81 protein-coding genes, 2 tRNA genes and 1 pseudogene are annotated in these 91,922 nt (G+C 35.6%); 31 read left to right on the top strand and 53 right to left on the bottom strand.

Going from position 1 to position 91,922, the window contains the following annotated elements:
• Positions 1–22: 22 nt before the first annotated feature.
• Both Q0992_RS01620 and Q0992_RS01625 read right to left on the bottom strand, forming a co-directional pair.
• Positions 23–99 (bottom strand) — tRNA-Ala (locus Q0992_RS01620).
• Between the two features lie 79 nt (positions 100–178).
• Positions 179–976 carry a universal stress protein gene (locus Q0992_RS01625; protein WP_299519695.1) on the bottom strand — a complete coding sequence of 266 codons (798 nt, stop codon included), beginning with the start codon at positions 974–976 and terminating at the stop codon, positions 179–181.
• A 110-nt stretch (positions 977–1,086) separates the two neighbouring features.
• On the opposite strand from Q0992_RS01625, the gene Q0992_RS01630 reads away from it, so the two are divergent.
• From Q0992_RS01630 to Q0992_RS01650, 5 genes are all read left to right on the top strand, one after another.
• The gene (locus Q0992_RS01630) at positions 1,087–1,587 is read left to right on the top strand and encodes a GNAT family N-acetyltransferase (RefSeq protein WP_299519697.1); all 501 of its coding nucleotides are present in this window, start codon (positions 1,087–1,089) and stop codon (positions 1,585–1,587) included.
• Positions 1,584–2,921 carry an MATE family efflux transporter gene (locus tag Q0992_RS01635; RefSeq protein ID WP_299519699.1) on the top strand — a complete coding sequence of 446 codons (1,338 nt, stop codon included), beginning with the start codon at positions 1,584–1,586 and terminating at the stop codon, positions 2,919–2,921. Before Q0992_RS01630 ends, Q0992_RS01635 begins: the two co-directional genes overlap by 4 nt.
• Positions 2,922–2,957: 36 nt before the next feature.
• Positions 2,958–3,137: a hypothetical protein gene (locus Q0992_RS01640; protein WP_299519851.1), complete on the top strand. Its 180-nt coding sequence runs from the start codon at positions 2,958–2,960 to the stop codon at positions 3,135–3,137.
• 78 nt (positions 3,138–3,215) lie between these two features.
• Positions 3,216–3,668 (top strand): 6-carboxytetrahydropterin synthase, encoded by a 453-nt coding sequence (locus Q0992_RS01645; RefSeq protein ID WP_299519701.1) that lies wholly within the window; start codon positions 3,216–3,218, stop codon positions 3,666–3,668.
• Between the two features lie 10 nt (positions 3,669–3,678).
• Positions 3,679–4,485, top strand: coding sequence for a UDP-2,3-diacylglucosamine diphosphatase (locus Q0992_RS01650; RefSeq protein WP_299519847.1), 807 nt, complete (start codon positions 3,679–3,681; stop codon positions 4,483–4,485).
• Here the strand turns inward: Q0992_RS01650 and Q0992_RS01655 are convergent.
• The 3 genes from Q0992_RS01655 to Q0992_RS01665 are packed head-to-tail and all read right to left on the bottom strand — an operon-like array spanning position 4,482 to position 7,896.
• Positions 4,482–5,756, bottom strand: a complete 1,275-nt coding sequence (locus Q0992_RS01655) for an MFS transporter (RefSeq protein WP_299519703.1) — start codon at positions 5,754–5,756, stop codon at positions 4,482–4,484. The genes Q0992_RS01650 and Q0992_RS01655 overlap by 4 nt on opposite strands.
• Before the next feature lie 5 nt (positions 5,757–5,761).
• Positions 5,762–7,453, bottom strand: coding sequence for a single-stranded-DNA-specific exonuclease RecJ (gene recJ, locus Q0992_RS01660; protein ID WP_299519705.1), 1,692 nt, complete (start codon positions 7,451–7,453; stop codon positions 5,762–5,764).
• 5 nt (positions 7,454–7,458) lie between these two features.
• Positions 7,459–7,896 carry an OsmC family protein gene (locus tag Q0992_RS01665; protein WP_299519707.1) on the bottom strand — a complete coding sequence of 146 codons (438 nt, stop codon included), beginning with the start codon at positions 7,894–7,896 and terminating at the stop codon, positions 7,459–7,461.
• Positions 7,897–8,033: 137 nt separating this feature from the next.
• Between Q0992_RS01665 and Q0992_RS01670 the strand changes: the two genes are divergently transcribed.
• Both Q0992_RS01670 and Q0992_RS01675 read left to right on the top strand, forming a co-directional pair.
• Entirely contained in the window at positions 8,034–8,636 is a 603-nt protein-coding gene (locus Q0992_RS01670) for a carboxymuconolactone decarboxylase family protein (protein ID WP_299519709.1), read from the top strand.
• Positions 8,637–8,710: 74 nt separating this feature from the next.
• Positions 8,711–9,508, top strand: coding sequence for a MipA/OmpV family protein (locus Q0992_RS01675; RefSeq protein ID WP_299519711.1), 798 nt, complete (start codon positions 8,711–8,713; stop codon positions 9,506–9,508).
• A 71-nt stretch (positions 9,509–9,579) separates the two neighbouring features.
• Here Q0992_RS01675 and Q0992_RS01680 read toward each other — a convergent pair whose 3' ends face one another.
• The 5 genes from Q0992_RS01680 to Q0992_RS01700 form a co-directional block, all read right to left on the bottom strand.
• The gene (locus tag Q0992_RS01680; RefSeq protein WP_299519713.1) at positions 9,580–11,457 is read right to left on the bottom strand and encodes an ATP-binding protein; all 1,878 of its coding nucleotides are present in this window, start codon (positions 11,455–11,457) and stop codon (positions 9,580–9,582) included.
• 9 nt (positions 11,458–11,466) lie between these two features.
• Positions 11,467–12,033 carry a uracil-DNA glycosylase family protein gene (locus tag Q0992_RS01685; protein WP_299519715.1) on the bottom strand — a complete coding sequence of 189 codons (567 nt, stop codon included), beginning with the start codon at positions 12,031–12,033 and terminating at the stop codon, positions 11,467–11,469.
• Positions 12,034–12,105: 72 nt separating this feature from the next.
• On the bottom strand, positions 12,106–12,780 hold the full coding sequence (gene rsmI / locus Q0992_RS01690; RefSeq protein ID WP_299519717.1) for a 16S rRNA (cytidine(1402)-2'-O)-methyltransferase: 675 nt from the start codon (positions 12,778–12,780) through the stop codon (positions 12,106–12,108).
• Positions 12,780–13,136 carry a DoxX family protein gene (locus Q0992_RS01695; RefSeq protein ID WP_299519719.1) on the bottom strand — a complete coding sequence of 119 codons (357 nt, stop codon included), beginning with the start codon at positions 13,134–13,136 and terminating at the stop codon, positions 12,780–12,782. The genes rsmI and Q0992_RS01695 overlap by 1 nt, the downstream gene beginning before the upstream one ends.
• Positions 13,136–13,882: a hypothetical protein gene (locus Q0992_RS01700; RefSeq protein ID WP_299519721.1), complete on the bottom strand. Its 747-nt coding sequence runs from the start codon at positions 13,880–13,882 to the stop codon at positions 13,136–13,138. Before Q0992_RS01700 ends, Q0992_RS01695 begins: the two co-directional genes overlap by 1 nt.
• Before the next feature lie 173 nt (positions 13,883–14,055).
• Here Q0992_RS01700 and Q0992_RS01705 point away from each other — a divergent pair, with 173 nt between their 5' ends.
• The 8 genes from Q0992_RS01705 to Q0992_RS01740 all read left to right on the top strand — a co-directional run bounded on the left by Q0992_RS01705 (position 14,056) and on the right by Q0992_RS01740 (position 25,358).
• Complete coding sequence (locus Q0992_RS01705) at positions 14,056–14,712, top strand: thymidine kinase (protein WP_299519723.1); 657 nt, start codon at positions 14,056–14,058, stop codon at positions 14,710–14,712.
• Positions 14,696–15,802 carry an alanine racemase gene (gene alr / locus Q0992_RS01710; RefSeq protein WP_299519725.1) on the top strand — a complete coding sequence of 369 codons (1,107 nt, stop codon included), beginning with the start codon at positions 14,696–14,698 and terminating at the stop codon, positions 15,800–15,802. The genes Q0992_RS01705 and alr overlap by 17 nt, the downstream gene beginning before the upstream one ends.
• A 72-nt stretch (positions 15,803–15,874) precedes the next feature.
• Complete coding sequence (mscL, locus tag Q0992_RS01715; protein WP_299519727.1) at positions 15,875–16,276, top strand: large-conductance mechanosensitive channel protein MscL; 402 nt, start codon at positions 15,875–15,877, stop codon at positions 16,274–16,276.
• A 193-nt stretch (positions 16,277–16,469) separates the two neighbouring features.
• Positions 16,470–17,459, top strand: coding sequence for an aspartate-semialdehyde dehydrogenase (locus Q0992_RS01720; RefSeq protein ID WP_299519729.1), 990 nt, complete (start codon positions 16,470–16,472; stop codon positions 17,457–17,459).
• Between the two features lie 180 nt (positions 17,460–17,639).
• Entirely contained in the window at positions 17,640–19,805 is a 2,166-nt protein-coding gene (locus Q0992_RS01725; RefSeq protein WP_299519731.1) for a prolyl oligopeptidase family serine peptidase, read from the top strand.
• Between the two features lie 84 nt (positions 19,806–19,889).
• Positions 19,890–21,263: a hypothetical protein gene (locus Q0992_RS01730; RefSeq protein WP_299519733.1), complete on the top strand. Its 1,374-nt coding sequence runs from the start codon at positions 19,890–19,892 to the stop codon at positions 21,261–21,263.
• 20 nt (positions 21,264–21,283) lie between these two features.
• A complete protein-coding gene (locus Q0992_RS01735; protein ID WP_299519735.1) occupies positions 21,284–24,388 on the top strand; it encodes an FG-GAP-like repeat-containing protein in 3,105 nt (1,034 codons plus the stop codon).
• A gap of 58 nt (positions 24,389–24,446) precedes the next feature.
• Positions 24,447–25,358: an ABC transporter ATP-binding protein gene (locus tag Q0992_RS01740; RefSeq protein WP_299519849.1), complete on the top strand. Its 912-nt coding sequence runs from the start codon at positions 24,447–24,449 to the stop codon at positions 25,356–25,358.
• Between the two features lie 6 nt (positions 25,359–25,364).
• On the opposite strand, the gene Q0992_RS01745 is transcribed toward Q0992_RS01740, so the two are convergent.
• The 18 genes from Q0992_RS01745 to pdxA form a co-directional block, all read right to left on the bottom strand.
• Complete coding sequence (locus Q0992_RS01745) at positions 25,365–27,617, bottom strand: MMPL family transporter (RefSeq protein WP_299519737.1); 2,253 nt, start codon at positions 27,615–27,617, stop codon at positions 25,365–25,367.
• Complete coding sequence (locus Q0992_RS01750; protein ID WP_299519739.1) at positions 27,617–28,180, bottom strand: 4'-phosphopantetheinyl transferase superfamily protein; 564 nt, start codon at positions 28,178–28,180, stop codon at positions 27,617–27,619. The genes Q0992_RS01745 and Q0992_RS01750 overlap by 1 nt, the downstream gene beginning before the upstream one ends.
• Positions 28,180–28,431, bottom strand: a complete 252-nt coding sequence (locus Q0992_RS01755) for an acyl carrier protein (RefSeq protein ID WP_299519741.1) — start codon at positions 28,429–28,431, stop codon at positions 28,180–28,182. Before Q0992_RS01755 ends, Q0992_RS01750 begins: the two co-directional genes overlap by 1 nt.
• A 176-nt stretch (positions 28,432–28,607) precedes the next feature.
• Entirely contained in the window at positions 28,608–29,879 is a 1,272-nt protein-coding gene (locus tag Q0992_RS01760; protein ID WP_299519743.1) for a beta-ketoacyl synthase, read from the bottom strand.
• Positions 29,876–30,313 (bottom strand): hydroxymyristoyl-ACP dehydratase, encoded by a 438-nt coding sequence (locus tag Q0992_RS01765; protein ID WP_299519745.1) that lies wholly within the window; start codon positions 30,311–30,313, stop codon positions 29,876–29,878. The genes Q0992_RS01760 and Q0992_RS01765 overlap by 4 nt, the downstream gene beginning before the upstream one ends.
• Before the next feature lies 1 nt (position 30,314).
• Positions 30,315–31,109 carry an SDR family oxidoreductase gene (locus Q0992_RS01770; RefSeq protein WP_299519747.1) on the bottom strand — a complete coding sequence of 265 codons (795 nt, stop codon included), beginning with the start codon at positions 31,107–31,109 and terminating at the stop codon, positions 30,315–30,317.
• 1 nt (position 31,110) lies between these two features.
• Complete coding sequence (locus Q0992_RS01775; RefSeq protein ID WP_299519749.1) at positions 31,111–32,163, bottom strand: type III polyketide synthase; 1,053 nt, start codon at positions 32,161–32,163, stop codon at positions 31,111–31,113.
• The gene (locus tag Q0992_RS01780; RefSeq protein ID WP_299519751.1) at positions 32,164–32,874 is read right to left on the bottom strand and encodes a methyltransferase domain-containing protein; all 711 of its coding nucleotides are present in this window, start codon (positions 32,872–32,874) and stop codon (positions 32,164–32,166) included.
• Positions 32,874–33,983 carry an NAD(P)/FAD-dependent oxidoreductase gene (locus Q0992_RS01785; RefSeq protein WP_367277931.1) on the bottom strand — a complete coding sequence of 370 codons (1,110 nt, stop codon included), beginning with the start codon at positions 33,981–33,983 and terminating at the stop codon, positions 32,874–32,876. The genes Q0992_RS01780 and Q0992_RS01785 overlap by 1 nt, the downstream gene beginning before the upstream one ends.
• Positions 33,984–34,000: 17 nt before the next feature.
• A complete protein-coding gene (locus Q0992_RS01790; RefSeq protein WP_299519755.1) occupies positions 34,001–34,519 on the bottom strand; it encodes a YceI family protein in 519 nt (172 codons plus the stop codon).
• A gap of 63 nt (positions 34,520–34,582) precedes the next feature.
• The gene (locus tag Q0992_RS01795; protein WP_299519757.1) at positions 34,583–35,032 is read right to left on the bottom strand and encodes a 3-oxoacyl-ACP synthase; all 450 of its coding nucleotides are present in this window, start codon (positions 35,030–35,032) and stop codon (positions 34,583–34,585) included.
• Positions 35,029–36,144: an FAD-binding oxidoreductase gene (locus Q0992_RS01800; RefSeq protein WP_299519759.1), complete on the bottom strand. Its 1,116-nt coding sequence runs from the start codon at positions 36,142–36,144 to the stop codon at positions 35,029–35,031. Before Q0992_RS01800 ends, Q0992_RS01795 begins: the two co-directional genes overlap by 4 nt.
• A 37-nt stretch (positions 36,145–36,181) precedes the next feature.
• A complete protein-coding gene (accC, locus tag Q0992_RS01805) occupies positions 36,182–37,534 on the bottom strand; it encodes an acetyl-CoA carboxylase biotin carboxylase subunit (protein ID WP_299519761.1) in 1,353 nt (450 codons plus the stop codon).
• An 83-nt stretch (positions 37,535–37,617) separates the two neighbouring features.
• Entirely contained in the window at positions 37,618–38,103 is a 486-nt protein-coding gene (accB, locus tag Q0992_RS01810; RefSeq protein ID WP_299519763.1) for an acetyl-CoA carboxylase biotin carboxyl carrier protein, read from the bottom strand.
• A 29-nt stretch (positions 38,104–38,132) separates the two neighbouring features.
• Positions 38,133–39,131, bottom strand: a complete 999-nt coding sequence (locus tag Q0992_RS01815; RefSeq protein ID WP_299519765.1) for a beta-ketoacyl-ACP synthase III — start codon at positions 39,129–39,131, stop codon at positions 38,133–38,135.
• Between the two features lie 178 nt (positions 39,132–39,309).
• Positions 39,310–39,513 (bottom strand): 50S ribosomal protein L32, encoded by a 204-nt coding sequence (rpmF, locus tag Q0992_RS01820; protein ID WP_299519767.1) that lies wholly within the window; start codon positions 39,511–39,513, stop codon positions 39,310–39,312.
• Positions 39,514–39,521: 8 nt separating this feature from the next.
• Positions 39,522–40,061 carry a DUF177 domain-containing protein gene (locus tag Q0992_RS01825; protein WP_299519769.1) on the bottom strand — a complete coding sequence of 180 codons (540 nt, stop codon included), beginning with the start codon at positions 40,059–40,061 and terminating at the stop codon, positions 39,522–39,524.
• A 79-nt stretch (positions 40,062–40,140) separates the two neighbouring features.
• The gene (gene pdxA / locus Q0992_RS01830) at positions 40,141–41,181 is read right to left on the bottom strand and encodes a 4-hydroxythreonine-4-phosphate dehydrogenase PdxA (protein ID WP_299519771.1); all 1,041 of its coding nucleotides are present in this window, start codon (positions 41,179–41,181) and stop codon (positions 40,141–40,143) included.
• 99 nt (positions 41,182–41,280) lie between these two features.
• On the opposite strand from pdxA, the gene Q0992_RS01835 reads away from it, so the two are divergent.
• On the top strand, positions 41,281–41,871 hold the full coding sequence (locus tag Q0992_RS01835) for a riboflavin synthase (protein ID WP_299519773.1): 591 nt from the start codon (positions 41,281–41,283) through the stop codon (positions 41,869–41,871).
• A gap of 590 nt (positions 41,872–42,461) precedes the next feature.
• Here the strand turns inward: Q0992_RS01835 and Q0992_RS01840 are convergent.
• Positions 42,462–42,535 (bottom strand) — tRNA-Ile (locus Q0992_RS01840).
• Between the two features lie 75 nt (positions 42,536–42,610).
• Positions 42,611–43,015 (bottom strand): methylmalonyl-CoA epimerase, encoded by a 405-nt coding sequence (gene mce / locus Q0992_RS01845; RefSeq protein ID WP_299519775.1) that lies wholly within the window; start codon positions 43,013–43,015, stop codon positions 42,611–42,613.
• A gap of 107 nt (positions 43,016–43,122) precedes the next feature.
• Between mce and rbfA the strand changes: the two genes are divergently transcribed.
• A complete protein-coding gene (rbfA, locus tag Q0992_RS01850) occupies positions 43,123–43,515 on the top strand; it encodes a 30S ribosome-binding factor RbfA (protein WP_299519776.1) in 393 nt (130 codons plus the stop codon).
• On the top strand, positions 43,516–44,718 hold the full coding sequence (locus Q0992_RS01855; protein ID WP_299519778.1) for an FtsX-like permease family protein: 1,203 nt from the start codon (positions 43,516–43,518) through the stop codon (positions 44,716–44,718). It abuts the gene before it with no gap.
• Here Q0992_RS01855 and dusB read toward each other — a convergent pair.
• From dusB to Q0992_RS01880, 5 genes are all read right to left on the bottom strand, one after another.
• Positions 44,715–45,707 (bottom strand): tRNA dihydrouridine synthase DusB, encoded by a 993-nt coding sequence (dusB, locus tag Q0992_RS01860; RefSeq protein WP_299519780.1) that lies wholly within the window; start codon positions 45,705–45,707, stop codon positions 44,715–44,717. The genes Q0992_RS01855 and dusB overlap by 4 nt on opposite strands.
• 21 nt (positions 45,708–45,728) lie before the next feature.
• Positions 45,729–46,124 (bottom strand): DUF4345 domain-containing protein, encoded by a 396-nt coding sequence (locus Q0992_RS01865; RefSeq protein ID WP_299519782.1) that lies wholly within the window; start codon positions 46,122–46,124, stop codon positions 45,729–45,731.
• Between the two features lie 111 nt (positions 46,125–46,235).
• Positions 46,236–46,997: a hypothetical protein gene (locus Q0992_RS01870; protein ID WP_299519784.1), complete on the bottom strand. Its 762-nt coding sequence runs from the start codon at positions 46,995–46,997 to the stop codon at positions 46,236–46,238.
• Positions 46,994–48,220 (bottom strand): AAA family ATPase, encoded by a 1,227-nt coding sequence (locus Q0992_RS01875; protein ID WP_299519786.1) that lies wholly within the window; start codon positions 48,218–48,220, stop codon positions 46,994–46,996. Before Q0992_RS01875 ends, Q0992_RS01870 begins: the two co-directional genes overlap by 4 nt.
• Positions 48,221–48,284: 64 nt before the next feature.
• The gene (locus Q0992_RS01880; protein WP_299519788.1) at positions 48,285–49,529 is read right to left on the bottom strand and encodes a M28 family peptidase; all 1,245 of its coding nucleotides are present in this window, start codon (positions 49,527–49,529) and stop codon (positions 48,285–48,287) included.
• A 60-nt stretch (positions 49,530–49,589) separates the two neighbouring features.
• Between Q0992_RS01880 and Q0992_RS01885 the strand changes: the two genes are divergently transcribed.
• Positions 49,590–50,705, top strand: a complete 1,116-nt coding sequence (locus Q0992_RS01885; protein WP_299519790.1) for a hypothetical protein — start codon at positions 49,590–49,592, stop codon at positions 50,703–50,705.
• Here the strand turns inward: Q0992_RS01885 and Q0992_RS01890 are convergent.
• On the bottom strand, positions 50,702–53,131 hold the full coding sequence (locus Q0992_RS01890; protein ID WP_299519792.1) for a TonB-dependent receptor: 2,430 nt from the start codon (positions 53,129–53,131) through the stop codon (positions 50,702–50,704). The genes Q0992_RS01885 and Q0992_RS01890 overlap by 4 nt on opposite strands.
• Positions 53,132–53,282: 151 nt before the next feature.
• Between Q0992_RS01890 and lepA the strand changes: the two genes are divergently transcribed.
• The 3 genes from lepA to Q0992_RS01905 all read left to right on the top strand — a co-directional run bounded on the left by lepA (position 53,283) and on the right by Q0992_RS01905 (position 60,339).
• Positions 53,283–55,079 carry a translation elongation factor 4 gene (gene lepA, locus Q0992_RS01895; RefSeq protein WP_299519794.1) on the top strand — a complete coding sequence of 599 codons (1,797 nt, stop codon included), beginning with the start codon at positions 53,283–53,285 and terminating at the stop codon, positions 55,077–55,079.
• Between the two features lie 129 nt (positions 55,080–55,208).
• On the top strand, positions 55,209–57,800 hold the full coding sequence (locus tag Q0992_RS01900) for a two-component regulator propeller domain-containing protein (RefSeq protein ID WP_299519796.1): 2,592 nt from the start codon (positions 55,209–55,211) through the stop codon (positions 57,798–57,800).
• Positions 57,801–57,897: 97 nt separating this feature from the next.
• Entirely contained in the window at positions 57,898–60,339 is a 2,442-nt protein-coding gene (locus Q0992_RS01905) for a T9SS type A sorting domain-containing protein (protein ID WP_299519798.1), read from the top strand.
• A gap of 74 nt (positions 60,340–60,413) precedes the next feature.
• Here the strand turns inward: Q0992_RS01905 and Q0992_RS01910 are convergent, their stop codons facing one another.
• On the bottom strand, positions 60,414–62,243 hold the full coding sequence (locus tag Q0992_RS01910; RefSeq protein WP_299519800.1) for a sodium:proton antiporter: 1,830 nt from the start codon (positions 62,241–62,243) through the stop codon (positions 60,414–60,416).
• Between the two features lie 112 nt (positions 62,244–62,355).
• Here Q0992_RS01910 and Q0992_RS01915 point away from each other — a divergent pair, with 112 nt between their 5' ends.
• Genes Q0992_RS01915 through Q0992_RS01925 form a run of 3 tightly spaced genes read left to right on the top strand, consistent with a single transcriptional unit; the run spans position 62,356 to position 66,642 of the window.
• Positions 62,356–63,216, top strand: coding sequence for an MBL fold metallo-hydrolase (locus Q0992_RS01915; RefSeq protein WP_299519802.1), 861 nt, complete (start codon positions 62,356–62,358; stop codon positions 63,214–63,216).
• Between the two features lie 17 nt (positions 63,217–63,233).
• Positions 63,234–64,835: a S8 family peptidase gene (locus Q0992_RS01920; protein ID WP_299519804.1), complete on the top strand. Its 1,602-nt coding sequence runs from the start codon at positions 63,234–63,236 to the stop codon at positions 64,833–64,835.
• 1 nt (position 64,836) lies between these two features.
• Positions 64,837–66,642 (top strand): M1 family metallopeptidase, encoded by a 1,806-nt coding sequence (locus Q0992_RS01925; protein ID WP_299519806.1) that lies wholly within the window; start codon positions 64,837–64,839, stop codon positions 66,640–66,642.
• Between the two features lie 31 nt (positions 66,643–66,673).
• Here Q0992_RS01925 and Q0992_RS01930 read toward each other — a convergent pair whose 3' ends face one another.
• The 13 genes from Q0992_RS01930 to Q0992_RS01990 all read right to left on the bottom strand — a co-directional run bounded on the left by Q0992_RS01930 (position 66,674) and on the right by Q0992_RS01990 (position 83,633).
• Positions 66,674–67,864, bottom strand: coding sequence for a succinylglutamate desuccinylase/aspartoacylase family protein (locus Q0992_RS01930; protein ID WP_299519808.1), 1,191 nt, complete (start codon positions 67,862–67,864; stop codon positions 66,674–66,676).
• Between the two features lie 3 nt (positions 67,865–67,867).
• On the bottom strand, positions 67,868–69,712 hold the full coding sequence (locus Q0992_RS01935; protein ID WP_299519810.1) for a CBS domain-containing protein: 1,845 nt from the start codon (positions 69,710–69,712) through the stop codon (positions 67,868–67,870).
• A 68-nt stretch (positions 69,713–69,780) separates the two neighbouring features.
• A complete protein-coding gene (locus Q0992_RS01940; protein WP_299519812.1) occupies positions 69,781–70,371 on the bottom strand; it encodes a hypothetical protein in 591 nt (196 codons plus the stop codon).
• A 320-nt stretch (positions 70,372–70,691) separates the two neighbouring features.
• Positions 70,692–71,906, bottom strand: a complete 1,215-nt coding sequence (locus tag Q0992_RS01945; RefSeq protein ID WP_299519814.1) for a hypothetical protein — start codon at positions 71,904–71,906, stop codon at positions 70,692–70,694.
• The gene (locus Q0992_RS01950) at positions 71,906–73,450 is read right to left on the bottom strand and encodes a hypothetical protein (RefSeq protein WP_299519815.1); all 1,545 of its coding nucleotides are present in this window, start codon (positions 73,448–73,450) and stop codon (positions 71,906–71,908) included. The genes Q0992_RS01945 and Q0992_RS01950 overlap by 1 nt, the downstream gene beginning before the upstream one ends.
• Positions 73,451–73,476: 26 nt before the next feature.
• The gene (locus Q0992_RS01955; protein ID WP_299519816.1) at positions 73,477–74,604 is read right to left on the bottom strand and encodes a hypothetical protein; all 1,128 of its coding nucleotides are present in this window, start codon (positions 74,602–74,604) and stop codon (positions 73,477–73,479) included.
• Positions 74,591–75,040, bottom strand: coding sequence for a phage holin family protein (locus tag Q0992_RS01960; protein WP_299519817.1), 450 nt, complete (start codon positions 75,038–75,040; stop codon positions 74,591–74,593). Before Q0992_RS01960 ends, Q0992_RS01955 begins: the two co-directional genes overlap by 14 nt.
• Positions 75,028–75,462, bottom strand: coding sequence for a TIGR02594 family protein (locus Q0992_RS01965; RefSeq protein WP_299519819.1), 435 nt, complete (start codon positions 75,460–75,462; stop codon positions 75,028–75,030). Before Q0992_RS01965 ends, Q0992_RS01960 begins: the two co-directional genes overlap by 13 nt.
• Before the next feature lie 538 nt (positions 75,463–76,000).
• Complete coding sequence (locus Q0992_RS01970; protein WP_299519821.1) at positions 76,001–76,501, bottom strand: endonuclease V; 501 nt, start codon at positions 76,499–76,501, stop codon at positions 76,001–76,003.
• A 98-nt stretch (positions 76,502–76,599) separates the two neighbouring features.
• Positions 76,600–77,016, bottom strand: a complete 417-nt coding sequence (locus tag Q0992_RS01975) for an SMI1/KNR4 family protein (protein WP_299519823.1) — start codon at positions 77,014–77,016, stop codon at positions 76,600–76,602.
• Positions 77,013–77,780, bottom strand: a complete 768-nt coding sequence (locus Q0992_RS01980; RefSeq protein WP_299519825.1) for an HNH endonuclease — start codon at positions 77,778–77,780, stop codon at positions 77,013–77,015. Before Q0992_RS01980 ends, Q0992_RS01975 begins: the two co-directional genes overlap by 4 nt.
• A gap of 5 nt (positions 77,781–77,785) precedes the next feature.
• Positions 77,786–79,798 (bottom strand): hypothetical protein, encoded by a 2,013-nt coding sequence (locus Q0992_RS01985; RefSeq protein WP_299519827.1) that lies wholly within the window; start codon positions 79,796–79,798, stop codon positions 77,786–77,788.
• A gap of 133 nt (positions 79,799–79,931) precedes the next feature.
• The gene (locus tag Q0992_RS01990) at positions 79,932–83,633 is read right to left on the bottom strand and encodes a hypothetical protein (RefSeq protein WP_299519829.1); all 3,702 of its coding nucleotides are present in this window, start codon (positions 83,631–83,633) and stop codon (positions 79,932–79,934) included.
• A 343-nt stretch (positions 83,634–83,976) separates the two neighbouring features.
• Between Q0992_RS01990 and Q0992_RS01995 the strand changes: the two genes are divergently transcribed.
• The 4 genes from Q0992_RS01995 to Q0992_RS02010 all read left to right on the top strand — a co-directional run bounded on the left by Q0992_RS01995 (position 83,977) and on the right by Q0992_RS02010 (position 87,721).
• Positions 83,977–84,786, top strand: coding sequence for a S24 family peptidase (locus tag Q0992_RS01995; protein ID WP_299519831.1), 810 nt, complete (start codon positions 83,977–83,979; stop codon positions 84,784–84,786).
• Positions 84,787–84,808: 22 nt separating this feature from the next.
• Complete coding sequence (rnpA, locus tag Q0992_RS02000) at positions 84,809–85,201, top strand: ribonuclease P protein component (protein WP_299519833.1); 393 nt, start codon at positions 84,809–84,811, stop codon at positions 85,199–85,201.
• A complete protein-coding gene (locus tag Q0992_RS02005) occupies positions 85,182–86,816 on the top strand; it encodes a S41 family peptidase (RefSeq protein WP_299519835.1) in 1,635 nt (544 codons plus the stop codon). The genes rnpA and Q0992_RS02005 overlap by 20 nt, the downstream gene beginning before the upstream one ends.
• A 65-nt stretch (positions 86,817–86,881) precedes the next feature.
• The gene (locus tag Q0992_RS02010; RefSeq protein WP_299519837.1) at positions 86,882–87,721 is read left to right on the top strand and encodes an OmpA family protein; all 840 of its coding nucleotides are present in this window, start codon (positions 86,882–86,884) and stop codon (positions 87,719–87,721) included.
• Here the strand turns inward: Q0992_RS02010 and Q0992_RS02015 are convergent.
• From Q0992_RS02015 to rpiB, 3 genes are read right to left on the bottom strand one after another with little or no spacing between them, the layout of a single operon-like run.
• Entirely contained in the window at positions 87,718–88,161 is a 444-nt protein-coding gene (locus Q0992_RS02015) for a GNAT family N-acetyltransferase (RefSeq protein WP_299519839.1), read from the bottom strand. The genes Q0992_RS02010 and Q0992_RS02015 overlap by 4 nt on opposite strands.
• 8 nt (positions 88,162–88,169) lie before the next feature.
• A complete protein-coding gene (locus tag Q0992_RS02020; protein WP_299519841.1) occupies positions 88,170–89,084 on the bottom strand; it encodes a cation diffusion facilitator family transporter in 915 nt (304 codons plus the stop codon).
• 23 nt (positions 89,085–89,107) lie between these two features.
• Positions 89,108–89,542 (bottom strand): ribose 5-phosphate isomerase B, encoded by a 435-nt coding sequence (gene rpiB / locus Q0992_RS02025; protein ID WP_299519843.1) that lies wholly within the window; start codon positions 89,540–89,542, stop codon positions 89,108–89,110.
• 540 nt (positions 89,543–90,082) lie between these two features.
• Between rpiB and Q0992_RS02030 the strand changes: the two genes are divergently transcribed.
• Positions 90,083–91,552: a T9SS type A sorting domain-containing protein gene (locus Q0992_RS02030; RefSeq protein WP_299519845.1), complete on the top strand. Its 1,470-nt coding sequence runs from the start codon at positions 90,083–90,085 to the stop codon at positions 91,550–91,552.
• A 123-nt stretch (positions 91,553–91,675) separates the two neighbouring features.
• A pseudogene (locus tag Q0992_RS02035) lies at positions 91,676–91,922 on the top strand (hypothetical protein); the annotation flags it as partial.

Genomic DNA, 91,922 nt, shown 5'->3' on the forward strand with positions numbered 1-91,922 from the left:
CTCACATCACTGTGAAGCTTTTTGGTGGAGCATATCGGAGTCGAACCGATGACCTCTACGCTGCCAGCGTAGCGCTCTAGCCAGCTGAGCTAATGCCCCAAATCTTAGCGCTAGCAAAAATAAACTTTATTATGACAAATGCTATATGCCAACAAAAGTAATTCTGGCTTAATTAAAATTATTTAAGTCCACTCAACACCAAAACAGGAATATTGGAGCTATGAAAGTCTTTCTTTAAAATGATATCTTCTTCCCATAGTTTTGAGAAAAACCCACGATGACGCCTTACCACGCACAATAAGTCCGGACTGTGATTCTTGTAGTGCTCTAACACCGCTTGAAACGTTGTTGGACTTTCGACCTTTGTGGTGTTGGTAATCAGGCTCTTTAACTCGTCATTCAATTCAAAATCACCTGAATTATGATATGGTGTCTTTACCAACAAGATATTAAGGACAGATTTAAATTGATCTTTTATGCTTTGCAAAGGCTTCAAAACACCTTCCTTTCTTATGATAGCCGACTTTATCGCCAAGAGCATTTTTACAATAGGTTTATACACATACCCTTCTGGTACAATTAAAGCAGGGATTTGTGTACGCTTTACAATCTTACCCGACGTTTTTCCTAAATACACCTCATCGCTAATAGAATTGGTTCTAGGCTCTAAAATGATTAAATCTACATTAAGGGCTTCACAAACCTTTTCTATAGTATCGACGAGTTTTCCTTTAAATGTTTTGGCAATCACCTCAATACCTTTAGTATCTATAGAGGCAATATGAGACTCTAAGAATGCCATAGACTCACGCTCAAGAATATGATCGACTTTAATCATGGTTCCTGCTTTGGTATAAACATTATATATTTGAATCACATATAGTTTTGCGCCAAATGTCTTAGCAAAGTCTACCGCATACTGTAAATGCGATTGTGCGTTTTTGGATGACCCAACAGGAACTAAAATCGTTTTCATAATTTAAATTTATTATTAAAGTAAATGTTATGTAAACAACGCTTTAAGATAACAGAAATGGTATCTACTAACGCCCATTATGGGCTTTGGGGCAAAAGTACACATTATAAATGATACGTAAAGGTAATACAGAAGATATAGAATCAGTAATGGATTTAACCAAAGCATGCGCCAAAGCCATGATAGCCAAGGGCATATATCAATGGAATGAACACTATCCTAATGCATTGGCTTTTGAAAATGATGTTAACCGAAATGAGCTTTATGTATTGGATATTAATGGGCAAGTAAAAGGCACTATTGTGATGTCTACTTTTATGGATGAAGACTATTTTCCAGTTGAATGGCTCACTAAAAGCGAAAACAACATCTATATTCATCGTTTGGCCATTCATCCAGAGCTTCAAGGCCAAGGTTATGCACAACAGTTGATGGATTTTGCAGAGCAGTTCGCTATAGACAATAACTATAGTTCTATAAGATTAGATACCTTTTCACAGAATAAAAGAAACCAAAAGTTTTACGAACTTCGCGGCTATAAACGATTAGGAGATATTTACTTTCCCAAACAGAGTGAATACCCTTTTCATTGTTACGAATTGGTCCTTTGAGCACAACAAATATTTCTTTAAAACATATCAATAAGCTGGCTATACCAGCACTGATTTCTGGTGTATCTGAGCCTATCCTATCCTTAACCGACGCAGCAATCATCGGTAATATGGATTACGACGCCACAGAATCACTTGCGGCTGTGGGGATTGTTACTACATTTTTATCTATGCTCATTTGGGTTTTGGGACAAACACGTAGTGCCATTTCCTCAATTGTATCACAATATTTGGGAGCCGATAAACTGAGCGAAGTCAAAAATCTTCCGGCGCAAGCCATGTTTATCATTACATCCTTAAGTCTTTTAATCATTCTAGCGACCTATCCGTTTGCTGCACAAATCTTTAAACTTTATAATGCTTCCAACCTAATTTTAGACTACAGTGTGGATTATTACCAAATCCGTGTTTTTGGGTTTCCATTTACGTTGTTTACCATAGCTGTTTTCGGCACTTTTAGAGGGCTTCAAAACACGTATTACCCCATGCTTATTGCCATTACAGGAGCGGTAGCTAATATCATTCTCGATATTGTTTTGGTTTATGGTATTGAAGGGTTTATTCCTGCTATGCATATTAAAGGTGCAGCTTATGCGAGTGTAATGGCACAGGTTATCATGGCTTCTCTTTCTGTATATTATATTCTTAAAAAAACCGATATCCCGTTATTGGTCAGATTTCCGTTTAATCCAGAAATTAAGCGCTTTATATGGATGATTATCAATTTATTCATTAGGACTATTGCACTTAATGTAGCGCTGTACTTTGGTACAAGTTACGCCACAAAGTATGGCACTACTTATATTGCGGCTTACACCATTGCCATCAACCTTTGGTTTTTAGGTGCCTTTCTTATTGATGGTTACGCCAGTGCTGGCAATATCTTATCTGGTAAACTATTTGGTGCAAAGCATTACAAAAGTCTAATTACATTGAGTAATAAACTCATAACCTATGGTGTTGTTGTAGGCCTCATTATTGGAAGTATTGGCGCGCTACTTTACTCTCCCATAGGGCAACTATTTACGGATGATAAAGCCGTTTTAGATGAATTTTACAAAGTGTTCTGGATAATTTTAGCCATGCAACCTTTATGTGCACTAGCCTTTATTTTTGATGGTGTTTTTAAAGGTTTAGGCATGATGCAATACCTTAGAAATGTCTTGCTGTTTTCGACACTATTGGTGTTTATTCCTGTGATTTTCTGGACCGACTTTATGGATTACAAATTGTATGGCGTTTTTACAGCATTCACCCTTTGGATTATTGCTCGTGGACTACCATTAATCATAAAATTCAGAAAAACATTTAAATCACTTGCACAAAACACGTAAATTTGGCCGATAAATCGATAGTTAAGTATAAAAGCATTGATTAGAGCATTTATTTACGTATTACAAGAGGTTGACATCGACCAAAAGTTGAAGGACGCGCCAGACGACAGCTATGCTATTGGGGTCTTTATAGGTAAATTATTGCCATTTGTGGTATTGGTTATTATCGCTTATGCGATTTACAGATATAATAAAAACAGAATAAAAGACGACTAAAATGGGAAACGGACTCTTTCTAATTTTAGCAATTGTACTGATTATCATCTACTTTTATAATAGAAACAGAAGACGTTAATGAGCAACATACGAATTACAAAACAGTTTTCATTTGAAGCTGGCCATGCGCTTCATGGTTACGATGGAAAGTGCAAAAATTTACACGGCCACAGTTATCACTTAGACGTGACTGTAATTGGTACTCCAATTGAAGATAACACCAATGTCAAGTTTGGTATGGTTATCGATTTTGGGGATTTGAAGAAAATCGTCAAAGACGAAATTGTCGATGTATTTGACCATGCCATGATTTTCAATAAAAATACACCACATTTAGAATTAGCAAATGATTTAAAAAGCCGTGGCCACGACATCATTTTAGTAGATTATCAGCCAACGACTGAAATGATGGTGATTGACTTTGCAGAAAAAATAAAACGTCACTTACCAAACACTATAAAATTGCATTCCTTAAAACTTCGAGAAACGGCTACCAGCTTTGCTGAGTGGTATGCCAGTGACAATGAGTAAGAATAACCACATAGAAATACCATCAGGCAAAAAGATTTATTTTGCTTCAGACAATCATCTTGGAGCACCTAACATGGAAGCCTCTAGGCCTCGTGAAAAAAAATTTGTGTCTTGGTTAGATGAAGTTAAACAAGATGCTGCTGCTATCTTTCTTATTGGTGATCTGTTTGATTTTTGGTTCGAATATAAAACTGTTGTTCCTAAAGGCTTTACGAGAACACTTGGGAAATTAGCTGAAATTAGTGATTCTGGTATTCCAATCTATTATTTTGTGGGTAACCACGATTTATGGATGAATGGTTATTTTGAAGAAGAATTAGGTATTCCTGTATATCACCAACCACAGGAATTTACATTTTCTATGGAGGCTGAGACTCTCGAAGCCTTTTCGGTCACTTCGGGAACCTCAATGACCAGTACCTCTTTTTTTGTTGGTCATGGTGATGGTTTGGGGCCAGGGGACAAAGGCTATAAACGCATGAAAAAAGTCTTTACCAATCCAGTTTTTAAATGGCTATTCCGTTGGTTACATCCAGATATTGGCGTAAAAATTGCACAATATTTATCGGTGAAAAATAAACTGATTTCTGGAGACGACGATGCCAAATTCTTAGGAGAAGAAAATGAATGGCTAGCGCTTTACAGCAAACGCAAACTCAAAGAAAAACATCGCGACTTTTTTGTTTTTGGACACCGACACTTACCCTTAGAGATTAAGCTTAGTGAGACATCAAAGTATGTCAACTTAGGCGATTGGATTTCTTACTATACCTATGGTGTTTTTGATGGAGACAACTTTGAGCTTAAAAAGTATTAAGCCTTTATGTCTTCGTAGTGATCTTCAATATCTTTTTGTAAATCCAGTTCGCGTAATGGTTTGTTTCTAAGACTCATTACTACAACCGTTAATAGGGTTACTGTACCACCTAACATTACGGCTAAGGGAGCACCAAATAGCTTTGCTGCAATACCGCTTTCAAGTGCACCCAGTTCGTTTGAAGATCCCACAAACATAGAATTTACGGCCCCAACGCGTCCACGCATGTTGTCTGGGGTTTTAAGTTGTAAAATCGTTTGACGTACAACCATGGAAATACCATCAAAAACACCAGAAAAGAATAAAGCCACAACACTGAGCCACATTAATTTTGAAGCTCCAAAAATGATCATACAGATTCCAAAACCAAATACAGAAACCAATAATTTTTTGCCTGTATTTTTTGTAATGGGAATATAAGTAGTGGCTAGCATCATAACAATACTTCCTGAGGACAATGCGGCATTTAAAATACCGAATCCTTTTGGTCCAGCATCAAGTACATCCTTTGCAAACACCGCAAAAATTGCTACGGCACCACCAAATAGTACAGCAATCATATCTAATGTAAGCGCACCTAGAATCACTTTATCATTAAATACAAACCTAATCCCTGACTTTAAACTCTCTTTTACAGATTCGTTGATGGCTTTATTCAAAATTGGTTTCTGCTTAATCTGTAAAACCAATACTAAAGCTACCATGACTAATAAAAATATAAAGCCTAGTGTATAATGTACACCTATCCAAGCAATCAAAAATCCACCACACAAAGCACCAAAAACACTAGCTCCTTTCCAAGTACTACTACTCCACGTTGCTGCATTTGGATACACCGCCTTTGGAACTAGTAGTGCTATCAATGAAAAAATAGTTGGTCCGAAAAATGCTCTCAGTACACCTCCAAAAAATACCAATCCGTAAATACCAAATAAGATCGTATTCGTTTCCCAAGTCGATTCAACGGTTTCAGAAGTCAGCCAAAATAAGCCAAAACTGATTAAAGAAAATAAGGCAATGCACAGTGTAAATAGATTTCGCTTTTCTTTTTTATCGACAATATGACCAGCAAAAGGTGCTAGGAAAAAAGCTGGCAGAAACTCACAAAGGCCAATAATACCAAGCGATAATGGATTTTCTGTCAACGCATACACTTGCCACTCAATCACAACAAATTGCATAGACCAACCAAACACAAGCGCAAATCGCAACCATAGAAAAATATTAAATTCCTTAAACCGTAATGCTGCGTATGGATCGTTTTTCGTCAAAAAAATTAAGGTTTAATATCTTTTAACTTCATCTGTAAACTTACAGTACCATTCCAGTGATTTTCATCAATCGTATAAGCAATATCGAAAGATCGTTGATTCTTAATCAAGTTGATTTTATCTCCCAAACCAAAACCAATAGCTGCGACTTTATCTGCAAAAGATTGTGTTGCAGTAAATCGTATATGCTTATCGTCTTCGCCAACACATTTTCCCCAACCTGTATCTTGTACTCCTTGTGTCATAAATACTGGTGTCATATTTCCTGGTCCAAATGGCGCAAATTGGCGAATAATTCGCATTAATTTATGGTCAATCTGATTTAGATTAATTTCTAAATCCACCTTTAATTCTGGTGTCAACAATTTTGGGTCAATGGTCTCTTTTACAACTGACTCAAACTTTGCTTTAAAAGCATCATAGTTTTCAAGCAATAAGGTTAAACCAGCTGCGTATTTGTGCCCTCCAAATTGCTCGATATATTCTGAACAGGCTTCCAATGCATTATACACATCAAACCCTTTCACAGATCTTGCAGATGCTGCCAATTTATCTCCACTTTTTGTAAACACTAAAGTAGGTCTGTAATAGGTTTCAGTCAAACGCGAAGCTACAATACCAATGACTCCTTTGTGCCAATTCTCATTATAAACCACAGTTGTAAATCGGTCTTGCTCATTGTTGTCTTCAATCTGAAGTAAAGCTTCCTCCGTAATTTGCCTATCTACTTCTCGTCGATCTGAATTAAACTGATCAATATCCACGGCATATTCTGCAGCGAGATTAAAATCAGTTTCCGTTAAGAGTGTTACTGCGTGATTACCGTGCTTCATTCGCCCTGCTGCATTAATGCGTGGTGCAATGATAAACACAACATCCGTAATGGTCAACTCTTCTTTTTTAACTTCAGCAATAATCGCTTTCATGCCAGCTCTAGGTTTGGTATTTATGACTTGTAATCCTAAATAGGCTAAGGCTCTGTTTTCACCAATAATAGGTACGATATCAGCACCAATAGCCGTGGCGACTAAATCGAGATACTCTACTAAATCTTCAGCGGTTTGCCCTTCTTTACTTGCTAAAGCTGTAATTAACTTAAATCCTACACCACAACCACAGAGCTCTTTAAATGGATAGTCACAATCCTGGCGCTTAGGGTCTAAAATAGCTTCGGCTGCTGGCAATTCATCACTAGGTCTGTGATGATCACAAATAATAAAATCAATGCCTTTTTCTTTAGCATAAGCAACCTTATCAATGGCTTTAATGCCACAGTCCAAGGCGATAATCAAAGAAAAGTCATTATCGTGCGCAAAATCAATGCCTTGATATGAGATGCCATAGCCTTCATCATAACGATCTGGAATATAAGTTGCAATAGTATCTGTTTTGGTTTTTAAGTAGGATGATATCAAAGCGACAGCCGTAGTACCGTCCACATCATAATCACCATACACCAAAATATTCTCACCATTAGCTATCGCCTTTTCGATTCTATCGACTGCCTTATCCATATCCTTCATCAAGAATGGATCGTGCAAATCATTAAAGCTTGGTCTGAAGAAGGTTTTGGCCGCTTCATAGGTGGCAATATTGCGCTGCAACAATAAGGTGGCAACAATATCATCAACTTGAAGCGCTTTTTTTAGGGCTTCAACTTTTGAAGTTTCTGGTTTTGGCTTAAGTGTCCAACGCATAAAAACTAAATATCACGCTTAGTGCCTATATGATACACAATCTCGGTTTTTATCTCAGCAAAACGTCTGAACATCTCCATCACGCCACAGTACTTTTCTACAGAAAGAGTTACTGCACGTTCGCATTTCTTTTTGTTTAAGTCTGACCCATAGAAATGGTACTCAACTTCAACGGAATGGTAGTATTTAGGATGCTCTTCTGTGAGTTCTCCAACCACTTCAATCTTAAAATCGTCAATATCCTCATTCATTTTATCTAATATAGAAATCACATCCAAAGCAGAACAACCAGCCAAGGATGCTAGCATCATAGCTTTAGGTGATAAGCCATAGCGTTCATTTTGACCTTCAATATCCGTATCCATAATCACTGTCTTACCACTTGGATTATCTGATTCAAAGGTTAATCCCCCTTGCCAATGCGTTACGATTTTATCTGCCATTTTTAAGTACTTAAAGTTTTGCGTGTCTAAAGTACTTAAAGTCCTTGGTCAATACAAACTTAACTTTAATACACATTATCCATTTTTACTTATTAACTTTAGGCACTTTAAGTACTTCTAACTTTTAAACTTTAAAAATGGCATTAGTAACTCCGTTATCTCCAGAACACGATTTAGAAACCAAAGCATTAGCCGAATTTTTCAATGAAACCCTTGGCTTTTGCCCAAATTCGGTCTTAACTATGCAGCGTAGACCTGCTATTTCTAAAGCGTTTATTAATTTGAATAAAGCCGTTATGGCCAATGAAGGGCGTGTGACCTCAGCATTAAAACGCATGATTGCTTGGGTAAGCAGTAACTCCACAGGATGCCGCTATTGCCAAGCCCACGCCATACGAGCTGCTGAACGCTATGGCGCTGAGCAGGAACAACTCGATAACATTTGGGATTACAAAACACATCCTGCATTTTCTGAAGCTGAACGTGCAGCTTTAGATTTTAGTCTGGCCGCCTCTTTGGTGCCAAATGCGGTTGATGCTGATATTAAACAGCGCCTGTACGAACATTGGGACGAAGGTGAAATCGTAGAGATGCTCGGTGTGATTTCTTTATTTGGCTATTTGAACCGTTGGAACGACTCTATGGGCACTGATATCGAAACTGGGGCTGTTGAAAGCGCTGGTCAATATTTAGGGAAACACGGTTGGGAAAAAGGAAAACATGACGGGAGTAAATACTAGTACTTGAGGTCATAAAAGCTTTAATTTAGTGACGAATACTATTCTATAAAATGATTAATAGTAGCTATAATAATATGAAGTTTATAAGATTGATAGCCTTTTTAATAGTTTTAATTCTGGACACTGTAAATGAGACAAATGCTCAAACAGCTAATACTGAAGCTCCGATTAAAAAGTTAAACCTTTTTGTAGGTGGTGGAGTTGCTCTTACGCAACAATATGAAGGGTCAAATCGTTTTTTAACAATTCCTTCTTTAGTAGTTAATGCTAGTTGGATATCTGGTCAGTACATAAGATTATCTCCAATAGGTCTTGATGCTAATATTCTTAGTAACAAAAATTGGGAGTTTGGTCCTAGGATACGGTTTATATTACCGCGCAACGACAATATTGTAGACCAAGCGCAAGTAAGCCAACTAGAGGATTTAAATTTCTCAACTCTATTGGGACTTTTTGGTCGCTATAAATTTGCTAAGGGTTTTGATTTAAAAATTGAATATATTCATGATATTTTTGGTGTTAGTGACGGTGGATTTGCTAATTTAGAATTTGGTTACACCTTACGTAAACGACGTTTGATTACACGTTTCGCACTTCTTAACTCTTATGCCACCGATAATTACATGACCACTTATTTTGGCGTTAATGCACAAAATTTAGGTACAAGCACATTGCCCAATTACAATATTGAAGCTGGTATTAAGGATGTAGGATTTAGAATAACTCCCACATACATCATTAATCAAAAATGGATGCTAACAGGTGTTTTAGGGTTTAGGCGTCTTTTGGGTGATGTGGCGGATAGTCCACTCATTCAAGTGGGTAGTGAAAACCAGTTTATTGGAGGATTAGCGTTTTTGTATAGACTTTAATCTTTGATGATGTGTTCATTAGGAATTAAACGAGTTTAAAGGAAAGCGCCTCGCCAGAAATGGTGAGGTTTTTATTTCTTAATAAACTTGAATAAGTTTTCAATTATAATTTTTAAAGTGTCGTTATCTTTTATGAAATCTTCATATTTATAATGTGAATTAATTACAAAATTGGCCAATTTTATTTTGTAATCATTTTTTAATGTTCCTGAATCAGCTTTAAAAGCTCTGTGATTCTTCTTGGGAATATTATTATTTAAAAGCAAAACTTCATAAAATTTCCCTAACCCAACTTTATCATAATTACTTTTATCAAATTCAATTTCTTCTAATATTTTTTTATTCTTTATATCCTTTACTAAATGAATTAAGAAACCCTTAATTATGTCTTTAGGCAATAAGTTTTCTATTTCCTTTAGTTCAGTATTTTGATAATAAAAGTTCTGGTTCTTTTTTGCATTCTCTTCTAATAATTTTCTTCTCTTTCCTTTTGCTGAACGCATGTCCACATTATCATTATCTGCTAAAAGATAAATTTTGTTAGATAGAGCAAATGAATTAATTTTATCTCTTACAGTTTCTTCATCAAACTCAATGTCATTACCAAATAAATAGTGTTCAATTAAATTACCCCCGTACTCAAAAAAAGAATAATCAATATCTTCTTTAAGCCATTGATTCTTTTTTTCAAATATTAAACTCAATAATTTAGAGATATACTTCCTGTCTGTTGGTCCCTCTACCCATATAGACGTATTGGAAAGAAATACTGACGAAGTATTTACACCTAAAATATCTAAAACATCCTTACTCGGTTTAATATCAGTTTTTATTTTGAATTTTTCTTCTTCATTTTTCTCAAATTGGAAAATTGAAACTTGTTGGCTCAACAATGTAGTATCAAGAAAATGATTAGAATGAGTTGTGAAAAAATATCTTAGGTTTTTTCTTTTTAGATAGTCGTCATACAAAAGTGTTTGAATAAATATTCTTTGTAAACCAGGATGTAAATTTATTTCTGGTTCTTCAATAAAAAACCATTCGTTTTCACCAGCTGTAAAAATGGGAAATAATAAAACAATTATAGATTGAATTCCATCACCTAAGTTATGAATGGGATACTCTACCTCATCTATTGAAAACAACAACTCACCTTCCTTTGTGTTTGATGTTATTTCTACTTCTTTATTTTCAAAAAAATGTCGAGATAAGAACATTTCAAATTCTTTGATTTTCTTTCGTTCTTGGGTGGGTGAGGTTTTTAGATCCAAAACCTTATTAAATAATTCTAAACCTGTAAAAACATTCTTATTAATGTCATAGTTTATTTTAATTGTTTCTTTAAAATTACCTGTTTGAAGGTATTTATTAACATGAACACTTCTTAATATAGGTATATATCTTTTTGAGCTAGGTCTATTAATTTTGATAAACCTTAAATCTTCAATTATACACCTAAAACGAAAGCAAAAATCTAATTCATCTAATTGTTGAGCATTTATTCTATTTAAAAACTTCAATTTATCTAACCTTATAAATTCTTTATCAAAAAAATCAATGCATGTTTGATATTTAGAGAAATTTGCTAATAATTCTTGAATGTTTATGTTGTTAAAAGGTATTAGTTGTAAATGTGAATTAACTCTAGCCCTAAAATTTATCGATAGCTTACCTAAAGTATTTCTACTATATCTGTTATATTCTATGATTTTTTTCGATATACATGTTTCATTATTAGAAATAAAATCTGGTTTATTAGGAATTTTAAGTAAGCCTCTCAAAAATCTACTTTTGCCTGAATTATTAGCACCTACAAATAGATTTATTTGATTAAATTTCAAGTAGGAGTTTTCATTTTGACAACAACTCCAGTCATAAATTATTTTTGTTTTATTCTCAAATATTTCTTTTGGTAAATCAGTTTTTATTTCATCAAAATGTAAATACATCTTTTTTGACTAAGATAATAATCTTTTAATTGTTTCTTTTATCTCAGGCACCACCAATGCTTCAAACCACGAATTTTTAGCACGCCAAAAACGATTGGTCGGTGATGGATGTGGAATGGGAAAGTATTTGGGCAAATAGCTTTTGTAGTCACTAACGCGTTCGGTCAACGTCTTTTTATCCTTTAAATAATAATTCTGTGCATAAGCACCTATTAAAATGACCAACTCCAAATGTGGCATCTTATCAAATAAGGATTTATGCCATTTTGGAGCACATTCAGGTCGTGGTGGTAAATCTCCTGTTTTCGCTTTGCCAGGATAGCAAAAGCCCATTGGGATAATGGCAAAATTCTCGGTATTGTAAAATTGCTCGTCCGTAACATTCAACCATTGTCTTAGTTTCTTACCACTTTGATCATCCCAAGGAATGCCCGATTGATGGACTTTGGTACCTGGCGCTTGCCCAACAATCACAATTTTTGAGTTTGGGTGTGCCGTAACTACAGGTCGTGGACCTAAAGGCAAATGCTCCTTGCAAATCGTGCATTGACTTATTTCGTTTAGAAGATGCTTCATTTTAAAACTATATCCGCGTAGTGAGATTTCTCACTTCGACTGTGCTCAGTGCAGGCTAGATCGAAATGACAATCATTTATTCTTTCCTCCAACCACAATGACGATTTCTCCCTTTGGTGGTTTATTGGTATAATGGTCTAATACTTCTTTTGCAGTACCTCTAATCGTTTCTTCGTAGAGTTTGGTCAACTCTCTAGAAACAGAGACTTTTCTGTCCTCCCCAAAGTACTCGCAAAAATGACCTAAGGTCTTAACCAACTTATGTGGACTTTCGTAAAAAATTAGGGTTCGGGATTCTTCTGCTAATAATTGTAGTCGGGTTTGGCGTCCTTTCTTTACAGGCAAAAAGCCTTCAAACACAAACTTATCATTGGGTAAGCCACTATTCACCAAAGCTGGTACAAAAGCCGTAGCTCCTGGCAAGCACTCAATATCAATATGATGTTCTACACAAGCCCTAACCAATAAAAATCCTGGATCAGAAATTGATGGCGTTCCAGCATCGCTAATTACTGCAATCGATAATCCTGATTTTAATTTTTCTATTAAGCCATCAACAGTCTTATGCTCGTTGTGCATATGGTGACTTTGCATTGGTGTGGCAATTTCAAAATGCTTTAGAAGCTTACCCGAAGTTCTAGTATCCTCAGCTAAAATTAAATCGACATCGTTTAAGACCTCAATAGCTCTAAAAGTCATGTCTTTTAAATTGCCGATTGGTGTGGGTACGAGATATAGTCTGCTCATTAGTCTCTGATATATTTTCCTAAGAAATAGGACGGGAAAATGGCAATGAGCCCATAAAATGAGAAACCAAAAATACCATGACCTGCATAATGATGTGCTGCTGTAGCTAATACCAAATCGAAGAAAAAACCAGCGTAAGCCCATTCGGTTAGCCATTTATTTGGTCGCCATAGAATAATGACCACGCCAATGACCTTTACAACTGCTAACGGAATAACGATATATGTCGGGTAATTAAAGCTTTCAAAAAAACCTTTAATCATTTCCGTCTTAGCAAAGTACATGTAAGCTGAATAAGTGAAAATTCCACATAAAACAGCAGAACTTACCCAGTATATAATTTGTTTAATGCGCATTAATGGAACTTACCCTCAACGATTTCAATAAAGCGCTCTTCATAGTCTTCTTTGCCATCCCAATTATTATAATCTGGTTTTACTAATTGGTAAATAAAACTTCGAGCTTCTTCAAAAGAGGTCGTTGTATTGATTTGAGATATAACGCGGTCATAATCCTCGCCTTTACCCTCAAACAAATGCTTTATAAACGCCAATTTATCATTTAACCCTATTTTAAGGCTATCTCCTTTTAGTTTATCGTTTAACGATTTTTTTGCTTGTTCTGCTTCTCGCTTTTTTGCCTCTTCTATCGGTTCAAATTCAGGTATTTCCGCAAAATCAGGAGATATGTTCTCAAACTCAACAGTAGTCGGTTTTTCTTGGCTTACCGTCTCTTCAATCAACACATCAACCTGCTGGGTTTCTTCGGGCATTTGCGCCACCATGTCCTTGATTTTCTCCATGACGGGTTCCATGATACCATCATCCTCAACCTCATCTAAGTTGACATACGTTTTATTACCTATCTCAATATTATCGCTCACTTTATTATTGAAGGCCGTGTCTAACATATCAAAAAACGAAGAGTCGTTGCCTATGGTCGGCATGTCGTCTTCAAAATTTTCTTGAGCAAATTTTAAGACGGTAAGCTTTTCGTAAAGTTTGGCAACCTCTTCGTGCATTCTATTCACATCTTCTCTTCCTTTTAGTTTTAGAATCCTGTGCGCAATGCTTATTAATTCTGATTCTAATATCTTTTTCATCGGATTACATTTATTTTTTAGTAAAGCCAGATGTTACATCTTTAAACTATGATTTCAATACTCGTTGAAAATAAATAGTAGATGTTTCATCTTAATTGCTTTTGATTTTTAATATTTTTGATTGACCTTTATACAAACGAATTATTACTACGTTTTAGTGCTAAAATTACGAAATGTTTCTTGAAAATACGGTAAATCATAAAGAACAATTTGGGTGGATTGAAGTGATTTGTGGGTCGATGTTCTCTGGTAAAACCGAAGAACTCATTCGAAGATTAAAACGTGCACAATTTGCTAGGCAAAAAGTTGAAATTTTTAAACCTGCTGTCGATATTCGCTATGATGATGATATGGTAGTCTCTCACGATGCCAATGAAATTCGCTCTACTCCAGTACCAGCAGCAGCAAATATTCCTATCTTGGCAGACGGTTGCGATGTTGTTGGTATTGATGAAGCCCAGTTTTTTGACGATGAAATTGTGAGGGTCTGTAATGACCTTGCCAATAAAGGTGTTCGAGTTATTGTCGCTGGGTTGGATATGGATTTTAAAGGTAATCCTTTTGGCCCTATGCCTTACCTTATGGCCACGGCTGAGTATGTGACCAAAGTACATGCCATTTGTACCAAAACAGGTAACTTGGCGCAATACAGTTACCGAAAAGCTAAAAGTGATGATTTGGTCTTGCTTGGCGAAGTCGATGAATACGAGCCCTTAAGCAGAGCTGCATTTTATAAAAGTATGTTGCGCGATAAAGTAAGGCAAATGAAAGTGAAAGACGCCGAAGAGATTAAAGCAAAAGAAAAAAAATCGGATGCCAAAAGCCAATGAAACTGTTCTAGAGATTGATTTAGGTGCCTTAACCCAAAACTTCAATTATTTAAAATCAAAATTACAGCCCAATACGAAGTTTTTAGCTGTCGTAAAGGCCTTTGCATATGGCAGTGATTCCGTTGAGATTGCAAAACACCTTGAAAAACTCGAGGTTGACTATTTGGCTGTAGCCTACACCAAAGAAGGTGTGGTGTTAAGAGATGCTGGTATTACCACTCCTATTCTTGTTTTACATCCTCAGCCTGTAAACTTTAAAACCATTATTGAATACTGCCTAGAACCAAGCATCTATAACGTCAAGGTTTTAAAAGCGTTTATTAAAGTAGCAGAAGAGCAAAAACAAAACAATTATCCTGTACATATTAAATTCAATACAGGGTTAAATCGATTAGGGTTTTGGGAGAGTGATGTAGATTATATTGCATCAAAACTAAAAGCAACAAGGTCGATTATGGCTAAGTCTATCTTTTCGCATTTGGCCGCAAGCGAAGATCTAAATGAAATTGAATTTACAAATCGCCAGATTGAAAGTTTTAAAACAACCGCTAAATCATTCGAAGACCAATTAGGCTATCGCCCATGGCTACATATGTGCAATACTTCAGGAGTGATCAATTATCCTGAAGCACATTTAGATATGGTACGTTGTGGAATTGGGCTTTATGGTTTCGGAAATTCCGCAGAAGAAGATAAAATGCTTAAACCTGTAGCAAGTCTTAAATCGGTTATTTCTCAAATACACATGATTGAGAAAGGAGAAACCGTAGGTTACAATAGAGCTTATACTGCTAAAGGATTTGAAAAAACAGCGACTATACCTATTGGTCATGCCGATGGCATAGGAAGACAATATGGTAACAAAAAAGGCTTTGTATTTATAAATGGTAAAAAAGCGCCGATTATTGGAAATGTGTGTATGGATATGATTATGGTAAATATTACTCATATTGATTGCAACGAAGGAGATGAGGTCATTATTTTTGATGCTAATAACAAGGCTTCAGATTTAGCGGAATCTGCAAATACTATTTCCTACGAAATCCTTACAGCCATCTCACAGCGTGTCAAACGCTATTTTTATAATTAAATTTTATCAAAACTTTAGCATATTAGAATTTTGACTATTTTAGTGACCTATTAATCAATACACTAACTAATTATGCTAAAAGAATTTAAGGAATTTGCAATGAAGGGCAACCTTGTCGACATTGCAGTAGGTTTTGTTATGGGTGCTGCTTTTAAGGAAGTGGTAACTGCATTCACAGGAGGCATTGTCTCTCCATTAATTGGATTGCTATTCGACTCAGACTTTAAGGCCTTAAAATATAAATTAAAGGATGGTGAATTAAATGATGCCGGAGAAATGGTAGGAGAAGTATTTTTAGAATACGGAACATTTATTACCAATGTTATTGATTTTATCATTGTAGCATTTGTTATGTTCCTCGTGGTTAAAGGTGTTAACAAAATGAAGAAGAAAGAAGAGCCAGCGCCTGAGGAACCAGCAGGACCATCTGAAATTGATTTATTAACGGAAATCAGAGATTCGCTTAAGAAGTAAGAAAATATAGCGGCACCGCTACATTATATAATTATTAACCAAACCCAGGCGTAAAGTCTGGGTTTTTCTTTAATCAAGAAATAAAAAGTTAAATAGTTAACATTTTGTTTTTTGTTGTTAAAAGCCTTCATTTTATTTAAAAGAAGGTCGTGTTTTTGTGTAATTTTGTATGATAATTATTTAAAAACTAAAAATGAAAGTAGCTGTAGTAGGAGCAACAGGTCTGGTAGGCAATGTAATGCTTAACCTATTAGAGGAACGCGATTTTCCTGTAGATGAATTATTGGTCGTGGCATCTGAGCGTTCCGTCGGAAAAAAAATAGATTTTAAAGGTGAAGAACTAGAAGTTATTAGTATACCAACCGCTATTGAAAAACGCCCTGATATTGCGTTATTTTCAGCAGGTGGAAGTACTTCATTAGAATGGGCACCTAAGTTTGCAGAAGTTGGCACCACTGTAATAGATAATTCCTCGGCATGGCGCATGGACTTGTCTAAAAAACTTGTGGTTCCAGAAATCAATGCTTCAAAACTTTCAAAAGACGATAAAATAATAGCTAATCCTAACTGTTCTACCATACAAATGGTGATGGCATTAGCTCCACTCCATAAAAAATATAAAATTAAGCGAATAGTCGTCTCAACGTACCAATCTGTTTCTGGTACAGGTGTAAAAGCTGTGGAACAATTAGAAAACGAAATTGCCGGTAAAACAGGAGATATGGCCTACCACTACCCAATTCATAAAAATGCCATCCCCCATTGCGATATTTTTGAGGAAAACGGTTATACCAAAGAAGAAATGAAACTGGTTAGGGAAACTCAAAAAATTCTTGATGATAAAACCATTGCGGTAACTGCTACAGCCGTTAGAATTCCCACGGCAGGTGGGCATAGCGAAGCTGTAAATGTGGAATTTGAAAACGATTTTGACATAAACGAAGTTTGTAAAATCCTAAATGAAACTGATGGTGTTACTGTACAAGACAATTTAGATGTCAACGTGTATCCAATGCCAATGTACGCCAATGGTAAGGATGACGTTTTCGTGGGGAGAATTAGGAGAGATGGGTCCCAACCCAATACGCTTAATCTTTGGATTGTTAGTGATAACCTTAGAAAAGGAGCAGCTACAAATACTATTCAAATTGCAGAGTTTTTAATTGCTAACGCTTTGGTGTAGTTTTAGAGGTTTCTAAATAGCAGTAATTTTTTGTATTTCAACTAAATAATTAATTGTTCAGTAATATTTCTATTTATATTGTTGTCCCGACTTTACCGAAAGTTTTAATACATTTTGACAGCATCAAAATTGATTAATACTTATATTTGAATTTAACGTTGTTATTTTCAAAAAACTATTATGAAGAAACTACTATTAATTACGCTTGCGCTAAGTATTTTTTTTTCCTGTAAAAATGAATCGGAAAAAGTGAACCCAATTATTGTTGATTATCCTGAAACCCAAAAAGTAGATACCGTAGACACCTATTTTGATGTAGCTGTTGCAGATCCCTATCGTTGGTTAGAAGATGACAGGAGTGCCGAGACTGAAGCTTGGGTAAAATCCCAGAATGAAGTTACATTTGGTTATCTAGATAATATCCCTTACCGCGAAGAACTAAAAGAGCGTCTTACAAAACTTTGGAACTACGAAAAAATTGGTGCTCCATTCAAGGAAGGAAATTACACCTATTTTTACAAGAATGACGGGTTGCAAAACCAATATGTTATTTACAGATACAAAAATGATGCAGACCCCTCAACAGCCGAAGTTTTTCTAGACCCAAATACCTTCAAAGAAGATGGTACCATTTCATTAGGAGGTACGAGTTTTTCTAAAGATGGTAAGACGCTAGCCTATTCCATTTCTGAAGGAGGCAGTGATTGGCGTAAAATTTTGGTTATGGATACTGAGACTAAAGAAATTATGGAAGACACTTTAGTTGATATTAAATTCAGTGGGATGTCTTGGTACAAAAATGAAGGGTTTTACTATTCTAGCTATGACAAACCAAAAGGCAGTGAGTTATCTGCTAAAACCGATCAGCATAAAGTATACTATCATAAATTAGGCACCAAACAATCTGAAGACAAGCTCATTTATGGAGGTACAGCAGACGAAAAACACCGCTACATTTATGGAGGCGTAACGGAAGATGACAATTATTTAATCATCACACCAAGAGTATCGACTTCAGGGAATAAATTGTATATTAAAGATTTAACAGTCCCCAATTCACCTTTGGTTGAAGTTTTAGGACATACAGATTCAGATTCTAACATCATAGAAAATGTAGGGTCTAAACTTTATATTATGACCAATCTAGACGCGCCAAACAGAAGGGTCGTAACTGTAGATGCTTCAAACCCAAGTCCTGAAAATTGGAAAGACTTTATCCCAGAAACCGAAAATGTATTGACACCATCTACCGGTGGTGGTTACTTTTTTGCAAAGTATATGGTCGATGCCGTATCTAAAGTTTTGCAATATGATTACAACGGTAATTTGGTAAGAGAAGTTGAATTACCAGGTGTAGGCAGTGCTAACGGTTTTGGTGCCAAAAAAGAAGATAAAGAATTGTACTATTCGTTTACAAACTATGTTACGCCCGGAAGTATTTATAAATATAATATTGCAGAAGGTACTTCTGAGTTATTCCGAAAACCAACAATAGATTTTAATCCAGAGGATTATGTAAGCAATCAGATTTTTTACACATCCAAAGATGGCACCAAGGTGCCAATGATTATTACTCATAAAAAAGGTATAGAGCTCAATGGCAAAAACCCAACGATTCTTTATGGTTATGGAGGCTTTAACATTCCGTTGACCCCTAGTTTTAGTATAGCAAATGCCGTATGGATGGAACAGGGCGGTATCTATGCCGTAGCCAATCTTCGAGGTGGTGGTGAATATGGAAAAGCTTGGCACATTGCTGGTACTAAAATGAAAAAGCAGAATGTATTTGATGATTTTATTGCTGCTGGTGAATATTTAATCAATAACAACTATACCTCATCTGATTATTTGGCCATAAGAGGTGGTTCTAATGGTGGATTATTAGTTGGTGCCACTATGACGCAGCGACCAGATTTAATAAAAGTCGCCTTACCAGCTGTAGGTGTGTTAGATATGTTACGCTATCATACATTTACTGCAGGTGCAGGTTGGGCTTACGATTATGGAACCGCTGAAGATAACAAAGAAATGTTTGAATATCTTAAAGGGTACTCACCTGTTCATAACGTAAAAGATGGTGTAGAATATCCTGCTACGATGGTAACCACAGGCGATCATGACGACAGAGTGGTTCCTGCACATAGTTTTAAGTTTGCTGCGGAACTACAAAGTAAGCAAGCGGGTAATAATCCTACATTGATACGTATAGAAACCGATGCTGGTCATGGTGCTGGTACACCTGTCAGCAAAACCATAGAGCAATATGCAGATATTTATGGTTTTACATTGTATAATATGGGATTTGATGTATTGCCAAGCAAAACCAAAGAAAAGGTGAAAGGTTAGTTTAGGGTATCAATTTTTGCTTTCATTCTAAAAGTAGGGGATTTCTTAACTAGCTGTTGTTATATTATTGTATATTAACACTGTATGAATAAAAAACACATTCTTCACTTGTTTCTAATATGCTTTGTATCGCTGTTTCAATGTTGCAGTAACACAGATGATAATACAACACCGTTAATTACTGAAACCACAGCTGATAATGTGGTATTGGCACAAAATTCTAACGTTGAAATATTTATTTTTGATAATGATGTTAACATCCCTCAAACAGGAACTTTATCTATTAGCTTACCATCATTGGGAATCGCGCAAATACAAAACAACAATACACCAGATAATCCAAGTGATGATTACGTAATCTATACGCCTAATCCTAATGTCGTAGGTGGGGACATGTTTCAATACACTATATGCGGCAATTTGGATAATTGTATTACAGAAGAAGTCTCAATTATTATAACTTCATCTTCTGTTGTTAATATTGATATTGAAAACCTACCTTACGACAACCTATCTGAATACAATTTTTTTCAAGGAGATTTAAAAGATTTAGACCCTAGTTTTGGAGTTGTACCTTACACTTTAAATTCTACATTATTTAGTGATTATGCCAAAAAGAAAAGATTTATTTGGATGCCCAATAACACTAAGGCAACTTATATAAACGATGATGTTCCTCTAGAGTTTCCTATTGGCACTATACTAATAAAGAACTTTTATTACGATAAAGTAATTCCTGATAACAACACCAGAATCCTTGAAACTCGATTAATGATAAATAAGTCTGATGGGTGGATATTTGCTAATTACGTCTGGAATAATGAACAGAACGAGGCTTATTTAGATATGGGTGGAAGCTTTGTAAATTTGGAATGGACCCAAAACGGGGAGTTGAATTCTGTACAATATAGAATCCCTGCCGGCCCTGAATGCCATACATGTCATAAAGTAATGGAAGTGCCCAAACCAATAGGGCCAAAGCCAAGAAACTTAAACCTAGAATATGATTATTCTGATGGTTTAGCTAATCAATTAGATAAACTCATAAGCCTTGGATATTTGGACAGCAATACCAACTCTCAAAGTATTTCTAGATTACCGAATTATAACGACACTTCTGAACCACTTGAGCTAAGAGTTAGGGCTTATTTAGATATTAATTGTGCGCACTGCCATTCTGAAGAGACGCATTGTGCTTACCGCCCAATGCGATTTGGATACAACGATAGTGAAGATTTAACCAACATTGGTGTTTGTGTCGAGCCAGATACAGACTTAGGCCTAGGGCTTGGAGATATCGTAATGCCTGGTGACCCTCTTAACTCTGTATTGTTTTTTAGACTTAGTACTTTAGAAGAATCATACCGAATGCCACTTATGGGAAGGTCGTTGAGACATGAAGAAGGGGTAGATCTTGTAGAACAATGGATAGACCAATTATCAATTCAATGTGAATAATATTAACCAAAATAAATTTAATGAAAAAAATTACGCTCTTAATACTCTCTTTTCTGTATTGCTTTACCATAAATGCCCAAAATACGGTAGATTGTACAGTTGGCCCAGTGAATACAACATATTGTTATACTAATAACGACACAACGAGTTTTTCATTTGTAAGTTCTGATGGTAACAATCTCAAGGTTATATTTAACGCGGGTGAAGTAGAAAACGATTGGGACGAATTAATCGTCCTAGACTCTGACGGTACTGAACTCTATAACGATTATGGAAACAATGGTGATTTAACAGGTCTAAGTTTTCAATCTTCTGGAGATAGCATAACAATAGCCATTGACTCTGACTCTAATATAAATTGTTCAGATAATGGATTTATACCTTGGGACTTTGATGTGTCTTGTAATACATGTACAAATCCAACCGCAGCTTACAGTGTAATTGACGATTGTGTTAATAGTGGTGGCTTTATTGTTGATGTTAATGTTAGCGATATGGGTTCTGCTTCATCTCTTACAATTTCAGATAACCAGTCTAGTGCTAATCAAAGTTTAACTGCATCGGGCAATATTCAATTTGGGCCTTATGCCAATGGCACAAACGTTATTATAAGTATACAAAATGATCAAGATGTTAATTGTAGTATTAATAGTGGTAGTTTAAATCAACCCAATTGCCCACCACCACCACCAAATGGCATCACATGTGCTTCTGGTTCTTCAACATATATCTTTACCGAAGATTTTGATGGTGTGAGCGGTTGGACAGGAGATTTAAATGGTGGAAATGGCACTTGGGAAATTCCCGACGACTCTGCATCACCAGATACTGGTCCAAACGATGCATTCAATGGCTCTAATTTTATGAATTATGAGGCATCTGGAAACACAACCGCTACAGCTTCTGCTGTAAGCCCTGCTATTGATTTAACAAATGCAACTGATGGTGCTGAACTATCATTTTACATGCATGCTTATGGTGATGATATGGGAACTCTAAATATAAGTGTAGGAAGTTCTGCTGGTGGCCCATTTACTTCTCTTTCCACTTTTTCCGGTCAATACCAATCTAGTGCTTCACAGGCATGGATTCCTGTAGGTATAGATTTGGATGCTTATCTAGGTCAGGTTATTTACATAGAATTTAGTCATACTGGTACTGGTACTGGTTTCCACGGAGACATGTCAATTGATTTTCTTCGTGTTGAAACATGTGGAGCTTTCTGTATTGCCCCTTCTGGCATTACAGCTACATCTGTTACATTCGATTCGGCTAGTATCTCTTGGACTCCTAATAGTAGTGAAACCACTTGGGAATATGTTGTACAACCTGCAGGAAGCGGAGTTCCAACTGGTTCTGGAACATCAACTAATACTTCATCTGCTAGCTTATCTGGTTTATCTCCGCTCACAACCTACGAAGTTTTCGTTAGAGCCGATTGTGGGATGGATGGATTTAGTGGTTGGGCATCAACTAGTTTCACTACTGAAGAAGATTTATCTAGTTACCCTGTAACATTTACGGCAAATCCAATTAATACATCAGAAACCTATGATATTGCATTGGTAGATCTAAACGGTGATTTTTTAGATGACATCGTTTCCGTTGGTTCAACAAACGTTAATGTACATTACCAATTATCTACAGGAGGTTTTAATGAGGTAGATATAACTACCACACCTGCAGATGATTTACCAACATGGAGCTTAGCTGCAGGAGATTTTGATGGTAATGGCTATAATGATCTTTTATATGGCTCTGGTACTGGAGTTACTTTTATGAAAGCTAATGCAACTGGCACTGGATATACTGAAATTTCTACAGGAGAATTTGTGTTTTCTCAACGCTCAAATTTTGTAGACATAAATAATGATGGTAATCTCGATGCCTTTGTGTGTCATGATATTGAAGCTAATGTATACTACATAAATGATGGTTCAGGGAACTTAACATTTTATCAAGGTCAAAGTTCAGGTGTTGTTCCAAATGGCTTAGGATTAACACCAGGTGGTGGAAATTACGGAACTGTTTGGGTCGATTTTGACAACGACAGAGACATGGATCTATTTATTGCTAAATGTAGAGGCGGTTCAACAACTATAAGCACCAATGAACTTTGGCGAAATGATGGTAATGGTGTTTTTGTCAATATAGCTGACAGTAATGGATGGTATAACACTAATTATCCATCTGTTGGTCATAATAACTCATCAAATCTTGGGGACAACGTACAAACCTGGTCTTCTGCTTGGGGAGATTTTGATAATGATGGTGACATGGATGTTTATGTTGGTGCAAGTAATACCACTAACGGTGATTCTAAATTAATGCGAAATAATGGTGATGGTACTTTTACCGATGTAACTTCTGGTTCTGGTGTCTTGGCGGCACAGCTTGGTATAGAAAATGCTCCTGCAGATTTCGATAATGATGGTTACTTAGACATTCTTTCAAATGGAGATATCCTGTTTGGCAATGGGGATCTTACGTTTACTAATTATTCAGACAATGTCCCACCAACAGGCGCAATAGGTGACGCAAATAATGACGGATTCTTAGATGTATTTAGAAGTGGGCAAATCTATATCAATGATACCAACTCTAATAACTGGGTGAAAATTAATACTGTTGGAGTCGTAAGTAATATCAATGCTATTGGAGCTCGAGTAGAAATTGAAACACCTAGTGGTACTCAAATTAGAGATGTTAGAAGTGGTGAAGGGTTTGAATTTATGAGTAGTTTAAATACGCATTTTGGAATTGGGTCAGATACAACCATAAATACTATTACAATTTATTGGCCGTCTGGTGTTGTTGATCAATTAGTAAACCCAGCCATTAACACCACGCACAATATCGTTGAAGGTTCAATATTAACTGTTGAAGATGAAACACTGTCGGACATGGTTATCTATCCAAATCCTGTTGGTGACATATTAACTATAGAGACTTCTGCTAGTTTAACTGATAAAATCGCTTCGGTTTTCGATATCAATGGCAGACGTGTAATTAGTCATAAATTAAAATCAAACACTTTAGATGTATCTTATTTAGAAAGTGGCATCTATTTCTTAAGATTAGAATCGCAAGGAAAAACTATGAAACGTAAATTTATTAAGAAATAAGGCCTTGTAAAGGAAACCGTTTGAGAAATCAAGCGGTTTTTTTATGGTATTTTTGCTTATGCTTCAAATAAAAAATCTATCCTTTGGCTATACAAAAAAAGAGGTCCTTAGTCTCTTAGATTTTAACGTTGGTATTGGCGAGAATCTAGCCATCATTGGTGAAAGCGGCTCCGGGAAAAGTACATTGCTTAAATTGATTTATGGCGAATACGATTTAGAACAAGGTGAAATTTTTTGGAAAGACACCAAAATTCTAGGCCCAAAGTTCAACTTGGTGGTTGGCTATGATTTTATGAAATATGTCTCTCAAGAGTTTGATTTAATGCCCTATACGTCTGTTGAAGAAAACATCGGTAAATTCCTTTCTCGTTTTTATCCAGAGGAAAAAGAAAAACGTACGCAAGAACTCGTTAAAGTAGTTGAATTGGAAGCCTTTGCCAAGACTAAGGTTAAACACCTAAGTGGTGGGCAAAAACAACGTGTTGCTATTGCAAGGGCATTGGCCAAAGAACCCGAAATTCTATTGTTAGATGAACCTTTTAGCCATATTGATAACTTTAAAAAACAATCCCTAAGACGAAGTGTTTTTAATTACTTGAAAGCGCAACAGATTACATGTATTGTGGCCAGTCATGATAAAAATGATGTGCTTGGTTTTGCAGACCAAATGATTGTACTTCACGATAAAAAAATCATTGCCAAAGACACTCCTAGTCACCTATATAACCATCCCGAAAGCCCTTTAATTGCTTCCTTTTTTGGTGAGTTTTCGATAATTGATGACAAGATATATTATGCCCATCAATTGAAAATTGTGGAGCAGTCAGATTTTACTGCGACTGTAAAACAATCCTATTTTAACGGCCAAAATTGGTTGGTTGAAGCTACATTTAAAAATCAAACGATATTCATTGAGCATAGCAACTCACTTGAAAGTGGGATTCCTGTACATTTAGATATCATTAAGTAGTTGTGTTTATTTATCAAACAGCTTCAAAAGTGCCGGCAAATAAAAGATATCCGTTATTAGGGCAATAGCAATGGTGACCGCACATAAAATTCCAAAATCACTTACCGATGGTGTTGCGCTAGAGGCTATAATCAGAAAGCCACCAACTAAAGCAATGGTTGTGGAAAATAAGGCGCTTCCCGTATAATGCATGGCGTTGTCCATTCGTAATTCTGGTGAACCTGTAATAATGTTGTTTTTTCTGTATTTATAAACGAGATGAATGGTATCATCCATAGCGATACCTAGCATAATTGGTGTAATCATCGCCGTGGAAACATCCAAAGGAATATCTAGTAAGCTCATAAATATAGCCAAGATGGCTAGAGGCAATACATTGGGAATCAATACCAAAAGTGTGGTTCTTATACTTTTAATAAATACCAGTAAACACAAAAATGCGACAAAAAACGCTGCAAAGAATGACTTAAATTGAGTTTCTAATATGAAGTTATTGAGTTGGGCAAAGACCACTGCAAAACCATTCATTTTAAGGCTGAACTTGTTGGTGTCAAAAGATGATTCAAAGGCTACTTTTATGTCATCTAAAACCTGTTCTAATTCTGAGGTCTTCATTTCGCTCAATGTCAACGTAAGACCTGCTGTGCTTAAGTCCTCAGAAATTAGCTTGAAAAAATCATTGTCATTGTTGTCCAATGACGTTAGCGTGCTCTTAACTTTCGCTTCCGATAAATTGGATTGAAATAATACTGGTGTTCGTTTTTCTAAAAATGATTTAAAGTTAACTATAGAGACCGGGTTGGAAATAAACGAATTACTTTCTAGTTGCTTTTGAAAATCTTCAAACCGTTTAATGGTATTTTTATTCAAAATAGCTTCGTCATTATTCGTAGAAATATTGAGTTGCAAACGATTGCTACCGCCAAGTTCCGCTTCGACCGTTCGCAGATCTTGTTTAGCGATACCTTCTGCCAATAAGTCCCGTGAGTTGGTGTCTATTTTCACGTTAAAAACAGAATATAAACCAAATAACAACACAGTAGAAAATCCAAAAATAATCGGCCGTTTATATCTTGTCGTAAAGTGGTTCAACCAATTTATAGTTCCTGTTTGACTTATTGCTTTAATACTTAAAAGTGGCTTGGCTTTTTCAAAATTAAGGTTCATAAAACTAAAGCCAATAATCGTGATCACATAAACCAAAACAAAGCTGAATATTAACCCTATACATGTAAATACACCCATATTTTTAAACGCTGGTAAAGGCGATAAATACAAGGCAAAATAACCAACAAATGTCGTTAGAGTTGTATAAAAACATGGTGTAAAACTCTTTCTGATGGTGTATGCCAAAAGCTCTACTTTGGATAAGGATTTATTTTTAAGACCTTCTTTATGGTAAATATTGATGATGTGGACCGCATCACTAACGCTATAAACCATCAGAATGGTAGGAATGAGCATGGAAATCATATTTAAAGCGTAGCCCAACGATGTGATCAGCCCAAATAATAATGAAACAGGTACCGCTACGGATAATAACGAAATAATGAGATAGCGTTTACTTGGCAGTAAGAAGAGCAACATTATAGTGATGACCAAAACCGTCAAAATCCCAAAAACAAGACTCTCTTTGTAAATCCCTTTACTATACGCCTCATTAAGAACTGGAGGTCCCGTTACGTAGTAATTAGAATAGCTTTTTTCAATAACTGAGCGTATCTCTCCAGCAATATTCTGACGCTTTTCTTCGATGGTTGGCGTAGGATTCATTTGGATATAAAAAAACTGGCTTTTATAATCTTCCGTCACTAGTTTGGATGTGATATTCGGAAGTTTTGAGAAAAGATTTTTTAAGCCTTTTTCGCTTCGCTTTGGAGTATATAAGTCGCTAAAAACTATTCTATCATTTCCATAAATTGGGTATTTGGCCTTAGCCAAACTAAAGGTTGTCTTTACATAGGGTAAGGCTTCTATTTCGTTGTGCAGTCTCTTTAATGTATTTACTTCTGCTTCTCCAATGGCATTTTCCACTGGAAGCATAACGATAAAAATTTCATCGGATCCAAAATTCTCCTGAAAATCAATATACGCCTTGTAGCTAGGGTCATCTTCTAAAAACCATATACCAAGGGAGTTATCGATACTGAGTTTGTTGACCGTTTGATAACCCGAAAATGCCATAGCAATTGCAAGGACAACTATAATTGCTATTCTAAATTTTATAATCGCCGATATGATAGTTTTTAAGCGTTCCATTATTGTGCAAAAGCTATAGTCCCAAATCGGCCATGATGCGATAAACTAACATTGTATACTTTGGTTTTGCATTGTATGGTCGGAATCCCATACTCATGCTTTACAAATTTGAGGTCTTTTTTATCACAATTCAATTGTTGTGAAGCAACAGATAGCAACTGATCTAGAAGTATTTTATGTTGTGCTTTACCTGAAGCCATGTGCAACAAAACAACTTCAGAATTCATGTTTTGTGGCCTCAAAAATGCCTCTGAAAGAATATAGTTTGAAGTAATCTTAGTGATAACATAGCACTTAAATGTTCCGTATGTGACCATGCTTGTTTTGCTAAGTATACATTCGAAGGCTTTTGGATTATAAAATCGGCTTGGGTGTAGCTGTGTGTACAATTTATAAGCGGCTTCCTTCATACTCCATAGTTGCCAAACCATGATGTTAGGTTCCTCAGAACGTTCTATGAGGTCTTGCTCTTTCGATGTGAACAGTTTATCTAAATACCTTGGTCGTTGCCAATTAGATTGAGTCTTGGCTAGTTCGATATCAATAATATCGTTTCCAACCATTAACCTTTCAGTTTTTGTATTACAATATCCATCGCAGATTTAACATTGAGCATTTGCTCCATATCTTCATTTTCTAGGTGAATGTCAAACTCGTCTTCAATGTCTAAAATTATATCAACGAGGTTTGCGGAATTTATTTTCAAATCATTTACAAAATCTGTGTCTTCAGATAGATTTTTGAAGGCCTCCTCATCTTGAACATAAGGAGCAATTATAAGCTTTAATTTGGCAATTAGTTCTTCTTTATTCATGGCTGTTCTTTGAATAACAAAGTTACGCCATAAATCGTTTAAAGAATAATCTTTCTGTCACATCGAGTGTTTTTTGAGGAACGAAGGAAAATGTATCGGGATGCAAAAGACTTTGTTCTCGATACTATTTTCAATTATTAAATTGAAAATCACTCGAACTGACATTAGACTGTGTTTTATTTAAACCTCCTAAAAACCACACAAGCATTGACGTCTCCAAAGCCAAAACTTGCTTTTGCAAGTATATCGAAGTTGAGCTCTAATGTTTTGATTGGAATTTTGTCTTCAGCAACTAACTGTTCTATATCCGGATGTAAGTCTTCACAATTCAAATTAGGCGCAATAAATTGTTCCTTAAGTTGAATAACACTTGCAACGCATTCTATGGCTCCAGCGGCAGCCAAACAATGACCAACAAGAGATTTTGTAGAATTAATATATGGAAAGTCACTGCCATATTGCTGTAGTGCTTTTGTCCAATTTTCAATTTCTAAGGTATCCTTAGTTGTCGCCGTAAGGTGTCCGTTTATAACTTCGATTTCATCTGCAACAACTTTAGAGTTTTCCAAAGCTCTAACTATACAACGTTGTACAGCCTCTGGGTTTGGTGCTGTTAACGTTCCGCCATTGCGTTGACCTCCCGAATTGATTTCTCCTCCTAAAACCTCAGCATAAATATTCGCCCCACGTTCTAAAGCACTTTCCAGAGACTCCAATACCAAAGCGCCAGCGCCACTACCAGGTACAAAACCTGAAGCTGAGGTGCTCATAGGACGGGAGCCTTTTTCGGGTTGATCATTATACTTATAAGTCATCACTCGCATGGCATCAAAACCTCCCCAAACATATGGGCCATGGTCGCTACAACTTCCTACAAGCATACGTTTGGCCTGTCCACTTTTTATTCGTTCGTATCCGAGCAATAAAGCCTCCGTTCCTGTAGAGCAGGCCGAAGAGTTTGTTGTAACTTGATTTCCCAAGCCTAGCATACCACTTAAATAAGCACTCACACCACTCGCCATGGTCTGCAGTACAACCGTACTGCCTAAACGCCTCACATTACCATCATCCAACTTATAAATCGCTTCCCTGAATTTTTCAACACCTGAGGTTCCCGTGCCAAAAATGAGTCCTGTATCATAATCAACTTGACTATTGGGTTCCATGTCAAAACCTGCATCTTGCCAAGCATCAACACCTGCAATACAACCATACAAAATACCAGAACTATTGAACCCTCGCAACTGCAAATCCGTAAAATATTGAGATTTTAAATCATCCGATATATTAGGAACACCACCTATTTGGCAGGAGAAATTCAGGTCTTTTAACTCTTGATGAAAGATAATACCTGATTTGCCATTCTTTAAAGCAGTAGTAAACTCTGAAACATTGACAGCATTAGGTGCTAAAACGCCTAAACCTGTTATGACCACTCTGTTATTCATGCCTTCAACATTCCCGAGATTAAGCCTCTTGCTACCAATTCTTCATTCTTATTATACATTCTGACCTTACATCTTAGTTTGTTAAATCGAAATACGTCCTTGTTCGATCTTACAGTAACTTTCTCATCTGGCAATACAGGTAAATAAAAATCCATTTGATGTGATGTTAGTGCCACTTGAGGTTGCTTGTAATCTTTTAAATCATCCTTGATTAAATATATGCCCAAACACACCAAACCGATTTGCGCCATACATTCCGTTAAAATTACTCCTGGTGTTATAGGGTTGCCTTTAAAGTGTCCTTGGTAAAAAAAGGCTTCTTTCTTAAAGGTGTAATGCCCTGTAATGCCGTTTTCGGAAACAGTATCAATCCCATCTACAAATAAAAATGGGGCTTTGTAGGGCAATAAGGATATAATTTCTGATGTATTCATGTTACCTTAAATGTTCACCTCCATCTACCGGAATTACGGTACCTGTAATCCACGAGGCTTCGTCCTTAGTTAATAAATAAACTACATTGGCCACATCTTCTGGTGTGGTTAAACGACCATTGGGATTTCGTTTTAGACTATGTTTTATTATCGTTTCACTTCCAGGTATTAATCGTAGTGAAGCCGTATCGGTTATGCCAGCTTGAATACAATTAGCTTTGATGCCAAATAGAGCAAACTCTAATGCTATACTACGAGTAATGGCTTCTAGCGTTACTTTTGCTGCTGAAACCGCCGCGTAGTTTTGCCAGGCTTTTGTATTGCCCTCACTCGTAAAACTTATTATTCTGCTGTCATTAGCAAAAAGTTTTGCTTCGAACAAAGCTTTTGTCCAATCGTAAAGACTCAGTGCCATGGCATTTAGGGTAATCTCAAAATCATCGTGCTGTAATGTTTTACCATCTTCAGACACCATTGGTTTTAAATTGCCTTTGGCGATACTATGAACCAAAACTTTCAGTTTACAATCAATGCCAAACATAGCAATCAACTCATCAATAACCATTTGACGCTTTTCAGGTTTAATAAGGTCAATATTAAACGTTTTTAATGCAACGTCATTTTGCTTAATAGCATCAAATTCTTTATTGATTAATTCTTCGTGCATTCTAGGGCTACGATGCACTACACAAATATTCAATCCGTGTTTGGCCAACTTTTTTGCTGTGGCCAGACCCAAGCCACTGCTACCACCCAATATGAGTGCCCATTGATTTGTCTTTTCAAACTTTTTCATATTACCACTCTAATAGTATTCGTTGTGCTGAAAAGCCTGGACCAAAACTTAACATTAATCCCTTATCACCTTTTGGTATATCTCTATCCAAAAACTGCTCTAAAACATAAAGTACCGTTGCGCTACTCATATTGCCGTAAAGTCGAAGTACTTCTTTTGTGTCATCTATATTTTTGCCTAAATCCCCAAATAAATCCTCAACCGTTTGAACAATTTTTTTACCTCCAGGATGAAATACCAAATGATCAATATCTTTAATCGTTAAACCATTTTTTTCTAAAAAGGGATGAATAATCTTAGGAAAATGATCTGCTATGGTCTGTGGCACCGATTGATCTAATACCATTTGTAATCCCGAATTCCTCAGTTTAAATCCCATCATGTGCTCTGCATCATAAAAATGATACATGGCTTCATCCTTTATTTCAGGACCTGATTCGTCTTCATAAGATGATAAGATGACACTGGCACAACCATCGCCAAAAATAGCTGCGCTTACAATGTTCACCATGGAGTAATCCTCTAATTGAAACGTTGCTGTTGGTGACTCTACAGCAATAACTACGGCACGCTTATTGGGATTGGCCTTTAAAAAATTCTTAGCATACAATATACCCGAAACTCCTGCTGCACAACCCATTTCTGTGACTGGTAAGCGAACAATATCCTGTTTCATGTTTAGCCGATTAATTAAATAGGCGTCTAACGAAGGAATCATTATACCTGTACAAGATACAGTGATTATATAATCAATATCTTTAGGCTTAAGGTTGGCTTTATCCAATGCTTTTAATAACGACTGCTCGGCAATCTTAATACATTCTCTAAGATAGATGTCATTTTTATCTTCGAATGAGGTTTTCATAAAGACTTCTTCTGCATCCATAATGGAGTAACGTCGGTCAACAGCGGCATTTTCAAAAATCTTCAACACCTTCCTTTTAAAACGTTCTTCCTGTCCTTCCAACCATAATTCTACATAAGGCAGAATGTCCTTAGTCTCTCTAGTATATTTTGGAAGTTGCTTTGCAACTGAAGTGATTCTTACTGCCATTTAGGTTGTTATTAGCCATTGGTAACGAAAAGCCCATTTCCAATGAACTTCCGATTTGAGCTGCAATTGGTCTGAAAAACTTTCCAACTCTTTACGTTTAAATGCCCTTAAAATTGAGGTCAATCCATCTTGTACAATCATAGGGTTGGATATTGTTAAACTCAATAATTTAAACAATGTGTAAGCTACATTACTTCTGTGTAAATCATTAACAACAATACCTAAGTCGGCACTATTTGAAATTGTTCTTAATAAAGAAAGGATTTCTTTTTCGGTAAAATGATGCAGAAACAATGTTGATAAGGCAATATCATAATCTAATTTTTGAAATTCATTCGAAAATATATCTAAGGCCTTAAACGTAATTTCTTCATATTCTTCTGATAATTCTTTTGCATAATCAATAGTATCTTGATTAGCGTCTATGCCCATAAGCTTAAACGTATAATTATTTTCTCTCCCATAGTCCGCCACTAATCTTAAAATATCACCATGGCCACAGCCCAAATCAATTATGGTGTATATTTTATCCTTTGGTTGCCCATTAAGCAATTGCTCTACACCTTTTAGGGTCACTCTATTTCCTCCCAACCATCTATTAATTTTACCTAATTTATCGAGCGTATCACGCAATAATTCGCCCTTCATGGAGAAATCATCCATGATTTCGGTTGCATTGCTTCGGTAGGTGGTATCTATAAATAAACCCATTATATCTTGATTGGTTTGCCGTGCGTCATCCTTATAATATAAGGTACTAGAAAAGGAAGGCTTCTTAAAAGTACGAGTAATTTTGGCGCCAACCAATCTTGCCTAAATAAATAAGCAATGATGTGTCCAGCTTTTAACCTTAGCTTGAATGTTTTTTCCCAACTTTTAGAATACATATGCTCTAATTCTGACCGAGTTTTAATTTTATTTTGAAAATAGTCAATAACGAGATTAGATGCTAAATGCGCACTTCTAATGGCCATTCCCATACCATTACCGCATAAAGGATGTATCATTCCTGCAGAATCACCGCACATTAACATATGATTTTCAACAGGCCTTTTGGTCTCAAAGGAAATTTGGCTAATTGTTAAAGGCTTTTGAAACTCTAGAGTCGATGATGAAAAAATAGCTTTTAAAGCGTCATTCTTGAAGATTACACTTTGTCGAAACTGTTCCATATCCTTATATTTCTTGAAAGCGTCATAATTAGTAATATAACATAAATTAATGCAATTATTCTCAACCTTAGATACACCACAATAGCCCCCTTTAAAGTTATGAAGGGCAACTTTAGTCTCATCAAATTCGCCAGAAACATGGACCTTTACACCCAAATAAGGGGACTTCTTTCTAATAAATGCTCTGTTCAACTTAACATCTAAATTAGAACGCTTTCCAAATGCTCCTATGACAATTTTAGACCTGTATTGTTTATTGGCTTTGGTAACAACTTGAAAATTATCATCGCTAAATTTTACATCCACGACCGTATCCCGAAATACATGAACATTGTTTTTTTGAGCTAAGTTGTACAGTTGAAAATCCATTTCATAACGGCTCATCCCAAAACCACCTAATGGCAGTTTTGACTGTATTTTTTTGTTATTATGTGTGGTTAACTCAAACCGTGTTATTTGTTTCGCGCCAAACTCAAAAGGATTAAAACCTAGAAATTTTAAATAAGGAAGGACTTCGTTAGATATGTATTCGCCACAGACTTTATGCCTTGGGTAACTGTGCTTTTCAATAATTAAAACCTTGAGATCGGATTTTGCTAAGTGAATGGCAGAAGTTAAGCCAGCTAATCCTCCTCCAATTACTATCACGTCAAAATTATTCGAATTCATTCAATATCCTGAGAATGGGTCACCTTTATTTTTACGTTTTTGCTCATTATAAGACTGCCTCCACCAACATCAAAGTCGCGTCTATTGATTTCAAATGAAGCCATAATTTTGTGTTTATTATTTACATTTAGAACGGTCACTGGAATCGTAATTTCCTTTGTCTTCCCTTTAATCGTAAGAATTGCATCAACACTATATTCCGAGTCTGACTCTTTTGATATGGATGTGCTATTTAGTGTTATGAATTCATGATTTTCAACATCAAAATAATCCTCTTTCAGTAAATGCTCATCCCTACTTTCAATACCAGTTTTAATTGAAGACACTGTAATCTTACCTGAAATACTTAATAGCTCTGATGCAGTATTGAACTCTGCGTCAATATCGAAAGTGTTAAAATGGCCATCCACATTCACTCCTAGATTTTTTATAATAAAATCAATCGAAGATGTATTTTGAGTGTGGGAAAGGCTAGTAAATACGACTAATAATGTAACGAATAAAAAACGTAACATAGCTAATTTTTACCTGTGAAGTTACAATAAGTTTTGATAGGGATTAAACCTATTTGCTCTTTTTTAGAGAATTTTTGTAATCGTGATTTCCTGTCCTCTAAACATCAGGATATCTCCTATAGATTTTGAAACCAATACTTTTGCCATAGGTGTTGCCATTGAAATGGCGTAAAAGGTCTCATTACCAACCTTTAGCTCACCTACACTAACACCTAAAAAATAGTTTGATTTTGAAGTAAAAACAAGGCTTCCTAGGGCAATTGAATTTTGCTTCAATTCTGGATTAATCTTATTTAAAAGTTCAAGCTGTTTTTGGATTTCTGCTAATTGTTGTCCTGTCTTCTCCCTTTCAATCTGAAGCATTGCCCTTCCTGTCTCGTGCTTATCGCCAACAGAACTTTTGGTTTCGGTTTCTAACGCATTCTGAATATCATTAATTGCATTCTGAATTACCTCCAAACGCGAATTGAGAATATCAAGGCATTGATTATATAAACTAAGCTTTAAAGTCATTCTAATAAATCTGCCAATTCCCTGCCAACACTACTTCCTATGGCTACACCCATGCCTCCGAGACGCACGCCACAAAACACATTATTGCTCAACTGTTTTACGATTGGATACTTTTGATTTCCAACTCCCATAATACCAGACCAACGTCGTTCTATCTCAAAGTCCCTACTAGGAATTATGGTGGACTTTAGCAATGCTTCAAGTTTGTCTTGTATCAGTTCTGTTTGACCAAACTTGGTTGTTTCTTCTCCTTTAAAGTCTAGGTTTCGTCCTCCACCAAATAAAATTCTATCGTCAATATTTCTAAAGTAATAATACCCTTTGTTTAGATGAAAAGTTCCTTTTATATAAAGTTTATCTATTGGTTTTGTAATGAGTACTTGTGCTCGTGCAGGTTTTATATTTTCTTCAATTAGTTGATTTGCAAATCCATTAGTCGCCACAAAGACTTTTTTTGATTTTAGACTGAAGTTAGTGGTGTTTATATGTACTGTTTCATTCCCTTCTTCAACCGTATCAACACAACAATTATTTAGTATTTTAATTCTAGATCCTAAGGCCTTATTCAATAGAGCTTCCATCATTTTTCCGGTATCAATCTGCCCCTCGAACTTATTATACCCGATTCTTTCTATGATATTTTCAAATCCAAACGGATTGTCTTCAAAAGAAAATACATTGGTTTCAAATAAAGGCCACAATAATTCATTGATGCTACCCTTTTGATTGTAACACTGTTCAAATAATGCTTCATCTTGTTTTAAAAACAGTTCATAGCCACCATGTTGTTTGTACTCTATAGCATTATCGCCTAGGATATTTCTTAATAGTTCTAAACCTTTAATTCTTTTTGAAACAAGTTCTAGAACTTCATCTTCTGAATGATTTTGGAGGTCATCAATAATTTCGCTTAAGCTACCAAAACACGCAAAACCAGCATTCTTTGTGCTGGCCCCTTGGGGTAGCATCCCTTTTTCTAACACTAAAATATTAGCTTTAGGATAAAGACGACGTAACTCTAAGGCACAACTTAATCCAACAATTCCACTACCAATGACGGTAAAGTCTATGTCGGTCAACCAAGATTTTATTTCCCAATACGATAAATTCATAGCAAAAAAAAGCTCCTAAATTTAGGAGCTTTTTAATTTAGTCGTCTTTCTCTTCCTTAATTTTGAAATCTTCCATAAATTTAGTCGTGTAGTTTCCTGCTAAATAATCAGGATGCTCCATCAACTGCCTATGAAAAGGAATTGTCGTTTTTATACCTTCAATGACAAATTCGTCTAAGGCGCGTTTCATTTTGTTTATCGCCTCCTCTCTCGTTTGCGCCGTTGTAATCAACTTAGCTATCATTGAGTCATAATTAGGTGGAATACTATAACCTGCATAAACATGAGTGTCTAGACGAACTCCATGACCTCCAGGAGCATGAAGCGTTGTTATTTTCCCGGGTGAAGGTCTAAAATCATTAAATGGGTCTTCTGCATTTATTCTACACTCTATGGAATGTAAATTTGGAGTATAATTTTTACCCGATATTGGTACGCCTGCGGCAACTAGTATTTGCTCTCTAATTAAATCGAAATCTATAACCTGTTCAGTAATAGGGTGCTCTACTTGAATACGTGTGTTCATTTCCATAAAGTAGAAATTTCTATGCTTGTCTACTAGAAATTCTACGGTACCTGCTCCTTCATAATTTATAAACTCTGCAGCTTTGACCGCTGCTTTCCCCATTTTATCCCTCAATTCGTCCGTCATAAACGGTGAGGGAACTTCTTCAGTAAGCTTTTGATGGCGCCTCTGTACCGAACAATCTCTTTCGGATAAGTGACAGGCCTTTCCTCTAGAATCGCCTACAACTTGGATTTCTATATGCCTTGGTTCCTCAATGAGTTTCTCCATATACATATCATCATTCCCAAAAGCCGCTTTTGACTCTTGTCTTGCCGAATCCCAAGCTGGTTTTAAATCTTCTTTTTTCCAGACCGCACGCATTCCTTTTCCACCACCTCCAGCAGTAGCCTTTAACATAACAGGGTAACCTATTTCCTTAGCAAGCTTTTCGCATTCTTCATAATCGGCAATAATTCCTTCGCTACCAGGCACGCAAGGTACTCCAGCAGCTTTCATTGTAGCCTTAGCGGTAGCTTTGTCACCCATTTTAGAAATCATCTCTTCTGAAGCACCAATGAATTTTATACCGTGCTCTTCACAAATCTTAGAGAACTTAGCATTTTCGGATAAAAATCCATATCCAGGGTGAATGGCGTCGGCATTGGTAATTTCTGCTGCTGCTATAAGATTTGAAATCTTTAAATAAGACTCTGGGCTAGGTGGAGGGCCAATACAAACTGCTTCGTCCGCAAACTTAACGTGAAGGCTATCTGCATCTGCTGTTGAGTATACAGCAACTGTTTTAATACCCATTTCTTTGCAGGTCCTGATAACACGAAGTGCTATTTCACCTCTATTAGCGATTAGTATCTTTTTAAACATAACTTTTGTTTTAAAAATTCAATTTCCAAGCACCAAATTCCAAATAATTGGGTTTGGGATTAGTGGATTGGAATTTTCAATTGTTATGATGGATCAACCAAAAATAAAGGTTGGTCAAATTCCACAGGAGAAGAATCATCAACTAAGACTTTAACAATCTTACCTGATACCTCAGACTCAATTTCGTTGAATAGCTTCATAGCCTCAATAACACAAAGTACATCGCCTTCCTTAACTTCAGTACCGACCTCAACAAAAACGGGCTTGTCTGGTGACGGCTTACGATAGAATGTACCTATAATCGGTGATTTTACAGTAACATATTTAGAATCATCACTTGCAGTAGCGGAAGCTGCAGGTGCTTCTGGCGCTGGAGCGGCAACCGGCGCTGGAGCTTGTTGCTGAACAACTGGTGCAGCAGCTTGAACAGGTACTTGCTGAACAATCGTAGTATCGCTATCAGAACCTGTTCTGATCGTAATCTTAACATCATCCATTTCTAACTTAACTTCACTTGCCCCAGATTTGGCGACAAATTTTATTAAGTTCTGAATTTCTTTTAAATCCATAATATTTAGATATTTTTGTTAGTTAGTGTTTAATTAGGATTGTATGCCCATTTAAAATAAATTGAGCCCCAGGTAAATCCACCTCCAAAAGCGGCAAAAATCAAATTATCACCTTTCTTCAGCTGTGATTCGTAGTCGTAAAGTAATAATGGTAGTGTGGCAGAGGTTGTGTTACCGTACTTCTCTATATTCATCATTACTTTTTCATCTTCCAAATTAATGCGTTGAGCCGTGGCATCTATAATCCTCTTGTTTGCCTGATGCGCTACCAGCCAAGAAATATCTTTGTTGGTTAGGTTGTTTCTCTTTAGTATGCGTTCTGCTACATCTGCCATATTGAAAACCGCATTTTTAAAGACTGTTCTTCCGTCTTGAAAAACATAATGCTTACCTTCATCAAAAGCTTCTTGAGTTATAGGGTACGATGAGCCTCCATAAGTCGCCTGCAAAAACTCTCGGCCTTCGCCATTACTTCTTAAAATTTCATCTTGAACACCTAAACCTTCTTCATCGGGTTCGAACAATACAGCACCTCCTCCATCACCAAAAATTATACAAGTCGCTCTATCTTTATAATTAATAAATGAAGAGTTCTTGTCGGCACCTATTAATAGGATTTTTTTATAGCGCCCAGATTCTATGTAAGCTGCAGCGGTTGACATACCAAATAGAAAACTAGAACAAGCTGCCTCTAAATCGTAAGAAAATGCGTTTACTGCTCCTATCTGTGTCGCAGTGTAAGCAGCTGTTGAAGCCGCCTTCATATCTGGTGTTGCGGTGCAAACGATCACCAATTCTATCTCTTTAGGATCTAAACCTGTTTTCTGAATGAGGTCTTCTGCTGCTTTAATAGCTAAAAATGATGTTCCTTTTCCTTCTTCTTTGAGAATTCTGCGCTCTTTGATTCCTGTCCGAGTCGTAATCCATTCGTCGTTTGTGTCTACCATAGTTTCTAATACTTTGTTGGATAATACAAAGTCTGGTAGATAGCCTCCGACGGCTGTAATTGCCGCTGTGATTTTACTCATTATTAGCTTTTAGGTTAATTAAAAGTATTGAAAAATGACAAAAATCAATGGTTTTCAATGAATTTTCGGCATTTTTTGGCAAATAATTATGCAAATTAAGTGGTTTTTGACCTATTCGAAAAATTTAAATAAAAAAAACGCTCACTTCTGAGCGTTTTATTATATGCGTGCATAGTAGTTATGCTATATTTTCTTCTTCGGCAGAATTATCTATTAATACTTGTCCTCTGTAGTAAAGCTTACCTTCGTGCCAATGTGCTCTGTGGTATAAGTGTGGCTCACCAGTTGTAGGGCAAGTTGCTACTTGAGGTACAGAAGCTTTATAGTGTGTTCTTCTTTTGTCTCTTCTTGTTCTAGATATTTTACGTTTAGGATGTGCCATTTTAAATGCTATTTATCCGTTAATAGTTTTTTTAAATTATTCCAACGAGGATCAATATCCTCTGATTTTTTTTCATTATCCCCATTTTTTGGGCTCAATTCTTCTAATTTTGAAAGTATATCTGACTTTAAGGTACCGTCCGCAATCCCTGGGTGTATGCGTTTCGCGGGAACTGCCAAAACAATAAGCTCATAGAGGTATTGCGCTACATTGATTTCATATTCGCCGTGAGGTACAATTAAAATATCTTCATTATCGTCATTATACTCCGCACCAAATTTTACGACTAGCTTATAATCATCTTCAATAGGCTGATTATAAGGTTCGTTTGTTAGGTCGCAGTTAACATTAACATAACCCGATGCGTCAAAAAACAACTCTAATAGTGTTGTTTTTTTGATGAGCTTTAAATCGATTTTTACATCAACTTGATTAAACTCTTCGTATTCAAAATTATTAAAGAACGTATTGTCTATGTCGTAATCAAAATGGTGCTCCCCTACTTTTAGCCCAACAAATTGGATTGTATATGCTTTTAATGCCTTCATTACCACACTCATTTTGAGCCTGCAAATATATAAAATTTTACTTATTTAAAGCCCAGATATCTACAAATTTTGTTAATCCCTATTTTAAGGCTTTTTTCAAAGGGTTCTTGGTGTAATGCTTATAGTCTAATCTATTCTTAAATATCTTAATAGCCATATAAATCGCTTGGACAAATGAATTTTCATTTGCTTGTCCTTTTCCTGCTATTTCATAAGCTGTGCCATGATCTGGCGATGTCCTTACCTTATCGAGACCAGCGGTGTAATTGACACCTCCTCCAAATGATATCGTTTTAAAGGGTATGAGCCCCTGATCGTGATAAGAGGCAATGACAGCGTCGAAACTCTTGTAGGTGTTTGAACCAAAAAAACTATCCGCGGAATATGGGCCATAAACTAAATTGCCTTCGTGTCTTATTTTCTCTAAAGTTGGTCTTAAAACGGTGTCGTCTTCATTACCAATAACACCATTATCGCCTGCATGAGGGTTTATGGCCAATACTGCAACCTTAGGCTTATTGATGCCAAAATCTTGCTTTAAGGATTGTGTAACTGTTTCAATTTTTTCCCTTATAAGTTCTTCTGTAATGTGATTTGCAGCATCTTTTAGCGGCACATGATCCGTTAAAAGCCCAACACGTAAGCCTTCGGTTACCATAAACATTAGACTTTTTCCATTTAAAGCTTTAGCCAAATAATCCGTATGCCCCGGGAAATTAAATGTATCTGATTGAATATTGTGTTTATTTATTGGCGCTGTCACCAAGACATCTATTAAACCTGCCTTAAGGGCTTTGGTTGCGGCTTCTAGTGATTTAATAGCATACTCACCCATTTTTTTATTTTCTTTGCCAAAGTCAATTTTAATGGGCTCTTTCCAAATATTTACGACATTAACCTTACCATGAACCAACTTTTCTGGCCTATCGATGTTAAAAAAGTTAATCTTACTTTTAAAATGATTTTTAAAAAATTGCATGGTCTTGCCTGAGGCAAAAATAACTGGTGTACTTAACTCAAGTGATCTGGAATCCTCATAAGCTTTGATGATTATTTCTGGCCCTATGCCATTAAGGTCGCCAACTGAAATACCAACAACAACTTTTTCTTCTCTCTTCATATCTTAAATAGTTATCCTATTTTTATATTAAAATCTATTACTGTGTGTAATAGTGTGCTTAACTTTGCACTGCAAATTTAACCAAATAAAGTAGATTTAATGTTTACAGGTATTATAGAAGAATTAGGCACAGTAGAAAAATTAACAAAGAAAAATGGCAATCTTCATTTAACTTTTAGCTCTTCGATTACAAATGAATTAAAAATTGATCAGAGTGTAGCCCATAATGGTGTTTGCCTTACAGTAGTCAACATAAATAACGATAATTATGTTGTCACAGCTATTCAAGAAACCTTAGACAAAACAAATTTAGGTTCGCTTAAGGAGGGTGATATTGTAAATATAGAGCGTGCTATGAAATTAGGTGACCGGCTTGATGGCCACATTGTGCAAGGCCATGTAGACCAAACTGCTGAATGTGTATCTATAAAAGAAGAAGATGGAAGTTGGTTATTTACTTTCGAATACGATAAGAGTCATAACAATATTACCATTGAGAAGGGTTCTATTACTGTAAACGGAGTTAGTCTTACCGTGGTTAACTCTAAAGTAAACCAGTTCTCAGTGGCTATAATTCCATACACTTACCAGCACACTACATTTAAAACCTTAAAAGTTGGCGAAAAGGTAAACCTTGAGTTTGATGTAATCGGTAAATATGTAAAACGGCTTAATGACCTGAGGAACTAGGTCGTTTTTCTTGAAATTTTGTAGGTTCTGTAAATTCCAAAACTTAGAGCAAGTAAGAACAGTATAAACAGTCCTCCGTCGATAGGCAGTCCTGGAGGAGGAGGAGGCATAGGCGGAGGAGGCGCAGCTCCTTGAGCCATAGACACAAAACCCATGAAGAAAAATAAGATTGAGGCTAACATATTTTTGTTCTGCATGCTGTTAATAATGGTGTAAAAGTATAAAAAAAACCGACCTAACAAAATAAATCCAATTAAAAAAACGTCTTTGAACGGTAAATATTGTCGATGAAATGCTTAAAATGTGCTCAAATTAGGGAAGAAACGTATATGTTTTATGCACACTTAACACAAATATAATACTAATTTATAATCCGCCTTTCATTTGATATGTGCTATTTGTGTTAAATCTATTTTTATAAAATAAAAAAGGGCATGGAATAATACCAAAAGCTTTTGCTTTTTGATGTCTCATCTGGGATTATCTCAATCCCGACAGTTATTGGACTCAATGTAGGCTGCTCATCCAAAATTTGTTCACTTTGTTTCACAAAAAAAGCCTTTGCTATTGCAAAAGCTTTTACCTCACTGTGGTCCCACCTGGGCTCGAACCAGGGACTTTCTGATTATGAGTCAGATACTCTAACCAACTGAGTTATAGGACCTATTGGCTGATACCAATCTCTTTATTCCTAAAGAGTCTGCAATATTACTATATATTTTAAAACTCTACAAGAATTTTAATCCTTAATGTCTTGGCATAATTCTACCAACACGCTATTCGAGGATTTAGGGTGTAAAAATGCAATTAATTTTTGATCCGCTCCCTTTTTTGGCGATTTATGAATCATTTGAAAACCCTCATTGGTCAAACGCTTAATTTCTTCTTCAATATTGTCAACCGCAAAGGCGATATGGTGAATCCCCTCACCTTTCTTTTCTATAAATTTTGCAATTGGGCTATTGCTATTAGTAGCCTGAAGCAATTCTATTTTATTGGGGCCACATTTAAAGAAGGATGTTTTTACACCTTCACTTTCTACATCTTCTATTTTATAATGTGCTTCACCAAATAAGGTTTTAAATAAATCGTTAGACTTTTCTATGTCCTTCACTGCTATCCCGATATGTTCGATTTTTCTCATTATTCAATAAATTTTATTTGCCAAAGAACGGAATTCTTACAGTTACAAACTATGATTTTTGTTATATAAAAATACCATAATCCTTAAATATCCTCTACTTTTGCAAAATGGAAAGCAATAGACAAAAAAAAATAGCTGGTATATTACAACAGGATTTAGCCGAAGTTTTGCAACAAGCGGCTTCTTCAGGTGGGCTTAGAGGTGTTATTATTTCCGTATCTAAAGTAAGTGTCACTGTAGATTTGTCTATCGCTAAAGTATACCTCAGTATTTTTCCTAATAAAGAGGCCCAAGAGTTGTTAGATGGTATTAAATCCAACACTCCTTTAATTAGACACGAACTGGCACAGCGTACGCGCCATCAATTACGACGCATGCCGCAACTTGAATTTTTTATTGACGACTCTTTAGAATATATTGATGGCATAGAGCGTTCTCTTAAAGATGGGGATAATCCCCTTGAAAACACAGACCTCTTAGATAAGCGTAAAAAATCTTAAGTGAATTTTTCGTTATATATAGCAAAACGTTATCTGGTTTCTAAAAGCAGTAGTAATGCTATAAATATCATGACACTCATAGCTTCTGGTGGAGTTATTATAGCTTCGGCAGCTCTATTTATAGTGCTTTCTGTATTTGCCGGACTTAAAGATTACAGCCTTCAATTCTCCTCTTTTGTAGATCCCGATTTAAAACTACTTCCTTCTCAGGGCAAATCGTTTACCTTTTTAGAGGAAGATAAATTGAAACTAAGCGCTATCGATGGCATTGCGTCTTTTTCTGAAATTATTGAGGAACGCATTATTATAAAATCTGAAAACAAGAATCTTCTAGCGACTTTAAAAGGGGTTGATGCCAATTTTTTGAAGGTTACCAATATAGATTCTATGATTACCAAAGGCGATTGGATTTCACCCGAAAGTAATGATGTGGTGTCGGGTTGGGGAATTTCAAATAATCTTTCATTCGGAATTTTGGACTTTAGAAAATCCTTATCGCTTTATGTGCCCAAACCCGGAAGGGGTCAATTAAGCTCCATAAAAGGTGCTTATAACGCTGTCTATGTTAATAATGTTGGTTTGTTTGACATTAATGAAGATCTCAATGCTGAATATGTGTTTTCGGATATTACTTTGGCTAGACAATTGTTAAACTATAAAGACCACCAAATTAGTGCTATAGAGGTAAAGTTGAATCCTGATACCGATGAAGATAATTTAAGGGAGGCTATTAACGCTTCATTTAATAATCAGTTTATCATCAAAAACAGAAAGCAACTTAATGATGCCTTATTCAAAATGTTGAATACCGAAAACCTCGCCATTTATCTCATCTTTACTTTGGTTATCATTATTGCGCTATTTAATGTTATTGGTGCTATTATTATGATGATATTAGATAAAAAGAAGTCGCTAAATACCCTTTTTAATCTAGGAACAGAACCAAAAACAATAAAATCCATTTTCTTTTGGCAAGGTAGCTTAATGACTATAGTTAGTGGTATAATCGGTGTTGTTTTAGGACTTTTAACCGTATACCTACAGCAGTCTTTTGATTTGATAATGTTAACACCAGAATTAGCTTATCCTGTAAGATTGAATGCCTTTAATATACTTTTGGTATTGGCAACCATCTTCGCTTTAGGTATTGTTGCTTCGCGAATTGCTTCGCAACGGATAACAAAAAAATTAATTCAGACTTAAGCGAATTGGTAATCTGAAAACTTTTCGAGGACCTCATCAAACGTGTCAAAAACATCTTTTGAATCATCGCTCGTTACCATTTTCATTCTGTATTCCTTAAAATTTGGAATTCCCTTAAAGTAGTTGGTATAATGCCTTCTCGTTTCAAAGACGCCCAGTTTTTCGCCCTTCCACTCAATAGACATTTGTAGATGACGTCTTGCGGCTTCAACACGTTCTGGCATTGAAATCGGAGGTAAATGCTCTCCTGTTTCAAAATAATGCTTTACTTGTTTAAAAAACCAAGGGTTACCTATAGAGGCTCTTCCAATCATAGCTCCATCTAACCCATAACTGTCTCGCATTTCAGCTGCGCGTTCTGGCGTATTAACATCGCCATTACCGAATACAGGAATATGCATTCTGGGATTGTTTTTTACCTGGGCTATTGGCTTCCAGTCAGCATTGCCTTTATACATCTGGGCTCTTGTTCTGCCATGAATAGCAATAGACTTTATCCCAACATCTTGCAAACGCTCAGCTACTTCTACAATTTTTATAGAGTCATGGTCCCACCCTAATCGTGTTTTAATTGTTACTGGCAAATTGGTGCGTTTCACCATTTCAGCAGTTAACTTTTCCATAAGACAGACATCTTTTAAAATACCTGCTCCTGCCCCTTTTGAAACGACTTTTTTTACTGGACAACCAAAATTAATATCAATAATATCTGGATTGGACTGCTCTACAATATCGATGGTCTGAAGCATACTATCCATATTGGCTCCAAAAATCTGTATGCCAACTGGTCGTTCTTTCTCATAAATATCAAGCTTCATAACACTTTTTGCGGCGTTACGAATAAGGCCTTCACTCGATACAAACTCAGTATACACAACATCGGCACCCTGTTCTTTGCACAAAGCACGAAAAGGAGGGTCACTGACATCTTCCATTGGTGCCAAAAGTAAAGGGAACTCCCCTAGCTCTATGTTGTCTATTTTAACCAAGGCAAATTTTTTGGTGCAAAGCTAAGACTTTTTAAGGTATTTACTATTCAACACCCAAAAACCGTAACATCCTAAAATTAATTCACCAAGAGTTCCGAGAATATAGACTTCTGAAGGTAGGCCATCTGTAATACTACTTAGTATTCTACCAAAAGCTAAAGCCAACATAAAAACAGTATTAGACAGTAATGCCGATTTGAGGTAATCTAACTTCAAAATTCCTAAAATCCATAAGATTGAAAAGCCAAGATAAAGACCCATTACGGCTTTTGAGAAGTTCTTTTCGTCAATAGAATTGGGGTTGAGCTCTAAAAATTCCCCCACGTTAAATCCATAAATGAAAGCTGCAGGAATAACAATGATTACTGAAACAATCAAGTGGATTTTGGTGATTATCGTTGTTTGAGATAATTTCATGGTTCATTCTCTAATCCAATCCAAAGTATACAGTGTAGAGGTAGTAACTGTGATTCCAATAATATTATCTGTCTTCGTTATGGCTTAAATTTCAGAGTTGTAAATGATAATCTATTGCTTTCCCAAATAACAAAATGATAATTCTTCTTCGTAAGATTGAAATTCAATATCCCAAAAGTCATTATTTTTTAAATAGGAAATAATTTCAATGTAATTAGGTGAATCAATCACTGCTGTAGCAATGCAAGCTGAAAATTCGGTTTTTCGATTAATACTGCTTAATATTCCTTTTATTCTATTAATTCTATTTGACAATTTAATGCCGTTAAGTTTTTTAAGTTCATCCGTTTCTATATAATCCTCGTAAAAAGCATCCATAAAATCAAGAACCATTAAAGACTGCTCTGATCTAGGATTAACAAAATGTAGCCTATCATTTAATGCTACAGTTAAAATAGTGTTTCTTCCAATATTAGAGCTATCTTTGGGGTAAAGTCTAAAATTCTCAAAATATAGATGTTCTTTGGGGTTATCTATAAGTGGGTTAACTATTTTGTCCTTAACAGTATCTGTATCACCTTTTGTTGTATTACATTTTTTTGATGATGGTAGTAGATTACCCCATTCAACTACTTTATTAGGATACAGGTCTTTAGGAAAGAAATGTTCAATTTCAGTATATGTACTTTTCGTGTCTAGATTAATCTCGCTAAATGAACACTTCCCAAACGCAATCTTTCTTACCTCTTCATAAATATATTTATATTTCCAAACAACTTTTTTCTTGCCAGAATTTATAAACTCTTTTGTAAGTCTTTTTTGTACTTTTTCAGTAAGTTTTTTAGGTTTATCTGATAATTCTAATTTTATCATCTAACTTCGGGAAACTGTTTTATTTGCATTTGAAGTACACGCTTTTGAGAATCTGAATCTGGTAATATATCCATAAGTTTGTCAAAAGCCTCTTTTGATTTTTCAAAATCAGCCTTGTCTAACCCTTCGTCAAACTGATTGATTAACTCCAAATATAAATCCGACTTTACCTTAGATTTCAACCCCATAACTTTATTTAGTATTTCCTCCACACTCCACCCTTTAAAACTTTTATTAGGCATACGAGAAATCGATACATTTGTTGAGTTTTTTTCTTTAACTAAAACATAAACATTGGCTTCTTGTAAAGATTGGACCACTAATGGGCTGTGAGTAGTAGCAATAAACTGAGTTTTAGGGAATAAATTAGATAATATTTGAGTAATATTCCTTTGCCATTCAGGATGTAAGTGTAAATCTATTTCGTCAATTAAAACAACAGCTGGTTCTTTTAAAGGATTTTGAGAATTTGGATACCTATCAAACATTTTTTTACAAAAATCTATAATCCATGATAGTGTTGACTGATAGCCATAGGCTAAATCTTCAAACCTAAACCAACCTTCATTAGTTTTAAATTCAACATAATTATTTAGTCTTTCGCTTGTGTGGAATTTAAAATCCTGCAGCTCTGGAAATATTTCTCCTGTAATCACTGATTTTATTAAATCAAGACGTTTTTTAGCGGTTTTTTGTCCATTTTTAACAGCATAGTCTGTCTGTAAAAGCCATTCATTTAAATTTATTAGAGTGAAATCGGGGTTAAAGAGGGTTTCGTTATTACCCACATCTTCTTGAGTAGATAGTTTTATTTCTTTAGATGAGCGTCTATTTACCCCATAAGCATATATGATGAAATCTTTGAATTTCTTATTCCTCAGTATTCTCCTAGAGCCTCTATCGTTATGTTGTTCGGTTTCCAGTTCAAATAAACTATTATCAAATAAGGCCAAAGCTTTAATTTCGTGATTTTCAGAAAGACCCTTTGAAAGATAGAATATTTCTTCTTTCCCTTCTCTATCTAATATCCCAGACTCCTCCTCAGATTCTAAACATGATAGTGCTTTTAAAATATTAGTTTTTCCTGTGCCATTGTTACCCAAAAATATTGTCCATGGATAAATAGACATATCATTTTTTAAGAATGTAATGCCATTTACATTCTCAAAATTCTTAAAATTAAGCTTCTCTATTTCAGCTATATAAACTGCACCTTCATTCATATTATATACCTAGGCTCTAAATTAATTAAAAACACTTTAATCATTCACAAGGTAATTATAAAAACTAAAAGACTACTTTAGTTTTTATTTTTTTATTGGCTCTTATTACAGAAATTGCCGCTTCATCACCTTTGTCAAATACCGATAATGCTCTCATATAGCTCATCATATCAGTAACAAGACTATCTCCCAGTTTTACTACAACATCACCCTTTTGCAAGCCTGCATTAAAGGCTGGTGTGTCTTCTCGGGTACCATCGATGCGCATCCCCTTTCCATCAAATAAATAATCTGGCACTACACCCAATCCTACCTTAAATCTTGGGACTTCTTCACTTTCATTTTTAGTGGTACGGAAGGCCAATTCACCATTATCATCTAGATCTGAAATAATATCAAAAATATAATCTGAAATGAGATTCATTCCTTCATAATTCAATTTATCGGCATCATCAGCTGGTTTGTGATAATCCTCGTGTTGGCCTGTAAAAAAATGTAATACAGGTACATCAATCAAATAAAACGACGTGAAATCACTAGGCCCTACACCACTCTCATTCTCAATCAGTTTAAACTTATCGTTATTAGCTTTTATGGTTTGTCTAAATAGTGGTGATGTACCAACACCATAAACGGCTAACGTACTATCTACTTTCAAGCGACCTACCATATCCATATTAATCATATAGTTTATGGATTCAGCATTAATCGTTGGGTTTTTTGAAAAATAATTAGAGCCCAATAAGCCCATTTCTTCCCCAGAAAACGCCATAAACATATAGTTGTTTTGATCTTTAATTCCTGTCGCTTCATTTTTCGATTTTAATCGTCTGGCCAAATCTAACATCACTGCAACTCCACTAGCATTATCGTCTGCACCATTGTGTACGGCTTTTTCTTCACCTCTATGCAGTGAGCCTTCACCACCATAACCTAAATGGTCGTAATGTGCGCCAATAACCACAGTTGTTTTGGCTCCATTATCGATAAAGCCAATAACATTACGTCCTGTAATTGTGCTGTCGGTATTTTTTGTAAACTCTACTTCCTTGTGTGGGTCTATTTTAGGTTTAAATGAAAAGGGCTGTAGAAAATCTTCTGTCCCTTTGGGTTGTAGGCCTATTTCCTTATACCTCTCAACAATGTACTTTGAAGCCTTTACTTCACCTTCGGTGCCTGTTTGGCGGCCTTCTAACTTATCGTCGGCTAGAAAAGCTACATCTTCCTTAATTTTATTTTCTGAAACTGCAACGTCTTTTTTGCAGGAAAAGAGACCCGCTAAAAGCAACAAAAACACTATTTTTTTCATAAGTATATCTTATTTTTACGCAAAATTAGGCATTAATAGCCATTTATTATACGCTTTAACATGAAGAAATTAGCTCTAATTCTTGTTGTATTGCTGTCATTTTCGTCTTGCAAAAATGAACCCCCTAAAAGCACAGAAACTTTTGAATCTGCCCAGAAAGATTCAGCTAAAGTTAAAAATCCATTAATTTATCCGGAAGAGAGAAACTTTAAATCACTGCGACAAGTCACTTTTGGCGGTGATAATGCTGAAGCTTATTGGAGTTTTGATGATAAACAATTAGTCTTTCAGTCTAATCATTCTAAATGGGGCGTCAGCTGTGATCAAATGTTTTTAATGAATGCCGACGAAACCCTATCAGATAGTATTGCGCCACCAATGGTAAGTACTGGAATGGGAAGAACGACCTGTTCTTATTTTTTACCCGACAACAAACACATTATTTATGCTTCTACACACCTAGGTGGCGAAAAATGCCCTGAAGTCCCAGCTAAAGAAAACGGAAAATACATTTGGCCCATCTACGAGAGTTACGACATTTTTGTTGCAGATTTAGAGGGTAATATTATAAGCCAATTAACCGATGAAACTGGTTACGATGCCGAGCCAACCGTATCGCCAAAAGGTGATAAAATTGTATTTACTTCAACACGTAGTGGCGACTTAGAGCTTTATACTATGAATATCGATGGTACAGATGTAAAACAAATCACCAACGAATTGGGCTATGATGGCGGTGCGTTTTTCTCACCAGATGGCACTAAACTTATCTTTAGAGCTTCTCGACCAAAAACGGAAAAGGAAAAAACTGAATATAAGGAGTTACTCGCCAAAGGTTTGGTAGAACCCAGTGATATGGAATTGTTTATCTGTAATGCTGATGGTTCAGATTTGCGCCAATTGACTTTTTTGGGCAATGCCAACTGGAGTCCATTTTTTCATCCGAGCGGAGAAAAGATTTTATTTTCTTCTAATTTTGAAAGTGAAATTGGTTTTCCTTTCAACCTTTACATGATTGATACCGATGGGAAAAACCTAAGACGAGTCACACATGGCAAAACTTTTGAAGCTTTCCCAGTATTTTCTAATGATGGCAAACATTTGGTGTTCTCCTCTAATCGTAACAATGGTGGCACAAGAGATACTAACTTGTTTATAGCGGAATGGCAAGATTAATTTAAATCCTTTAACCTTTCGCGTTCTTCCACATCTGTAGTTCTCTCGTTTGTATTGAGTTTGGTGTTTCCGAAGTTATAACGAAATCCTATTCTTACGAATCTATTATCGACATCATCAAACCTTGCACTAGACTGATTTAAATAGTTAATTGAGGATTCATAATCTTGAAAGTTGAATATATCTTCCACTACCAACGATATTATGGCTTTTTTATTAAAAATAGATTTTGAGATACTCAATTCAGATACTAACCTATCCTCAACAATTTGAAACTGCTGTAAATTCTTACCTACCCAAGTCAATGTAAGGTTGATGTTTAGGCTCCTATCTTTTAATAAAAACAGGTTATTGGATAATTCACTATAATTAGCCCATTGATTTAATTCTACAAAACTTTCTCCAAAGTTAGCCTCTTCAGAAATGTTATAAAAAGATGTTACAAAAGAAATGTTCCAATCACTTAGCTCATAATAATCAAAAGCAAAGTCAAACCCATAATCTACTTTTTTATCAAGATTAACTGGAGTAAAGGCGACAATATTGGTTTGGTTATCTTGCCTTGGCAATTCAACAATGTCTCCGTCATAATTCATGTAATAGGCCTCAACGGTAAAATACTCTAGAAAATTGATTCCAATCTTATAATGATCTCTATAGGTAGGTATTAAGTTAGGGTTACCCAATACCACCGTGTTTTCATTTATAAAGAAAGTAAATGGATTTAAATTGGTATAACTCGGCCTTGTAATGCTACGTTTATAGCTTCCATAAATATTAACATCATCAGAGACTTGATGAGACAGACTGGCATTTGGAAACCAATTGAGATAATCTTGTGTATTGGTTTCGTTCAAGGAAACCGACTCTCCTTCTATATTGGTTTGCTCAGCCCTTAATCCGATATTCAAATCCCATTTATCCCAGGATTTGCTATAGTTAGAATAAGCAGCAAAAACTTTTTCGTCGTATTTGAAGGCATCTGTATTATCAGGGTCCAGAACTCCTTGACCGTTAATGATGTTTGTTCGCGTAATATCGCTATCTGTGTTTACATTAGAATATTTTAGACCAGCATCGAAAATAGAGGTGTCGTCAATAGCTAAATTGTAATCTAATTTACCGGTAACAATTTGAGTGTCCTGATTGGCAAGTGTATTGAATTCTGAGTCATTAACATTACCCTGTTCATCCTGAAATACGTTTTGGTCACGCTCATAATCATAAATGGTATAGTGGGCATTGAAAGTTAAACTAGATTCATTTTCAAATTCGTGTCTAAATATTAAGTCTGAACCTATATTATACTTTTTGTCTCTAGATAAATTATCAGCAGCAAAGCTCGATAAGAAGTTTTGATTTGCATCAAAAATGTCGGTGTTGTTTTTTATTTGGTATTTAAAGTATGGAGTGTATAAGCCTGTGCTTGTAAGGCTTAATGTGTTTTTGTCGTCAAGATAATAGTCGAAATTAAGATTAAGTTTATGTGTTTCGGACCATGTGTTTCTATTTACATTAGATCGCCATATTTGGTCAATGGTATTATTGTCATCTAAAAAGTTAACACTATCGTCCTGATCTCTATTAATCTTCCGGTTAGTATAACTATAATTAAGGTTAAGATTAATTTTGTTGTTCTTAAAGTAATGATTGGTAGCTCCATTATAACTTGGAAAAACCCCTTGAGTATATTTAGTTTCAACACTACCTCTATAACCCGTTACCAAATTTTTACTCATTATAATGTTGATGACCGATCCGCTATCGGCATCGTAATTTGCGGGAGGGTTGGTAATTACCTCAACAGACTTTATACTATTGGCCGGCGCACTTTCCAACAACTGAATAAGTTCGTCTTGGGTAAGTTGCACTTTGCGATTGTTAATATAAACAGCTGCTGGTGCACTTTTAATGTTTATACCTCCTTCACTCACAATAACACCTGGCGTGCTCTTTAATACACCCAGTGTATTACCTTCTATTAAAGCCGTATTTTCAACATTGAAAATTAGTCGGTCAGGTTTGCGAGTGATGGTTGGCTTTTTTGCGATAATAGTAACTTCATCTAAGCTCTCGGACAGTTCTCTAAGCGCAATCGTTTTTAAATCTAGCTGACCCGTTAACACTATTACTTGCTCAAAAGTTTCAAAACCAATAATTGTTGCTACAACTTTATAACTACCAGCTTCCAAGTTTTTAAATCTAAAGGATCCATCATCATTTGTTGCTGTACCCTTAATAATAGTAAATCCACTGCTGCTTTTTAAATCATCAACAACCGATTTACTAAGTACTATATTCACTAATGAAAGTGGTTGATTCTGGGCATCAACAACTCTTCCAGAAATAGAGTAATCCTGAGCAGAAGTATTCAGAGCCAGCACAAGCAGAAAAGTGCTGATGTAAGAACGTAAGTGAGCAATCATTAGTTAGGTTTGAATTGCAATATAAAGATTGTTTTTTACTTTATGCTATGGTTTTTCCATAGTTCATAAAGGTTTTAAAGTGTTTTTTACTACTTCAAACATAAGAAATCAATTATATTTGCACCCAAATTCTTGGCTAAGAAAAAGATAGATGAAGAATATTCGCAATTTTTGCATCATAGCACATATTGATCACGGAAAGAGCACACTGGCAGACCGATTATTGGATTTTACGGGATCTGTTACTGATAGAGAAAAACAGGACCAATTGTTAGACAATATGGATTTGGAGCGCGAAAGAGGTATTACTATAAAATCCCATGCTATCCAAATGGAGTATACCTATGAAGGCGAACAATATATTCTAAATCTTATAGACACACCGGGTCATGTCGATTTTTCTTATGAAGTGTCTCGATCTATTGCTGCTTGTGAAGGTGCGCTTTTAATTGTTGATGCTGCTCAAAGTATACAAGCGCAGACTATTTCAAACTTGTATTTAGCCTTAGAGAACGATTTGGAAATTATTCCTGTATTAAACAAAATTGATTTACCAAGTGCTAACCCTGAAGAAGTTACTGATGATATCGTCGATTTATTAGGCTGTGACCCTGAAGAAGTCATTCCCGCCAGTGGGAAAACGGGGCTTGGCGTTGAAAATATTTTAGCAGCTATCATAGAACGAATTCCTGCTCCAGAAGGCAATCCCAACGAACCTTTACAGGCCTTGATTTTTGACTCAGTTTACAATCCATTTAGAGGTGTTGAAACCTATTTTAGGGTGATTAACGGTTCAATAAGAAAAGGGCAAAGCATTAAATTTATAAATACAGGCAAAAGCTATTTTGCGGATGAGGTTGGCACATTAAAACTAAAGCAAGTCCCTAAGCAAGACATAAAAGCTGGCGATGTGGGTTATTTAATTACAGGAATTAAGGATGCTCGAGAAGTTAAAGTTGGTGATACTATAACTGATGCTAAAACACCAACAACCAATGCCATTGGAGGGTTTGAAGATGTAAAACCTATGGTATTTGCCGGAATATATCCTGTAGATACCGAAGATTATGAAGAACTTCGTGCATCAATGGAAAAACTTCAACTCAATGATGCTTCATTAGTATTTCAGCCTGAAAGCTCTGCGGCTTTAGGCTTTGGTTTCCGCTGTGGCTTTTTAGGAATGCTACATTTAGAAATAATCCAAGAACGTTTAGAGCGTGAGTTTGATATGACTGTTATTACAACGGTGCCAAACGTTAGCTATCATGCCTTTACTAACAAAAATCCCGATGATATTGTTATTGTAAACAATCCTTCGGATTTGCCCGAACCTTCGACCTTGAATCGAGTTGAGGAGCCGTACATAAAAGCTACAATAATCACAAAATCGGATTTTGTCGGTCCTGTAATGAGTCTTTGTATTGAAAAACGTGGTCAAATTACCAATCAGACCTATTTAACCACAGAGCGCGTTGAGTTAAGTTTCGATATGCCATTAGCCGAAATTGTTTTTGATTTTTATGATCGACTAAAAACGGTTTCAAAAGGTTATGCGTCTTTCGATTACTCACCAATCGGTATGCGAGCCTCAAAATTAGTTCGTGTTGATATATTATTGAACGGTCAGACCGTAGATGCCCTTTCCGCTCTTGTACATGCGGATAATGCCTATACCATTGGTAAAAAAATGACGGAAAAGCTCAAAGAGCTCATTCCAAGGCAACAATTTGATATTCCAGTTCAGGCCGCAATAGGCGCAAAAATTATTGCCAGAGAGACCATTAAGGCCCTTCGAAAAGATGTTACTGCTAAATGTTACGGAGGAGATATTTCGCGTAAGCGCAAACTTTTAGAAAAGCAGAAAAAAGGTAAAAAACGTATGCGTCAAGTTGGTAATGTAGAGATACCTCAACAGGCATTTATGGCCGTTCTAAAATTGAATGATTAGCCCTTTAAAACATTGTAATTCTTTAAATACTCTTTAGTATCTTTAACTCTGTCATCATAATGCATTCTGATGCGGTTAATTGCTATAACTCTTTTTCTGTTTTTTATATCTCTAGAATTGGCCTCCCAAATGGCTGAAAAAAAGTATTTATTTAAAAATATTACTACAGAAGATGGGCTTTCCAACAATATTATTTATGATATAATACAGGATGACAAGGGCTATATTTGGATTGCCACAGATAACGGCCTCAATAAATACAACGGTTATTGGTCCGAACCTTTTTACAATATAGCTTCAGATACTACATCCCTTACCTCAAACGTTGTTCGGTCATTAGCTCAAGATAGTTTTGGAAATCTATGGGTTGGCACTAAAGAGGGGCTTTTAAAATATAACTCTGAAGATGGTAGTTTTATAAGCTTTCGGTCAGAAATGACTTCAAATTTTGACAATATTGAAGTGATGGAAATCGAAATTGATACAGACAATAATTTATGGCTCAGTACGCAAGGGGATTTGGGATTTGTACAACTTGAGAGCGAGGATCAAAAAGTTGAAACCGCTGATTTTAAAAGTGTAAGCCTTACGAATGGAAGCGCATCTATAATCTACGCCAACTCGATACCAGGAGAATTAGGGTTTATAGATACGAAGCGTAAAAGGGTACTTCAACGTGTTTATGATTCTGCATTAGCAAGGCAAAAAGTTTATTTTGGTGCTTACTCCAACACGCTATGGTTACCAAATAACTTCAATGCGGATTTAGATGCGCCACTATATAGGAAACTGCCAAAATTGCCCAATAACTTACTGCCAAAGGCTTTTCTTGAGATTAATGCTAATGAATTATGGATCGGGACTGATGGCGGTTTGTTTGAATACAATTTTAAAACAAAAACGCTATTCAAAATTCCATTGGGTACATCCACATTAACACAACAAGTAAGATGCCTCTATCAAGACTATACAGGTGGTGTCTGGGTGGGCACCTTGGGCGGGATTTATCATTACGACACCTATAGAAAAAAGTTTGAACATTCAGAACTGAGAAAGAATAAGAATGATGTTGTAATGGGATTATTGGCGGATGGCAATAGTATTTATGCCAATACTTTGGGAGATGGCCTATATTATAAGCCGGAAGGTACTAGTCAATTCAGCAAATTGGCATTACCCTCTAACTTTCCTTATCAGGGTTTATTTATATGGAATATTGCTAAAATTCCTGATAGCAGATATGAATTATGGATGGCTACAAATGCGGGCATAATTGGCTATAATATAAAAACTAATACCTTCAAAATAATTAACTTACCCATTGAAGATTCCATTTTTAAAGAAGCTTTCACCATACTTAATACCGACGAAGCTTATTTTTGGGTCGCATCACATAAGCGTATTCATAAGGTACATAAGTTAGATGGCTCATTAATAAAATCCATTTCCTTAACCAAATACCTCAGACACTCAGGTATTCAGAAAATAATTGAACACAATGGATTTATTTATATCGCATCCGAAGGAGAAGGCTTAGTAGCCTATAATCAAGAAACAGAAGGTATAATTTCACTTAAAACCAAAAATAAAAGTGCCCTCAAAACATCAATTTGGGATTTGCATAGCTCTGGGGGAAGGCTTTGGATTGGCACTAATGAAGGGCTTTATCGGCTTGATACCTCAAATTCAATAATTGAACCCATACATGTTAAGAACCAAATAATTTACAGTATTATTGAAGATAAAGATCACGTCCTGTGGATGGGCACGGATAAAGGTATTCTGTCCTTTGACCCTTCAGATTCGACTACACGGTTTTATAATAAGAAGCACAGACTTGAAAACTTAGAGTTTAATAGAAAATCGGTCGTACAAACAAGTGATGGGACAATATGGTTTGGAGGGGTCGATGGAATCACCTCTTTCAAGCCAAGTGAAATAAAAATTAAAAACCCGAATAAACCATTAATATACATCAGTGAATTGGATGCCATAACATCCGATACCATACAAAATATAAGTGCATTGCAAAAGGAAATTAGTCTTCCTTGGGAAAAAAATACTATTGAGATAAATTATATCGGCCTTAACTATACCAATCCTCCGCTAAATAGTTTTCGCTATCAGATGGAAGGTTATGATCCTAATTGGGTAGAATCGGTTGCGCCAAAAATAGCGAGGTATGTGAAATTACCTGTTGGAGAATATACCTTTAAAGTTCAAGGCGCAAATAGTGATGGCATCTGGAATGAAAAAGGCGCTGAACTAAATATCAAAATAAAACCACCTTGGTATAGAACTTATGAAGCCTATACTATTTATGTGTTTACATTTTTAGGTATCGTTTACTTGTTTATCCAATTAAAAAAATACCGGAAAAAAGTTACCGTTGTTGAGCGTGAAAAAGAAGAAATTGCAAAGAAAGTCGAAAAGGAATATATTACACTTAACAACAAGTCGAAGGTATACCTCAACGATCTTAAGTTTATAAAATCGGATGGTAATTATTTAGAGTTTGTTATTGAAGATAAAACACTAATCGATAGAAATAAGCTTAAAAATGTATTAGAGGACCTACCTCCAAATTTTGTTCGAGTACATCGATCCTATGTGATTAACAAAAACTTCATAACTGCACAAAATAGCACAACACTTTTGTTACAATCAAATATCGAAATACCGCTTTCTAGAACATTTAAGTCTAACCTTACCAAAAGATAGGTGTTAAACATGTTGTTTTTTAAGTCAGTTATCACATTCTATCATCTTCAACCCTTGTAAATACTAGCTTTATTGGAGAACTTTAAATTTCTCCACTATGAAAACAAAATTATGCTTTGGCATTGCCATGTGCCTAACAATTTCAATGTATTCCCAAAATGTCTGGACAGGCACTGAAGATGACTTATGGTCCAACGAAAACAATTGGTCTGGTACGGTTCCAACCTCCACAGAAGATGTTTTAATCCCTACTGGTTTTGTCGTTACTGTAGATACTCCTGCGACCATTCTATCCATTGAGGTACAAGGAACCTCTATTCTAAATGTTACAGAAACCATTACTATCGAAAATCCATCGGAATTTGAAGATAACGTTGTCGTCAATTGGTCTTCTGGAGACCTTATAGGGCCAGGAATTTTATTAAACAGCGGAACCATTAATTTATCTTTTACTGGATTTGACCTCGGTGGTTCAGTGGTATTAAATAATCCTGGAGACATTAATCTTTCTGGAGGCGCCAGCATAATCATTGGTACAAACAGTGTCCTAAATAATTCTGGTACAGGCATTATTGATTTTCAATCTCCTGGGTCGGAAATTACAAATTCTGGTGCTCCTCCAACGACCTTAAATAATTTCGGAACGATAAAGGTTTCTCTTCCAATGCCAACTGATGTTGTTATTATTGATGGACAATTGATAAATACAGATGGTGTTTTTCAAGTAGATTCTGGCACATTAAACATCAATACTGATAATGCTAATTTTATGGGTGGTGAATTTAATGTGGCTGCTGGAGCAACTATGAATTGGAATGATACTATTGATGCTATTGGAGTGTTTTCAGGAATTGTTTCTGGTGATTTAAACTGGGGGGCTGATTTCTCAGTAACGGCATCAGCAGTATTTAATTTTACTGGTAATAATACCATTAACAATTTAGGAGGAGATTTAATTGGCGGAGGAACGCTTACCAACCTAAGCACAATTAGCTTAATTACTGGAAATCTTGCCATAGAAGACGGTACAACTTTGGAAAATGATGGTGTCATTAATTTAATTGGCGGAGCTGACCTTTTAATTGATGCAGACGGCACAATTAATAACAATAGTTCTGGAGAAATTAATTTTTTAGGTAATGATGGTAACATAGCTTCTCAGAGCTTTGTTGATGATACAAGAGTGCTTAACAATCAAGGAACTTTAAGCGTAGCTTTACCAAGCGATACCGATAACTGCTCCATTTCAATAAATATGACCAATAACGACGGAATTATTGACATTGACAATGGTACATTGAATTTAAATTATGAAGGCATAACATTAAGTGCTGGAACATACAACATTGACACTAATGGTATGCTTGCTTGGGCATTTCCAATAAATGTCACTGGTGATTTAACAGGAATCCTAGATGGTAATATATTTTGGAATGATGATATAATCGTGCCTGGCTCTACAGCGTTCAATTTTACAGGAAGCGGTTCAATATCGTGGAACAGCGGAAATATTGAAGGTGGTGGCACACTTACAAATGAAAACCTAATCATAAAAACCGCAGGCGGAACCAAGCGCATAAGCAGTGGCAGTACATTAAACAATAATGGTGAAATAAGGCAAATTGTTGGTGGGACAATTTCGATTGCAACCAATTCAGTATTAAATAATAATTCTGGTGGTATTATTGACTTACAGGCCTCCACTTCTGGGTTTAGTAATTTTGGTGTTTCACCAAATACGTTCAATAATGCTGGCACTTTGCTGAGTAATGCTGCATCGGGAAGTACGATTATTAGCGCTCAACTCAGTAACTCTGGTACTATTGATGTTGTACAAAATACGCTGACCATTAATGGTTCTGGTACCTTGACTAATGAGGCTTCGGGCATTATAAAAGGTACAGGTACTTTAACTTTACCGAGCGGCTCTTCTGATTTTGTCAATAGTGGCACATTTGCACCAGGTGCTTCACCAGGAATTTTATCATTGGTAAATGAGTATAATTCAAGTCCTTCGTCAGTTTTACAGGTAGAGCTAAACGGTACTGACCAAGGTATAAATTACGACCTTCTTACCATCGATGGTGATGCAAATCTCGATGGAAATATTGACCTTATTCTTGGCTTTTCTCCTTCTGTTAATGATGAATTTGTTGTGTTAAATACATCTGGACCAGGAGATACAATAGACCAATGCGATTTACCCATTACAATTATGGCGTCTTTCGGCGGATTTGATTACGAATTTGGCGTGGAGTGTCGTAACAATGAAGAATTGGTTCTAACGGTAACCAATGAAACATTATCCATTTCTGATGAAAATGAATTCACGTTCAACTTATATCCTAATCCAACAAAAAATTTCATAAACATAACTGACCCAGAAATAGAAGGCGCCATGGTTTATGATATCAATGGACGGGAAGTGCTAAAAACTCCAAAAAGCTACTTTTCTATAGAAAATTTAGAAAACGGAGTTTATTTCATAAGGGTTAAGAAGAATAATCAAATAGTCACAAGAAAAGTGATAAAACACTAATTACCGCATATTTGGTTAAGCAAATAGCTTAATCATATTTAGTGGAGAAGGCTCGGTTGTTAATAACCGAGCTTTTATCTTGTGAGTTGCTTACCCAGATACACCAATTTACTTTTGGCATCAATTTCCTTTTCTACATCGTCATCTAGAGATGGGATAACATGTATAATATCTTTACTTGTCTTAAGAAATAATGGGATTTGGTTTTTATCAGATTTAATGTTCTCTAAAGTAGTATTGTAAGACTCTAAATCCTTAACTGAAATTTCTTGAATATCGGGATAATTCTCTGAAACTTGTATTAGGTTGTTGAAGTCGTCTGATAATGTAAAAACACCATCTTCGGGTGAAATAGCGCCATTTTCTAATTCGGCTTTAGAGGCTAATCTAAACGATCCGTTTTCACCAAACTGAGCGCCAAATTTCTCAACGGCATACCGATTAATATCTGCGTTTCCTGTTAATGCTAACAAATAACCTATGTCACTAAATTCAATATTATCCTTCAATGTGTCAGAATATATGTTTTCTGTATGTGCTTCAATACCCAATTTCTCGGCCTCATTAACATTGTTTTGGTTACTGTCTACCAAAACCACATGCCTTCCATTGTCAATTAAATACTGAGCAATTAAACGAGACACTTTTGAAGCTCCAATAATCAAAATACCTTCGGATTTTGTTAAGAACACTCCTGATATTTTAGCAAAAATACGTGCAGTGGTTGCATTTAGTAATACAGTACCTAGGACAATCATAAATACCAATGGTGTGATATATTCAGCGCCGTTTACACCTTGTACACTTAATTTACTGCCAAAAAGAGAGGCTATACCTGCGGCTACAATTCCTCGAGGCCCAACCCAACTGATAAACATTTTTTCGTTCAGCTTTAGTTTTGAGCCTTGCGCGCTTGCAAAAACGGCCAACGGCCTAACCACAAATACGATAGCTAAAAACAGAGCGAGTGTCTCCCATCGATATAATAACATTAAATCTTGATAGTTAATGTTTGCCGCTAGTAGTATGAAGAGTATGGAGATAAGCAATACGCTCAATGATTCCTTAAAATAAAGTAGCTCTTTAATATTATCTAGCTTACTATTGCCTATCACCATACCCATCACAACAACTGCCAATAAGCCAGACTCATGAGCAAAAATCTCGGATTCTACAAACACTAAAAGTACTACTGAGAGCGAGACTACATTCAATAAATAGTGCGGGATAAACTTTTTGTTTATGGCAAATACTAGAGCATGAGCAAAAGTGAACCCAAATGTAGTGCCAAAAAGTACAATTTTACCAAATTCAATAAGTGCTGTTTTTGTGAAACCTACCTCACCTCCTACAGAAATAAATTCAAACACTAAAACCGCAACCAAAGCTCCTATGGGATCAATAAGTATACCTTCCCATTTTAGAACGGCAGATACATCTCGTTTTAAAGGTATATTTCTTAATATTGGTGTAATAACGGTTGGTCCTGTAACGATGATTAATCCTGAAAACAGAAAACATAAATCCCAACTTAAGCCAAATAAATAATGCGCTAAAACAGCACCTCCAAAAAAGGTAACCGTAGCTCCTACAGTAATTAATTTGGTTATTACAGGCCCTACATTCCTAATCTCGCTCCGCTTTAATGTTAATCCACCTTCAAAAAGTATAATACTAATGGCAAGGGAAACAAAATAAAATAAGCCTTCACCTGGAAACAAGCCTTTTTTACCGTTCCAAATTGGTTCAATCCACTTAGACCCATCTTCATTAATGAATTCAGCTGCTATTGGGCCAACAAGCAAACCAATTAGGATCAACGGTAAGATTGCTGGAATTTTAAATTTCCAGGCTACCCATTGTGCTAAAATTCCAAGAATGATAATACCTGCTAATTCAACCATGGTTTAGTTTTTAAAACATTTCGAAAATAGCTTTTTTTTTACAACTCAAAAAATCCTAATAAAATCACAAGGTTATTACGTATTCCGAGCTAATTTGGTAAATTGCGCGCCTATGCAATTATATCCCATAAACGCAGGTAATTTTAAGCTCGATGGTGGTGCTATGTTTGGTGTAGTTCCCAAATCATTGTGGCAACGCACCAATCCTGCCGATGATAACAACATGATTGATATTGCGGCACGCTGCTTGCTAATTGAAGATAATAATCGATTAATTCTTATCGATACAGGTATGGGCAACAAGCAGAGCGATAAGTTTTATGGGTATTATTTCCTTTGGGGAGATGATACTATTGACAAATCTCTTGCTAAATATGGTTTCCATAGAGATGATATCACTGATGTATTTATGACCCATCTGCATTTTGACCACTGTGGTGGTAGTATACAATGGAATAAAGACAAAACAGGCTACGAACCCGCTTTTAAGAATACCATATTTTGGAGCAACCCCAATCATTGGCTATGGGCCACAAAACCTAATAGGAGAGAAAAGGCATCGTTTTTGAAAGAAAACATATTACCTATGGAAGAAAGTGGACAATTAAAGTTTACATCACTTCCAGAAAATAGATTTTTAAAAAACTCCGAGTTAGGGTTTGATATTTTCTTTGCCGACGGACATACCGATAAACAAATGATTCCGATGATTAATTATAAAGGAAAGACCATTTGCTTTATGGCAGATTTATTACCTACAGCAGGTCATTTGCCATTACCATTTGTTATGGGTTACGACACTAGACCTTTGTTAACGTTGGATGAAAAAGAAGTGTTTTTAAACATGGCAGCTGACCAAAATTTCTATCTCTTTTTAGAGCATGATGCCCATAATGAGATTATTACCGTAAAACATACTGAAAAAGGGGTTCGGCTTAACCAAACTTATACCTGTAACGATATATTCAACTAAAATTAAATATTTATTATATGAAATTTAACTATAAACACTTGTTATGCTTATTAGCTACTGCCCTATTTCTCGGTTGTGGCAGTACGGCAGACATCATATCTACACCCATTGAGAACATAGACACGTCGCCTTTAAAGGTTATGGGACTAACTGAATCTGAAAAGAAAAATTGGGGTCATTTAGATTTAGAAAAAGATACAATTCCTGGCATGGCGGTAGATAGAGCTTATGCAGACATTATAAAAGGTAAAAAAGGTAAAAAGGTCATTGTAGCTGTAATTGATTCTGGTATTGATATTGATCACGAGGATTTAGATGATGTCATCTGGACGAACAAAAAAGAAGTTCCCAACAATGGAAAAGACGATGACAAAAATGGCTATGTAGATGATATCCATGGTTGGAATTTTTTGGGTGATACTTATGATGAGCAGTTAGAATATGTGCGTATGCTAGCAAATAATGAAACCTCCAACCCTAGATATGCTGAGGCTCAAAAACTGCGCGAGGAAGAATATAATAAATGGTCTGGTGTGAAAACACAATACGATCAAATTGCGCAGGCAGTGAATAATGCTCATGAAACCTTGAAAAAACAAACTGGTAAAGACGACTATACAATTGAGGATGTTAATAAAATTTCATCACAAGATCAAAGTGTGCAACAAGCCGTTCAAATCGCAAACAATGTAAACGCTAACGGTTTATCTATGATTGATGCCTTGGAAGAAATTAGAAGTCTTCAAGAGCAAATTAATGAGCGTCTTAATTATAATCTCAACATCAATTTCTCTGGTAGAAAAACATCGGATGATATCAATGACTTATCCGATACTGGATATGGAAATGGAAATGTTAAGCCTGTAAAAAAATCTGAAGCCCATGGTACGCATGTAGCTGGCATTATAGCTGCTGAGCGTAACAATGGAAAAGGAGCTAATGGAGTAGCTAATAATGTGGAGATTATGGCCTTGCGAACCGTACCTAATGGTGACGAATACGACAAGGATGTTGCTTTGGCGATTCGTTATGCGGTTGACAACGGAGCTAAAGTAATTAATGGAAGTTTTGGAAAATCATTTTCCCCTCATTCTGCTTGGGTACGGGATGCTATTAAATATGCGTCTGATAACGATGTCGTATTTGTACATGCCGCTGGTAATGATAGTAATAATGTTGATGTAGAACCTAATTTTCCTGATGATAATGTCGATTTTGTTGAAATTTCTAAAACCTACATTAGAGTGGGTTCTTTAACTCAAAAATATGGCTCTAAAATGGTCTCTGATTTTTCTAACTATGGAAAAAAGAATGTAGATATTTTTGCACCAGGGTCTGCGATTTTTTCGACCATGCCTGAAGATGAATATGATTTTAATGATGGTACTTCTATGGCTGCGCCAGGAGTTGCAGGCATAGCAGCCTTAATACGTTCGCAATATCCTAAACTTAGTGCAGCTCAAGTTAAGCAAGTTATCTTGGATTCAGGTTTACCATTAACCACAAAAGTGGTTGTTGGAGGTGACGCGTCAAATGTAAAGCCTTTTGCCGATTTATCTAAATCAGGAAAAATAGCAAACGCATACAATGCTTTAATCATGGCTTCTAAAATTAAATAGTATGAAAAAGTTTCTTCTTGGTTTTATTGGCTTGGTTCTCATTTTTTCTTGTAGTGCAACAGAAAATCCAACTAAAAAGAATAACCCGTCCATTGCTAATCCTAGCTATGGTTATTGGCAGCAGCATGTAGATTATGCCATGGAAATTGATATGGATGTAAATACATTTCAATACAAGGGGAAACAAAAATTAGTATACACTAATAATTCACCCGATGTGTTGAATCGCGTGTATTACCATTTGTATTTTAATGCCTTTCAGCCTGGAAGTGAAATGGATATACGCTCGCGCACTATACAAGATCCTGACCCAAGAGTTAGAGACCGAATCAGCAAACTTAAGCCGAATGAAATTGGCTACATAAAGGTAAATTCGCTAAAACAAAATGGCAAGGTTATTTCTCATGAGACCGTTGGAACTGTTCTAGAGGTTAAATTAAATAAGCCCATCCAGCCTGGTGAAAAAGTAACCTTTGATATGGATTTTGATGCCCAAGTGCCAGTTCAGATTCGTCGCTCTGGCAGAAACAATAAAGAAGGGGTAGCGCTGTCGATGACGCAATGGTATCCAAAAATGGCGGAGTATGATGATGAAGGTTGGCATGCCGACCCATATATTGCAAGAGAGTTTCATGGTGTTTGGGGAGATTTTGATATAAAATTAACTATTGATAAAGATTATATCGTTGGCGGTACAGGTTACCTGCAAGGAGAGCCTAAAGTAAAAGCCGGTAAGAAAACATTACACTTTAAAGCCCCTAAGGTTCATGACTTTACTTGGGCGGCAGATCCTGACTTTATTCATGATACTTATGAAATGCCTAATGGTCCTAAATTACATTTCTACTATAAAAAAACACTAGAGCCAAAATATCTTGAAAATTGGAAAAAATTGCAGCCCGATACTGCGAAACTAATGGCTTTCTTTAGTGAAAATGTTGGTCAGTATCCATACGAGCAGTATTCGGTCATTCAGGGTGGTGATGGCGGTATGGAATATGCAATGTGTACCTTGGTTACTGGTCAGCGGAGTTTTCCAAGCTTATTAGGTGTAACCGCCCACGAAATGGCACATAGTTGGTTTCAGTTTCTATTGGCTACAAATGAAGCTAAACACGAATGGATAGATGAAGGGTTTACGGTTTATATATCTACTTTAGCACAAGAAGCTTTACGAATAAATAAAAAAACAAATCCGCATTCACGGTCCTACCTAAGTTATATTGGCTTGGCCAATTCTGGTTATGAGCAGCCTTTAACCACTCACGCTGACCGCTATCAATATAATAGAGCTTATGGTGCTTCTGCTTACAGCAAAGGAGCCGTTTTTTTGGTCCAACTAGGTTATATTATTGGTGAAGAAAACCTTGACAAAACCATAAAACAATATTTCAAGGATTTTTCATTTAAACACCCTAAGCCAATGGATATTATTCGTACTGCTGAGCGTATAACAGATCTTGAACTTGACTGGTACTTCATAGATTTTGCTCAGACTACGAACACTATTGATTATGGAATTAAATCAGTAGAAGGGAATACGGTTACCTTAGAGCGTGTAGGCTTAATGCCTATGCCTATAGAACTAACGGTGACTTATATTGATGATTCAACGGAAGACTTTTATATTCCGTTACAGATGATGCGTGGCGAGAAACCAACCTCAGCAACTATAATTAATGATTGGGCGTGGGCAATCCCTACTTACACGTTTAGCGCCAATAAAACGGTAAAATCTATTGAGATTGACCCATCTAAGATGATGGCAGATGTTGATCGTGACAACAATACATACTCTGAAGAATAAAATAAAAAAGCCGCATTTAATATGCGGTTTTTTAATACCACTTTTCATTCTTATACATGGCCTTTCTGGCAACACGCTCTCTATTGTAAAGCAATAAATGGGTTTGATCTAGTTGCTTGTTTCTATATCCGAATAAGTGGAAAATCGATTTGGTTAAAAAGCGCGCAACAGTAAGGTTAGCCTTTAAAACACCTTCTGTTTTATTGTACCAGGTGATGCCTGGTAAATAGGTTAATAGTTGGTCCGCTTTAATGCTTCTTAGAAATCCTGAAAGCTTCAAGAAAAACTTTGGAATATGTCTAATAATAAAAAAACCATCGTTTCCTGTTTTTTGATATAAGGGCATGAATAGCTTCGCCGAATAATCAGATCGTATGGCTTCTCCATTAGAGTTTGCCAAATGCGTTCCTTTCTTTACAAATTGAAAACTAACAAATCCATTGAGCATCTTGAAATCTTCATCGGGCTTGATGTGATATTTATAAACAACTTCAAACGTAGAATTGATGTCTTTAGTGGCCGACCTAAGTAAGTTCTGATAATGTTGAACTTTGCTTTGTTTTGGTTGTTTTAATATTCCCGTATAGCCTAATGCTAAAAAAACGAAGGCCTCACAATTTGCTATAGCTTCTGGATCTAAATGTTGCCCAGATTCAAAACCTAAGGACACATAGCCTAAGGTGTTTAGATAACTCAAGAGCGGACCCTCCAAATATTCCTCGATACCTAAAACTACAGGAATATCAAAGCATGAAGAGAATTTTCGATTAATCATAGCATCGTTAATCGTAATAAAAGGTAATGATTTGCTCGACGTGGTGTGTAGGTCAATAAAATAAATTGGTTGGTCTGTTGAGGCTAGTAGTCCTTCAATAAACCGAAATAAATCCTTTTGTTCTAGGCGCTCGTTTTTAGGGTTGTTTTCGTCTTTTAAATCCTTCAAATGTTTTGAGGTCCATACACGATTTAAATCCTTATCAATAAAACGCTTGTTTTCTTTGAGCGCTTTTATATTTCCATAAACACCAATAATCTCGCCGGCAATTTCGTCTTCATGTATTTCGGATAAGATTGAGTTTAAAGCATCCACGCCTGCAAATTCATTGCCATGAATACCAGCAAAGAATACAATCGTAGCGCCAGGTTCTTTTCCTCTTATATGATGAAAAACTCGATTTGGTTTGCTCATAGATTTTATGTCCTTATTCAGGCTAATTTGCATAGTTTATAAATCACTTGAAGTTAAAATACCCAATAATTCTTTATTTCTAACCACCGGAAGGCAGTTTATTTTATGGGATTCCATTAAGTGCTTGGCCTCTTCTAAAGGAGCTTCTTGTGAAATCGTAATTAAATTCTTTGTCATAATATCTTTAACGCGTAAATGTAATTCTTTGTCCCCTAACTTAATCAAATCTGTCCAAGTTAATAAACCCGTAAGTTCTTTTTTCTTATTGATAACTGGTAAGTGATGAATATTTTTCCACTTCATGATATGGCTTACAAGCTCTAAGCTATCACTTTGATCGACTAAAAGCATCTTGGTATTCATGTTATGTTTCACAATGCGACTAATATCTATTTTTAAATTATCATCAGGATTAAATAGCTCCCATTGGTCAATAGTTTTATTGCTAAGTTGATGCTTGTACATATAGGCTGTAATACTCTGAAGTGCTTCAAAATTGGTTTTATGTTTTTGCAGATTCCTATAATTAGCCACCATCCACTGAGATCCGTTTTTAAACTTTGCGCGTTGCTCAATAATTGATAGGTATTTTGAAATATCTTTCGAATCTATATTAGCACTTTCTAAACCCTTCTTAGCCAAAGGCAAAAGTTCATTCAAAATCATATCTTTTGCTGACACCAACCTATTATCCCACTTAAATTGGGTTTCCATACCGTTTCTAGCTGCCTTAAAAAAGTTGTTTTTTGCATCCTTAAAATCCATTTTATTATGGATGCTTTTATGATGCTCTGGTTGGCCCAGCATTAGACCCACCCAAAACACCATATTAGCAATTTCATCTGTTAAGGTTGGCCCAGATGGAATATAGCGGCACTCAATCCTTAAATGCGGTTTTCCGCCACCAACACCATAACATACACGATTCCATTTATAAACCGTACCGTTATGTAATTGCAAGGCCTTGAGTTTTGGAATTTCACCAAGTTCAAGTTTTTCTAGGCTATCATCGTGTTCGTCGGACGCCAGTAAACTTCTAAATCGAGAAATATGATCTCTAAAAATATCAGTAACAGTTCCCTTTTCCCAATCGGCACCAAAGCTTACACGCGATTGCTTTTCCTTATGGATAAATGAATTTGCCCTTGTATCTATGCTTTGGGTAAATAACGCAATTCTCGTTTCTGCCCACAGCTCCCTTCCAAACAAAACGGGAGAATTGGTACAGATACTCAATACAGGTCCTGCTATGGCTTGTGCCCAATTATACTTTTCTACAAACTCGTCTGGATGAATCTGCAAATGTGTTTGAAAGCTCGTATTACAAGCTTCTAGCATCACATTATCATGTATTAGACTTAGCTCGTCGACTCCTTTTATATGGATACTGAAACATTGCCGTCTTGATGCCTTTAAAGCATCATTCAGTACATGATATCTGGGCATATCTGTCATATAATTTTCAGCGATATGCTTTAGTCTTAATGTAGGTAATATTCCAGTTAGCACCACTTTGGAGTTGTGGGTTTTGGCTCCGCGTTTTGCCTTTTCCAATAGTTCTTTTAACTGTTGGTGTAGCATCGAAAAGCAATCTCCTTTTAATAGTAATGGATCTGAATTAATCTCTAGGTTGTACTTTCCTATTTCAGTTGTAAAATGATCATCATTAATAGCCTCTAGGACATCAATATTATTGTTGTTGGGGAAAAAATAATCTGACGTAACACAAAACTCCTGCTCAGCACCTATTCTTATTGGTTCTTTTTCGATTAAATCGTTTTTAAGCATTATATCTAAGGCCTCAAGATCCCTAATAAGGTGATGAATATATAATGCTTTATCTTTGGGGCTTTTAAGTTGTTTTACATCTAAATGTCCCATAATTAAAGCCTAGTATTGATTATTCTATCTAAGGTACTCTAATTAAAAGGCTTAAAACATGACTTTTATCACCTAAACAATCTAAAGCCCACGCCGACATTATGCGTGGTTTGCTGAATGTCATTAAAATTAGCTCTGTAGCTAATAAACCATTTTCCCTTTCGGTTATACTGAAGACCTAAGCTAAGATTGTTGAATTGTGAAGGATTTCCTCCTATTTCCGAAAACATATACAGACCACTTCGATAGGTTTTTGGATGCTCAATGGTCTTGGTTATGTTGATTTCGCGTGGCACCTTCAGTTTATAGGACAATTTGCTATCCAATAGTTGACCCTGTAATAGATTATAACTAAAAATATCGATATCGTCATTGCTTAAGGTGTCTCTATAGGTTTTGGCCTCTATATAGTCTTTAGGAGCAACTTGTTGATCAGTTATTTTGGTTATAGTTATTGAAACGTCCGTTGTATCTACATAAACGGTTTTGTAATCAATAGTCTGAATTTTAAAAGTATCTGTTTTAGTCTGCCAAACTGTGTCTCTAACTATTGATATTTTTGGTACTTCCATCTCTGGTTTTGAACTACATTGCCTATTAACAAAGTTTAATAGAACAAGTGCTAGAATAATGTATAATATGATTTTTTTAATTTTCATCTAAATTATTTTTAAAGGTTTTTGGACAAAAAGAAAGCCTCCCTCTCTAACTTATTTTGCTTACTAAAATTTAGTTAGAGAGGTCTTAGGCTTTAATTTCTCAATCAAACTTTACTTTAGGAGTCATTCTTTGTTTATATACACTCTTTAACTTCTTATTAAGTTAAGTTTGGTTCTTCTCTGTTTGATTTTTTTCTAAATCATTGTCTCCACAGCATTTTTAATAATGAACAACCACTATCCGCACAAACTTTATGCTCATCTAATGCATGGGCAAATACTTTTTCTGCTGTTAAAAATGCTAATTGTGGGATGATTCATTAATTCACATTAAATTCTGTATTTATTGCATTCATTTCTGAAGTGGATAATACTTTATCAAAAATGGCAACAAATTCTATTTGACAATTTTTATAATCTTGAGAAGAACCTGCTCTACCTCCCAATGTTAGAGGTATTGTATTTACATGATTCCCTACTGAGTAAGCAGAAAGAACATTACCATTAACATAAGGAGAAATAGTTGTTGTACTCACGGTCATAATTAATAAGTCATTTCCTAGTCCTCCAAAGTTAAAATCAGTTCCCCCTTGACCGCCTGCTCTCCAGGCAGTTCTATCATCTTGTACGGACATTTCATATTGAAATGTAAAGGCAGAACCTGTAGAGGATTTAGTTAATATTCCTATACCATTATTATCTATAATATCTCCAATTTTCATAACAATAGACCACTCATCCGTTTGACCAGTATAACTCAATAGGCTTCCGTTTGCTAATTGCATCAAATCATCTACACCATCAAATTCTACCATTCTATTACCATTAGTCCCTATGTGTAAAGTAGGTTGACCGTTAGTATTCATAAAATTATTTCCGCCTATAGTGTCTTCCCAAATACTTACGTTATCGCCATCATTAATAGCTGAGCTATCTATACTATCCGACGTCCAATATGCTACTGGAGAAGCATCTAATATAGAATTGCTTATAGTATTTTTTACTACCGAAATATTGTCTATAAACATTTCTACTCCTAAATTCCCTGTCCCCCCTACTCCTGGGAAAAATCTCATTTGTATAGTCGTTCCTGTTGCTGTTACTGTTTCAGTATAGTACTGCCATTCAGAATTAAATACTTGAGCTGTGCTGTCTGAGGTTCCTGTCCATAACCAAGAGCGTGAGTTTGCGCCTGTAGATTTTGCCCAAAAAGAAACATTATAAGTTGCTCCTACTTCAGTAGGGAAATTGTAGCTAATTCGATGAGATGTTGAACCCGCATCTTGATTATATGTAGCCTTTAATGCATAATTTCCATCTTGTACATCTGTTGCTTGTGATATTAAATCTATAGCTCCACCAAATCCCCAACCTGATGTATCATTGGTTTCATTTGCCCCAATTGCAGCAGCACTTGTTGTAAAAAGTTCTATATTATTTGGATATATCAAATTGTTCCCTAAATAAACTTTATTTATTGCTGTATCGCCTAAGTATAATTTATTTATTGCTGTATTTCCTAATCTTACACTCATCACGCATCAGTTATATTATAAAGCGTAGTAGCTACTGGTGTCCCAGCATCATACTCAGCTTGGGTTAAACTTACTATATTGAATACTTGGTCACTTCCGGTTGGCTCACCTGTAGTGGTTGAATCTAAGGCGCGAGGCTGGCTTAGTATCACCCAATTATCCAAAGACTTATGCCATAACGTGAGGACGTCTCCCTTTTTATAGGTTTGTCCTGCTTCACCATTTGCCAAGCCAGAATAGGCTATAACAATTCTACCATCATTTATTTGGTTGTATGTCAATATAGAACCAACGGGTATATCTTCAGTAGCATTATCTTGTATTGTTATAGTTACATTAGATGTAGCATCGACATCATTCATGCCTCCGATATGTCCTATAAGAGCATTACTATTAGTTGTAATGGTAGAAGATAAAGGAAGTGTATCAGTTAGGTCTTCTATTCTGGCCAAAGTACCACTTTCATCTGGAAACTGTAAATTCCTATTGTTGGTTAAATTGGATAGAGTGAAAGATACAGTATTGGCCGTAACTCTGTCTCTGAAAGCAAAATCATTTGAACTAAATAACGCTGAATTTTGTCTTAATCTAATAAAACTATCTAAAGTATTTATTTGTACTTGTTCATCAGGTGAATCTATACTTATATTGGCCTGCAATGCGGGGTGTGTACTATCCCCTAGAGTTACTTCTAAATCTCCGTTACCTTGTTTTCCTGTTTCTGAATAGCCTTCAAGGCTTAGGTTGGAAGAAGATTCTTTTACCCACTCATTTTGCGCTCCAGTATCTTTAAAAATATAGAAGGCCGCTTCATCTTCTACATACACCTTTTGACCTAATTTACTTTTAGATTGAGGCATTGCATAAAACTGGGCGCCATTCTCGTGCCCTATCACTTCATATATTTCATTATCACCGATATCTCCCAATAAGGTCCAGCTGGCGTCTGCAATTCCCGAGGTCAATACTAAAAATCGGTCGCCAATAGTACTACTTGGAATGGGATTGTTCCATTCTACGGCAGATAATACCGAAGCATAAACCTGTGGTTCTTGTGGTGTATAGTATAAAACGATCTGAACTTCATTGTCAACAACAAGGCCTAATGAGGACATATCATTTTCTATGACATCAAAATACGCATAGGTATTATTACCTGACAACCCACTAGTATTAAATTTAACCTTTCCTGAATACGTTTGACCATTGGATGAATTTGAAATAACTATTCCTAATTGCCCTTTTGTTGCAGCATTGCCAAACGTGCTTATCTTACCCATTAGGTCAGACCCAAAAACGATTTGGCTTACTAAGTTTGAACTAGATACGATTCCAATTTTCGAAGGGTCTGTCAAGGCACTAATAGGTGTTGATTGGTTTAACTCTATTGTTGTTGAAAAGCCTAAAACTTGAGACTCTACACTTTCTTTAGGAATTACTTCGTCTTTATGCCAAAAAGAGTCCCAAGTATCATGGTATTGTGTTTCTGTTGGCTTATCGCCCGTATTAAAATATCCTTTTATTGTTGTTTTGCTTTGTTCCATTTTTGTTTAATTTTTTTGTTTTTGTATTAAGCCATAACCACCACTCTGTAGGCATCAGTGGATGGTGCTGTGGCAAATGTTAAAGAAACCGTATTAGTATCTACAACAGTAATCGTGCAATCTTTTACGGTTTTTGTGACTGCGTCCCTAACTTGAATGATGACGTCTTCCGAGCCAAGATTGTGGCTAACATTGATTGTCGTTGCTACACCATCACCAATATTTGAAGAGAACTTGCCAACACTATTGGCCTGAACCCATTCTTTTGTTGGTAACACCTTAGCGTTTGCAGCATCTATTTGGGAAATGGTAACATCATTTTCAATAGAGCCTTTGAAGTATGATGGTAAATCTACTAGCGAATTTATGGCCTTCATACTAGCATTGGGCAGTTGAACCCCTGTGTTTAATTTTAAGTATTCGCCAGAACCTATTGTTCCTTGAGATTGGTTGATGTTAATCATAACACCTGTCCAATTATTGACAGCACCCTCATTAAGTTCGAAGTCAAAATACCCTCCGTAAACATTCTCAGTGTTTAAATTAGCGTTATCATGAATCACTTTGCCCCTTACCCCTAAAGCGTGGGATACCGTACCTGTTCCACCATAATCCTCTACCCTTACATAATTTTCTGACCCACTCAATAAACTTATTGTGCCAGAACCTGTATTTCTGTAAGAAGCTTCGTTATATAGCCCGACTAATTGGTCTGGTGTACCAGAGTTTAACGTTCTTGCTCTACTATAACCCCCAAAGACCTCTTTTATGTTATCTGGCGCATCGTGAGTTATGAGGTTGTTAACACCGTACAAATATTCGTTAGGCCCTGATTTTGTCTTGGTAATAGCGTTATAAATTGAAAATACATTGCCATTGTTTTCATCGGTGTAGTTAATGTTTAAATTACCATTGAACGGGTTACTTGGTGTATCGCCATCCGTTATGGTTAAGTTACCACCAACAAGTTCAATATCATTTGTAGTGCGATTACCTTCATCGGTAATTTGCTGCAAATCTTTAGACTCTACTTGATTTTCAGAAATCACCTCATCTTTATGCCAAAAAGAATCCCATGTATCATAATACTCCTCTTGTTTGGGTTTATCTCCAGTTTGAAAGTAGCTTCTTATTGTGTCTTTACTTTGTTTCATTTTTGTTTGTTTTATTAGATTCCTTTTCTGTGTTCTCACCTTCGGTAAGGGTTTCTACAGTATCCTTTAGTGGTGTTAGCTTCATTACATTTATTAAAGCTTTAAAAGGATTAACACCATAAATGGAATTGTAATTTTCTAAAATGGACTTGATTTCTGCTATGGCGATGAAGCCAGCTATGATTTTTAAAAATGGCACTTCGTCAACGATGTGCTTCTCCAAAAAATAAGCAGCTAAAATCACCAAATTGTAGATAAAGAATTTAGAAACCGTATGCGCTATACGCGATCCCCTTATAGGAATACGCTTTTTTAATGAGGCGTAAGATCCTGTAATAAAGTCTACAATGATCAAAAAGATAATGGTGACCATTACCGCATTAACAGGTGATAAAAGCGTAAGTAGCCAGAATACAAATTTTATCAGTTTTTCCATAGTTTATTTAGTTTTTTATAGTCTAATACTCTGTTTTTGGGGTATGCTTTTATACATACCTTGTTGCCTTGATTACCTCCAAGTACATAGACATAGCCTTTGGTTGCTTTGATAAAAAATGCGACATGGCCTTTCCAGCTCAATGGAGATTCTCGCCAAAAGACAACGATATCTCCAACCTCCGGATTCACCACAGACTCACCAATGCTGAGCCAGCTTCTAGCATTGAGCTTACCCGAGTATTCGTAACCCGATGTCTTTGCCACCCAATTCGCAAAAGCACTGCACCAGGCGGTTTCGTCTTTTAATTTTTCACCATCAAACCCCAGATCATTAAAGTATTTTAATATTCTTCGGTTGTCTTTGGAGCCAACAATTTCCTTAACGCCATACTCCGACAGCGCTTTATTGATTAAATGCATTGATCTAAAATTTTTTGATTAATTGCAACTACACGATGTAATTGCATTTAGAACATGTATTTGTTATAAAAAAGGAAACCACTTTAAAAATTAACGCGTATGGTAACCCTCGATTACAACATATTACACATATGTTTAGTTTTGTATTTTTAAGTAGACCAAACCTTAACCAAAGATTACTTTAGTATTGTTTTCTTAACCAGAATGAGGATTAACCTAGGTTATGAGTTTCTACTTAACACGAATTTTTATGTATCTAACGGTAAACGTTGTTAGAAAAGCGAATACAAATATAAACATATTACAAACAACATACAAACATTTTACATATTAAATATGTTAAATTTTGTAATTTGTTTTAACGTCGAAATGTTAAAGCTACTTAGTTGAAAGCCTTTAATAAAATTCGTCAATTCGAGTAAATTTTACGAGTCAAAATAAGTGAAATTTGTATCGAGAATTAGAAATTTATCTTAGAATTAGTTCTAGATATAATTTTTCGTTCCTCAAAATCACTCGAACTGACATTTGATTACTTTTAATCGCCCTTAGTCTGCTGGTCTAAAAGCTTTAACATAGCGGGAATGCGATACGGCCCATGCAATAATTGCACCTTGGTCAAAACCTCCTGCTCGGAAATACCAACGCAAGACACATATAATGGATTTTGGCTTTTACCCCGGTAAATTGGTGAGGACACTTGTTCTGTATTGTGAAACGCCTTTTTAGCAATCCCTATCACCGGAACCTTTTGATCTAAAGCTTGCCATAAATGGCCGCCTAAACCAAAGGTTTTGTTATTATCTACATAGACATGACCATCTACAATAATGGCTTCTAGGTTGTTAATATCTAGCTGTTGTAATAATTGCAGAATACAAGGCAACTCTCGTTTATAAAACTGACCCGGCTCATAGTCTGCAACACCGTTGATAGTATCTGCAATAATCTGTTGGGAAGTGTCATCTGCCCAATCAAATAAGACACCAACAGCTTTAGCATAAGTGGCTTTATAATAGACGTCTATGGCAATTAGCATAAGTTTTATTTATTGATTAAAATACAAAAAACCACAGCATAATACTATGGTTTTATTTTGCTTTATTATCGCTCGTAATATACGAACACCAGTCAGGTTTAGTAAGAATTCTCTAGAGACAAACCGTTTACAAACTCCGTAAAAGAATCTGCCAAAAACTCTGGATTAGTATCGCCCATATCCATAGGTACGTAATAAACTTTACCATAGTTTTCCCCATCATTTAAATCCATACATATTTGGTTCCCTCCTGGGTCGTAAGCAAATGGTAGATAATTTATTGGTAAAATGTCCTTTAGTGACTTAATGACATCTTCCAGGGTTCGTCTTCCATTTTTAATCGGATTGAAATGAGCTACACTTACTCCTTTAAAGTATTCTTTTTCTGGTGCCCCACCATTAAATTGAAGCATATGCGCTTTATATGTTTCGGGTAAAGAGAGTTCAAGTTCTTGCTCGAATGCTATTAAATCTTCGCTTTTGATTTTTTCTTTTGTTAAGTTAAAATTAATCATGATAAATATTTTGTTAATGGTATTGTAAAAACTGATTGACCTGCCGAACCAAAATGTGTATAAGTAGCTTCGTGAGCTTCTCTTAAAACCAATTGCATTGTACACCCTAAGTTTTCATCCAAATCATCTAGATGATGCCAAGTATAATCTTCTAAAATCGAATCTCGTGTTTTTTTATTGGTTACACCTATTTGTTTAAAGGCTTCTTTAAAATCTAAATCCCTACTCCCTTTTATTTGAATTTTTACTACACTTTTGTCATTATAAAGATATTTTGTTCCTTCAAAATCTGGAGAGGTGCCATTTTTACTTATTGGTACATCGTACCCTTTTTCTTTAGCATTTTTAGGGTTATATTTATCTTTCCTGCTTTTTAGGTTTTTGTTAACCCTATCAATTATAACTCTCCTTTCTTGTTTCTTCTTTTTTGTAAACTTAATGAAACTTTCATAATCTTTCTTGCTTGTTCTGAAAATGGTTTCACCCGCATCATCTAAAAAATCGATGTTTGTTTTGAGAACCTTTTTGGTGTAATTTCCTTTAGCAATCTGTATAAAATTGTTTTCATAAGCTAAACTCTTAATCAACTCATCCAAATATCTTGCCAAAGCCTCTTCTTCAGATAAACCTGGATATTTTTGATTTGCAGCATCTTGATAATCATTCATTTTTTTCGGTACATCTCCTTTTTTGACACCAGACTCTATCACATTACCTTTGCCATCTACTAAATTGTTGTTTTTATTATCATATATCATACACATAGCAATCAAGTTTTAATTGGACAAAAAGTGAATGCTTCCGTAACTTCATCATACTTTGTAGGACCTAAGCCAAATCGCTTAAACTTACTTCTAGTAGAAGGACTAAATACTTTTTTATATGCCTCTTCTAATAGCTGATTTGCAGTTTTAAATAGCTTAACAAACCAAGCAATAAAGCCATCAATTAGTTTCTTTACATTAAGCTTGCGTAAGTATTTAAATAAGGCAATAAGGCCATCCACTAAGGAAACGGGTGCTTTGCCTATGGTTTTTATACCTGCTTTTCCTAACTTAAAGAGTTGTTGAAAAGATTCTGCCGATAGTTTTAGTGCTGTACCAATAGTTTTTGCACCTCCAGTAGCTATACCTGTAATCACCTCTTCAATAAGAAAACCAACAGCAAAGCCTAATCCGTACCCAATATTGTCTACTCTTGCACTCAGATACTTTGCAGCATCCACAGATTTATCAGCTACAGCAACTGTAAAAGCACGGTTAAGCGACAATACTTGTTCTGGATTGGAAAAAATGGTAAGGGCTAGAGCGCCCATTTGTACAAAACCATTGAACAAAGCTTCTAGGTTTTTTAAGGAAAATAGTTTACCAAAGGTTTGTGTTAATTCTTCAAAAACTTCTAAAACAGAGGATAGTGAAGTGGATACTTTGTTCTTACTTCTACGCTCCTTATCTTCTCGTCTAGTTTCATATGGATATTTTAAAATAGCTCCTATCAAGCTTAAAATACCTCCCACAGCTTTTACCAGACTATTGATGATACCTATTAATAAAGCATTGCCAAAAATAAACGTGTTTTTCGATGTAAAAGTTTCTTTAAAAACAACGTATAACTCTCTCAACTTGCCTAAGAGGGTTTTAATAAAACCAAAGTGTTTTTTAAATAACTTTGAAAAGCTATTGTCCTCTGAACTAACGCTAAAAAATTTATTAACCTTTGCTTCTATGGCTTTAATAAAAACCTCAAAAGTGTCTTCTTTTTTAGTGTTCTCTTTCTCTTTAGCATCAAGATGGTCTAATAAGACATCAAAGCCTTGTAGTACTGGGCTAAAGTCTTTTGCTCTGTCTCCATTTTCATTATAGTAATTCCAACGCTTATCATCAAAAACAAACTCTGTGGAAATGGCATCTCCTAATTCCTTAACAACATAACCTACCCCGTATAAAATAGCATTATTTACTGTTATCGGTACGTCTATTATATCAGTTAACCACTGAAATACACTTCCTTCTTTTTGCTCTTTAACAAACTCTAAGTGGTTTTTAAAAACACTTTTTATCCGAGATTCTATTTCACTAACATTGGCAACGACTCCAAAGCGCTCTGCCAAATGAGCAATGGCATTTGTAGGTAATACAGTTTCAAAGCTAATATTTGATCCTGTGTAAACTCTTACTATAGATGTTGAGCCACGAAAGCCGTCATTCTCTATAAAAAAGATCACTTCGTTCGAGAGTGTTTCCTCAATGGCATTATACGCCTTGTTGAGTTTATTACCATCTGTTGAGAAGAAAAAGAACAACTTAAGATCTTTATTTTCTAAAAGCTCGCTAAGTTTATTTTCCGTATTTAAAAACTGTTTTAGACTTGGAACTTTAGGGCTAGAACTCCCAGTAATTAAAACTTCATCTAAACTATTTGGGTTTTCATACTTTATATAAAATTTACTGTCTAAACCATAGATTTGGTATGTACCTTCAGCACCAATAACAAAATTGTTATTTCCTAAATCTGTCAGATAATTGTTTGGCAAAAGATAATCTTCTACATATAAAACACTTTCTGAGCGAATAGGTTCATAAAGCGCATAGATATTATCAGCAGTTTGAAAGACTTCTGCATAAATAAATTCTCCTTGTATAGAACTTAGGGGTGTAATCTGTTCACTTTCATCAGTTTCGTAGTCATCAGAAAAGATATGTTTATCATTGAAAACAATAACGTTAGGTATGGGTTGATATTTAAACCTAAAGTTATCCATTCCATATTCATATGCGTTCATATTTTATTTTTTAATCATTATACATTCGTTTAAAAGCACCATCACACACCTTACCCCTTGCCACCTCATCAAAAGCGGCAAGGCAATAAATGGATAAGTAAAAAATAAGGTGTAAATATGGTACTTGTAGTTTCTATTGTACCGTTATGGGGTCGCTAACATAGTCAGAGCCTACGCCATCCGGGCCACCAATAAGATTAGTACTTGGCTTAATTGGATTAGTCCCTTCAGGATCACACTCTGTGTTACAAGGCAAGCCTTGGACATCTAGCCCTATACTATCTGCCTGTAAAATGGTCAATGCCGTTGGCAAGCGGGTTTCCCAAGTACCTTCCACTATTCCATCTACAGTTTGCATTTCCTCGGCTATAGATACGTAAAGGTCGTCGTCTTGGTCAACAACAAGACCTTGACCGTTCCAAGTCTCTCCAGTAGTCATATACCAGTTTACGGCATCTTCAAACCCTGGTCGTACAGGAACTACCGTACGTGCCATCCCAGACTGTAAGAAGGCCTGGAATAATGGATCTGCCACATCCTGAGATTGGAAGAGTCTTTCCCAGTCTCCTTGGTTGGCATAGAAATACGGATAGAACACATAGGCCATAATATCCCAATCAAAGGCTTGCTCAAAGAACTTCACCGTAGAGGCATGGGTTTGGAAAGCTTCCGTTTTTATAACCTTAGGGATCTCTGTAATCTCGTTAACTTCATAATTGTTTTTAGAAACTTTATTTTGGTCTATCAATAGCTCAATGGCTACACGCTTTAACTCCCTAAGCATAATGCTTTGGTTCTGCAATGGATTAAAGGTTAGCTTTTCTGCTTCAGGCGTTAAGCCTTCATTGGCTTCTTTTTCGCGGATAGCATCGTTATACTCTTGTACTCTGTCATAGTAGGCTTCCATGATAGCGTTATAAGTTTCGTTTTGCCATTGTTCAAAAGCTTCATCTTTCAAAGCACAAAAAGCAATAATATTAATAGATGTTGCATCTAAGTCATAACCATAAACAGAGAAGCTCAATTCTTCTTCAAATCTATATGCGTCTAAATCCACAAAAACATTAGGATTTAGTTTATCGTTAGTAGTAAAATGCACTTTCTCATCACCAATTACAGCGTAGGCTCTAGCGTGATTACTCCCCCCTTCGTGATCGACCATTAAATGTACCTCTGCGGACTTACAATAATAATTATCTGGAATAGAAATTGCTTCAAAAGTAACATCTTCACCAGGGTTTGAAGGAAAACTATAAGCAGCCCACTCTTGTGCTGCTGGTTTAATAGAATAACTCTTATTTACAACTCTGTCGTCTACCAAAGGAGCATTAACTTCAGCATTATATTTCGCGGCAATTTTTTGATAATCTTTTTCAGACCCATTATCTTCTAAGCCCAAAATACTTGGGTCTGTTAATCCTAATGTGATAGGATGTACTGGTAGTTCTGGTAAAATAACACCACTTTCTACTTGCCCAGTCGTATCTACTTCTTTCCAAACGACCTCTTGGAAAAACTTGGAAGGTTCTGGGATGGCAAACTCGTACATAAGGCGCTTGCCATAGTTAATCAGCGTATTCTTGTAAATCTTGTCCACCCAACGATAGACTCCCGTAACATGGTTTTCTCCTTTACGATTATCAAAACCATGTGAGTTGTTTTCTTCAAACTCTTTTAAGATACGAGACGTACGCTTGGTTTGTATTTTTTGTACAATACGTTCCATGGCGCGCTCAGTGACTTCTTGCGCATAGGTTTGTGCTTGAGAATTAGAATCTGAAGTAGAACTTGAAGAAGCGTTGTCAAAATAAGCGCCGGCACTAAAATTTAAACCAAATTTTTCTCCACCAACACTTACATTTCCTCCATAACTCTGCGATTGGTCTTCATTAAGCACTGAAGCGACCTCACTTTGCATTTCGTTGCGCTCGGTAGTTGTACTATCTGTTAGGTTTTCACGTTCGCGTTCGTCTGTTTGTTCTGTGGTGAACTCAGAACTCGTTAAGCTTCGTGTAGAGCGTTCCTTATACTCACGCGCCATGACGTTTTCTATATGAGATACTTCGCCAGGCACATAACAGCAGACCTCTTGTTCTACACGTCTAAAATCTGCAATACCTAAGTTAGTTACACCATACCTTTTCAAGTTTTCAGAAGGTGGTATTTCCACAATCGTCTCTTCTTCACAGGCAAAATTCAATGCTACATTACCCACTAAGTCTTTTATTCCTTCTACTGGTCCAATTCTAATTATTTCGGAAAAACTCAACGTTTCACCATTGCTTAAAATTATGGTTCCCGATAACATAGGTAAACCCGCTGTAGGTCCTTTTTCGATTGGAGAAATGTCTCTAAACAACCCTATTTTGTAGCTTGAACCTAAAAAGCTACTGAAATAATCAGAACTATTGTATACGGTGCTGTCATTAGAAAATGTAACGCTATGGTCAAGGCTAACTATGGATACTGGTTCACCATGATTCATAAAACCTAACTTGAAAGTCCAGTCTCTATTACTGGTTCCAGCATTAGGTCTGGCCGTCGCAACAAGTTTAACTGTGTAACACGCTTCATTTCCTATATCCTCAGGGTTAATGCCCAAGGGGGCCATATCGCGTATATCATCATTGTTTACACCACTATCAACAAGCTCTTTAACAAAAGCGTCTGTGTCACCAAAATTATTTAAAAACCCTACAAAAGGATCCTCAACGCGCATATTAATACCACCCTTGAGTATGGATTTACTTGTTTTTGGTAATAATTGCTCTACTTTACTATCACAAGCTTTAGAAAGTTGCTTTACCTCTTTTAAAATAGTATCGTAGGTAGGCAAGGTTTCTAATTTGTTATCTGTAAGATACTTACTGCTTACTACTGATAATGCTCCTTGCAGGGTGTGGGCATCAATTTCTACAGCCTTTGTATAGGTGAATTTAGGTAATGCATCGTGAGTAAATTTCTCTACCTGAATATAAGCTTGGGTTTCTACATTCCATTGGTCTACCAATCGTACCGTTCCTGTAGTATCTATAATGGTATCGACATCCTTTTGATGATTGTCTAAAGCTGTTTTATAGTTTGCTGTCTCCTGATTTTTATACGCTTTTTGAAGTGCCTTTAATTCTTCAGCTAGGTTTTTTAAAGCTAATTTGTCGTATTTGGCAGTTAATAAATCCCCTAATCGTTTTTGGTGTTCTGCGTTAGCGGACCTTGGCTTAGTATTTGTTGAGCTTTCACTGTAAGTTTCTAACAATAGCTCCTTTGATATCACAACACTTGCATTAGCACATCTTTTAAATTCTTTTTCCTGATCTTCTGTAAAGGTAATGACCTCTGTTAAGTCTTTTGAAAAATCATCAAAGTGTCCTAAAAAATTATCAGCGATTAGCATCTGTATTAAAGCTTCTCTGACATATACAGAATCTCTAGCCATTGTTTGGTAAATTAAATTATCCCAAACGTTTATTTCATCACCTTCTAATCCAGAAATAGTTGTTGAATCGTTTAGAGTTATATTGTCTAAGATTTCCGCATAGGAGAGTGCATTTTTATTTCGCATTAGCCAGGACGAAAAGTTGTAAAGATTCGGATTTATACCTTTTACGTCTTTTTTTGTTTTAAAAAGTAATGGTGAACCTGCAATACTATCTTTTGAATCTATTAATACTTGTTTTTTCTCTCCTTCTAGCGCAGCATTGAATGGCGGATAAAAAAGTCCACTCCCCTTATCGGGATGGTATATAAAACCTAATTGTTTGTCCTTTTCCTCTATAAGTTGAGGGTTCCGCAAGGTCACAAACCTAAAAAGGTTGTTTTTAATGTTTTGACTCATTTTAATTTTTTTAAAGTTTATACTAATTCTTAAGCTCCTTTTAGGAACTGTTATAATTTCGCTTTTCTAACAGCTTACCTTAATACAAAGCCTTAACAATCAAGGCATAAACTTTTCTGGGATTCCGTATAATGTTGGAACACCCTACCGTCAAATCATCTTTTTTGTATAAAATTGATTTTAAAATCTAGAAATTTAGACTGAAAACACCACAAATGTTTAACTTTAAAGTGTTTTTTGTATATTAGCAAATATTCTAGATTACAAATCTATAACATTTTACAAAATTAAACCAACAAAATTTTAATTTTTTTGTAAAAAGTTTATTTCAACTTTTTTAATTATGGAGGGTATCGACGAAAAAATCTCGGCAATCATTAATCATTTCCACCTCAACAATTTTTCGTTTTCAAAACGTATTGGTGTTACAGGAACTACCATTGATAGCATTGTTAATGGTCGACCTCAAAAAGATGGTACGCGAAAAAAAACAAAACCTGGTTACGATGTTCTAACCGCTATCATAGATACCTTTGACATTAATCCTGACTTTTTATTTGGTAAAAGTTCGATAATGCTAAAATCTGATGCCACAAACAACCCAACATATTCTGGAATGCCTCAGGTCATTGCAGTTAATGAAACTGGTGATGAAAATGTGGTTTATGTTCCTGTACAAGCAAGAGCGGGTTATTTAAATGGCTATGGCGATCCTGAATATATAGAATCGCTTCCTTCGTTTCATATGCCACACCTTACTAATGGTACATACCGTTGTTTTGAGGTTAAAGGCAACTCAATGGTTAGAACTTTTTTTGATGGTGATCTTGTTTTTGGTAAGTATGTAGAAGATTTAAGAGATGTTAAAGATGGGCGTGTTTATGTCATTGTGAGTAAAACAGAAGGAGTAGTGCTGAAGCGTGTTATAAACAGAATTAATGAACGTCAAAAGCTTATTTTAAAGAGCGATAACAAAGACGGCAACTATCCTACTTATACCATTAACGCTGAAGATATTGAAGAGCTATGGTATGTAACTATGTATGCTTCAAAACAAATGCCTGAACCTGTCGATATTTATGACCGCTTGCACGAACTGGAAAGTAAAATTGTGGATTTAGAGGGTACGCTTCAACGTAAAATGTTAAATTAATTGAGTCACCCATTATTAACTGATGTCTTTTAAGTACGGCAAAACAGATAAACTAAAAAGTAAAAAACGCATTGAGCAACTCTTTAATGACGGTAAAGCAATTACCGTTTATCCGTTAAGGCTTATTTATCTTCAAACAGAATTTAACGATGGTTCTATCCTAAAAACTGGGGTTTCAGTGAGTAAACGTCTCCATAAAACTGCTGTAGCTAGGAATAAAATAAAACGATTGCTAAGAGAGGCCTATAGACTTAATAAGCCCTTATACTTTAACAATAGTTCAACACCTTATGCGTTTATGATTTTATACCTTAGCAAAGATGGAACAACTTTTGAGGAACTTAACAACAAGATGAAATTGTTGTTTAAGAAATTCTTGGATAAAACTTCTAAAAATGAAAAAACTTCTCCATAAAAAAATAGTGATACCTGTTTTAGCGATTGCTGTCTTCTTTAGCACAACTGCTTTTAAAACTGATTTCTTCGAAATCGCTAAACAAATTGAGATTTTTACCACCTTGTTTAAAGAACTCAATATGAATTATGTCGACGACACCAATCCTGGAAACTTAATGGATACGGCCATTAAAAGCATGCTAAACGATTTAGATCCCTATACACAATTTTATAATGAACAAGATGTAGAAGCCTCTCGTATAAATAATGCTGGAGATTATACAGGTATTGGTGCTAAAGTATTGACTTTAAAAGATAAGTTAGTCATTGTAGAACCTTATAAGAATTATGCGGCGGATAAGGCTAGTTTAAAAGCTGGCGATGAAATTATAAAAGTAGACAACGTAATGGTGGCTGATTTTAAGGACGATGCGGCAAATCTCCTTCAAGGTGCCGCAGGTACTGAGGTAAACATTACTTACAAACGTCAAGGAAAAACCAATACTGCAAAAATTATAAGGGAGTCCTTAGAGATTAAGGCCGTTCCGCATTACTCTATGGTTGACGATAAAACGGGTTATATTGTTCTTAGAAAATTTAACGAAAAAGCTTCTGTAGAAACTTTGGGAGCTTTAAGAGCTTTAAAAAATCAAGGAGCAACTCAACTCATTTTGGATTTAAGAGGAAACCCTGGTGGTTTGCTAAATGAAGCCGTAAATGTGACTAATATTTTTGTTCCAAAAGATCAATTGGTAGTAACTACAAAATCTAAAGTAAAAAAATATAATAAAACCTATTACACCAAGCGAGATGCTATAGATACTGAAATACCTTTGGTCATATTAATCGATGGTCGAAGTGCTTCTGCTAGTGAAATTGTTTCAGGTGCTCTGCAGGATATGGACAGAGCTGTTGTTGTTGGTACCCGTAGTTTTGGCAAAGGTTTAGTACAAAGACCGAAGCCTCTGACTTATGGTACACAAATGAAAATTACAATATCACGGTATTATACACCTTCTGGTCGTTGTATTCAAGCTTTGGATTACTGGAATCGTGATGAGAATGGAAAAGCCACTCGAGTTAAAAAAGAAAACTATAATGCCTTTAAAACCAGAAATGGGCGACCAGTTTTTGATGGTGGAGGAGTACAACCAGATATAGAAGTTGCATCTTCTAAACAAACTCCGATTACAAAAGCAATTTTGAATGAAAATTTAGTGTTTAACTTTGCAACAGGTTATTATTATAACAACCAACTCGAGGACTTAAAAGGATTTGAGTTTTCAGAAACAGATTTTAAAGATTTTAAAGATTACCTAAAGACAACAGGTTTTAATTTTGAAACTAAAACCGAAAAAGCATTAACTGAGGCCATGGCAGTAGCTGTAGAAGAAGAATTGGATGGTGTTGTCAGTTCCCAATATCACAATTTATCTACCGCCATAGAGGCTTACAAATCTAATGCTATAGACGGTAATAAAGTGTTATTAAAGTCGTTATTAACAGACGAGATTATTAAACGGTATTTCTACAGTGAAGGTTTATATACCTACTATACGGCAAATAATCCTGAGATTAAAAAAGCGCTTAGCATTCTCAATAATCCGAGGCAGTATGCAAGTATTTTGAGATAAAAAATAAATTTATCCTATATTTATAATACTAGAATTTTTTAGAGTTATAAGAAAATTCAACAATAATGAAGTCCCTACTCATTGTCATATATCTAAGTTTTCAGCTAGCTTTTGCTCAAAAAGAAATAAAGCATCAGGTATATTTTTTGACCGATGAGTATCAAATTCCAGAGACTGAAGAAAGTCGACTTCTTTTGTTTTTATCAGAGATTGAAAATATGGATATTGAAAAGATTTCTATCTATGGTTTTTGTGACGATAGAGGTAGTGATTCCTATAATTTAGTGTTATCACAACAACGAGCAGACGCCATTAAAGAAGTCTTTTCTAATAATGAATTTGATGAGTCTGTAATTACCAATGTCGATGGAAAAGGTGAAATTCTTCTCAATGTAATCAACGATAATGATCTTTACAGAATACGAGGATTAAATCGTAAAGTAGAGATTATTGTGCAGCCTTATGACCCTCCTCGAGAAAAAGTAGAACAACCAAAAAAAGAAACTACTGAAGAACTACTTAGTGGCGAACTAAAAGAAGGTGATAAAATTCAACTAGAAAATATATTATTTCGTACGGGCTACAGTTATTTGACCAAACAGTCAAAAGCTAAATTAGATGGTATTGCTAAGATACTCGTTAAGCGTACAGATATTTTTTTTACTATTGAAGGGCATGTCTGTTGTACTTATGGGACACGAGATGCTATAGATCGAAAAACGAAAAAGCGAAATTTATCTTTAGCTAGAGCAAAAGCTGTTTATGATTATTTGGCTGATAAGGGTGTAAAGCGTTACCGTATGAAATTTGTTGGTCAAAAACGAAAATTTCCATTAGGTGGCGAACCGGAATTGGATAGGCGTGTCGAAATAGTGGTCACCCGAATCCTTAAACCCAGAAACTAGGATTTAATCATATTAATATGCGGAATACCGTCTTCAAGGTACTCCTCTCCTACTTCAATAAAACCGAGATTGTTGTAAAAGTTTTTTAAATAGGTCTGTGCAGAAATTCGAATTTCAGATTGATTGTAATAATCTTTTATAGCTTCTACAGAAGCATCCATAATATCATAACCGTACTTATGTTGACGTTCGTTTTCCTTTACCACTACCCTACCAATACTGGCTTCATTAAAATAATCACCAGGTTTAAAAATGCGCGTATAAGCCACAAGCCTATCATCTTTGTATCCTAAAACATGTAATGCTTTTTGGTCTTTACCATCAATATCCTGATAGACACAGTCTTGCTCAACAACAAAGACTTCGCTACGCAGTTGTAGAAAATCATAAAGCTCTGTAGTATTGAGTTCTTTAAATGTTTTTGTTACTATTTCTAGCATTTTGTTTTTTAATCTTGTACAATAACATCTTTAGCATCACACTTACCAAATTCTGGTTGAATATTGATATGGTTGATATCGTATTTTTGGAAAATCAATGCCTCGATGTCATTCAAAATAGCATCAAACTCAGATAGTGTGATGTCCTTATGAAAATCGATATGTGCTTCTAAATGAATTTCATCTTCATTAAGTTGCCATATATGCACATGGTGAACATTCTTAACAACTTCAATAGATTGTATATCTTCAACAATAGCTTTCACAGATGTAGATTCTGGAGTAAATAACATTAAAACTTTAAAAGAGTTCTTTAATAAATTCCAACCCATCACTACAAGGTAAATAGCAATAACAAATGTTAAAACACTATCAATCCACCATATTTGGTAAAATTTCATCAGCAAACCACCAACTAAAACAGCAACACTTGCCATCATATCCGTCAATAAATGTAAGTAGGCGCTTTTCATGTTCATATTATCTTCGGCATTTTTCTTAAGTAACAATACACTAAAACCATTACCTAAAATGGCAATAACTGATAACCAAATCACGAGATTTGACGAAATCTCTTGTGGATTGCGAAAGCGTTCTACAGCTTCAATAATTAGAAGTATAGCTATAATAATCAAGGTAGCTGCGTTGACGAAAGCTGCTAAAATCTCTGCACGTTTATAACCAAAAGTACGTTTTAAAGATGCCTTTTTTTTAACTAAACGATTAGCAATGAAGCTGATAATAAGCGATATCACGTCACTAAAATTATGTAGTGCATCGCTCAACAGTGCTAAACTACCCGATACTAATCCTCCAATAACCTGAGCAATGGTAATAGCAACATTAAGAAGTATAGATATAACTAAATTACGACCATGTAGGTCGTGATGACTTGAGTAGTTATGTGAGCGCGAATGACCCATTTTATGCCAATTTTAAATTGGTATCAGCATGATAAAGGAATTTTATCGACGCGTCGTTGGTGACGACCACCTTCAAAATCGGTATTTAAGAAGATGTCTACCATTTTTATGGCTTGTGGTATGGATGTAAAACGTGCTGGAATACAAATAATATTTGCATTATTGTGTTGTCTCGTTAATTCTGCGATTTCTCCAGTCCAACATACACCAGCTCTAACGTTTTGATATTTATTCGCCGTCATAGCCACACCATTGGCACTACCACAAATAAGAATACCACAATCTACTTTAGCATTATTAACATCAGTGGCTACAGGATGTACAAAGTCTGGATAATCCACGCTATCCAAAGTATCTGTACCATAATTGGTTATCTTATAGCCTTTAGCTTCTAAATGTTTAACAATAGCCTGTTTATATTCTGGACCAGCATGATCGTTACCAATAGATATAGTCATGTTAAGAAGTATTTGTTTTGCAATGCAAAATTACGAATAATTAAATCTGGTTGATAGTAGTATGAATGACATGTTAATAACTGTTTACAAGTTTTAAAAAGAAAAACTTGTAATGTTTTAATTTTTTTGAAAGCAGAATTGCTTTTAAATATCAAAATTTAATAATCACTTTTTTCAAGGAAGTTATTCATAGTCCTTATAGACGAAATTAACAGTAGTTGGTTATAAAATTATAAATCATTTCTATTAATATCAGTTATCAACAGTTGTTTACAATAATTTTACTTTTCTTATATATCAAGAGTTTACATGTAAATTTAATGTTAACTAAAGCGTAATAAACTGTAAAATTTAAATTTTCAAAACAATTTCTTAAAAAGTTATTTCAATTATTAACAGCCTATAATAAGCATTATTTATTTTTTAAAATTTTAAAAGAAAAATAATAATAGATGATATAGTTGTGGATAACTAAATGTTGATGACATTTTAAAAGTTTGTCGATTAGAAAATAAAAGCTAATTCTAATACATTTTTAAAATGAAACAAATTTACGTTTTATTAATCACGTGTTTTTTATTCTTTAATGTTAATGCGCAAACTCAAATAGGTGGTGATATTGATGGTGAGTCTACTATTGATCAATCTGGTTATGCCGTTAGCCTTTCTGCTAATGGTTCTATATTAGCTGTTGGAGCACCAGTAAACAGTGATAATGGAAGTGCTGCGGGTCATGTAAGAATTTTTCAAAATCAAAATGATAGTTGGATACAGCTTGGCACAGATATAGACGGTTTAGGTGCTAATGATTTTTTCGGTTTGTCTGTAAGCTTATCTGCTACTGGAAATAGAGTTGCTATAGGTGCACCAGAAAGTAACACAGGTAATACGGGATATGTGACGGTTTTAGACTTTGAAAATAATACGTGGGTTCAAGTAGGGAATATTATTCAAGGTGAAAATCCTGGAGATTTTTTTGGTTGGTCTGTAAGTTTATCTTCAGATGGTAATACATTAGTGGTTGGTGCTCCAGGCAATAGTGATAATGGAAGCTTTGCAGGCCATGTAAGAATATACGAATTTCAAAATGACAGCTGGGTACAAATAGTAGGTGATATTGACAGTGAGGCAATGGGTGATGAATTTGGAAGATCAACAGCTTTATCGGATAATGGTGAATTTTTAGCAGTTGGTGCCGTTACAAATGATGGTAATGGAATTGATTCAGGCCATGTAAGAATATATGAATTTCAAAATGGTAGTTGGGTACAAATAGGCCAGGATATCGATGGTGAAAACGCTGGTGACTGGTTTGGAAGATCAGTAAGCCTGTCAACTCAAGGTGATAGAATTGCAGTAGGAGGTATATTTAACAGTGATAACGGATTAAATTCTGGTCATGTAAGAATTTTTGAACTTCAAAATAATAGTTGGGTACAAATAGGAGCCGATATTGATGGTATAAGTGAAAATGAACAAACTGGCGTTTCAGTTGATTTATCAAGTGATGGAAATGTTGTAGTAATAAGTGCACCAGGAAATTCTACAAATGGTAATTTAAGCGGTCAAGTACGTATTTTTGAATATGTAAATAATAACTGGGAGCAAATAGGTATTCCAATTAATGGCGAAGGGGCTAATGATGAATTTGGATTTGCCTTAAGTTTATCTTCTAATTCACAGTATTTAGCCATTGGAGCTCCCGTGAATAGTGGTAATGGATTTGCTTCGGGTCACGTTAGGGTATACAACATATCTGCATTATTATCTGTCAAAGAAATAAACACTTCTAATTTTAAACTTTACCCCAACCCAACCAGAGACCAATTTACCATTCAAGTTGACAACCCATCAGAAATAATAGAAGTAAAGATTTTTAATGATCTTGGTCAGTTGGTATTAACTTCAAAAGAAACAACTGTTAACACGTCAAGATTAGTTCCAGGACTCTATATGATTGAAGTAGAAACTTCAGGGGGAAAAGTATTAAAGAAGTTGATTGTAGAATAAACCTCTTTAATACATAAACATTATTTATATGAGTCATAAAAAGAATTAATTATAATTTAATCAGATAATGTAGGAAAATCCCTTATTTACGTATAGTTTGCATAAACTATTAAAAACAGATTTATGAAAAAACTATACTTATTAGTCTTATTAACTCCCTTTTTATGTTTTTCTCAAACACAAATAGGTCAAGATATTGACGGTGAAAATGCTGAAGATTGGTCAGGTTTTGAAATAAGTTTATCCTCAAATGGAACTATTTTAGCTATTAATGCTACGCGTAATAATGACAATGGAAATAATTCAGGTCATGTACGAGTATATGAAAATCAGTCGGGAGTATGGACACAAATAGGGCAAGATATAGATG

This window comes from Winogradskyella sp. (assembly GCF_028289625.1).
In the GTDB taxonomy this organism is placed as follows: domain Bacteria; phylum Bacteroidota; class Bacteroidia; order Flavobacteriales; family Flavobacteriaceae; genus Winogradskyella.

What these genes read in the sequence shown, in the direction of transcription:
- Q0992_RS01740 (WP_299519849.1), top strand. Translation starts at nt 24,447, where the DNA reads ATGCTTCAAATAAAAAATCTATCCTTTGGCTATACAAAAAAAGAGGTC.
- Q0992_RS01765 (WP_299519745.1), bottom strand. Translation starts at nt 30,313, where the DNA reads ATGAATACATCAGAAATTATATCCTTATTGCCCTACAAAGCCCCATTT.
- rpiB (WP_299519843.1), bottom strand. Translation starts at nt 89,542, where the DNA reads ATGACTATATCTATTGGTAACGATCATGCTGGTCCAGAATATAAACAG.
- Q0992_RS01770 (WP_299519747.1), bottom strand. Translation starts at nt 31,109, where the DNA reads ATGAAAAAGTTTGAAAAGACAAATCAATGGGCACTCATATTGGGTGGT.
- mce (WP_299519775.1), bottom strand. Translation starts at nt 43,015, where the DNA reads ATGAGAAAAATCGAACATATCGGGATAGCAGTGAAGGACATAGAAAAG.
- Q0992_RS02010 (WP_299519837.1), top strand. Translation starts at nt 86,882, where the DNA reads ATGAAGTCCCTACTCATTGTCATATATCTAAGTTTTCAGCTAGCTTTT.
- Q0992_RS02030 (WP_299519845.1), top strand. Translation starts at nt 90,083, where the DNA reads ATGAAACAAATTTACGTTTTATTAATCACGTGTTTTTTATTCTTTAAT.
- Q0992_RS01875 (WP_299519786.1), bottom strand. Translation starts at nt 48,220, where the DNA reads ATGAATGAAGGTGCAGTTTATATAGCTGAAATAGAGAAGCTTAATTTT.
- Q0992_RS02015 (WP_299519839.1), bottom strand. Translation starts at nt 88,161, where the DNA reads ATGCTAGAAATAGTAACAAAAACATTTAAAGAACTCAATACTACAGAG.
- alr (WP_299519725.1), top strand. Translation starts at nt 14,696, where the DNA reads ATGCCAAAAGCCAATGAAACTGTTCTAGAGATTGATTTAGGTGCCTTA.
- Q0992_RS01675 (WP_299519711.1), top strand. Translation starts at nt 8,711, where the DNA reads ATGAAGTTTATAAGATTGATAGCCTTTTTAATAGTTTTAATTCTGGAC.
- Q0992_RS01970 (WP_299519821.1), bottom strand. Translation starts at nt 76,501, where the DNA reads ATGCTAATTGCCATAGACGTCTATTATAAAGCCACTTATGCTAAAGCT.
- Q0992_RS01745 (WP_299519737.1), bottom strand. Translation starts at nt 27,617, where the DNA reads ATGGAACGCTTAAAAACTATCATATCGGCGATTATAAAATTTAGAATA.
- Q0992_RS01645 (WP_299519701.1), top strand. Translation starts at nt 3,216, where the DNA reads ATGAGCAACATACGAATTACAAAACAGTTTTCATTTGAAGCTGGCCAT.
- Q0992_RS01815 (WP_299519765.1), bottom strand. Translation starts at nt 39,131, where the DNA reads ATGAGTAAAATCACAGCGGCAATTACAGCCGTCGGAGGCTATCTACCA.
- Q0992_RS01625 (WP_299519695.1), bottom strand. Translation starts at nt 976, where the DNA reads ATGAAAACGATTTTAGTTCCTGTTGGGTCATCCAAAAACGCACAATCG.
- rsmI (WP_299519717.1), bottom strand. Translation starts at nt 12,780, where the DNA reads ATGAGCAGACTATATCTCGTACCCACACCAATCGGCAATTTAAAAGAC.
- Q0992_RS01835 (WP_299519773.1), top strand. Translation starts at nt 41,281, where the DNA reads ATGTTTACAGGTATTATAGAAGAATTAGGCACAGTAGAAAAATTAACA.
- Q0992_RS01945 (WP_299519814.1), bottom strand. Translation starts at nt 71,906, where the DNA reads ATGAGTGTAAGATTAGGAAATACAGCAATAAATAAATTATACTTAGGC.
- Q0992_RS01960 (WP_299519817.1), bottom strand. Translation starts at nt 75,040, where the DNA reads ATGGAAAAACTGATAAAATTTGTATTCTGGCTACTTACGCTTTTATCA.
- Q0992_RS01760 (WP_299519743.1), bottom strand. Translation starts at nt 29,879, where the DNA reads ATGAATAACAGAGTGGTCATAACAGGTTTAGGCGTTTTAGCACCTAAT.
- Q0992_RS01755 (WP_299519741.1), bottom strand. Translation starts at nt 28,431, where the DNA reads ATGAATAAAGAAGAACTAATTGCCAAATTAAAGCTTATAATTGCTCCT.
- Q0992_RS01975 (WP_299519823.1), bottom strand. Translation starts at nt 77,016, where the DNA reads ATGATTAATTTTAACTTAACAAAAGAAAAAATCAAAAGCGAAGATTTA.
- Q0992_RS01865 (WP_299519782.1), bottom strand. Translation starts at nt 46,124, where the DNA reads ATGAAATTATCTCAAACAACGATAATCACCAAAATCCACTTGATTGTT.
- recJ (WP_299519705.1), bottom strand. Translation starts at nt 7,453, where the DNA reads ATGCGTTGGACACTTAAGCCAAAACCAGAAACTTCAAAAGTTGAAGCC.
- Q0992_RS01980 (WP_299519825.1), bottom strand. Translation starts at nt 77,780, where the DNA reads ATGTGTATGATATATGATAATAAAAACAACAATTTAGTAGATGGCAAA.
- Q0992_RS01950 (WP_299519815.1), bottom strand. Translation starts at nt 73,450, where the DNA reads ATGGAACAAAGCAAAACAACAATAAAAGGATATTTTAATACGGGCGAT.
- Q0992_RS01705 (WP_299519723.1), top strand. Translation starts at nt 14,056, where the DNA reads ATGTTTCTTGAAAATACGGTAAATCATAAAGAACAATTTGGGTGGATT.
- Q0992_RS01905 (WP_299519798.1), top strand. Translation starts at nt 57,898, where the DNA reads ATGAAAACAAAATTATGCTTTGGCATTGCCATGTGCCTAACAATTTCA.
- Q0992_RS01700 (WP_299519721.1), bottom strand. Translation starts at nt 13,882, where the DNA reads ATGAAAAAGATATTAGAATCAGAATTAATAAGCATTGCGCACAGGATT.
- Q0992_RS01930 (WP_299519808.1), bottom strand. Translation starts at nt 67,864, where the DNA reads ATGCAAATTAGCCTGAATAAGGACATAAAATCTATGAGCAAACCAAAT.
- Q0992_RS01790 (WP_299519755.1), bottom strand. Translation starts at nt 34,519, where the DNA reads ATGTTACGTTTTTTATTCGTTACATTATTAGTCGTATTTACTAGCCTT.
- Q0992_RS01775 (WP_299519749.1), bottom strand. Translation starts at nt 32,163, where the DNA reads ATGGCAGTAAGAATCACTTCAGTTGCAAAGCAACTTCCAAAATATACT.
- Q0992_RS01680 (WP_299519713.1), bottom strand. Translation starts at nt 11,457, where the DNA reads ATGTATTTACATTTTGATGAAATAAAAACTGATTTACCAAAAGAAATA.
- Q0992_RS01725 (WP_299519731.1), top strand. Translation starts at nt 17,640, where the DNA reads ATGAAGAAACTACTATTAATTACGCTTGCGCTAAGTATTTTTTTTTCC.
- Q0992_RS01925 (WP_299519806.1), top strand. Translation starts at nt 64,837, where the DNA reads ATGAAAAAGTTTCTTCTTGGTTTTATTGGCTTGGTTCTCATTTTTTCT.
- Q0992_RS02005 (WP_299519835.1), top strand. Translation starts at nt 85,182, where the DNA reads ATGAAAAAACTTCTCCATAAAAAAATAGTGATACCTGTTTTAGCGATT.
- Q0992_RS01995 (WP_299519831.1), top strand. Translation starts at nt 83,977, where the DNA reads ATGGAGGGTATCGACGAAAAAATCTCGGCAATCATTAATCATTTCCAC.
- Q0992_RS01990 (WP_299519829.1), bottom strand. Translation starts at nt 83,633, where the DNA reads ATGAGTCAAAACATTAAAAACAACCTTTTTAGGTTTGTGACCTTGCGG.
- Q0992_RS01965 (WP_299519819.1), bottom strand. Translation starts at nt 75,462, where the DNA reads ATGCATTTAATCAATAAAGCGCTGTCGGAGTATGGCGTTAAGGAAATT.
- Q0992_RS01870 (WP_299519784.1), bottom strand. Translation starts at nt 46,997, where the DNA reads ATGATAAAATTAGAATTATCAGATAAACCTAAAAAACTTACTGAAAAA.
- lepA (WP_299519794.1), top strand. Translation starts at nt 53,283, where the DNA reads ATGAAGAATATTCGCAATTTTTGCATCATAGCACATATTGATCACGGA.
- accC (WP_299519761.1), bottom strand. Translation starts at nt 37,534, where the DNA reads ATGTTTAAAAAGATACTAATCGCTAATAGAGGTGAAATAGCACTTCGT.
- Q0992_RS01900 (WP_299519796.1), top strand. Translation starts at nt 55,209, where the DNA reads ATGGCTGAAAAAAAGTATTTATTTAAAAATATTACTACAGAAGATGGG.
- Q0992_RS01985 (WP_299519827.1), bottom strand. Translation starts at nt 79,798, where the DNA reads ATGAACGCATATGAATATGGAATGGATAACTTTAGGTTTAAATATCAA.
- Q0992_RS01890 (WP_299519792.1), bottom strand. Translation starts at nt 53,131, where the DNA reads ATGATTGCTCACTTACGTTCTTACATCAGCACTTTTCTGCTTGTGCTG.
- Q0992_RS01915 (WP_299519802.1), top strand. Translation starts at nt 62,356, where the DNA reads ATGCAATTATATCCCATAAACGCAGGTAATTTTAAGCTCGATGGTGGT.
- Q0992_RS01630 (WP_299519697.1), top strand. Translation starts at nt 1,087, where the DNA reads ATGATACGTAAAGGTAATACAGAAGATATAGAATCAGTAATGGATTTA.
- Q0992_RS01780 (WP_299519751.1), bottom strand. Translation starts at nt 32,874, where the DNA reads ATGGGTTTATTTATAGATACCACCTACCGAAGCAATGCAACCGAAATC.
- Q0992_RS01735 (WP_299519735.1), top strand. Translation starts at nt 21,284, where the DNA reads ATGAAAAAAATTACGCTCTTAATACTCTCTTTTCTGTATTGCTTTACC.
- Q0992_RS01880 (WP_299519788.1), bottom strand. Translation starts at nt 49,529, where the DNA reads ATGAAAAAAATAGTGTTTTTGTTGCTTTTAGCGGGTCTCTTTTCCTGC.
- Q0992_RS01795 (WP_299519757.1), bottom strand. Translation starts at nt 35,032, where the DNA reads ATGACTTTAAAGCTTAGTTTATATAATCAATGCCTTGATATTCTCAAT.
- pdxA (WP_299519771.1), bottom strand. Translation starts at nt 41,181, where the DNA reads ATGAAGAGAGAAGAAAAAGTTGTTGTTGGTATTTCAGTTGGCGACCTT.
- Q0992_RS01935 (WP_299519810.1), bottom strand. Translation starts at nt 69,712, where the DNA reads ATGGGACATTTAGATGTAAAACAACTTAAAAGCCCCAAAGATAAAGCA.
- rbfA (WP_299519776.1), top strand. Translation starts at nt 43,123, where the DNA reads ATGGAAAGCAATAGACAAAAAAAAATAGCTGGTATATTACAACAGGAT.
- Q0992_RS01670 (WP_299519709.1), top strand. Translation starts at nt 8,034, where the DNA reads ATGGCATTAGTAACTCCGTTATCTCCAGAACACGATTTAGAAACCAAA.
- Q0992_RS01920 (WP_299519804.1), top strand. Translation starts at nt 63,234, where the DNA reads ATGAAATTTAACTATAAACACTTGTTATGCTTATTAGCTACTGCCCTA.
- Q0992_RS01825 (WP_299519769.1), bottom strand. Translation starts at nt 40,061, where the DNA reads ATGAAGGCATTAAAAGCATATACAATCCAATTTGTTGGGCTAAAAGTA.
- Q0992_RS01665 (WP_299519707.1), bottom strand. Translation starts at nt 7,896, where the DNA reads ATGGCAGATAAAATCGTAACGCATTGGCAAGGGGGATTAACCTTTGAA.
- Q0992_RS01685 (WP_299519715.1), bottom strand. Translation starts at nt 12,033, where the DNA reads ATGAAGCATCTTCTAAACGAAATAAGTCAATGCACGATTTGCAAGGAG.
- Q0992_RS01955 (WP_299519816.1), bottom strand. Translation starts at nt 74,604, where the DNA reads ATGAAACAAAGTAAAGACACAATAAGAAGCTACTTTCAAACTGGAGAT.
- Q0992_RS01730 (WP_299519733.1), top strand. Translation starts at nt 19,890, where the DNA reads ATGAATAAAAAACACATTCTTCACTTGTTTCTAATATGCTTTGTATCG.
- accB (WP_299519763.1), bottom strand. Translation starts at nt 38,103, where the DNA reads ATGGATTTAAAAGAAATTCAGAACTTAATAAAATTTGTCGCCAAATCT.
- rpmF (WP_299519767.1), bottom strand. Translation starts at nt 39,513, where the DNA reads ATGGCACATCCTAAACGTAAAATATCTAGAACAAGAAGAGACAAAAGA.
- Q0992_RS02020 (WP_299519841.1), bottom strand. Translation starts at nt 89,084, where the DNA reads ATGGGTCATTCGCGCTCACATAACTACTCAAGTCATCACGACCTACAT.
- Q0992_RS01750 (WP_299519739.1), bottom strand. Translation starts at nt 28,180, where the DNA reads ATGGTTGGAAACGATATTATTGATATCGAACTAGCCAAGACTCAATCT.
- Q0992_RS01800 (WP_299519759.1), bottom strand. Translation starts at nt 36,144, where the DNA reads ATGAATTTATCGTATTGGGAAATAAAATCTTGGTTGACCGACATAGAC.
- Q0992_RS01695 (WP_299519719.1), bottom strand. Translation starts at nt 13,136, where the DNA reads ATGCGCATTAAACAAATTATATACTGGGTAAGTTCTGCTGTTTTATGT.
- rnpA (WP_299519833.1), top strand. Translation starts at nt 84,809, where the DNA reads ATGTCTTTTAAGTACGGCAAAACAGATAAACTAAAAAGTAAAAAACGC.
- Q0992_RS01940 (WP_299519812.1), bottom strand. Translation starts at nt 70,371, where the DNA reads ATGAAAATTAAAAAAATCATATTATACATTATTCTAGCACTTGTTCTA.
- Q0992_RS01910 (WP_299519800.1), bottom strand. Translation starts at nt 62,243, where the DNA reads ATGGTTGAATTAGCAGGTATTATCATTCTTGGAATTTTAGCACAATGG.
- Q0992_RS01885 (WP_299519790.1), top strand. Translation starts at nt 49,590, where the DNA reads ATGAAGAAATTAGCTCTAATTCTTGTTGTATTGCTGTCATTTTCGTCT.
- Q0992_RS01720 (WP_299519729.1), top strand. Translation starts at nt 16,470, where the DNA reads ATGAAAGTAGCTGTAGTAGGAGCAACAGGTCTGGTAGGCAATGTAATG.
- mscL (WP_299519727.1), top strand. Translation starts at nt 15,875, where the DNA reads ATGCTAAAAGAATTTAAGGAATTTGCAATGAAGGGCAACCTTGTCGAC.